111 protein-coding genes, 1 tRNA gene and 1 pseudogene (2 of these 113 cut by a window edge) are annotated in these 113,731 nt (G+C 60.2%); 63 read left to right on the top strand and 50 right to left on the bottom strand.

Translation table 11 applies throughout. The features are described from left to right. From ACMU_RS06410 to ACMU_RS06395, 4 genes are all read left to right on the top strand, one after another. Window positions 1–1,442 carry the 3' portion of a L,D-transpeptidase family protein gene (locus ACMU_RS06410; protein WP_035257320.1) on the top strand. 157 nt of this gene lie to the left of the window's left edge, so 1,442 of the gene's 1,599 nt are visible here — the last part of the coding sequence; its start codon lies beyond the left edge, outside the window; it ends in the stop codon at window positions 1,440–1,442. Window positions 1,443–1,529: 87 nt separating this feature from the next. Continuing rightward, window positions 1,530–2,621, top strand: a complete 1,092-nt coding sequence (lpxD, locus tag ACMU_RS06405) for a UDP-3-O-(3-hydroxymyristoyl)glucosamine N-acyltransferase (protein ID WP_035257318.1) — start codon at window positions 1,530–1,532, stop codon at window positions 2,619–2,621. A gap of 34 nt (window positions 2,622–2,655) precedes the next feature. After that, the gene (locus ACMU_RS06400; protein WP_035257316.1) at window positions 2,656–2,922 is read left to right on the top strand and encodes an acyl carrier protein; all 267 of its coding nucleotides are present in this window, start codon (window positions 2,656–2,658) and stop codon (window positions 2,920–2,922) included. After that, window positions 2,919–4,127: a beta-ketoacyl-[acyl-carrier-protein] synthase family protein gene (locus tag ACMU_RS06395; protein WP_035257315.1), complete on the top strand. Its 1,209-nt coding sequence runs from the start codon at window positions 2,919–2,921 to the stop codon at window positions 4,125–4,127. The genes ACMU_RS06400 and ACMU_RS06395 overlap by 4 nt, the downstream gene beginning before the upstream one ends. Before the next feature lie 29 nt (window positions 4,128–4,156). Here ACMU_RS06395 and ACMU_RS06390 read toward each other — a convergent pair whose 3' ends face one another. Further along, on the bottom strand, window positions 4,157–4,795 hold the full coding sequence (locus tag ACMU_RS06390; RefSeq protein ID WP_236626208.1) for an invasion associated locus B family protein: 639 nt from the start codon (window positions 4,793–4,795) through the stop codon (window positions 4,157–4,159). Between the two features lie 393 nt (window positions 4,796–5,188). Between ACMU_RS06390 and ACMU_RS06385 the strand changes: the two genes are divergently transcribed. Further along, the gene (locus ACMU_RS06385; protein ID WP_035257635.1) at window positions 5,189–6,730 is read left to right on the top strand and encodes a helicase HerA-like domain-containing protein; all 1,542 of its coding nucleotides are present in this window, start codon (window positions 5,189–5,191) and stop codon (window positions 6,728–6,730) included. Here ACMU_RS06385 and ACMU_RS06380 read toward each other — a convergent pair. The 4 genes from ACMU_RS06380 to ACMU_RS19855 all read right to left on the bottom strand — a co-directional run bounded on the left by ACMU_RS06380 (window position 6,727) and on the right by ACMU_RS19855 (window position 10,655). Then, complete coding sequence (locus ACMU_RS06380; protein ID WP_035257311.1) at window positions 6,727–8,022, bottom strand: HlyC/CorC family transporter; 1,296 nt, start codon at window positions 8,020–8,022, stop codon at window positions 6,727–6,729. The genes ACMU_RS06385 and ACMU_RS06380 overlap by 4 nt on opposite strands. A 68-nt stretch (window positions 8,023–8,090) precedes the next feature. Further along, window positions 8,091–9,029, bottom strand: coding sequence for a site-specific tyrosine recombinase XerD (locus tag ACMU_RS06375; RefSeq protein WP_035257310.1), 939 nt, complete (start codon window positions 9,027–9,029; stop codon window positions 8,091–8,093). Next, complete coding sequence (locus ACMU_RS06370) at window positions 9,026–10,462, bottom strand: hypothetical protein (RefSeq protein WP_236626207.1); 1,437 nt, start codon at window positions 10,460–10,462, stop codon at window positions 9,026–9,028. Before ACMU_RS06370 ends, ACMU_RS06375 begins: the two co-directional genes overlap by 4 nt. Window positions 10,463–10,520: 58 nt before the next feature. Continuing rightward, window positions 10,521–10,655 (bottom strand): hypothetical protein, encoded by a 135-nt coding sequence (locus ACMU_RS19855; protein ID WP_268870856.1) that lies wholly within the window; start codon window positions 10,653–10,655, stop codon window positions 10,521–10,523. A gap of 122 nt (window positions 10,656–10,777) precedes the next feature. On the opposite strand from ACMU_RS19855, the gene ACMU_RS06365 reads away from it, so the two are divergent. Next, window positions 10,778–11,323, top strand: coding sequence for a shikimate kinase (locus ACMU_RS06365; RefSeq protein ID WP_152544533.1), 546 nt, complete (start codon window positions 10,778–10,780; stop codon window positions 11,321–11,323). Between the two features lies 1 nt (window position 11,324). Beyond that, the gene (gene aroB, locus ACMU_RS06360; RefSeq protein WP_035257304.1) at window positions 11,325–12,434 is read left to right on the top strand and encodes a 3-dehydroquinate synthase; all 1,110 of its coding nucleotides are present in this window, start codon (window positions 11,325–11,327) and stop codon (window positions 12,432–12,434) included. 59 nt (window positions 12,435–12,493) lie between these two features. Here aroB and ACMU_RS06355 read toward each other — a convergent pair whose 3' ends face one another. Next, window positions 12,494–13,012: a single-stranded DNA-binding protein gene (locus tag ACMU_RS06355; RefSeq protein WP_035257301.1), complete on the bottom strand. Its 519-nt coding sequence runs from the start codon at window positions 13,010–13,012 to the stop codon at window positions 12,494–12,496. A 166-nt stretch (window positions 13,013–13,178) separates the two neighbouring features. Here ACMU_RS06355 and ACMU_RS06350 point away from each other — a divergent pair, with 166 nt between their 5' ends. Beyond that, on the top strand, window positions 13,179–13,769 hold the full coding sequence (locus ACMU_RS06350) for a lytic transglycosylase domain-containing protein (protein WP_081805409.1): 591 nt from the start codon (window positions 13,179–13,181) through the stop codon (window positions 13,767–13,769). Here ACMU_RS06350 and ACMU_RS06345 read toward each other — a convergent pair. Both ACMU_RS06345 and miaA read right to left on the bottom strand, forming a co-directional pair. Further along, window positions 13,766–14,557, bottom strand: coding sequence for an AraC family transcriptional regulator (locus ACMU_RS06345; RefSeq protein ID WP_035257299.1), 792 nt, complete (start codon window positions 14,555–14,557; stop codon window positions 13,766–13,768). The genes ACMU_RS06350 and ACMU_RS06345 overlap by 4 nt on opposite strands. Before the next feature lie 108 nt (window positions 14,558–14,665). Beyond that, on the bottom strand, window positions 14,666–15,547 hold the full coding sequence (miaA, locus tag ACMU_RS06340; protein ID WP_035257297.1) for a tRNA (adenosine(37)-N6)-dimethylallyltransferase MiaA: 882 nt from the start codon (window positions 15,545–15,547) through the stop codon (window positions 14,666–14,668). Between the two features lie 89 nt (window positions 15,548–15,636). On the opposite strand from miaA, the gene pyrH reads away from it, so the two are divergent. The 13 genes from pyrH (at window position 15,637) to lpxB (ending at window position 27,670) form a co-directional block, all read left to right on the top strand. Continuing rightward, entirely contained in the window at window positions 15,637–16,377 is a 741-nt protein-coding gene (gene pyrH / locus ACMU_RS06335; protein ID WP_035257294.1) for a UMP kinase, read from the top strand. A gap of 54 nt (window positions 16,378–16,431) precedes the next feature. Then, entirely contained in the window at window positions 16,432–16,998 is a 567-nt protein-coding gene (gene frr, locus ACMU_RS06330; RefSeq protein WP_035257292.1) for a ribosome recycling factor, read from the top strand. A 43-nt stretch (window positions 16,999–17,041) separates the two neighbouring features. Continuing rightward, entirely contained in the window at window positions 17,042–17,764 is a 723-nt protein-coding gene (locus tag ACMU_RS06325; protein ID WP_035257289.1) for an isoprenyl transferase, read from the top strand. Beyond that, a complete protein-coding gene (locus tag ACMU_RS06320; protein ID WP_035257287.1) occupies window positions 17,764–18,555 on the top strand; it encodes a phosphatidate cytidylyltransferase in 792 nt (263 codons plus the stop codon). Before ACMU_RS06325 ends, ACMU_RS06320 begins: the two co-directional genes overlap by 1 nt. Before the next feature lie 2 nt (window positions 18,556–18,557). Beyond that, the gene (gene dxr, locus ACMU_RS06315; RefSeq protein WP_035257285.1) at window positions 18,558–19,730 is read left to right on the top strand and encodes a 1-deoxy-D-xylulose-5-phosphate reductoisomerase; all 1,173 of its coding nucleotides are present in this window, start codon (window positions 18,558–18,560) and stop codon (window positions 19,728–19,730) included. 41 nt (window positions 19,731–19,771) lie between these two features. Then, the gene (gene rseP, locus ACMU_RS06310; RefSeq protein ID WP_051588068.1) at window positions 19,772–21,076 is read left to right on the top strand and encodes an RIP metalloprotease RseP; all 1,305 of its coding nucleotides are present in this window, start codon (window positions 19,772–19,774) and stop codon (window positions 21,074–21,076) included. Window positions 21,077–21,172: 96 nt separating this feature from the next. Beyond that, a complete protein-coding gene (locus ACMU_RS19850) occupies window positions 21,173–21,301 on the top strand; it encodes a hypothetical protein (RefSeq protein ID WP_268870855.1) in 129 nt (42 codons plus the stop codon). A 155-nt stretch (window positions 21,302–21,456) separates the two neighbouring features. After that, window positions 21,457–23,778 (top strand): outer membrane protein assembly factor BamA, encoded by a 2,322-nt coding sequence (gene bamA, locus ACMU_RS06305; RefSeq protein WP_051588035.1) that lies wholly within the window; start codon window positions 21,457–21,459, stop codon window positions 23,776–23,778. 44 nt (window positions 23,779–23,822) lie between these two features. Next, window positions 23,823–24,332, top strand: coding sequence for an OmpH family outer membrane protein (locus ACMU_RS06300; protein WP_161635628.1), 510 nt, complete (start codon window positions 23,823–23,825; stop codon window positions 24,330–24,332). A 75-nt stretch (window positions 24,333–24,407) separates the two neighbouring features. Further along, a complete protein-coding gene (fabZ, locus tag ACMU_RS06295; protein ID WP_035257277.1) occupies window positions 24,408–24,872 on the top strand; it encodes a 3-hydroxyacyl-ACP dehydratase FabZ in 465 nt (154 codons plus the stop codon). A gap of 6 nt (window positions 24,873–24,878) precedes the next feature. After that, window positions 24,879–25,676, top strand: coding sequence for an acyl-ACP--UDP-N-acetylglucosamine O-acyltransferase (gene lpxA / locus ACMU_RS06290; protein ID WP_035257274.1), 798 nt, complete (start codon window positions 24,879–24,881; stop codon window positions 25,674–25,676). Window positions 25,677–25,679: 3 nt separating this feature from the next. Further along, entirely contained in the window at window positions 25,680–26,504 is an 825-nt protein-coding gene (locus tag ACMU_RS06285; RefSeq protein ID WP_035257272.1) for an LpxI family protein, read from the top strand. After that, window positions 26,501–27,670, top strand: coding sequence for a lipid-A-disaccharide synthase (lpxB, locus tag ACMU_RS06280; protein WP_081805422.1), 1,170 nt, complete (start codon window positions 26,501–26,503; stop codon window positions 27,668–27,670). Before ACMU_RS06285 ends, lpxB begins: the two co-directional genes overlap by 4 nt. On the opposite strand, the gene mnmA is transcribed toward lpxB, so the two are convergent. Continuing rightward, window positions 27,667–28,815 (bottom strand): tRNA 2-thiouridine(34) synthase MnmA, encoded by a 1,149-nt coding sequence (gene mnmA / locus ACMU_RS06275; protein ID WP_035257268.1) that lies wholly within the window; start codon window positions 28,813–28,815, stop codon window positions 27,667–27,669. The genes lpxB and mnmA overlap by 4 nt on opposite strands. A gap of 127 nt (window positions 28,816–28,942) precedes the next feature. Here mnmA and sciP point away from each other — a divergent pair, with 127 nt between their 5' ends. From sciP to ACMU_RS19845, 5 genes are all read left to right on the top strand, one after another. Then, window positions 28,943–29,221 (top strand): CtrA inhibitor SciP, encoded by a 279-nt coding sequence (sciP, locus tag ACMU_RS06270; protein WP_035257266.1) that lies wholly within the window; start codon window positions 28,943–28,945, stop codon window positions 29,219–29,221. Between the two features lie 96 nt (window positions 29,222–29,317). Continuing rightward, a complete protein-coding gene (gene ctrA, locus ACMU_RS06265) occupies window positions 29,318–30,031 on the top strand; it encodes a response regulator transcription factor CtrA (protein ID WP_035257264.1) in 714 nt (237 codons plus the stop codon). Between the two features lie 70 nt (window positions 30,032–30,101). Then, a complete protein-coding gene (gene ligA / locus ACMU_RS06260) occupies window positions 30,102–32,219 on the top strand; it encodes an NAD-dependent DNA ligase LigA (protein WP_035257263.1) in 2,118 nt (705 codons plus the stop codon). Continuing rightward, the gene (recG, locus tag ACMU_RS06255; RefSeq protein WP_035257261.1) at window positions 32,216–34,306 is read left to right on the top strand and encodes an ATP-dependent DNA helicase RecG; all 2,091 of its coding nucleotides are present in this window, start codon (window positions 32,216–32,218) and stop codon (window positions 34,304–34,306) included. Before ligA ends, recG begins: the two co-directional genes overlap by 4 nt. A 93-nt stretch (window positions 34,307–34,399) precedes the next feature. Then, on the top strand, window positions 34,400–34,522 hold the full coding sequence (locus ACMU_RS19845; protein WP_268870854.1) for a hypothetical protein: 123 nt from the start codon (window positions 34,400–34,402) through the stop codon (window positions 34,520–34,522). Window positions 34,523–34,721: 199 nt separating this feature from the next. Here the strand turns inward: ACMU_RS19845 and ACMU_RS06250 are convergent, their stop codons facing one another. Continuing rightward, window positions 34,722–35,174 (bottom strand): iron-sulfur cluster assembly scaffold protein, encoded by a 453-nt coding sequence (locus ACMU_RS06250; protein WP_035257259.1) that lies wholly within the window; start codon window positions 35,172–35,174, stop codon window positions 34,722–34,724. Between the two features lie 66 nt (window positions 35,175–35,240). Here ACMU_RS06250 and hisI point away from each other — a divergent pair, with 66 nt between their 5' ends. Continuing rightward, window positions 35,241–35,597 carry a phosphoribosyl-AMP cyclohydrolase gene (gene hisI / locus ACMU_RS06245; RefSeq protein WP_201769872.1) on the top strand — a complete coding sequence of 119 codons (357 nt, stop codon included), beginning with the start codon at window positions 35,241–35,243 and terminating at the stop codon, window positions 35,595–35,597. Here hisI and gluQRS read toward each other — a convergent pair. The 3 genes from gluQRS to gyrA are packed head-to-tail and all read right to left on the bottom strand — an operon-like array spanning window position 35,587 to window position 40,561. Then, window positions 35,587–36,435, bottom strand: a complete 849-nt coding sequence (gene gluQRS / locus ACMU_RS06240; protein ID WP_152544538.1) for a tRNA glutamyl-Q(34) synthetase GluQRS — start codon at window positions 36,433–36,435, stop codon at window positions 35,587–35,589. The two genes, hisI and gluQRS, sit on opposite strands and share 11 nt — an antisense overlap. After that, a complete protein-coding gene (gene trmFO / locus ACMU_RS06235; protein ID WP_035257246.1) occupies window positions 36,432–37,769 on the bottom strand; it encodes a methylenetetrahydrofolate--tRNA-(uracil(54)-C(5))-methyltransferase (FADH(2)-oxidizing) TrmFO in 1,338 nt (445 codons plus the stop codon). Before trmFO ends, gluQRS begins: the two co-directional genes overlap by 4 nt. A 41-nt stretch (window positions 37,770–37,810) precedes the next feature. After that, window positions 37,811–40,561, bottom strand: coding sequence for a DNA gyrase subunit A (gene gyrA / locus ACMU_RS06230; RefSeq protein ID WP_035257245.1), 2,751 nt, complete (start codon window positions 40,559–40,561; stop codon window positions 37,811–37,813). 181 nt (window positions 40,562–40,742) lie between these two features. Between gyrA and ACMU_RS06225 the strand changes: the two genes are divergently transcribed. Beyond that, window positions 40,743–41,012, top strand: coding sequence for an usg protein (locus ACMU_RS06225; RefSeq protein WP_035257243.1), 270 nt, complete (start codon window positions 40,743–40,745; stop codon window positions 41,010–41,012). Window positions 41,013–41,052: 40 nt separating this feature from the next. Here the strand turns inward: ACMU_RS06225 and ACMU_RS06220 are convergent, their stop codons facing one another. Together ACMU_RS06220 and ACMU_RS06215 are read right to left on the bottom strand one after the other, a co-directional pair. Further along, complete coding sequence (locus ACMU_RS06220) at window positions 41,053–41,520, bottom strand: disulfide bond formation protein B (RefSeq protein WP_035257242.1); 468 nt, start codon at window positions 41,518–41,520, stop codon at window positions 41,053–41,055. Between the two features lie 95 nt (window positions 41,521–41,615). Then, on the bottom strand, window positions 41,616–42,230 hold the full coding sequence (locus ACMU_RS06215; protein WP_035257625.1) for an exopolysaccharide biosynthesis protein: 615 nt from the start codon (window positions 42,228–42,230) through the stop codon (window positions 41,616–41,618). Between the two features lie 135 nt (window positions 42,231–42,365). Between ACMU_RS06215 and ACMU_RS06210 the strand changes: the two genes are divergently transcribed. Continuing rightward, a tRNA-Leu gene (locus ACMU_RS06210) sits at window positions 42,366–42,451 on the top strand. A gap of 69 nt (window positions 42,452–42,520) precedes the next feature. On the opposite strand, the gene ACMU_RS06205 is transcribed toward ACMU_RS06210, so the two are convergent. Together ACMU_RS06205 and ACMU_RS06200 are read right to left on the bottom strand one after the other, a co-directional pair. Continuing rightward, the gene (locus tag ACMU_RS06205; RefSeq protein ID WP_152544532.1) at window positions 42,521–42,730 is read right to left on the bottom strand and encodes a hypothetical protein; all 210 of its coding nucleotides are present in this window, start codon (window positions 42,728–42,730) and stop codon (window positions 42,521–42,523) included. After that, window positions 42,727–42,912: a hypothetical protein gene (locus tag ACMU_RS06200; RefSeq protein ID WP_035257238.1), complete on the bottom strand. Its 186-nt coding sequence runs from the start codon at window positions 42,910–42,912 to the stop codon at window positions 42,727–42,729. The genes ACMU_RS06205 and ACMU_RS06200 overlap by 4 nt, the downstream gene beginning before the upstream one ends. Window positions 42,913–43,179: 267 nt before the next feature. Here ACMU_RS06200 and ACMU_RS06195 point away from each other — a divergent pair, with 267 nt between their 5' ends. Next, window positions 43,180–44,178 (top strand): AraC family transcriptional regulator, encoded by a 999-nt coding sequence (locus ACMU_RS06195; RefSeq protein ID WP_051588033.1) that lies wholly within the window; start codon window positions 43,180–43,182, stop codon window positions 44,176–44,178. 6 nt (window positions 44,179–44,184) lie between these two features. Here ACMU_RS06195 and ACMU_RS06190 read toward each other — a convergent pair whose 3' ends face one another. The 10 genes and pseudogenes from ACMU_RS06190 to ACMU_RS06145 all read right to left on the bottom strand — a co-directional run bounded on the left by ACMU_RS06190 (window position 44,185) and on the right by ACMU_RS06145 (window position 57,347). Beyond that, window positions 44,185–46,788, bottom strand: coding sequence for a DUF6311 domain-containing protein (locus tag ACMU_RS06190; protein ID WP_035257237.1), 2,604 nt, complete (start codon window positions 46,786–46,788; stop codon window positions 44,185–44,187). A gap of 4 nt (window positions 46,789–46,792) precedes the next feature. Next, window positions 46,793–47,215, bottom strand: coding sequence for a GtrA family protein (locus ACMU_RS18660; RefSeq protein ID WP_051588031.1), 423 nt, complete (start codon window positions 47,213–47,215; stop codon window positions 46,793–46,795). Next, window positions 47,202–47,549 (bottom strand): annotated as a pseudogene (locus ACMU_RS06180) (cupin domain-containing protein); the annotation flags it as partial. The gene ACMU_RS18660 and the pseudogene ACMU_RS06180, both read right to left, overlap by 14 nt. A gap of 67 nt (window positions 47,550–47,616) precedes the next feature. After that, entirely contained in the window at window positions 47,617–48,846 is a 1,230-nt protein-coding gene (locus tag ACMU_RS06175; protein ID WP_035257234.1) for an MATE family efflux transporter, read from the bottom strand. Continuing rightward, complete coding sequence (locus ACMU_RS06170) at window positions 48,843–49,670, bottom strand: glycosyltransferase (RefSeq protein WP_051588030.1); 828 nt, start codon at window positions 49,668–49,670, stop codon at window positions 48,843–48,845. The genes ACMU_RS06175 and ACMU_RS06170 overlap by 4 nt, the downstream gene beginning before the upstream one ends. Window positions 49,671–49,806: 136 nt before the next feature. Beyond that, on the bottom strand, window positions 49,807–51,027 hold the full coding sequence (locus tag ACMU_RS06165) for a glycosyltransferase (protein WP_035257232.1): 1,221 nt from the start codon (window positions 51,025–51,027) through the stop codon (window positions 49,807–49,809). Window positions 51,028–51,144: 117 nt separating this feature from the next. After that, entirely contained in the window at window positions 51,145–52,629 is a 1,485-nt protein-coding gene (locus tag ACMU_RS06160; RefSeq protein ID WP_152544531.1) for a glycoside hydrolase 5 family protein, read from the bottom strand. Further along, on the bottom strand, window positions 52,629–53,657 hold the full coding sequence (locus ACMU_RS06155; RefSeq protein ID WP_152544530.1) for a hypothetical protein: 1,029 nt from the start codon (window positions 53,655–53,657) through the stop codon (window positions 52,629–52,631). The genes ACMU_RS06160 and ACMU_RS06155 overlap by 1 nt, the downstream gene beginning before the upstream one ends. Window positions 53,658–53,666: 9 nt before the next feature. Next, window positions 53,667–56,720, bottom strand: a complete 3,054-nt coding sequence (locus tag ACMU_RS06150; protein WP_035257226.1) for a hypothetical protein — start codon at window positions 56,718–56,720, stop codon at window positions 53,667–53,669. A 24-nt stretch (window positions 56,721–56,744) separates the two neighbouring features. Then, on the bottom strand, window positions 56,745–57,347 hold the full coding sequence (locus ACMU_RS06145) for a response regulator transcription factor (protein ID WP_035257224.1): 603 nt from the start codon (window positions 57,345–57,347) through the stop codon (window positions 56,745–56,747). A gap of 882 nt (window positions 57,348–58,229) precedes the next feature. On the opposite strand from ACMU_RS06145, the gene ACMU_RS06140 reads away from it, so the two are divergent. Further along, entirely contained in the window at window positions 58,230–60,623 is a 2,394-nt protein-coding gene (locus ACMU_RS06140; RefSeq protein WP_236626206.1) for a Hint domain-containing protein, read from the top strand. 145 nt (window positions 60,624–60,768) lie between these two features. Here ACMU_RS06140 and ACMU_RS06135 read toward each other — a convergent pair whose 3' ends face one another. From ACMU_RS06135 to ACMU_RS06110, 6 genes are all read right to left on the bottom strand, one after another. Then, window positions 60,769–62,112: a branched-chain amino acid ABC transporter permease gene (locus tag ACMU_RS06135; RefSeq protein ID WP_035257221.1), complete on the bottom strand. Its 1,344-nt coding sequence runs from the start codon at window positions 62,110–62,112 to the stop codon at window positions 60,769–60,771. After that, entirely contained in the window at window positions 62,109–63,119 is a 1,011-nt protein-coding gene (locus ACMU_RS06130; RefSeq protein WP_035257219.1) for a branched-chain amino acid ABC transporter permease, read from the bottom strand. Before ACMU_RS06130 ends, ACMU_RS06135 begins: the two co-directional genes overlap by 4 nt. Further along, a complete protein-coding gene (locus tag ACMU_RS06125; RefSeq protein WP_152544528.1) occupies window positions 63,119–63,529 on the bottom strand; it encodes a hypothetical protein in 411 nt (136 codons plus the stop codon). The genes ACMU_RS06130 and ACMU_RS06125 overlap by 1 nt, the downstream gene beginning before the upstream one ends. 19 nt (window positions 63,530–63,548) lie before the next feature. Then, window positions 63,549–64,262 (bottom strand): ABC transporter ATP-binding protein, encoded by a 714-nt coding sequence (locus ACMU_RS06120; RefSeq protein WP_035257215.1) that lies wholly within the window; start codon window positions 64,260–64,262, stop codon window positions 63,549–63,551. Next, window positions 64,255–65,043 carry an ABC transporter ATP-binding protein gene (locus tag ACMU_RS06115; RefSeq protein ID WP_035257213.1) on the bottom strand — a complete coding sequence of 263 codons (789 nt, stop codon included), beginning with the start codon at window positions 65,041–65,043 and terminating at the stop codon, window positions 64,255–64,257. The genes ACMU_RS06120 and ACMU_RS06115 overlap by 8 nt, the downstream gene beginning before the upstream one ends. Window positions 65,044–65,128: 85 nt before the next feature. Further along, a complete protein-coding gene (locus ACMU_RS06110; RefSeq protein WP_035257211.1) occupies window positions 65,129–66,322 on the bottom strand; it encodes an ABC transporter substrate-binding protein in 1,194 nt (397 codons plus the stop codon). Window positions 66,323–66,397: 75 nt separating this feature from the next. On the opposite strand from ACMU_RS06110, the gene ACMU_RS19235 reads away from it, so the two are divergent. Continuing rightward, a complete protein-coding gene (locus ACMU_RS19235; RefSeq protein WP_152544527.1) occupies window positions 66,398–66,664 on the top strand; it encodes a hypothetical protein in 267 nt (88 codons plus the stop codon). Further along, entirely contained in the window at window positions 66,642–68,009 is a 1,368-nt protein-coding gene (locus ACMU_RS06105) for a class II 3-deoxy-7-phosphoheptulonate synthase (protein WP_035257208.1), read from the top strand. Before ACMU_RS19235 ends, ACMU_RS06105 begins: the two co-directional genes overlap by 23 nt. 3 nt (window positions 68,010–68,012) lie before the next feature. On the opposite strand, the gene ACMU_RS06100 is transcribed toward ACMU_RS06105, so the two are convergent. Continuing rightward, a complete protein-coding gene (locus ACMU_RS06100; protein ID WP_236626205.1) occupies window positions 68,013–68,642 on the bottom strand; it encodes a PAS domain-containing protein in 630 nt (209 codons plus the stop codon). Between the two features lie 192 nt (window positions 68,643–68,834). Between ACMU_RS06100 and ACMU_RS06095 the strand changes: the two genes are divergently transcribed. The 5 genes from ACMU_RS06095 (at window position 68,835) to ACMU_RS06075 (ending at window position 73,031) form a co-directional block, all read left to right on the top strand. Then, window positions 68,835–69,725 carry a YicC/YloC family endoribonuclease gene (locus ACMU_RS06095; protein WP_035257206.1) on the top strand — a complete coding sequence of 297 codons (891 nt, stop codon included), beginning with the start codon at window positions 68,835–68,837 and terminating at the stop codon, window positions 69,723–69,725. Window positions 69,726–69,728: 3 nt separating this feature from the next. Next, window positions 69,729–70,370 (top strand): guanylate kinase, encoded by a 642-nt coding sequence (gene gmk, locus ACMU_RS06090; RefSeq protein ID WP_035257203.1) that lies wholly within the window; start codon window positions 69,729–69,731, stop codon window positions 70,368–70,370. Next, complete coding sequence (locus tag ACMU_RS06085; protein ID WP_035257201.1) at window positions 70,367–70,891, top strand: gamma carbonic anhydrase family protein; 525 nt, start codon at window positions 70,367–70,369, stop codon at window positions 70,889–70,891. The genes gmk and ACMU_RS06085 overlap by 4 nt, the downstream gene beginning before the upstream one ends. A 75-nt stretch (window positions 70,892–70,966) precedes the next feature. Further along, window positions 70,967–71,791, top strand: a complete 825-nt coding sequence (locus ACMU_RS06080; RefSeq protein ID WP_081805405.1) for an alpha/beta hydrolase — start codon at window positions 70,967–70,969, stop codon at window positions 71,789–71,791. Between the two features lie 61 nt (window positions 71,792–71,852). After that, window positions 71,853–73,031, top strand: a complete 1,179-nt coding sequence (locus ACMU_RS06075; protein ID WP_035257196.1) for a trans-sulfuration enzyme family protein — start codon at window positions 71,853–71,855, stop codon at window positions 73,029–73,031. On the opposite strand, the gene ACMU_RS06070 is transcribed toward ACMU_RS06075, so the two are convergent. Then, window positions 73,028–73,411, bottom strand: coding sequence for a hypothetical protein (locus ACMU_RS06070; protein ID WP_035257194.1), 384 nt, complete (start codon window positions 73,409–73,411; stop codon window positions 73,028–73,030). The two genes, ACMU_RS06075 and ACMU_RS06070, sit on opposite strands and share 4 nt — an antisense overlap. Before the next feature lie 183 nt (window positions 73,412–73,594). On the opposite strand from ACMU_RS06070, the gene ACMU_RS06065 reads away from it, so the two are divergent. The 9 genes from ACMU_RS06065 (at window position 73,595) to ACMU_RS06025 (ending at window position 84,726) form a co-directional block, all read left to right on the top strand. Continuing rightward, window positions 73,595–74,635 (top strand): sensor histidine kinase, encoded by a 1,041-nt coding sequence (locus tag ACMU_RS06065; RefSeq protein ID WP_035257193.1) that lies wholly within the window; start codon window positions 73,595–73,597, stop codon window positions 74,633–74,635. A gap of 169 nt (window positions 74,636–74,804) precedes the next feature. Then, entirely contained in the window at window positions 74,805–75,836 is a 1,032-nt protein-coding gene (locus ACMU_RS06060) for a substrate-binding domain-containing protein (protein WP_035257190.1), read from the top strand. An 87-nt stretch (window positions 75,837–75,923) separates the two neighbouring features. Then, window positions 75,924–77,405, top strand: a complete 1,482-nt coding sequence (pstC, locus tag ACMU_RS06055; protein WP_035257188.1) for a phosphate ABC transporter permease subunit PstC — start codon at window positions 75,924–75,926, stop codon at window positions 77,403–77,405. Further along, window positions 77,405–78,736: a phosphate ABC transporter permease PstA gene (gene pstA, locus ACMU_RS06050; RefSeq protein WP_035257186.1), complete on the top strand. Its 1,332-nt coding sequence runs from the start codon at window positions 77,405–77,407 to the stop codon at window positions 78,734–78,736. Before pstC ends, pstA begins: the two co-directional genes overlap by 1 nt. A gap of 12 nt (window positions 78,737–78,748) precedes the next feature. Then, the gene (gene pstB, locus ACMU_RS06045) at window positions 78,749–79,546 is read left to right on the top strand and encodes a phosphate ABC transporter ATP-binding protein PstB (RefSeq protein ID WP_035257184.1); all 798 of its coding nucleotides are present in this window, start codon (window positions 78,749–78,751) and stop codon (window positions 79,544–79,546) included. A gap of 10 nt (window positions 79,547–79,556) precedes the next feature. Next, window positions 79,557–80,270: a phosphate signaling complex protein PhoU gene (gene phoU, locus ACMU_RS06040; protein WP_035257182.1), complete on the top strand. Its 714-nt coding sequence runs from the start codon at window positions 79,557–79,559 to the stop codon at window positions 80,268–80,270. Further along, a complete protein-coding gene (gene phoB, locus ACMU_RS06035; RefSeq protein ID WP_035257180.1) occupies window positions 80,270–80,962 on the top strand; it encodes a phosphate regulon transcriptional regulator PhoB in 693 nt (230 codons plus the stop codon). Before phoU ends, phoB begins: the two co-directional genes overlap by 1 nt. A gap of 33 nt (window positions 80,963–80,995) precedes the next feature. Next, window positions 80,996–83,680, top strand: a complete 2,685-nt coding sequence (locus tag ACMU_RS18655; RefSeq protein WP_051588024.1) for a calcium-binding protein — start codon at window positions 80,996–80,998, stop codon at window positions 83,678–83,680. 227 nt (window positions 83,681–83,907) lie between these two features. Then, window positions 83,908–84,726 carry an autoinducer binding domain-containing protein gene (locus tag ACMU_RS06025; protein WP_236626204.1) on the top strand — a complete coding sequence of 273 codons (819 nt, stop codon included), beginning with the start codon at window positions 83,908–83,910 and terminating at the stop codon, window positions 84,724–84,726. 299 nt (window positions 84,727–85,025) lie between these two features. Here the strand turns inward: ACMU_RS06025 and tsf are convergent, their stop codons facing one another. After that, window positions 85,026–85,901, bottom strand: a complete 876-nt coding sequence (tsf, locus tag ACMU_RS06020; RefSeq protein ID WP_035257179.1) for a translation elongation factor Ts — start codon at window positions 85,899–85,901, stop codon at window positions 85,026–85,028. 85 nt (window positions 85,902–85,986) lie between these two features. Further along, entirely contained in the window at window positions 85,987–86,796 is an 810-nt protein-coding gene (gene rpsB / locus ACMU_RS06015) for a 30S ribosomal protein S2 (protein ID WP_035257176.1), read from the bottom strand. Between the two features lie 219 nt (window positions 86,797–87,015). On the opposite strand from rpsB, the gene ACMU_RS06010 reads away from it, so the two are divergent. The 5 genes from ACMU_RS06010 (at window position 87,016) to ACMU_RS05990 (ending at window position 90,633) form a co-directional block, all read left to right on the top strand. Further along, window positions 87,016–87,351: a cupin domain-containing protein gene (locus tag ACMU_RS06010; protein ID WP_035257617.1), complete on the top strand. Its 336-nt coding sequence runs from the start codon at window positions 87,016–87,018 to the stop codon at window positions 87,349–87,351. Between the two features lie 42 nt (window positions 87,352–87,393). Next, a complete protein-coding gene (locus ACMU_RS06005; RefSeq protein ID WP_035257173.1) occupies window positions 87,394–88,290 on the top strand; it encodes a PfkB family carbohydrate kinase in 897 nt (298 codons plus the stop codon). Next, on the top strand, window positions 88,287–89,189 hold the full coding sequence (locus ACMU_RS06000) for a pseudouridine-5'-phosphate glycosidase (protein ID WP_035257172.1): 903 nt from the start codon (window positions 88,287–88,289) through the stop codon (window positions 89,187–89,189). The genes ACMU_RS06005 and ACMU_RS06000 overlap by 4 nt, the downstream gene beginning before the upstream one ends. Window positions 89,190–89,260: 71 nt before the next feature. Continuing rightward, on the top strand, window positions 89,261–90,013 hold the full coding sequence (locus ACMU_RS05995; RefSeq protein ID WP_407636989.1) for a DUF502 domain-containing protein: 753 nt from the start codon (window positions 89,261–89,263) through the stop codon (window positions 90,011–90,013). Window positions 90,014–90,021: 8 nt separating this feature from the next. Next, window positions 90,022–90,633 carry a LysE/ArgO family amino acid transporter gene (locus ACMU_RS05990; protein WP_152544526.1) on the top strand — a complete coding sequence of 204 codons (612 nt, stop codon included), beginning with the start codon at window positions 90,022–90,024 and terminating at the stop codon, window positions 90,631–90,633. Window positions 90,634–90,665: 32 nt separating this feature from the next. On the opposite strand, the gene ACMU_RS05985 is transcribed toward ACMU_RS05990, so the two are convergent. From ACMU_RS05985 to ACMU_RS05975, 3 genes are read right to left on the bottom strand one after another with little or no spacing between them, the layout of a single operon-like run. Then, window positions 90,666–91,706: a patatin-like phospholipase family protein gene (locus ACMU_RS05985; protein ID WP_035257170.1), complete on the bottom strand. Its 1,041-nt coding sequence runs from the start codon at window positions 91,704–91,706 to the stop codon at window positions 90,666–90,668. Further along, window positions 91,699–92,034: a pentapeptide repeat-containing protein gene (locus ACMU_RS05980; RefSeq protein WP_051588021.1), complete on the bottom strand. Its 336-nt coding sequence runs from the start codon at window positions 92,032–92,034 to the stop codon at window positions 91,699–91,701. The genes ACMU_RS05985 and ACMU_RS05980 overlap by 8 nt, the downstream gene beginning before the upstream one ends. After that, entirely contained in the window at window positions 92,031–92,804 is a 774-nt protein-coding gene (locus tag ACMU_RS05975; RefSeq protein WP_035257169.1) for a 3-hydroxybutyrate dehydrogenase, read from the bottom strand. Before ACMU_RS05975 ends, ACMU_RS05980 begins: the two co-directional genes overlap by 4 nt. 335 nt (window positions 92,805–93,139) lie before the next feature. On the opposite strand from ACMU_RS05975, the gene ACMU_RS05970 reads away from it, so the two are divergent. The 6 genes from ACMU_RS05970 (at window position 93,140) to ACMU_RS05950 (ending at window position 99,214) form a co-directional block, all read left to right on the top strand. Further along, window positions 93,140–94,960, top strand: a complete 1,821-nt coding sequence (locus ACMU_RS05970) for an extracellular solute-binding protein (protein WP_035257167.1) — start codon at window positions 93,140–93,142, stop codon at window positions 94,958–94,960. After that, complete coding sequence (locus ACMU_RS19620) at window positions 94,961–95,074, top strand: entericidin, EcnA/B family (RefSeq protein WP_201769871.1); 114 nt, start codon at window positions 94,961–94,963, stop codon at window positions 95,072–95,074. Between the two features lie 69 nt (window positions 95,075–95,143). Next, window positions 95,144–95,794, top strand: a complete 651-nt coding sequence (locus tag ACMU_RS05965) for an aquaporin (RefSeq protein ID WP_035257610.1) — start codon at window positions 95,144–95,146, stop codon at window positions 95,792–95,794. After that, entirely contained in the window at window positions 95,787–97,274 is a 1,488-nt protein-coding gene (locus ACMU_RS05960) for a class I adenylate-forming enzyme family protein (RefSeq protein WP_035257166.1), read from the top strand. The genes ACMU_RS05965 and ACMU_RS05960 overlap by 8 nt, the downstream gene beginning before the upstream one ends. Next, entirely contained in the window at window positions 97,274–97,924 is a 651-nt protein-coding gene (locus ACMU_RS05955) for a DsbA family oxidoreductase (RefSeq protein ID WP_152544524.1), read from the top strand. Before ACMU_RS05960 ends, ACMU_RS05955 begins: the two co-directional genes overlap by 1 nt. 87 nt (window positions 97,925–98,011) lie before the next feature. Continuing rightward, window positions 98,012–99,214, top strand: coding sequence for an MFS transporter (locus ACMU_RS05950; protein ID WP_035257162.1), 1,203 nt, complete (start codon window positions 98,012–98,014; stop codon window positions 99,212–99,214). Here the strand turns inward: ACMU_RS05950 and mfd are convergent. Both mfd and ACMU_RS05940 read right to left on the bottom strand, forming a co-directional pair. Beyond that, window positions 99,211–102,675, bottom strand: coding sequence for a transcription-repair coupling factor (gene mfd / locus ACMU_RS05945; protein WP_035257159.1), 3,465 nt, complete (start codon window positions 102,673–102,675; stop codon window positions 99,211–99,213). The genes ACMU_RS05950 and mfd overlap by 4 nt on opposite strands. A 31-nt stretch (window positions 102,676–102,706) precedes the next feature. Further along, the gene (locus ACMU_RS05940) at window positions 102,707–103,234 is read right to left on the bottom strand and encodes a hypothetical protein (protein ID WP_035257607.1); all 528 of its coding nucleotides are present in this window, start codon (window positions 103,232–103,234) and stop codon (window positions 102,707–102,709) included. Window positions 103,235–103,318: 84 nt separating this feature from the next. Between ACMU_RS05940 and hemB the strand changes: the two genes are divergently transcribed. Next, complete coding sequence (gene hemB / locus ACMU_RS05935; protein ID WP_035257157.1) at window positions 103,319–104,320, top strand: porphobilinogen synthase; 1,002 nt, start codon at window positions 103,319–103,321, stop codon at window positions 104,318–104,320. A gap of 127 nt (window positions 104,321–104,447) precedes the next feature. Then, window positions 104,448–104,864, top strand: a complete 417-nt coding sequence (locus tag ACMU_RS05930) for a GFA family protein (protein ID WP_035257155.1) — start codon at window positions 104,448–104,450, stop codon at window positions 104,862–104,864. A 132-nt stretch (window positions 104,865–104,996) separates the two neighbouring features. Here ACMU_RS05930 and ACMU_RS05925 read toward each other — a convergent pair whose 3' ends face one another. Further along, the gene (locus ACMU_RS05925) at window positions 104,997–105,524 is read right to left on the bottom strand and encodes a hypothetical protein (RefSeq protein WP_035257152.1); all 528 of its coding nucleotides are present in this window, start codon (window positions 105,522–105,524) and stop codon (window positions 104,997–104,999) included. A 75-nt stretch (window positions 105,525–105,599) separates the two neighbouring features. Here ACMU_RS05925 and ACMU_RS05920 point away from each other — a divergent pair, with 75 nt between their 5' ends. Continuing rightward, on the top strand, window positions 105,600–106,190 hold the full coding sequence (locus ACMU_RS05920) for a Crp/Fnr family transcriptional regulator (RefSeq protein WP_081805403.1): 591 nt from the start codon (window positions 105,600–105,602) through the stop codon (window positions 106,188–106,190). On the opposite strand, the gene ACMU_RS05915 is transcribed toward ACMU_RS05920, so the two are convergent. The 5 genes from ACMU_RS05915 to ACMU_RS05895 are packed head-to-tail and all read right to left on the bottom strand — an operon-like array spanning window position 106,187 to window position 109,595. Beyond that, entirely contained in the window at window positions 106,187–106,618 is a 432-nt protein-coding gene (locus ACMU_RS05915) for a c-type cytochrome (protein ID WP_035257150.1), read from the bottom strand. The two genes, ACMU_RS05920 and ACMU_RS05915, sit on opposite strands and share 4 nt — an antisense overlap. After that, window positions 106,615–107,934 (bottom strand): multicopper oxidase family protein, encoded by a 1,320-nt coding sequence (locus tag ACMU_RS05910; protein ID WP_035257147.1) that lies wholly within the window; start codon window positions 107,932–107,934, stop codon window positions 106,615–106,617. Before ACMU_RS05910 ends, ACMU_RS05915 begins: the two co-directional genes overlap by 4 nt. 8 nt (window positions 107,935–107,942) lie before the next feature. Beyond that, on the bottom strand, window positions 107,943–108,809 hold the full coding sequence (locus ACMU_RS05905) for a copper resistance D family protein (protein WP_035257144.1): 867 nt from the start codon (window positions 108,807–108,809) through the stop codon (window positions 107,943–107,945). 2 nt (window positions 108,810–108,811) lie between these two features. Next, window positions 108,812–109,153 carry a copper resistance CopC family protein gene (locus tag ACMU_RS05900; protein ID WP_035257142.1) on the bottom strand — a complete coding sequence of 114 codons (342 nt, stop codon included), beginning with the start codon at window positions 109,151–109,153 and terminating at the stop codon, window positions 108,812–108,814. 10 nt (window positions 109,154–109,163) lie between these two features. After that, entirely contained in the window at window positions 109,164–109,595 is a 432-nt protein-coding gene (locus ACMU_RS05895) for a c-type cytochrome (protein WP_035257139.1), read from the bottom strand. A 726-nt stretch (window positions 109,596–110,321) separates the two neighbouring features. On the opposite strand from ACMU_RS05895, the gene ACMU_RS05890 reads away from it, so the two are divergent. Further along, window positions 110,322–110,879 (top strand): lipid-binding SYLF domain-containing protein, encoded by a 558-nt coding sequence (locus ACMU_RS05890; RefSeq protein ID WP_035257137.1) that lies wholly within the window; start codon window positions 110,322–110,324, stop codon window positions 110,877–110,879. Here ACMU_RS05890 and ACMU_RS05885 read toward each other — a convergent pair. Beyond that, window positions 110,869–112,188: a ferredoxin reductase family protein gene (locus ACMU_RS05885; protein WP_051588017.1), complete on the bottom strand. Its 1,320-nt coding sequence runs from the start codon at window positions 112,186–112,188 to the stop codon at window positions 110,869–110,871. The two genes, ACMU_RS05890 and ACMU_RS05885, sit on opposite strands and share 11 nt — an antisense overlap. Next, the gene (locus ACMU_RS05880) at window positions 112,188–113,060 is read right to left on the bottom strand and encodes an NAD(P)-dependent oxidoreductase (RefSeq protein ID WP_035257135.1); all 873 of its coding nucleotides are present in this window, start codon (window positions 113,058–113,060) and stop codon (window positions 112,188–112,190) included. The genes ACMU_RS05885 and ACMU_RS05880 overlap by 1 nt, the downstream gene beginning before the upstream one ends. Before the next feature lie 73 nt (window positions 113,061–113,133). On the opposite strand from ACMU_RS05880, the gene ACMU_RS05875 reads away from it, so the two are divergent. Beyond that, window positions 113,134–113,731, top strand: partial view of a penicillin acylase family protein gene (locus tag ACMU_RS05875; RefSeq protein ID WP_035257132.1) — the beginning only. Its footprint extends 1,865 nt past the window's final position; 598 of the gene's 2,463 nt are visible here — the first part of the coding sequence; the start codon lies at window positions 113,134–113,136; its stop codon lies off the right edge, out of view.

Raw genomic sequence — 113,731 nt, 5'->3', positions numbered from 1 at the left:
GAACCACGAACTACGAAGCGATTTGGACGGGCAAGGACGACAAGGCACGGCGGCGCGCTTTTGTGAAAGCACTGGCTTCCGTTGATGCACATGGTCTGCCGTCGTCGCGCTATTCCGCGGAAATGGTGCGCGAACTGCTGAAATCAGCAAAATCGTCGCGCGACCTTGGCCGTGTCGAGGTCGAGCTGAGCCAGATGTTCCTGCAATACGCGCAAGATCTGCAAAGCGGCGTTCTGGACGGCACCCGATTGATCGAGGGCATCAAGCGCAAGCCCAGCCGCCGCGATGGCACGGCACAACTGGTGGCGTTTTCGAAAAGCGCGCCTAACGCGTATTTCAAGAGCCTGGCTCCCAAAAGCCCTGAATACAAGCGCCTGATGGCCGAAAAGCAGCGTTTGGAGCGCCTGCTGGGCGCCGGTGGCTGGGGCGAGGGCGTACCGAAAGGCAAGTTGGAGCCTGGCGACAGTGGTGCCAAGGTGGTGGCGCTGCGCAACCGCCTGATTGCGATGGGGTATATGAAACGGTCGCCTTCGCAAAGCTATGACAGCAAATTGCAAAAGGCCGTGCAGGCATTCCAGATCGACCATGGCCTTCTGGCAGATGGGGTCGCCGGCGACGCCACGATCGCTGCGCTGAACGTGCCGGTACAGACCCGTCTAGAGCAGGTGATTGTCGCGATGGAACGCGAACGCTGGCTGGGCGATGAACGCGGGCAGCGCCATATCCTGGTGAACATTACCGACTTTCACGCGCGCATCATGGAAAACGGTCAAGTGGCGTTCAAGACGCGTTCGGTTGTCGGAGCGAACACCTCGGACCGCCGCACGCCCGAGTTCTCGGACATCATGGAGCACATGGTGATCAATCCTACATGGAACGTGCCACGTTCGATTGCCACCAAAGAGTACCTTCCCATGTTGAAAAAGAACCCGCAGGCGGTCAGCCATCTGCGGATCACCGACGCGCGTGGACAGCTGGTGGACCGGGCCAACACCGATTTCACGCAATACAGCACTCGTAACTTCCCTTTTGACATCAAGCAGCCGCCGTCGCGCGGCAACGCGCTGGGTTTGGTGAAGTTCATGTTCCCCAACCGCCACAACATCTATCTGCATGACACGCCACATAAGTCGCTTTTCGGCCGCGAGGCGCGGGCGTTTTCACATGGATGTATCCGTCTGAATGACCCGTTTGATTTTGCCTACGAGTTGCTCAGCAAGCAGACCGCCAACCCCCAAAGCTTCTTCGCAGAGCGTCTGAATACCGGCCGGGAAACCACAGTGCCGCTGGAAAAGCAGGTGCCGGTGCATATCATCTATCGCACTGCCTTTACCGAGCCAAAGGGGCGCGTTCAATTCCGTACCGACATCTATGGCCGCGATGCCAAGCTGTTTGACGCACTCAGCGAAGCCGGGGTGGTGCTCAGGGCCGTTCGCAGCTAAACATTTGCCTCAAAGGCAGGCACGACGCCCGGCCCGAAGCCGGGCGTTTTGCGTTTTGTGCCTTAAACAGCAAAGCAGGACCGCGCCATGACCCACACCGTGAACCAGATCGCAGACGCGCTTGGCGCAAAGGTCGAAGGGGACGGGACGTTAGAGGTGACTGGCGTGTCCGAGCCGGCATCGGCGGGGCCGAATGACCTTGCACTGGCCATGTCCCCAAAATTTGCCGAAAGCCTGCCGCAAGGCGCGGCACAGGTGGCCGCATTATGGGATGGCGCCGACTGGCAAGCGTTGGGCCTGAAGGCCGCTGTTTTCGTGCCACGGCCGCGCTATGCCTTGTCCGGTTTGACACAGTTGATGGACCCGGGTCCGGAAATTGCACCGGGCATTCATCCCACCGCTGTGGTTGATCCCAGCGCACAAATCGGCAAGGGCGCGGCAGTCGGGCCGTTTGTTGTTATCGGTGCCCGCGTGCGCATTGGCAAAACCGCACGAATCGCAAGCCACGTTTCGATTGCCGAGGACGCGGTGATCGGCGATGACGCTCTGTTGATGAACGGCGCCCGCATCGGTTCGCGCGTAACCATCGGTGACCGGTTTATCGCGCAGCCCGGCGCGGTGGTCGGATCTGATGGACTGTCTTTCGTCACTCCGGAAAAGTCCAATGTGGAACGCGTGCGTGAAACAATGGGACAGGCCTCCGAGATCGCAGAACAAAGCTGGACACGCATTCATTCGCTGGGCGCAGTGGAGATTGGTGACGATGTCGAGTTGGGTGCCAATGCCTGCATCGACAAGGGCACAATCCGGTCGACACGGGTCGGTAATGGCACAAAGATCGATAACCTTGTGCATGTTGCCCATAACGTTGTGATCGGGAACGATTGCCTGTTTGCCGCCGGTGTTGGTATCGCGGGGTCCACTACGCTGGGTGATCGTGTGGTTCTGGGTGGGCATGTTGGTGTGGTCGACAATATCTCGATTGGCAGCGACGTAGTGGCCGGTGGCGGCACCAAAATCTTGTCCAGCGTCCCTGCAGGTCGTGCCGTAATGGGCAACCCGGCGGTCAAGATGGAACAGAATATCGAGATCTACAAAGGCCTGCGCAGGCTTCCTAGATTGTTCAAACAGGTGGCCGAATTGCAAAAAGCAGTTTCCAAAACCGCTAAGAGCGACTAAATCACGCCCAACGCCAGAGCAGGGAGACCAAGGCATGTCCAACGAAGTACAGGACAAGGTCATCGAAATCATCGCCGAGCAGGCTGTTTTGGATGTGTCCGACGTGACACCCGAAAGCTCGCTGGATGATCTGGGAATCGATAGCCTGGGTCTGGTGGAAAGCATTTTTGCCATCGAAGAAGCGTTCGACATTCAGGTGCCGTTCAATGCGAACGACCCATCGGAAAGCGATTTCGACATTTCGTCGGTTGCGGCAATCATCAAGGCCGTCGAAGGCCTGGTGGCTGAACAAAAGCAATGAAACGCGTTGTCATTACGGGGCAGGGGGCGATCAACGCCCTTGGCCACAGCGCCACGGCCACGCAACGCGCGATGGCCGAAGGCAAATGCGGTATCGGCCCGCTGGAACTGCGTGATGTAGAGCGTCTGTCAATTCGAATTGGTGGACAGGTTCAGGGCTTCGTGGCCGAAGATCACTTCAATCGCCAGCAGATTGCCCTGTATGACCGTTTCACCCAGTTTGCCCTTTTGGCCGCGAAAGAGGCGATTGCCCAATCTGGCCTAACATTCTCGGGCGACTTGTCTGCCGAAACCGGCGTTGTTCTGGGCACGGCAGGTGGGGGCGTGAACACCTGGGACGAGAATTATCGCACCGTTTACGAGGACGGAAAGAACCGCGTGCATCCGTTTGTGGTGCCCAAGTTGATGAACAACGCCGCGGCCAGCCATATCTCGATGGAATACAACCTCAAAGGACCCAGCTTTACCGTCGCCACCGCTTGTTCGTCGTCGAACCACGCGATGGGCCAGGCGTTTCAGTTGATCCGGTCCGGCATGAGCCGTGCAATGGTCACCGGCGGAACCGAGGCGATGTTGTGCTTTGGCGGCATCAAGGCCTGGGAAGGGCTGCGTGTGATGTCCAAGGACGCCTGCCGGCCGTTCTCGGCCAATCGCAACGGCATGGTGCAGGGCGAGGGTGCTGCGATTTTCGTGTTCGAGGAATACGAGCACGCCAAAGCCCGCGGAGCTGAGATTTTGGCCGAAGTTGTCGGTTTTGCCATGACCTCGGACGCCTCTGATATCGTGATGCCGTCCAAGCAAGGGGCGGCGCGTGCGATTTCCGGGGCCATGAAAGACGCCGGGCTGAACCCCGAAGATGTACAATACATCAATGCGCATGGCACCGGGACGGCGGCGAACGACAAAACCGAATGTGCGGCGGTTGCTGATGTATTCGGTACTCATGCCGACAACCTAATGATTTCGTCGACCAAGTCGATGCATGGGCATCTGATCGGCGGAACCGGCGCGGTAGAGCTGTTGGCCTGCATTTTGGCGCTGCGTGAAGGGGTCGTGGCGCCTACGGTCGGCTACCAAGAGGCAGATCCGGAATGTGCTCTGGACGTTGTCCCGAACGAAGCGCGTGATGCCAAGGTTGACGTGGTGTTGTCGAACGCGTTCGCCTTTGGCGGTCTGAACGCCGTTCTTGCCTTGCGGGCAATGTAAATGGCGCGGCCCTGGCCGCGCCAAAACCGTTATTCGGCCGGTTGTTCTTGCGACTCAACCATTTCCTTGAATGCGGCGGTAAAGCCAGACAGCGAAAGCCCGAGATTCACACGTTGGTCCGGCAAGGCCAGCGGTACAATCGAAACAATTGCTCCGTTCCCGCGACGATAGGAATCAACATCCTGCTGCGTCAGACCGATGCGCGCAAAACACGACACCTGCGTGCAGAAACGATAGGGATAGGTTTTTGCAGGGGAACGGTCGACCTTGATCGCCAATGGCTGGCTAAGCAACGTCTGCAGTGGCACCGCGATCGTGGCGCCAGCGGCAACTTCTTCCTGGCCGGGAATAAGGTAAACGGTAAATTCTGCGACGGGACCGCCCTGATCATCGGTCAAAAGCTGGTAAAGCTGGCAGGGATCAACCTGTCCTTCATTTGCACGAATGCACCGTATCTCCCAATCTGAATGGGTGTTCAGCCGATAGGAGGTGCCCGGTGCGTTCGGGTCCGCAGGGGCATCCGTTTCGGGCGCTGCCGTCTCTGCTTCTGTTTGGTTTGTCGCGGTGTCCTGAGCGACAACCGGAGCCGCCGAAAGTGCGATGCCCAGTAATGCCATGCGTAATGCATTCATAGCTGTGCTTGTCCTTTGTGCATTTTTCCTTTGCACAGCGGCTTAGCACGCGGTGGCAATGCTGTCAGGCGGAAAACTCTGTGCGCCAAAGCCCGGGGCGGGAAATCGCCGTTCAATCACAAGCGTTTGCGCAAATGAAAAGGGGCCAGCAGAGGGCCCCTTTTCGTGTCTTTTTTCTCCCCGTCGGACTGGCCGACTTAATCATTGCCGGAACGCTAGAATCATATTCGGGACGCGTCAACACATAATCACGCAATCGGCTACGGAATTGAAACCAGACAAAAAAAGAGGCCGTGCACAAACGGCACGGCCAGTCGACAGGGAGGAACCCCAAACGGCCATCGAGCCGATTGCGGGATAGCATCCAGTCTGGCACAAGGTGGTTAACGGGGTGTGATCAAGGCGTGCGCCGAGGCAGGAGGGTTAAACGTGCAAGACAGTATCGTGATCGGCGGTGGCGGAGATGCCTACGGGATTCAACAAAAGCTGCTGTTGAAATATGCCAACCGGCACGGGCTGATCGCCGGCGCCACGGGCACGGGCAAAACAGTTACCCTGCAGATCATGGCACAGGCGTTTTCACGCGCCGGTGTGCCGGTTTTTGTGTCAGACGTGAAGGGTGATCTATCGGGTATGGCCGCCGCGGGCCGGGCCGATTTCAAACTGCACGACGCGTTCATGAAACGCAGCGATACGATCGGGCTGCCGCTGGATTACGCCGCGTGCCCCGTCACCTTTTGGGATCTGTACGGCCAGCAGGGCCACCCGGTGCGCACAACCATCGCCGAGATGGGGCCGCTTTTGTTGTCGCGGCTGCTGGAACTGACTGACGCGCAGGAGGGCGTGCTGAACATCGCCTTCCGGGTCTCGGACGATCAGGGCCTGCCATTGCTGGATCTGGCCGATCTGCGGGCGCTGCTGGTGTGGATCGGTGAAAACCGTGACAGCCTGTCGTTGCGCTATGGTAATGTGGCGCCGGCCTCGATCGGGGCGATTCAGCGCCGTCTGTTGGTGTTGGAAAACGAAGGCGGTGCGCGTCTGTTCGGCGAACCGGCGCTGGCGCTGGACGATCTGTTCCTGAAAGACGCCACGGGGCATGGCCGTATCAACATCCTTGCCGCCGACAAGCTGATGGCCGCGCCACGCCTTTACGCCACCTTCCTGTTGTGGCTTCTGTCCGAGCTTTTCGAAGAGCTGCCCGAGGTTGGCGACCCCGACAAGCCCAAGCTGGTGTTTTTCTTTGACGAGGCGCATCTGCTTTTCGAAGACGCGCCCAAGGCGCTGGTGGATAAGGTGGAGCAGGTGGCCCGCCTGATCCGGTCCAAAGGTGTGGGGGTGTATTTCTGCACGCAAAGCCCGTCGGACATCCCCGAGGATATCTTGGGTCAGCTGGGCAACCGCATTCAGCACGCCCTGCGCGCCTTTACCGCGCGCGACCGCAAGGCGCTGAAACTGGCGGCCGAAACCTATCGCGACAATCCCCGGTTCGACACCGAAGAGGCCATTCGCAATGTCGGCGTGGGCGAAGCCGTGACGTCATTTCTGGAACGCAAAGGCGCGCCGGGCGTGGTGGAACGCACGCTGATCCGGCCGCCGGCCTCGCAACTGGGTCCGCTGGACAAGGCAGCGCGCAAGGCCGTCATTGACGCGTCACCGGTGGCCGGAAAATACGACACACTGCACGATCCACGCTCGGCCTATGAGATCTTGTTGCAGCGCTCTGAACAAGCCGCGCGAGAAGCCGAGGCAGCCGAAGAGGCGCTGGAAGATGCCGCGCCTATGCAGCGGGAATATCAAGCCGCTCGCCGCTATTCCGGCACACGAGTCAAAAGCTATCGCGCACGCACTGCGCGGCGGCAGTCCGATACGATCGGTTCCGCCTTGGGTAAAGCGCTGGTGAAAGAGCTGAAAGGCACCACTGGCCGGCGCATTGTGCGTGGGGTTCTGGGTGGCATCTTCAAGGGCCGCTAAAGCGGGCGCACTTTCAACTGGGTGATGCGGTTGGACTCGCGCGCGGCGACTTCGAACCGGAAGCCGTGGAAAAAGAACACCTGGCCCTGGTTCGGGATCATCTGCGCCTCGTGGATGACCAACCCGGCCACGGTATTGGCCTCGTCATCGGGCAGGGACCAGTCCGTGGCGCGGTTCAGATCGCGGATCGTCATGGAACCATCCACAAGGAAGTGCCCGTCATCGGTGCGTGTCAGGGTCACGTCATCGTCGATGTCGAACTCGTCGGTGATCTCACCCACGATCTCTTCCAGGATGTCTTCTAGTGTGATCAGCCCCTGCAGCGCGCCGTATTCGTCCACCACCAGCGCAAAATGCGTGTGGCGGCGCAGAAATTCGCGCATCTGGTCGTCCAACGTGGTGGTTTCGGGCACAAAATAAGGTTCCATCGCCACGTCGGTGATGTCGAACTTGTCCAATCCGTCGGGCTGCGCATCGGGGCCCCGTATCACACGGTTGACTGCGCGCAGCATATCCTTGGCATGTACCACACCCACAACGTTTTCCGGCTCGTCTTTGAAAATTGGCAGACGCGTGTGTGGGCTTTCGAGACATTTGGAAAGAAGCGTTTCCGGGTCTTCCTCGGCATCCAGCATCTCAATGTTTGAGCGATGCAACATGATCTCTTCAACCGTGCGGTCTCCTAGATCCAGCGCGCCAAGGATTCGGTCACGGTCCTCTTTCTCGACAACGCCTTCGGAATGGCCCAGCTGTAGCGCACCAGCGATCTCTTCGCGGACGGCAAGGATATGGCTGTCGGGGTCGATCTTTACGCCAAACAGCCCCAACACGCCACGCACCAAAGAGCGGATTGCCGAGACCAAAGGCGAAAAGACGCGGATCACCAACGCAATCACGGGCGACACGCGCGCGGCGGCGGTTTCAGCATTGGTGATGGCATAGGTTTTGGGCAGGACCTCGGCAAAGATCAGCACCAAAAGGGTCATCACCAAGGTCGCAAGGGCCACACCGCTTTCGCCAAAAAGGCGCGTGAACAAGGCCGTGGCCAGAGAGGTGGCCAGGATATTCACAAGGTTATTGCCCAGCAGGACCGAGCCAATCAGCCGTTCGTTGTCTTCGGTGATATCCAGCGCGCGCTTGGCCCCACGCGAACCCTTGTCCGCCTGACTGCGCAATTTCCCGCGCGAGGCCGCCGTCAACGCGGTCTCGGAGCCCGAGAAAAAGGCCGACAGGATCAAAAGCGTGGCGATGGCCCCGCAGGTCAACCAAAAGGCGGTGTCAAAACCGGTCATTCGTCTTTCCGTTCAGAAGTTTGGCCCGTTTAGGGATGTCCCTTGTATGCGCGCAGGCGGGGTGGCGATCAAGGGTCTGGCTTGGGATCGGCCAGCGGGTGATGTGTCAGCACCAGTTTGCGCAGGCGTTCCTGCAGAACATGGGTGTAGATCTCGGTCGTCGAGATATCGGCATGGCCCAGCAGCGTCTGGATCACCCGTAAATCGGCGCCGCCTTCCAGCAGATGCGTGGCAAAGGCATGGCGCAATGTATGCGGTGTTACCTTTGTCGGTGAAATGCCAGCGCGTGCAGCCAGGTCTTTAACAAGCGCATAAAATCGCATCCGCGTCAGGTGCCCGGTTGCTCCGCGTGATGGGAACAGGAACGGGCTTGCCGTGGCACCCGCCTCGCGGGCTTTCATTTCGTTACTGTCACGCTCGGAAAGCCAGTCCTGGATGGCCGCGCGGGCAGGGGGCGACAGGGGCACCATTCGCTCTTTGCCCCCTTTGCCTTTGATCAGGACAAGGTTCGGATCGCCTCGAACCGCTGACACCGGCAACGAGACCAGTTCGGTCACCCTCAGCCCCGTGGCATAGAGCACTTGCATCAGGCAAGTATCACGCGTGGCATTGCGGCCTTGGGTGGCGGCGTCCAACAGGGCGTCAACCTCGGAATGGGTCAAGACCTTGGGCAGTGCCTTGGCCTTGGGCGGGCCTTTGATCTGCATGGCAGGATTGATGTCGCGCCAGCCTTCTTCATAGGCGAAACGAAAGTACTGTTTGATCGCCGATAGACGGCGCGCACGGGTGCTGGCTGCCAACCCGGCAGTTTCGCACCGGATCAGGTAGGCAATGATCTCGTCTTGCCCGGCCGTTTCCAGATCGCTGCCATGCCGTGACAGGTCCCCTGCGAAATCCATAAGGTCACGGGCATAAGCCAGTTGAGTGTTGGTTGCCGCGTCCAGTTCGGCCGATATCGCGTCCAGAAAACTCTGGATAGCCCGCGCGTCGGCGGTGCTTGCGTTCATGCTTCCGGGCCCAGGATCAACACTTCTATGGCAGCGCGGCGCGCGGCCTCCTCCAGGCCTACACGGCGCAACACGGCCAAGCCTTGGGTCAGGTCCGCCAGGTCGCCATCCTGACCGGCGGCTATCCGATTGATTGCCTGCAGGATGGCTTCGCCCAACCGGCCTTCGTCCAGCATGGCTTTCAATTGCAAGTCCAACTCGGTTGTTTCAGCAAAGCCGGCCGTGATCGCCGTTTCGCGGGCATCGTCGGGTTCGGTCGGCAATCCGCGTGCAACCGAGATGAGGAAGCGCGCACTGGCGTTTTCTTCAAACGCTGCGGCAACGGTCTCGTAACTGGGCGATAACAGCCCCAACCACAAGGCCAGCGTCGCCGCGTCTCCTTCCAGCGCAATACGCGCCAGCCGTTCGCCGTAGATCGACGCAAAGGCCGCTTCCAACCCGGCTTCGCGCATGGCGGCCCATGCCGGGGGCAGGGCCATCGCCACCATGTCGGCGTCGCCACCCAGAACGGCCGCATCCAGCGCTTGCAGGGCTTCGACCCGGTCAAAGACTCCACCCGATGCTGATGGCAATCGCGCGGAATAAACGCCCAGCAGCCGGTTTGGCGCAATCGCGCCGCTGCGTGCCAGCCGTTCGGCGGCCTCTAACTGACCACGCCAGCCCGTGATTGAACGCAAGTCCGCTTGTGCATAGGCCAGGGGCAGGTGACCGGTCGCGACCGGCGTCCCGATGGCCTCGTACATGCGAAAAACCAATGGGCTGGGCCGGTGCGGCACGTCCAAAGGTTCAGCGAAGTCAGCAAATTCCGGGTCAAGGAACCGGATCAGCAAAGCATCTTCGGCCTCGGTTATAAAACCCAGCGCGTTGCCTGTTTCCAAGGTCAGCGCGGCCGCGTTCCAGTCATTGCCGCGGGCAAGGCAGAATATCCGGGCCGGAAAGGTTGGTGCGATTCCCGGTGCTGCGCGCATTGCGGCGCAGGCGCGGTCTTCCTGCCCGGTCAGCAGCGACACGTCGAACCAACGCCGAAACAGGGCCGGATTCGTTGGTCCGGCGCGTTCCAACAACTCCTGCGCCTGATCAAGGGCACCCAACGCCAGAAGCTTGTCGAGACGCGCAAGGAACAAGGCGTTTTCGTCACCAATCGGTGCGTCAAGTTCGGCCAATAACAAGGTGTACAGAAGGCGCTGCATCGACGGCAGCAAATCCGGCGGCAGAGCGCCAATTTGCCGTGAGAGCTCGCGCCCAGAAGATTCTTGCCACAAATCTGCAGGCAGCCCGGTAACCGAAACCGGCAACAATCCAACGGCGTCCAGCTGTGGCGCGCCCAGCGGTGCAACAGAAATGTCTTCGATCGGGCCGGCTGGCGAAATCGACGCGTCCGGCGTAACTGGCGGGATAGCTACAGAATTGGACAGCCAATCAATGGCGGACAAAGGTTCGTTCGCATGCGCGGGCGCGCACAATCCTGCCGCAAGGGCCGCAATCGCCAACCTAGTCCACATCGAGAGTCGCCGGTTCAGTGATCAATTGCCGTTCCGGTGTCAGATCGGCCAGATAGGCGAAACCCACCAAGCCGATGAACCCGAGCACGATCAGGATCAGAAGAAGTTTCAGAATGCGCCCCATAAGCCTGCCTTTTGTGATGCGATTTGTTCCGCGATGTCTTTGTTGCGATTATATATGGCATTTCCTGCAAGTTCACGCCATTGAAGGGAATTGAGATCACTTTTGGCGGGAGGTTGCGCAACTTGGCGCTTACTCTACACAAGACCGTTGTGCTGGTTGGCATGATGGGGGCGGGCAAAACCGCCGTTGGAACAGCTCTGGCGCGACGCATAGGCGTGCCGTTTCTGGACAGCGACGAGGAAATCGTAAAGGCGTCGAACATGTCGATCGCCGAGATTTTTGAGCGCGACGGAGAGCCATTCTTTCGCCGCAAAGAAGCGCAGGTGATCACGCGGTTGCTGGAAACCGAACGCTGCATCCTGTCCACCGGCGGCGGGGCGTTCATGGCCGAAAGCAACCGGCTGGCAATCAAGGAAAAAGGTGTGTCGGTATGGCTGAACGCCGATCTGGACCTGCTCTGGAACCGCGTAAAGCATAAGGATACACGCCCGTTGCTGCGCACACCCGATCCCCGCGCCACGTTGACCGAACTGTATGAGGCCCGCGTGCCGATTTACGCTCAGGCCGGACTTCAGGTGAAGGCCCTTGCGGCCTACAGCATTGAAGAGATGGTGGACGAGGTCGTACGCGCCCTGAAAACCCGCCCGGATATTTTGGAAGACATTTGATATGACAGACACCGTTCACGTCGCATTGCCTGGCCGCGAATATGAAATTCAGATCGGCGAGGGGCTGATCGCGCAGGCGGGCAAGTTTATTGGCCCGATCCTGCACCGGCCTCGCGTTGCAATTGTCACGGATGAAAATGTTGCCGCGTTGCATCTGCCGTTGTTGACGGACGCACTTAACGGTCAGGGGATCGAGGCCACGGCGTTGACCCTGCCCGCCGGTGAGGCCACCAAATCCTGGCCCCATTTTGAACGCACCGTCGAATGGATGCTGGCCGAGAAAGTTGAACGCCGCGACATCGTCATTGCCCTCGGCGGCGGGGTTATTGGTGACCTCGTTGGATTTGCGGCCGCCGTCCTGCGACGCGGCATCCGCTTCGTTCAGGTCCCCACCAGCCTTCTTGCACAGGTCGACAGTTCGGTCGGCGGCAAAACCGGGATCAATGCTCCGCAGGGTAAGAACCTGATTGGCGCCTTTCATCAGCCCAGCCTGGTGCTGGCAGATATCGATGTGCTCGACACCATGACACCGCGCGACTTTCTGGCCGGTTATGGCGAGGTGGTGAAATACGGGCTGTTGGGTGATGCCGCCTTCTTTGATTGGCTCGAGTCAGAGGGCCCGGCGCTTGCCGCCGGTGACAAGGCGGTCCGGGCCCGTGCGGTGCACCGGTCGGTCGAAATGAAAGCCGAGATCGTGCTGCGCGACGAGACCGAACAGGGTGACCGGGCGCTTCTGAACCTGGGGCACACGTTTTGTCATGCGCTCGAGGCCGCAACCGGTTATTCCGACCGCCTGCTGCATGGCGAAGGGGTGGCGATCGGCTGCGGACTGGCGTTCGAGTTGTCGGCCCGCATGGGGCTATGCAGCCAGGAAGACCCCAGCCGCCTGCGTGCTCACCTGCAAACCATGGGGATGAAACGCGACCTCTCTGACATCCCCGGCGACCTGCCCGATGCGGACGGGTTGTTGGCGCTGATGGCGCAGGACAAGAAAGTGGTCGACGGCCAGCTGCGCTTCATCCTAGCGCGCGGCATCGGTGACGCTTTCGTCACCGCCGAGGTGAACCCCGCCGATGTGCACGCCGTCCTGTCCGAGGCGCTGACCCGCTGAATGAAAAGCCCCGCCAAGGCGCAAGCCGCGGCGGGGCGATGAATGGGCCGTAAAATGGCTCAGAACGGAATTTCGTCGTCCATGTCCGAGGCCGGGCCAGGGCCACCTTGACCCCCGCCACCGTAGCCGCCGCCTTGCGAGCCGGAATCGTATCCTCCGCCGCCGCCACCATAATTGCCGCCGCCTTGTCCACCAAAGCCGCCGCCACCACCGCCGCCGCCTTCGCCGCGCCCATCCAGCATGGTCAGCGTGCTGCCAAACCCTTGCAGGACAACCTCGGTCGAATAGCGGTCCTGACCGTTCTGATCCTGCCACTTGCGTGTCTGCAACTGGCCCTCGATGTATACCTTCGACCCTTTGCGCAGATATTGCTCGCAAACCCGCACCAAACCTTCGCTGAACACCGCAACCGAGTGCCACTCGGTCCGTTCACGGCGTTCGCCTGTGTTGCGGTCTTTCCAGGTCTCCGAGGTCGCAATGCGCAGGTTGCAGACCTTGCCGCCATTCTGGAACGAGCGCACCTCGGGGTCGCGACCCAGATTGCCCACCAGAATTACCTTGTTCACCGATCCAGCCATACGCCGCTCCCATCGAATCTTTTTGCTGTTGTGACCTTCGTTACACCACCCCGTGCGACGGTTGCAAAGCGCAATCTTGCGGGCGGCGATCGGCGATGATTTGCCATGTGACTGGAAATAAATTCATTTCCGGTTATATTTTGCGCGAAAAGTAATGGGGTGGGGTATGCGTTTCGTTCATTTTTGCATCGCTTCGGCGCTGATTTTTACATGCGGCACACCGGTTGGTGCGGAAACATCTGCCAGCACCAAATCACGTGTTCAGCTATTTCAGACCCAAACCAAGCTGCTGGATACCCGCGCCGCGGCCCAGTACAACACCAGTCACCGTTTGCAGCCGACACGGGTTATCACACCGTCCAAACATAACTCGGCCGCATATGCGGGATCCTATCGCGGGGAATACCTGCAAATTGCCCGCGACGCGGCGTATCGGCATGGGGTGCCCGAAGACCTGTTCCTGCGCCTTGTGCAGCAAGAGAGCAACTGGAACCCAACCGCCAAAAGCCACAAGGGCGCAATCGGCTTGGCGCAATTGATGCCCGGTACCGCCAAGTTGCTGCGGGTAGATCCGCATGATCCCTATCAAAACCTGGACGGTGGCGCACGGTATCTGCGTGAGCAGTACGAGACATTCGGGTCCTGGCGCTTGGCTCTGGCGGCCTATAATGCCGGGCCCCGCGCTGTTGAAAAGCACAATGGCGTGCCGCCGTACAAGGAAACGGTAAACTATGTCCGCAAAATCTGGGGCAGTTAGGGGCGGCCGGATTTCCGGAATGCGCCGGGGCTTTTACCCGCCTTGTTCGAGAATACCCGCGAGAAATACGCTGGTGATCGATAGCCCAGCGCCTTCGAAATATCTTTGACCGGTTCCCTCGTATCGACCAGCAATCGCCGCGCCTCGGCAAACTTGCGATCGGCCAGGAACTCCGAAGCGGTGAGGCCTGAGATTGTTCGGCAGACGCGTGTCAGATGCGTGGTGGTCACGTTCATTTCGCGGGCGTAATCGCCGGCGGATTTTTCCGAAGCAAAGTCCTTTTCAACCAGCGTGGCAAACTTTCGCATAAGGCGGCGCGAGGCGTCGTTTGCCTCCATCGCGTCGTCGTGGTGCAGACGATTGCGTTCCAACCAAACCGAGATCGAACCACAAAGAAATCCCATCGCTTGAACGCGCGCCGGTCGGTCGCTTTCGGCCTCTCGTTGGAGCCAGTCGAAGAGTTGGTTGAGTTCGTTTTGGTCGCGGTTGTCGCGGATGCGCAGGTGCAGGGGGACCGTGGGAAGTGACAGATTGTGGCCTGCGCCGAAGAACAGGTTGTGGCCGAATGTCTGCGCGCCGGGTTGCAATGAATGCATCGTGCCAGACGGAATGAAAACCGCATTATTGCCCGAGAATCCGCGGGTTACGCCGCCCACGGTGATCCGTCCTTGCCCGCGCGTGAACCAGATCAACTGATCAACCGAGTAGCTGCGCAGCGCTTCATTGCGCCATTGGTTGCTGTTTTGAATGCGCGAAATCGCTATCAGGCGCGGTTCAGCGGAATTCATCAGATTCTCTCGGTTTGTGGAAAAGTTTAAAGATTTTGTACAAGTTTCAGCGGCAACTAAGCACAAATGTTTAAAAAGTCCAAGCGTTCCATGAGCGTGCCGTGTCGATTACAGCGCGCTTGGGTCCAGCGGGGCCCAGGATTTCATCCGCGAGCGAAACCAGGTGCGTTGTCGCTTGGCGTATTGATGTGTTGCGATGGTCGCCCGATTTATGGCCGTTGGCAAGTCCAACCTGCCCTGCAGATGCGCCACCAGTTCGGGCGCGCCGATGGCCTTGGATGACGGGCGTGCCGGATCCCAATGGGGCAGGTTCGCTTGGACTTCGTCCAGTGCGCCCGCGTTGATCATCATGTCAAACCGCCGATCAATTCGCGCGTTCAGCCAGTCACGTTCGCCGTTCAGAACAAATGCCTGCGCCCTGGCAAGCGGCAGCAATGGCGGCGGCGTTGCGTCTTGCCAGCTTGCCAGACCGCGACCGGTGGTTTTTTGCACCTCCCACGCGCGCTGAACGCGGACAGGATTCCGCGTGTCGATGCGCGCGGTTGTTGCCGTGTCCAGTTCAGCCAGCATGCCAAGGGCCCCCTCGTCGCGCATGCGGGCGTCTGCTTCGTTCCGTATGTCAGCCGGTGTGGGGGGGATCTCGGCCAGCCCTTCGGTCAGCGCCGAGAAATAAAGCCCCGTGCCGCCAACGATAATTGGGCGCTGCCCCTCGGACATGACATCGCCAACCTCGCGCAGCCAGTGACCCACGCTATAATCACCATCAAAAGGCACATGGCCATAAAGGCGGTGCGGTGCCGCCGCTTCGTCCGCGGGCGAGGGGCGCGCCGTGAGAATCTGCCAGTTGCCGTAAACCTGCAAAGCGTCTGCATTGACGATCACACCGCCGCCCCGTGCCGCAATTTCAAGGGCCAGCGATGACTTTCCGCTTGCAGTTGGACCAGCGATCAGCACCGGCTGCTCATTATTCAGGCCAAAGGGCGGTTTCAGGGGAAATTCCTTTCAGGTTCCGCATTGAACTCGCGTCCCTTTTCCGACATTTTGCGCGCAACGCCAAGTCAGCATCAGGGGTGGTATTCATGAACGACGGAACAGGCAATACGCCCGCACCGGCCTATAAGCGTGTCATGCTCAAAATTTCGGGCGAAGCGCTGATGGGGGACCAAGGGTTCGGGTTAAACCCGCCCATCGTCGAAAGAATCGCCCGCGAGGTGCAATCGGTCCATGATCTGGGCGTCGAGATCTGCATGGTGATCGGCGGCGGCAACATCTTCCGCGGCCTTCAGGGCAGCGCGCAGGGCATGGAGCGCACCACGGCAGACTATATGGGGATGCTGGCCACGGTCATGAACGCGCTGGCGATGCAATCTGCGTTGGAAGGTCTGGGGATCTTCACCCGCGTGATCTCGGCCATCCCGATGGATCAGGTGTGCGAACCCTATATTCGCCGCCGCGCGGTGCGCCACCTTGAAAAGGGTCGCGTCTGTATCTTTGCCGCCGGTACAGGCAACCCGTATTTCACCACCGACACCGCCGCAGCGTTGCGCGCCAACGAGATGGCCTGTCAGGCGATCCTGATGGGCAAGAACGGCGTGGATGGGATCTATGACAAGGATCCGCGGACAAATGATGACGCCAAGCGGTATGACGAGGTGACCTATGACGAGGTTCTGCGCAAGAACCTGAAGGTCATGGACGCCGCCGCGATTGCCCTGGCCCGGGACAATGACCTGCCCGTGATTGTGTTCCCATTGGATGTCGAAGGCGGGTTCCGGGGCATTCTGGCCGGCAACGGCACCTATACAATGGTCCACGGATAACGCTATAAAACGGGAAGCCCACAAAGAGGCGACCAGATAAGGAAGGGTATGAGCATGGCCGACGAAGAGTTTGAACTGGATCTCGACGATCTGCAGCGTCGTATGGACGGGGCAATGGGGTCACTCAGAACAGAATTCGCGTCATTGCGGACGGGCCGTGCGTCGGCCTCGATGCTGGAACCGGTCATGGTCACGGCCTATGGCGCGCCGACGCCGATCAACCAGGTGGGCACCGTGAACGTGCCCGAGCCGCGCATGGTTACCATCAATGTATGGGACAAGGGTCTGGTTGGCGCGGTTGAGAAGGCCATCATGGAAAGTGGCCTTGGCATCAATCCGCAGACCAATGGTACCATCGTGATGCTGCCGATCCCCGAGCTGAACGAAGAGCGTCGTCGTGAGCTGTCAAAAGTGGCCGCGCAATATGCCGAAAGCGCCCGTGTGGCCATTCGCAACGTGCGCCGCGATGGCATGGACCAGCTGAAGAAAGCCAAGTCCGACGGGCTGAGCGAAGACGACCACAAGATCTGGAGCGACGAGGTTCAGGAACTGACCGACAAGGCCATTTCCGGCATCGACTCTGCGCTTGACGCCAAGCAACAGGAAATCATGCAGGTCTGAACACGTTCAGGCCACGGCAATTGCCGGAAAGGACAGGCAAAGGGTGACCGATCAAGCGCCGTCAGGCGGGCCCGAACATGTGGCCATCATCATGGATGGCAACGGCCGCTGGGCGCAAAGTCGGGGCAGGCCGCGCTTGTTCGGCCACCAGATGGGCGCGCGACGTGTCCGCGAGATCGTCGAGGCCTGTCCGGGTCTTGGTGTGCGCTATCTGACGATCTTTGCCTTTTCGACCGAGAACTGGAAGCGGACCCAGACCGAGGTTTCCGGTCTGATGAAGCTGTTCGGCCGGTATATCCAGCGCGAGGCGCAGACGCTGCTTGAGGCGGGCGTGCGCGTTCGGTTCATCGGGGATCGCGTACGGCTGCGTCCCAGCCTCGTCGAGATGATGGACCGCCTGGAAGAGCTGACACAGAACAACGACATGATCCACCTGACCGTCGCGCTGAACTATGGCGGTCGCGACGAGGTGGCGCGGGCGACCAAGCGGCTGGCACGCGACGTGGCCGATGGCAACCTGTCACCGGATGACGTGGATGCCGAAACCTTGGCCAAATACCTTGATACCTGCGTTTTGCCGGACCCCGACCTTGTGATCCGCACATCGGGCGAGGCGCGGATCTCGAACTTCCTTCTGTGGCAATCGGCCTATTCGGAATACGAGTTCACCTCGACCCTGTGGCCCGATTTCACCAAGGACCACTTTGCCGAGATCATCCGTAATTACGGCAACCGCGAACGGCGGTTCGGAGCCGTGGCTGTCTGATGGCCGTGTGGTCTGACCTGAACAGCCGCTTGGCGTCTGGCGCGGCCATGGCGTTGGTCGGTGTCGTGATGATTTGGCTGGGCGGCATCTGGTTTGGTACGCTGGCCGCTTTGGTCAGCGGCATCATGGTGTGGGAACTGGCCCGCATGATGGCACCCGAACAGCGCAATGCGGCGTTGCAACTGGGGTTGGCGGCTGCGATTGCCTTGCTGGTGGCGCGGGCCTTTGGTGGCCTTTGGGTGGCGCCGCTGATCGGCGCGGTCGCGGTACAGGGTGTCTCTACCCTGCGGATTTCCAACAGCAACAAATTGCTGTTCGTGTTGTTTTCCATCGGCATTCTGGGCGCCGGCACGGGGCTGACCTGGTTCCGTGACACGTATGGCATTGTCTGGCTGGTCTGGCTGGTGCTGGTTGTGATCGCAACGGACGTGTTCGGCTATTTCGCGGGGCGCTTGGTTGGCGGGCCAAAATTCTGGCCCGCGATCAGCCCCAAGAAGACATGGTCGGGCACCGTCGCTGGCTGGGTTGCTGCCGCATTGCTGGGGCTGGCATTTCGGCAATTTACCAATGCCGGGCCGGACCTTCCGTGGATTTCCATGGCATTGTCGATGGCCAGCCAGGGCGGCGACATGGCCGAAAGTGCCCTGAAGCGCCGGATGGGTGTCAAAGACAGCTCGTCGCTCATCCCGGGACATGGCGGATTGTTTGACCGGTTCGACGGATTGTTGGCCGGGGCCTTGTTCATGCTGCTGGTTTCGCAGCTGGTCTACGTGCCCGAGGTACGGATCTGACCATGCGGCGTGTGTCTGTCTTTGGGTCCACAGGCTCAATCGGTGTCAACACGCTGGACCTGCTGTCGCGCGATGCAGCGGCTTATGAAATTGTCGCGCTGACCGGCGGGCGCAACATCAAATTGCTGGCACAGCAGGCGCGCGCCTTCGGCGCCAAGGTCGCGGTGACATGTTTTCCGGACCGGCTGTCTGATCTGAAAGAGGCGCTGGCGGGAACAGAAACCGAAGCCGCAGCCGGCCCCGAAGCCATTGCCGAGGCTGCGACGCGCCCGGCTGACTGGATCATGTCGGCCATTGTTGGAACCGACGGCCTGATCCCCAGCCTTGCTGCCGCAGCTCAAGGCAGCACACTGGCCCTGGCGAACAAGGAAAGTCTTGTCTGCGCCGGGTCATTGCTGATGGACACGGCCAAGCGGGCAGGGGCCACCATCCTGCCCGTCGATAGCGAACATTCGGCGGTGTTCCAGGCCCTGGTAGGCGAGGAAATGTCTGCTGTCGAGCGGGTGATTATTACCGCATCGGGCGGTGCATTCCGGGATTGGCCGATCGAGAAGCTGATCTCTGCAACCCCGGAACAGGCTGCACAGCACCCGAACTGGTCAATGGGCATGCGCATCACGATCGACAGCGCGTCGATGTTCAACAAGGCGCTCGAGGTGATCGAGGTCAAAGAGTATTTTGGCGTCACGCCGGATCAGATCGAAGTGCTGGTCCATCCGGAATCGCTGATCCATGCGATGGTTGGGTTCCGCGACGGCGCGCTGATGGCGCATCTGGGCGCGCCGGATATGCGGCACGCCATCGGTTACGCGTTGCACCACCCCAACCGCGCTGAATTGCCGGTCGCCCGTCTGGACCTGGCCAAGGTGTCGCAGCTGAACTTCACCGCCCCGGACCCGGCTCGTTTTCCGGCGCTGGCGCTGGCCGGTGACGTGATGGAGATCGGAGGCCTTGCCGGCGCGGCGTTCAATGCAGCCAAGGACCATGCGCTGGATGCATTCATTGCGCGAAAGATTGCCTTTACGGACATGGCTAAAGTTGTTGCCGAGGTGTTGAACCAGCTTTCGCGCGAAAATAGCCTTACAAAAACCGCGATCACCCTTGATCTGGTCCGAGAAATGGACATTTTTGCCCGCAATGTGAGTGAAGCGGTTATTTTGAAAACTGCGTTTTAAAGAAGGATCAACAGGTGGACAGTCTCCCCGATATCGGAACCATGCTTTATAACGGTGTTTTCTTTGTGATCGCGCTGAGCGTGGTGGTGTTTGTCCACGAGATGGGACATTACCTTGTGGGCCGCTGGACCGGGATCCGGGCCGAGGTATTCTCTATCGGGTTCGGCAAGACACTGATCTCGGGCTATGACCGCCATGGGACCAAGTGGCAGGTGGCGATGATCCCGCTGGGTGGCTATGTCAAATTCCTTGGGGATTCTGATGCGGCCAGTGGCAAAGATGCCGAATTCATGGGCGAATTGGACGAGGAAACCCTGCGCCATACCATGCATGGTGCACCCTTGTACGCACGGGCCCTGACGGTTGCAGCCGGACCCGTTTTCAACTTTGTGCTTTCGATCATTGTCTTTGCGGCACTGATGATGGTGCAGGGCGAGGTGGCTAATCCCCCAACCGTTGGGAAGCTGTCGAATATCCCCTATGGTGCAGTTGACCTGCAGCCCGGTGATCGCATTCTGCAGATTGATGGGACTGAAACTCCGGACTACGAGGCCATTGGCGATCTGGCGGACACCCTGCCATCCTCGCCATCGGTGAGCTACGTAATCGAGCGCGATGGACAACAACAGACAATCGAGGGTCCGTATCCGTTTCCGGCCCGTATCTCGTTGGTGCAACCGCAATCGGCGGCATTTGATGCCGGTCTGAAACTGGGTGACTATGTCACGGCAATTGATGGTAATCCAATTATCGGGTTTGGCGACGTGGTCGACACCGTTCGGGACACGAAGGACAAGTCCCTGGACTTGTCCGTCTGGCGTGATGGTGAAGAACTGAACTTTACGCTGACACCGCGCCTGTCGGATGTTCCCCTTAACGAAGGCGGTTTCGAGCAGCGGTGGCTGATTGGCATGACGGGTGGAGGTTTGTTCTTTGAACCGGCCCGCCAGCAACCCAGCATCATTGATGCGACTCTGAACGGTATCGACAGCACATTTGGTGTCCTGACCGGTAGCCTGTCGATGTTGTACCACGTTGCTGTAGGTGACATCAGCACGTGCAACGTCCGAGGCATTTTGACCATTGCTGAAACTTCGGGTGCAACAGCGGTGCAGGGGATCGTGTACTTCGTTTCCTTCATCGCCATGCTTTCAGCCGCTATTGGCATGGTTAACTTGTTTCCTATCCCCGTGTTGGACGGTGGCCACCTTGTCTTCCACTTTTACGAAGCAATTGCCGGCAAGCCGCCCAGTGACCGGGTGCTGAACGTCATGATGAGCGTTGGAATCGTTCTGGTTCTGGGGCTGATGCTGTTTGCCCTGGGCAACGATATTTTCTGTCGGTAACGCCTCGCAAGGGGCCGAATATGGCCCCAATTGCGCCACATTTGATCGCCATTTTGGGGCCAACCCGAAGGCGAAACAGATGTAGGAGGCCACGAGATGACAACTTTGACACATGGATATCGCAGCCTGTCACTGCTTTGGAAACTGAATTGGGACCGCGTGCTGTGCACCGGTGTTCTGTTTGGTGCCCTTATTGCAGGTTCCTACCTGGCGTCGAATATCTGATCCAACCTCCCCGGATTGACGGCTTGGCGCGGCGTTTAGACGTCGCGCTTTTTCGTTGCGCGGTGAATTGCGTGTGACGATTTTCGCGTTTTGACAACGCGCGGTAATCCCGCTACTCAGAGGTGATATAAAAGACACCTGGGCGGGACGGTCTGATGACGAATTTCTTGCGTGGCTTCGCGGCCGCGGTTTCGCGTGCAAAAGCAGCTGGTATTGCGGTTTTTGTCTCTTTTGCACTTGTTTTCTCGGCCTTGCCCGACGATGTGGCGGCGCAAAGCTTCCGCTTTACCAATGTACAGATCGAAGGCAACCAGCGCGTCGATGGGGCAACGATTCTCAGCTATACCGGGATCGAACGTGGCGTGCCGATCGAGGCTGGCGCGCTGAATGAAGCCTACCAGAACGTGGTGAACAGTGGCCTGTTCGAATCTGTTGAGTTCGAGCCGCGTGGCAACACGTTGCTGATCCGCGTTGTCGAATTTCCGACGATCAACCTGATTGCGTTTGAAGGCAACCGTATCCTGAAAGACGATGTCCTGGCCGATATCATCGTCAGCCAATCACGCCGCGTCTACAGCCCGTCGCGGGCCGAAGCCGATGCCGCCGAGATCGTGAATGCCTATGCACAGTCCGGGCGGATCGCAGCAACTGTAGAGCCCAAGATCATCCGCCGAAGCGACAATCGCGTGGATCTGGTCTTTGAGATTCTGGAAGGTCGCGTGATCGAGATCGAGCGTATCTCTTTTGTTGGCAACCGCGCATTCTCGGAACGTCGTCTGCGTGGTGTGCTGGAAACAAAGCAAGCCGGCCTGCTGCGCCGGTTTGTCCGCAGCGACACGTTTATTGGGGATCGGATCGACTTTGACCGTCAGGTTTTGTCTGATTTCTATGCCTCGCGCGGTTATATCGATTTTCAAGTGCTGGGGGTGTCGTCCGAACTGACACGTCAGCGCGACGCGTTCCTTCTGACCTTCAACGTTCAGGAGGGGCAGCAGTTTGACGTGGGTGAAATCAGCGTTGTTTCCGATCTGGAGGAAGTTGACGTTGACGAATACCTGGCTGCGCTGAAACTCAGCAGTGGCAAAACCTATTCGCCCGAACTGATCGAACAGAATATCGCTCGCCTGGAACGCAAGGCGGTGCAGCAGGGGTTGGATTTTGTCCGGGTTGATCCGCGCATTACCCGGAACGATCGTGATTTGTTACTGGACGTCGAATTTGCGGTTGTGCGTGGTCCCCGTATCTTTGTTGAACGTATCGATATCGAAGGCAATGCGACCACGCTGGATCGCGTGATCCGTCGTCAATTCGACACGGTTGAGGGTGACCCGTTCAACCCGCGCGAAATTCGCGAAACAGCAGAACGCATCCGCGCGCTGGGTTTCTTCTCGACGGCAGAGGTGAATGCGCGCGAGGGATCGTCGCCCAGCCAGGTTGTTGTCGACGTGGATGTGGAAGAGCAACCCACCGGTTCGTTGTCCTTTGGTGCCGCGTACAGCGCCACCAATGGTATCGGGCTTACGGCATCGTTCAACGAGTCCAACTTTCTTGGTCGTGGCCAAACACTGGCCTTCTCGTTTGCCACCGGTACGGATAACCGCCAAGGGACGTTGACCTTCTTTGAACCTGCAATTCTGGGCCGCGATGTGGGGTTCCGTGTAACGGGCTCTTACGCAGAAACCAACGACCAGAATTCGAACCTGTACGACACCCAGGCGATTGCATTCTCGCCGTCGATCGAGTTTCCGCTGGCCGATTTCAGCCGCTTTGGTCTGAATTATACGTTTGAGCAGACCGAGCTTTCGAACTACACCGGCTCCTCCGCGCTGATTGCGGCCGAAACGGCGCGCGGCAGCGAAACCCGCAGCAGCCTTGGATTCAGCTATGAATTCGATACCCGCCGCACAGGATTGAACCCGGATGCCGGCGTGTTGGTGCGGTTCTCGCAGGATATTGCGGGGGTCGGGGGTGACCTGAACCAGCTGGAAACCAGCCTGTTGGTTGGTGCAGAAACCCTTGCATTCGGTGACGTGGAGTTGCGCGCCGAAGCCGAAGCAGGATTCTTGCAAACGCTAAATGGTACCAGCCGCCTGACTGACCGCTTCTTTGGCAATGGCAAAATTCGTGGCTTTGACTTCAACGGTTTTGGTCCACGCGATACGGGCGCGGCGTCGAATGACGCGTTGGGTGGTAACCAACTGCTGGCCATCCGGCTCGAGGCGGAGTTCCCGCTTGGGATACCCGAAGAATACGGTATCCGTGGTGGTCTTTTCGCCGATTTTGGCTCGGTCTGGGGGCTGGACAACAATTTGGGCGGCACGATTGACGACAGCTTTGCGTTGCGTTCGGTCGTTGGGGCGTCGATCTTCTGGGATACGGCCATTGGTCCGCTGCGGTTCAACTTTACCCGTGCGCTGCAAAAAGAGTCGTTTGACGAGGAGCAGCGGTTCGATCTGACCATCTCGACCCGGTTCTGATGCGGGCACTGGTCGCCGCGCTCGTTTTTCTTTTGCCGGCCCTGATGGCAGGGCCGGTTTATTCGCAAAATACCGAAAATGCGCAACGGTCCGCGTTGATGGTTGTCGACTATGATGCGCTGTTGTCCGCGTCGGAATACGGGCGTTCGATTATTCGTGGGATCGAGGCACAGAACGTGGCCTTGTCAAACGAGAACCGCCAGATCGAAACGCGTCTTGAGGCCGAGGAATTGGCGCTGACCGAAGAGCGCGAAACCTTGTCGGCCGAAGCTTTTCGCGAAAAGGCGGGCGAATTTGACGCCAAAGTTGTGGCACTGCGTCGTCAGCAAGACGAAAAAGCCCAGAACTTGGCACGGCTGCGCGATACCGAGCAGCAGCGCTTTTATGAAGAGGTTTTTCCTTTGATCAGCCAGGTGGCCGCGCGCCACGGGATCGAGGTGGTTTTGAACAAGGGATTGGTTTTGATGTCGCTGGAAGGCGTTGATCGCACCACCGAGGTTATTGACCTTATCGACAGCACCTTGTTGCCGGCGTCAGACAACGACAACCGCTGAGCGCGCTTGTCTCGGCTGGGCCGGGTTGCTATGCCCTGACACAACAAAACAAAACGTGACCACGGAGAGCGCGACATGGCCGACACCGAAAACATGCCGACCGAAGCTGATATCCATCTGATTCAACGGATCATTCCGCATCGCTATCCATTTTTGTTGGTCGACCGGGTTGAACAAATTGTCCCGGATACCAGCGCCGTAGGCATCAAGAACGTCACGTTTAACGAGCCTCATTTTCAGGGCCATTTCCCGGCGTCGCCAATCATGCCCGGTGTGACCATTGTCGAGGCTCTGGCGCAGACCGCCGCCGTTATGGCCGGTATCTCGATGAACACTGTCGACAAGGAATTTCTGGTCTATTTCATGAGCCTGGATTCCTGCAAGTTCCGCCGCAAGGTGGTGCCGGGCGACGTGTTGGAACTGCATGTGAATGTCATGCAGAAACGCCGCAAAGTCTGGAAGTTTAAGGGCGAGGCCAAGGTGGGTGATGCTTTGGCTTGCGAAGTGGAATTCGCCGCCATGATGGATCTGGAAGAGTAAACGCTGATGAGCATTGATCCTTCGGCCAGTATTCACGCCTCTGCCGTGATCGAAGACGGCGCCGTGATTGGCGCCGGTGTTCAGATTGGACCGTTCAGCGTGATCGGCCCCAAGGTGCGGTTGGGTGAGGGGGTGGTTGTCAAAAGCCATGCCGTCGTCACCGGCGACACAGAGATTGGGCCGGAAACCACCATCTTTCCTTTCGCCAATATTGGCGACATCCCGCAGGACCTGAAATTCAAGGGCGAAGAAACGAAGTTGATCGTGGGCGCGCGTAACCGCATTCGCGAGGGTGTCACCATGAACACCGGCACTGAGGGTGGCGGCGGCGTGACTCGCGTGGGCGATGACTGCCTTTTCATGACCGGCAGCCATGTGGGCCATGATGTGGTTGTGGGCAACCGTGTGATCCTTGCCAACCAGACGGCACTTGCGGGGCATTGTATTGTCGAAGACGACGTGATTATCGGCGGATTGTCCGGCATCCACCAGTTTGTCCGGCTTGGCCGTGGCGCCATTATTGGCGCTGTGACGATGGTGACAAATGATGTGATCCCCTATGGGCTTGTGCAGGGGCCGCGAGGGGTTCTGGATGGGTTGAACCTTGTCGGGTTGAAGCGCAGGGGGACTTCGCGCGCCGATATCAACGAATTGCGGGCGGCCTTTCAGACGCTGGCGCAGGGCGAGGGCTCGTTCGCGGAACGTGCGCGCGCATTGGCTGACAACACCGACAACGCGCTGGTCGAAGAGATGACGGCCTTTATCCTGGCCGACAGCGACCGTTCTTTTCTGACACCGGGGTAAGCCATGTCTGTCACTGCAATTATCGCCGGCGCGGGCCGGTTGCCCGGATTGCTGGTCAAAGCTTTGCGGGCAAATGACGCCCCTGTCATGGTGGCTGCGATTGCCGGAACCGGGGCCGAAGACCCCGGAGGGGTCGCGTTCATGCCCTTCCACGTAGAGCGTATGGCGGTGCTGTTTGACGAGCTGACAAACCGAGATGTGACCCGCGTTGTTTTTGCCGGCGGCATGTCCCGCCCGGCGCTGGATCCGGCGCTGCTGGACCCGGGTACGGCGGCGTTGTTGCCGCGCATCCTTCCCGCCTTGCAGCAAGGTGACGATGGCCTGTTGCGTGCGGTCATCGAGATATTCGAGGATCGCGGGTTCGAAGTCATGGGGGCCGCGGATATCGCGCCGGCGCTTTGCCCCGGTGAGGGGGTGCTGACGCAATCTGCGCCCTCTGAACAGGATCAGGCCGATGCGGATCGCGCAGCAACGATTCTGTCAACGCTTGGTCCGCTTGATCTGGGGCAGGGGGCGGTTGTGGCGCAGGGGCTGTGCCTGGCCATTGAAACCTTGCCGGGCACCGACGCAATGTTGAAATTCGCCGCGGACTATCCCCGCCGCCCTGATCCAAATGGTGCCAGGGGAGTGTTCGTCAAAGCCCCGAAACCGGGCCAGGATCTGCGGGTCGACATGCCCGTTATCGGGCCCGCAACGGTTGCGGCGGCTGTCAAGGCAGGGTTGGCCGGAATTGCCTTTCAGGCCGGGGGCGTGATGATGCTCGAACAGGCCGAAACCGTCGCTGCGGCGGATGCGGCCGGATTGTTCTTGTGGAGCCGCGCGCTGTGAAAACCTTCTTCCTTGTAGCGGGGGAGCCTTCGGGCGACGCGCTGGGGGCGGCATTGATGGCCGGCCTGAAAGATATCCTTGGCCCTCAGGTAAGGTTTCTGGGGGTCGGTGGGCCGCTGATGCAGGCCGAGGGTATGCGCAGCCTTTTCCCCATGGAAGAGCTGTCGCTGATGGGGTTGGCCGAAGTGCTGCCCAAATACCCCCACCTTGTGCGCCGCAAGAACCAGACGGCCGATGCCGCGATCGAGGCCAGGCCGGACGCGCTGATCACCATCGATAGCCCCGATTTTGGGTTGCGTGTGGCCAAGCGGGTAAAAGCAAACAGTGATATCCGCACCATCCACTATGTTGCCCCAACGGTTTGGGCCTGGCGCGCGGGACGTGCGCGCAAGATGGCTGCGATGATCGATCAGGTGCTGGCGTTGTTTCCGTTTGAGCCGCCCTATATGGAGGCCGAGGGCATGCGCTGCGACTTTGTCGGCCACCCGATTGCCACGCAGGCCGAACCGTCTGACGCCGATATCAGCGCGCTGCGGGAAAAGCTCGGCCTTTCCGCCGACAGGTCAACGCTTTTGGTCTTGCCCGGCTCACGCAAAGGCGAAGTTGGGCGCCTTTCTCCTGTTTTCGGCGAGGCGCTGACCCCGGTGCTTGCTGCGCACCCAAAATTGCAAATCCTGGTGCCCGCAGCGCCATCTGTTACGGAACTTGTGCAGGATGAGGTCAAGTCCTGGCCCGGCACGCCTGTGGTTCTGGACACCCGCGGCATGGAAAAAGAGGCGGGCCTGACGGCCAAACGCTCTGCCTTTGCGCTTGCAGATTTTGCATTGGCGGCCTCGGGCACCGTGTCATTGGAACTGGCGGCCGCGGGTACGCCCATGGTCATCGGTTACGACATGAACTGGATCAGCCGCGAGATCATCATGCGGATGATCAAAGTGAATTCGGTCAATCTGGTCAACATCGTTACAGGTTCGCAAACCGTGCCGGAGTTTATCGGGGTCAATTGCAAACCCGATGCCATTGGGGCGTCACTCACTGATTTGGTAAGCAATCCTGATCAAGGTGCAGCACAACGCAGCGCCATGGCCGAGGCAATGGAAAAGCTGGGCAAGGGCGGCACCCCACCGGGACGCCGCGCCGCGCAGGCCGTTTTGGACGGGCTTTAGTTTCCGCGCCAGATCCAGCCGCCGCCCAGGATACGGCTGCCGCCGGTTTCATAGAACACGCAGGCCTGCCCGGGGCTGACGCCTTCTTCGGGGTTCAGCAATTCCACCTCGGCCTCGGTGGCCGAGATCGGGCGAATAACCGCCTCGCGCGGGGGACGGGTGGACCGCACCTTGACCGAGACATGCCATTCGGGCCGGCTGGTCAGCGCCTCATCGCCCAGCCAGTTGATCTCGCGCACCGGCACGATGCGGGTCGAAAGCATCTCTTTGGGGCCCACGATCACCTGCTTGGCATCGACATCCAGCTTCACAACGTAAAGCGGCTCGGACAGCCCGCCGATCCCCAGACCGCGCCGCTGTCCGATGGTGTAGTGGATCACGCCGTCATGGGTGCCCAACACCCGGCCATCGGCATGCACAATCTGCCCCGGTTCCGCCGCGCCGGGGCGCAGTTTCTCGATGACCGAGGCATAATTGCCATCGGGCACAAAACAGATGTCCTGACTGTCGGGCTTGTCGGCGACCGGCAGACCGTATTTCGCCGCCAGTTTGCGGGTTTCATCCTTGCTGGGCAGATGGCCCAGCGGAAAGCGCAGAAAGGACAGCTGCTCGGGCGTGGTCGAGAACAAGAAATAGCTTTGGTCGCGGTTCGCATCGGCGGCCGAATGCAGCTCTGGCCCATGTTCGCCCACCATCCGCTGGATGTAATGCCCGGTGGCCATGCAATCGGCATCCAGATCGCGTGCGGTTTCCAGAAGGTCCTTGAACTTGACACGTTCGTTGCAGCGGATGCAGGGCACCGGCGTGGCGCCCGCCAGATAGCTTTCGGCGAACTCGTCGATCACCGCATCCTTAAAGATGTTCTCGTAATCCAGCACGTAGTGCGGAAAGTTCATTTCCTCGGCCACGCGGCGCGCATCGTGGATGTCGATCCCCGCGCAGCACGCGCCTTTCTTGGCCAAGGCCGCGCCGTGATCGTAAAGCTGCAACGTAACCCCGACCACGTCATAGCCCTCTTCGGCCAGCATCGCGGCCACGACCGAGCTGTCGACACCGCCCGACATGGCCACCAACACGCGGGTTTCCGCCGGTGGTTTGGCAAAGCCCAGGGAATTCAGGGCGATTTTGGTGTCGGTTTCTGGCATTTGGCGTGTCCTTGCGCGAAGTCCGGCAGAATATAGGAAAATCTGAAATAGTCTCAAGGGCCGCCTTCACCTGCCGTTAAGTGCGATTTTGCGATGCTTTGCCTGCGCAGATCGCGAGGGGTTTGGCATGTACATTAAACGAATCGAAGGGCCACGCACTGTCACTCTGCCCGATGGGTCTACCATGACGCGGGCGGACCTGCCGCCCGTTGACACGAAACGCTGGGTCGCCAGCCGCAAAGCTGCCGTTGTCAAAGCGGTTGTTGCGGGGCTGATCTCGGAAGAGGAGGCGCTGGAACGGTACGAGTTGAGTGAAGAGGAATTTGATAGCTGGAAAAAAGCGATTTCGCGTCATGGTGTAAAAGCATTAAAGGCCACGACACTTCGTAGCTATAGACAACCCTGAATTGCATTTCTAAACTTTCTTCCATGGTTACGAGCAATTAACCATTTTTACCGAGGGTGGGAGTGAAGCAAGGGGAAGTGAACGGAGTGTACTACCATGCGTGTTCTACTTGTCGAGGATGACCCGACAACGTCAAAAAGCATCGAACTGATGCTGACCCATGCAAATCTGAACGTTTACACGACGGATTTGGGGGAAGAAGGGATCGATCTGGCCAAGCTTTATGATTACGATCTGATTTTGCTGGATCTTCATCTGCCGGATATGAACGGGCACGAGGTGCTCAGACAATTGCGGTTGGCACGAATCGATACGCCGATTCTGATTCTTTCCGGCGCGGACGATACCGAAAGCAAATTGAAAGGTTTCGGGTTCGGCGCCGACGATTATCTGACCAAACCATTTCATCGCGAAGAACTTGTGGCGCGTATTCACGCCATTATTCGCCGGTCCAAGGGCCATGCGCAGTCAACCATACGTACCGGTAAGATCACCGTGAACCTGGATGCCAAAACGGTCGAGGTTGGCGGCCGCACCGTGCACCTGACCGGTAAAGAATACCAAATGTTGGAACTGTTGAGCCTGCGCAAGGGAACCACTCTGACCAAAGAGATGTTCCTGAACCATCTTTATGGCGGCATGGATGAACCGGAACTGAAAATTATCGACGTGTTCATCTGTAAACTGCGTAAAAAGCTCAGCAAGGCAACCGGTGGCGACAACCATATCGAAACGGTTTGGGGCCGGGGCTACGTTCTGCGAGATCCCGAGCCGGAAATGGGTGAGGCACCTCTGGCACTGGGCGCCTAAGCGCAAGATCGCGGCTGGACGCGGTTGCGTCCGGCGCCTATCACTTTCGTAAAGAAGACGGAGGTGGTACGTGCCGGAACTCAAACCCGTTGAGGCTTTGTCAGAAGGCGAAGCCGAACAGGAACTTGCCCGATTGGCGCAAGACCTGGCCAAGGCGAACACTGCCTATCACGGCCAGGATGCCCCCGATATTTCCGATGCGGACTATGACGGTCTGAAGCAGCGGAATGCAGCGATTGAGGCCCGGTTCCCGGCGCTGAAACGCGCCGACAGCCCGTCGGAGATGGTTGGCGCAGCACCGTCCGAAGGGTTCGGAAAAGTAACCCATGCGGTGCGTATGTTGTCGTTGTCCAATGCTTTCGACGACGATGATGTCCGTGAGTTTGATCGTTCGGTCCGCAGCTATCTTGGTTTGGGCGAAGACGCCGATCTGGCCTATACGGCTGAACCAAAGATTGACGGTTTGTCCCTGTCGCTGCGCTATGAGAGCGGGCAGTTGGTGCAGGCGGCCACGCGGGGCGATGGCGAAACGGGCGAAAACGTCACCGCCAATGCCCGTACAATCCCTGATATTCCACATCAGATCGCCGATGCACCGGATGTTCTGGAAGTGCGCGGCGAAGTTTACATGAGCCACGCTGATTTTGCGGACCTGAACACGCGTCAGGCTGCGGCTGGCGCCAAGGTATTTGCCAACCCGCGTAACGCCGCCGCTGGGTCGCTTCGACAATTGGATGCCCAGATTACCCGCGCGCGACCCCTGCGGTTTTTCGCCTATGCCTGGGGCGAGCTTTCTGCACCCCTGGCAAAAACACAAAACGGCGCGATCGCGCAATTGGCGACCTTTGGGTTTTCTACCAACCCGCTGACAGCCATCTGCCGGGATATCGACGCTGTTCTGGACCACTACCGCCGAATTGAAACCGACCGCGCCGCGTTGGGGTATGACATCGACGGGGTGGTCTACAAGGTTGACGCGCTGGATCTGCAGGGGCGCCTTGGGTTTCGCTCGACGACGCCCCGTTGGGCCATTGCCCACAAGTTTCCGGCGGAATTGGCGTGGACGCGGTTGGAGGGGATCGAGATCCAGGTAGGCCGCACCGGAGCGTTGTCTCCGGTGGCGCGGCTGGCCCCCGTGACGGTGGGTGGGGTCGTTGTTTCAAACGCGACGCTTCACAACGAGGATTACATCGCGGGTCGTGACAGCAAAGGCGCCGAAATCCGCGGTGGCAAGGACATTCGCGAAGGCGACTGGGTGCAGGTTTACCGCGCCGGTGATGTGATCCCGAAAGTGGCGGATGTCGACCTCTCGCGACGGCCGGCGGATGCAACGCCTTATGTGTTTCCGACATCCTGCCCCGAATGCGGCTCGGACGCGATCCGCGAGGAGGGCGATGCGGTCCGCCGCTGTACCGGAGGGCTGATCTGTCCTGCACAGGCGGTTGAGAAGCTGAAACATTTTGTGTCGCGCGCGGCGTTCGACATCGAGGGGCTGGGCGCCAAACAGGTAGAGCAGTTCTATAATGACAACTGGATCCGGGAACCGGCGGATATCTTCACCCTGAATGATCGGTTTGGACAGGGCATGCAGCAGTTGAAGAACCGCGAGGGCTGGGGTGCCAAATCAGCCGAAAACCTGTTTCGCGCCATTGATGAACGGCGCGGGATTGGCTTGGGGCGCCTGATCTTTGGTCTGGGCATTCGGCATGTTGGGGAAAACAGTTCGAACCTGTTGGCCGGCTATTACGGCAGTTGGCAGGCGTTCGAGGATGCGATGACAGCCGCCCATGACCCAGACAGCGCGCAATGGGCCGAGTTGCTGGGCATTGACGGGGTTGGCGAGGTGATGGCCGGCGCGCTGGTGGCAGCGTTCCACCAGCCCGCTGAACGCGCGGCGATTGACCGGTTGGTGGCGCTGTTGTCCCCGCAGGACGCTGAGAAACCACAAACCGACAGTCCCGTTGCCGGCAAAACGGTGGTCTTCACTGGCAGCCTGGAAAAGATGACGCGGGCCGAGGCCAAGGCGCGCGCCGAGGCATTGGGGGCCAAGGTATCGGGCAGTGTATCTGGCAAAACCGACCTGTTGGTGGCGGGGCCCGGCGCGGGGTCGAAAGCCAAGAAAGCGGCGGATCTGGGTGTTGAAACCATCGACGAAGATGCGTGGCTTGCCCTGATCGAGGGGCTATGACCGGGCGGCCGGAATCCCTGTTTCCGCTGTTCGGTGACCTGGAGAAACTGGACGGTGTGGGGCCCAAAACGGCCAAGGCAATGGCGGGGCTGGGCGTGGAAAAGCCACGCGACTTGCTGTTCACCTTGCCGCATTCCGGAATCAACCGGGCCCCACGCGAGACGGTGCTTGGGACGGCTCCGGGCGAGGTGGTGACGGTTGAGGTGGAAATTCTGGCCCATCATGCCCCCCGCAGCCGCGGGCGGCCGTATCACGTGCAGGTTCAGGATGCGCAAACGACGTTTCAGCTGGTGTTTTTTCACGCCCGTGGCGATTACCTGTTGCGGCAATTGCCCGAGGGGGCACGGCGCATCGTCTCGGGCAAGGTGGAGTTCTATGACGGCATGATCCAGATGCCGCATCCCGATCACATGGTGCCCCTCGATCAGGCCAACACGATCCCTGTTTTCGAGCCGGTATATCCCCTGACCTCGGGTGTGACGCAGAAGGTGATGACGCGGGCGACGGCCTCGGCGTTGGATATGGCGCCCGAGATGGACGAATGGATCGATGCTGCGTTGGCCGAACGAGAGGATTGGCCCAATTGGCGCTCGGCTTTGAACGCGGTTCACGCGCCAGGGAATAACGCGGATTTGGCCCCCGAGAGCAAGGCCCGGCAGCGTCTGGCCTATGACGAATTGTTGTCGCATCAAATCACCCTGGCTTTGGCGCGGCAATCGTCGCGCAAGGTCCCGGCGCATCCGACAACGGGGGCGGGTGAACTGCGTTCAAAGGTTCTGAACGCCCTGCCGTACCGGCCAACGGGAGCGCAGTCGCGCGCGATGGAGGATATCGCCGACGATATGGCCAAGGATCTGCGCATGAACCGATTGCTGCAAGGCGACGTGGGTGCGGGCAAAACACTGGTTGCATTCATGGCTCTGTTGATTGCGGTTGAGGCTGGTGGGCAAGGTGTCCTGATGGCACCGACCGAGATTTTGGCCCGCCAGCACTTGGAAAGTTTGCAACCCCTGGCCGAGGATGCGGGTGTGGTTCTTGAATTGCTGACCGGTCGCGACAAGGGCAGCGAACGCAAGGCCAAGTTGCGGGCGCTGGTCGAAGGAAAGATCCAGATCCTCGTCGGCACCCATGCGGTTTTCCAGAAAGACGTGGCGTTTCGCGACTTGCGGCTGGCCATTATCGACGAACAGCACCGGTTCGGCGTCGCGCAACGGCTGGAACTGGCACAAAAGGGCCCCGGCGCGCATGTGTTGGTGATGACGGCCACACCGATCCCGCGCTCGCTCAGCCTGGCGCAATATGGCGACATGGATGTGTCGGTTCTGGATGAAAAGCCGCCGGGCCGCAAACCGATCACCACGGCATTGGTGTCGACCGGCCGGATGGACGAGGTGGTCAGCCATCTGCAAGGCGCGATTGACCGGGGCTCTCAGGCTTATTGGGTCTGCCCCTTGGTGGAGGAAAGCGAGGTGGTCGACATGACCGCCGCCGAAGAGCGGTTCAAACGCCTGCGCGCGGTGCTGGGCGACGACAAGGTGGGGCTGGTGCATGGCCAGATGCCTCCGGCCGAAAAAGACGCCGCGATGGCGCGGTTCGTGGCCGGTGACACGTCGGTTCTGGTTGCCACCACGGTGATCGAGGTGGGGGTGAACGTGCCCAACGCCACGATTATGGTGATTGAGCGCGCCGAAAGCTTTGGCCTGGCACAGCTGCACCAGTTGCGGGGGCGCGTGGGTCGGGGCGAGGCGGCCTCGACCTGCCTGCTGGTGTACCAGCACCCGCTGAGTGAGGGCGGCAAGCGGCGCCTGGAGGTGCTGCGCGAGACCGAGGACGGGTTCCGCATTTCCGAGGAAGACCTGGCCATGCGCGGGGCGGGTGATGTGATTGGCGTGGCGCAATCGGGGCTGCCGCGGTTTCGGGTGGCCGATCTGGAACGCCAGACCGCGCTGATGGCGCTGGCACAGTCGGATGCGCGCAAATTGCTGCATGACGACCCCGACCTGACCAGCCCGCGCGGACAGGCCGTTCGCAGTTTGCTTTGGTTAATGGAGCAGGACCGCGCAATCCGTTTGATTTCAGTAGGATAGCGTTTTGTTCGCAAATGTTCTCAAAAAGTTCTTTACAATCTGTTCCCAAAATGAGAACAAATAGGCAACACAACGATGCAAGGAACGCCCGCCATGCTGAAAGATCTGAAATCCGTGATTGCCCGCTCGCACAGCACCCTGTTGCAGGATGCCGCCGGCGCTGTGGCCCTGGTTGTCATGCTGGTTGGCGCGTTGCACCTGCCCGGAATGATCTAACCCCAAGTTATCTGCCCGCGTCCCCGTGCCGGGTTGCGCATACCTGTCCCCAACATTGAATGCGCCGCTTCCGACACTGCCTGTTCTGAAAGCATTGGGCCATCCCTCGGCCCAGTTCCGCCCTTAACGCACGAGACGCCCCTTGCGCCGCCATCCTTCCCCGGATGTGCGGCGTTTTTTTGGCCAGAGATTTTTGGGATCAGGCGCAGTCGCCCTGCGCTTGCTGTTCAAACGCCTCGACCGAGGCGTCCAGCGTCAGCAGGATCGAGGCATGGCGGTTCTTGTAGTCCTTGGCCGGCTGCAAAACTTCCAGACCGTCAAACGGCGCATCGGGAACCGGCCCGTCAGATTTCAGCATTGCCTTCAGCTGATCGCGCGCGGCCTCAACCTCGGCCCGGCTGCGCCCGATGATATTGGCGCCAACCACGGCGGCCGACGCCTGACCCAGCGCGCAGGCTTTGACGTCCTGACCGTAATCGGCCACCCGGCCATCCTCGATCAACAGATCCACCGTCACGGTTGACCCGCAAAGCGGCGCGCGTTTCTTGACCGTGACCGATGGCGCATCCAGACGGTTGTGGTGGGGAATGTCCGACGCCAGTTCCAGAATGCGCCCGGAATACAGCTTTATCAGGTCGGTATCGGCCGGCATGGCTTTTCCTTTTGATTTCTTTTCCCTAGATAGACCCCCACACGGCCTTTGCAAAGGGAGACCAAAGTGCGTTTCGACCCGACCACACTGAAATTTGACGACAAGGGCCTGATCCCCGCCATTGCGCAGGACGAAACCGGCGATGTGCTGATGGTGGCCTGGATGAATCTGGAAGCGGTGCAGAAAACCCTTGAAACGCGCAAAGTGACTTATTGGTCGCGCTCGCGGCAGGCATTCTGGATCAAGGGCGAGACCTCGGGCCATGCGCAGAAGCTGTTGGATTTCCGGTATGATTGCGATGCAGACTGCCTGTTGATGGTGGTCGAGCAAGAGGGGCCCGCCTGCCACACCAACCGCCGCAGCTGTTTCTATCGCGCGGTGCGCGATGGCGAGGTTGTAGAGCTGATGAAGCCTATGGTTTAACCATCTGCCGGATGTCGGCGGGTGTGCACCCGTCGGCCCGGTATTTGCCAATCGCGCGTGCGTCGTCGCGCTTGGCCAGCCGTTTGCCATCGGCATCGCGGATCAGGCGGTGATGGTGATAGCGCGGTGTGGGCAGGCCCAGGATGCGTTGCAGCAGCACGTGGATCTGAGTGGCGGCAAACAGGTCTTCACCGCGAATGACATCGCTGATGGCCTGCGTGGCATCGTCCAGCACCACCGAAAGGTGGTACGACGTGCCCATATCGCGGCGGGCCAGCACGATATCGCCAACCTCGGCGATCATCCGCGCGGGATCGATGGTGATCTGACCTGCGTGAGCGGGGCCCGTTTCCTCGAAACTCAGCGGTCCGGTTTCGGCCAGACAGTCCGCCAGCCGCAGGCGCAGCACCGCATCGGCCGGGCGCGCGGCGGGTTGCGGTTTGTCGCGGCAGGTGCCGGGATAGATCAGCCCGTCTGGCCCATGGGTGGGCACACCTTCCTGCGGGGCCGACATCGCCGCCTGAATGTCGCGCCGGTTGCACGTGCAGACATAAAGCAGCCCGCGCGCCCACAGATCGTCAAGCGCCGCGTCATAGGCCGCCATCCGGTCCGATTGGCGCATCACCGGCCCGTCCCAATCCAACCCAAGCCAGCGCAGATCGTCATAAATCTGCGCCTCCCATTCGGGCCGCGCGCGGGTCTGGTCAATATCTTCGATTCGCAGCAAAAATTCGCCGCCAGCGGCCCGTGCCATATCATGGGCCATCATCGCGGAATACGCATGGCCCAGATGCAGCGGCCCGGTGGGCGAGGGGGCAAAGCGCGTACGCAAGTTCAGGCCGCCAGCCAGGCCGCCCAATCCGCCTTGGCGCGGTCGGTATAGGCCTTGTAGCGGTCCTTGCGCCCGCGGCGGCCACCTTTCAGCCCCTCAACCGGGGGAAAAAGGCCAAAATTCACGTTCATCGGCTGAAACGTCTTGGCCTCGGCCCCGCCGGTGATATGCGTGACCAGCGCGCCGGTGGCGGTGGTGTTGGGCAGCGCCGGCAGGGTGCGGCCCTGCATCTCGGCCACGGCCAACCTTGCGGCCAACAGCCCCATCGCGGCGCTTTCCACGTAGCCCTCAACCCCTGTGATCTGCCCGGCAAAGCGAATATTGGGCCGCGATTTCAGACGCATCTGATCGTCCAGCAACGTGGGCGAATTGATGAACGTGTTGCGGTGAATGCCGCCAAGGCGCGCGAAACTGGCGTTTTCCAGCCCGGGAATGGATTTGAAAACAGCGGTTTGCGCGCCGTATTTCATCTTGGTCTGAAAGCCCACGATATTCCACAACGTGCCCAGTGCATTGTCACGGCGCAGCTGTACGATGGCGTGCGCCTTCACGTCGGGCTGATGCGGGTTGGTCAGGCCCACGGGCTTCATCGGGCCGTGGCGCAGGGTTTCGCGCCCGCGTTCGGCCATCACTTCGATCGGCAGGCAGCCGTCGAAATAGCCCGCTGTCTCGCCCTCGTGAAACTCGGTCTTGTCGGCGGCCAGCAGCGCGTCGATGAACGCCTCGTACTGGTCGCGGTCCATGGGGCAGTTCAGATAGGCCTTTTGCTCGGCCTCGGTCTCACCCTTGTCATAGCGCGACTGGAACCACGCCTTCGACATGTCGATACTGTCGAAATACACAATCGGCGCGATGGCGTCGAAAAAGGCCAGGCTTTCGGCGCCGGTCTCGGCTCGGATCGCCTGGGCCAGATTGCCCGAGGTCAGCGGCCCGGTGGCGATGATCCAATGCCCGTCGGTGGGCAGCTCGGTGATCTCGCCCGCCTCAACCGAGACAAGCGGGTGGGCGCGCAGGCGCTCGGTCACCCCCAGGCTGAACGCATCACGATCCACGGCCAGCGCGCCGCCGGCGGGCAATTGGTGACGGTCGGCCATTTCCATCAGCAACCCACCGGCCTGACGCATTTCCCAATGCAGCAGGCCCACGGCGTTTTGCTCGTGATCGTCGGACCGGAACGAGTTCGAACACACCATTTCCGCCAGATCGCCGGTTTGGTGGGCAAAGGTTCCGACCTGTGGCCGCATTTCATGGATGACCACGGGAATGCCGGCCTGGGCGGCCTGCCATGCCGCCTCGGACCCGGCCATGCCGCCGCCGATGATGTGTAACGTTTCAGACATGCACGCGATCTAGGGCTTTTGCGACTTGAAGGGAAGGGGGATCAGCTCTCCTGATCCGCCCTGTCTTCTTCGTCACCCTGATCGGCAATGCGCGCGACCGACACAACCTCTTCGTTTTTGGCTGTATCGAACACCTTCACGCCGCCCGCACTGCGCGACCGGAACGAGATGCCGTCCACCGGGCAGCGGATCGACTGGCCGGTCGACGTGGCCAGCATGATCTGGTCATCCATGTCCACGGGGAACGAGGCCACCAACACACCACCGCGCATCGCCTTGTCCATGGCGGCAACACCTTGGCCACCACGCCCTCGTACCGGGTAATCGTGGCTGGAGCTCAGCTTGCCCGCGCCGCCAGCGGTAATGGTCACGATCAGGTTTTCAGCCGCCGACATTTCGGCATAGCGTTCTTGGCTGATCGTTGCGTTTTCGGCCGCGTCTTCGTCGGGTGTGCTGTCTGGATCGTCGGCCAAACCGGCCACCGCACGGCGCATTTTCAGATAGGCGGCGCGCTCATCGGTTGTGGCGTCAAAGTGGCGGATCACTGACATGGAAACCACCTGATCATCGCCGCCCAATTTGATCCCACGCACACCCACCGAATTGCGGCTGTTGAATACGCGAACTTCGGTTGTGGGGAAGCGAATGGCACGCCCGGAACTGGTGACCAGCATCACGTCGTCATCCTCGGAACAGATGCGTGCGTTGATCAGCTTGGTGTCTGCATGCTCGTCCTCGAACTTCATCGCGATCTTGCCGTTGCGCATGACATTTGTGAAGTCTGACAGACGGTTACGGCGCACTGTTCCCGCAGAGGTGGCAAAGACGATCTGCAGGTCGTCCCATTCCTTTTCATCCCGGTCCACCGGCATAATCGCGGCAATCGACACGCCGTTGGGGATGGGCAGGATGTTGACGATCGCCTTACCCTTGGCGGTGCGCCCACCCTGCGGCAGACGCCAGGTTTTCAGCTTGTAAACCATGCCATCGGTGGTGAAAAACAGCAGTTGCGTATGGGTGTTGGCCACGAAGAGCGTGGTCACCACGTCCTCTTCCTTGGTGGCCATACCGCTCAGTCCCTTACCGCCGCGCCGCTGGGCGCGGAATTCGGCCAGCGGGGTGCGCTTGATATAGCCGCCCGAGGTGACGGTTACGACCATATCCTCGCGCTCGATCAGGTCTTCGTCGTCCATGTCGCCCGACCATTCGACGATCTCGGTCCGGCGGGGCACGGCGAATTTCTCGTTCACTTCGTCCAGTTCGGCATCGATGATCGCCATGATCCGGTCGCGCGAGCGCAAAATATCCAGGTAATCCTTGATCTTGGCCGCCAGTTCCTGCAGCTCGTCGGTCACCTCCTTCACGCCCATCGCCGTCAGGCGTTGCAGGCGCAGATCAAGGATCGCGCGGGCCTGGGTTTCCGACAGGTTATAGGTGCCGTCGTCGTTCATCGTGTGGGTCGGGTCGTCGATCAGGCGGATATAGTCGGCAATGTCAGCCGCGGGCCAGCGCCGTGTCATCAGCTTTTCGCGCGCCTCTGCCGGGTCGGCCGAGGCACGGATGGTCGCCACCACCTCGTCCACATTCGACACGGCCACGGCCAGACCGCACAGGATATGGCTGCGCTCGCGCGCTTTGCGCAGTTCATAGGCGGTTCGCCGGGCCACAACCTCTTCGCGGAACTCGATAAATGCCTCAAGGAACCGGCGCAGCGTCAGTTGTTCGGGCCGGCCGCCATTCAGCGCCAACATATTGGCACCAAAGGAAATTTGCATCGGGGTAAAGCGGAACAGCTGGTTCAGAACAACCTCTGCCGTCGCATCTCGCTTCAGCTCGATCACCACGCGCACGCCAATCCGGTCGGATTCGTCCTGAATCGAGGTGATGCCTTCCAGCTTTTTCTCGCGCACCAGTTCGGCGATCTTTTCGATCATCGTCGCCTTGTTCACCTGATAGGGGATCTCGTCGATGATGATGGCATAGCGTTCCTTGCGGATCTCTTCGATCCGGGTCTTCGCGCGGATGATGACGCTGCCGCGCCCCTCCAGATACGCCTTGCGCGCGCCGGACCGGCCAAGGATGATACCGCCCGTCGGGAAATCCGGAGCCGGAATGTAGTTCATTAACTCTTCGCTGGTCAGGTCCGGGTTTTCGATCATCGCCTTGGTGGCGCCGATGACTTCGCCCAGGTTATGCGGCGGAATGCGGGTGGCCATGCCCACCGCAATCCCCTCGGCCCCGTTAACCAGCATGTTCGGGTAACGCGCCGGCAGGGCGGTGGGTTCGCGTTCCTTGCCGTCATAATTGTCTTGAAAATCAACGGTATCCTTGTCGATATCGCTTAACAGAGACACCGCAGGCTTGGCCAGGCGCGCCTCGGTATACCGCATGGCGGCGGGGCTGTCGCCATCCATCGAGCCAAAGTTGCCCTGGCCGTCGATCAGGGGCAGCGACATCGAGAAATCCTGCGCCATGCGGACCAGCGCGTCATAGATCGCGCCGTCGCCATGAGGGTGATAGTTGCCCATCACCTCGCCCACGGGTTTGGCGGCCTTGCGGTAGGATTTGTCGGGCGTATAGCCGCCGTCATACATGTGATAGAGGATGCGCCGGTGCACCGGTTTCAGACCATCGCGCAGGTCCGGAATCGCCCGGCTGACGATCACCGACATCGCATAGTCCATGAACGAGGTGCGCATCTCATCCTCGATCGCAATGCGCGGGCCGTCATAGGCCACAGGCTGCGGCGCGTTTTCGTCTTCGTTTTCAGGGGTTTCCGGCGTGTCGCTCAAGTGATGCTCCTGTCCGCGTTGGCGCGGCTATATCTTGTATGCCCCCTTATATCGCAGGCCGCATATGGGGTGCAATGGCCGTGTCGGATTCCTGTAACAAACGGATAACGGACTGTTTTCATTGAAAATGAACAAGTTCGTGGCAGGATAGGACATGCAGTACCAAAAACAGAGGAGCGACATGCACCCATCCGAGACCGAGCTGATGCTGAAAGGTTACGGGCTGACCACGGCAGAATTCTTCTATCACATGCCCGATTACACCCACGTGCTGAACACCTTTGTGTGGCAGGATTACGACCTTGCCCCGGATCACCCGAAACTGTTCAAATTCATCGCGTTCTGGCAGGCCGAGATCGAGGGCCCGCTGCATTCGGTGCGCTTCACCCATCGCAAAAAACTGGGCCCGACCGAGTGGCAGAACCAGGTAGGCGAGTTCCGGCTACATTAACGTGGTTGTTAAACTTTAGGGATGCGCGGTTGAGCGAAGTTTAAACTTTGGCCCGCGCCGCTGCGAACCACATCCCCGCAAGGACCAGCGCCACGATGGCGTTCCAGCTGGCCATGGACAGCCCGGCCAGCGACCAGACGACCTCGTCACACATCACGACGTTGACGGCACTGTCAAAGTTCAAAAGATCGCCGCCCGACAACGCGCCCAGATCATTACCGCCGCCCGAGCACGAGGTGGGACCTTGCCACCACTTGTGTTCAACCCCGGTGTGATAAATACCGATGCCAGCCGTTGCCAGGGCGGCCAGGCCGCCAAGCACGGCCAGAAAACGAGCGCCAAAAGCCAGCGCCGCGACACCGATCACGATGGCCGCTGCATGGGGCCAACGCTGCCACAGGCACAGCTTGCACGGGGCCAGTCCGCCGAGATGCTGAAACGCAAAAGCGCCCAACAACAGCGCCGCCGATCCGCCAGCAGCCAGTAGGATGTATTGGGTCCGGGTCATCGCGGCCTCGTCAGGTAAACTCCGCAAACAGCTAAGTCAGTCGGCGGGGGTGTTTCAAGCGGCTTTTGCCCTGCGGATTTCCGGGCGGGTTGCGCTTAGATGCCCAGCCACGTGCGAATGAGTGTTGCCAAGGTTGCGCCGGCGAACAAAAGGGTGGCGATCCACGCGGTTCCGATCACCGACCCCAGGACAACCAACGCGCCATCCCGTTGCAAAAGCCCCATGGCGACAAGGACAACAGCAAAGCCCGGCACGGTGTTTGTGCCCGGCAACGGCACCAGGATAGAGGCGCTGAACAGGACAAGCGCGAGGCCAATGAACCGGTCAATCGGCGGACGTGTCAGGGCGCCCAGCCGTGGTTTGCTGATCGCCTCGATCCGCCGCAGCCAGGGCCCGGCGCGGTCGGCAAGATTGCCAAGGCCACTGGTTGCAATTGTCCGTGCGCCCAGGCTTTTGGGCAGCCATGGCATACGCCTGCCTATCAGGATCTGCGCCGATACAAACATCAGCGGCAGCGCCACAACCTGTGGAATGCCATACAGAAAAGGGATGCAACAAGGCAGCGCCAGGATCAGCAGGAACAGGCCAAAGGCACGCTCATGCAGTTGCCGCAAAACCCAATCCAGTGAAACGGTTTCGCCGGTTGCGTCCGCGGCCAGTTGGGCAAGCCGGTCTGAAATGGCAACGTTTTCGGTAGGCGATTCTGTCATGTTGTCGGGCCCTCGAATCATGGGGGCACGGTGGGCGCGCATGGGGTGGTTTTCAAGCGATCATTGCGCCACGGGCCGAAAAAAGAAAAACCCGCGTTGACCCTGCCGCATACGCAGGCTAAACCGCCAAAACTGGCCCGAGTGGCGGAATGGTAGACGCAGGGGATTCAAAATCCCCCGATGGCAACATCGTGAGAGTTCGAGTCTCTCCTCGGGCACCAGTAATCATAAAATTGACAAACAAATCGGCCGCTTTTGCGGCGCCTGTGTTCAGGCCTCGTGCGCATGTATTAATCGTAATGGGGAGCAATTTCAGCCGCAGCTTGCGTGTATTCCGGGCGCAGCTCGTCCTTGGGCAACACAAGCGCGAGGCCGATGAAGAACGTGGTCAGGGCCATCTTCCATGTCGACGAACCTTGCGGTGGGGTGATGCGACGCAGGCCGGTATGGCTGATCATCACGGCCGAGCTGGGCATTAACGGGCAGGGCGTGGGTGTCATTTGGAGCATCCTTCCTTGACGGGTTTGATCGGTTGCAGAACGGCAAACGGCACGTCATCGGCAAGTGTCGGGTGGGTCAGCGGCATCTCGCAGGCGGTTTGGCCAAGGGCGACCATCGGGGCGGCCAATGCGACAAGAGCGGTGACCAGCAGGGTGGCCTGGCGGGTGGTCACGGGGAACATTTTGGTCCTTTCTCGGCCATTGGGGCCGTGTTGCGGTTGTGTCGATGCCAGGACCGCGCGGCCTGTGAGGTGGAGCTTCCACGCCATCCCGGCATCAACTGGGATGGTTTTAGGCGATGCAAGGTGCCTGCGTATTGACACCTCGCGCCAGTGCTTTGACCGATTGCGTCAATTTGGGCCGCTGAAAGGTTGACGCGAGGTATTATGGTCAACTTTAAGTGATAGGGGCCCAATTGGGGCCGGACGAAGGACAGGGTGGTGCGATCGATGGCGGACGGGGTATCGGTGCTATTCTACAATGCAATGGTCGCGCACGCGGACCCAAGCTTGGACAAGGCCGAACTGATGGCCTTTGGCGGATTGGATCCCGACACGGACTATCCGCCGGATTTCATTGTGCCTTACACGACCTATTTTGCACTGCTGGAGAAGATCGCCGAGGCAGAAAAACCAGAGATCAGGTTCTATCTGCGGACATGCGCGAACTTTTGTTGCGACCATTTCGGGGCGGTTGGCCTGGCATGGCGCGCGGCGCCGACATTGCGCAAGTCCTTCCTGCGCATGGACCGGCATGTGCGCGAGTACAATTCGGCCGCGACCTTTCGCGTCGAAGAACACGATGACGGGTATTACTGGGTGCACGAGCGGTTCAGCCCACAGCGGACGGGCATGTACCTGTCTTGCGAGGGGACGATGGCAACCTATCTGACCTTGGCGCGCGAGGCGGCAGGCCCCCATGTACAGCCTTTGCGGTTGCAGTTCCGGCACAGTCAGATCGCGTCGGACAAGCCGTTGCGCGAGTATTTTGGCTGTGACGTCGTTTTTGATGCCGATTACGACGCAATGGTGTTTTCCTATGATCAGATCGATGCCCCGAACCTGAAGGGTGACGAAAGCATGTGGAGCTTTTTTACCGATCACCTGGATCAGAAAATGGGTGCGGCCGGTGATGCGCCACTGGACCTGCGTGTGGTCGATGAAGTGTCAAAACTGCTGAGCGAGGGCCCACCCACCATGGAGGTCGTGGCGGCCAACCTGGGCATGGGGGCGCGGACGCTGCAACGACGGCTGTCGGAAATGGACACCAGTTTCCAGTCGCTGGTGGACCAGGCGCGCAAGAACGTGGCGATGAAGTTTCTGAAAGTGCCGAATTATTCGCTGAACGATGTGGCTTTCATGACCGGGTTTTCCGAACAAAGCGCGTTTTCGCGGGCCTTCAAACGCTGGGCGGGTCAAACCCCGGGCGCTTATCGCGCGGGGCTTTAGGCGGGATCAGAACCCGCCATGCGTGTCGAAGTGATAGGCGATCGTGTCCTTGTCCTGCAGCACAACAACGATGTTCACCCCGCGCTGGTTCAGCGAGTGTTCCGTGCCGTTCAGCGTGATGGACGACAATGACCCCGGTGCAAAACCGGCACTGCGCACACGCATCCGCGTGCCCTCGACAATTTCGGCGACATCGACCACTTCGTCGGCGGATTTGCCCTGTACCAGCACGATGCCGTTTTCCACGATCGCGGAATAGCCGTCACGGAAGGACAAGTCTGCAAGAGTCAGGCCCAGTTGCGCGGCCTGCATGCGCACGGCCAGCGGCAGGCTGGCAGCGCCCTCATCTTTCACCGATATCGCCATCGCGCAGCCTTGGCGGCACCCTGAAAGCACATCCAAGAGCGAGCTTTCGCGGGTCAGGAAGCGGTCCAGCCCGACAAATGGTGTTGCGTCGGTCGAGGTGGGGCCGGTAACCGTTGCCAATTCCGGGGCCGAGGCCAGGATCAGGTCCTCGGGCACATCGGGGCGCAGGCTGTCGCTGGTTGAATGTGTGTCGAAATTGGCAGTGGTGATGCGACCATCGGCATGCAGCAACACAAGGTTGATGCCCCGTTGGTCGCGGGAAAAGTTTATGCCGCCAACCGAGATCGCCGCGGGAATGCGCGCATCCTCGACACTGCTGCGCAGGCTCAGCGGTGTCTCGGCCACCTGCGCATTCAGGATGGCGTCGGCGTCACGTTCCAGCGTTTCCGCCAGCAAGGCACCGTGATGCAGCACGGCGGCATAGCCATCGTTCAGGCCCAGCGTGGGCACGGCGCTGCCAAGGGCGGCCATGAAGGATTTGAACTCGACCGACAGTTCCGCCGCGCCTTCGTCGCGCACGGTCAAAAGGGCTGTACATCCCGTATTGCAGTCGCGCAGCAGATCGGTCAGGCCGTGGGTTTCAGCATCATAGCTTGCCGGCCCAAAAGCGGGTGTTTCCACCGCGTGAAACCCGGCAAAACGGTGGCTGGTCAGAATGCCCGGTGCGTTGCGGTGGATCAGGGGCAGATCGCCAGCGCCGTCTGCAAGGATCAGGGCGCCGTCATCATGGCCACCATTGAGGATGCGAATGCGCAACTGCTCTTCGGCGGCGATTTGCTTAGGCAATCCCAGCCCCTGCGCGGTGTAAAACCAGCTGATCGGGGTACCCGCGCGGATCGAAGCCGCGCCAAGGTCCAGTGTGAAATCCGGCCCAAGTGATCGCGAGATATAGATATAGTCGGCGCGTGCAATCCGCGCCTTCCAATCCGGGGCGCCAAACATATGCGCAGCAACGGGACGCAAGGCGGTGTCCGTGCGGCTGCGATCAGCGAGGGGCGCCAGATCCCAGAATTGCAGCCCCAGAAGGACAACCGCGATACCACGCAACCGCCGTGGTTTGGTGCCGGCAAGACACAACAGCCCGGTGAACATCATGACGTAGATGGTGACCCAGACAAAACGCCCCGATGACCGCAGTTTCGCAAACAGCGCGTGCACGGGATTTTCGGGCGACATCTCCCACACAAAGACCTCACGCCCCAAGACGGTGATCACTGGCGACAACGCAAACAGGAATGCGATCAGCGCGGCGATCTGAACGGGCAGCAACGCGCGCCATTGTGGCAGTGACAGCGTGCCGCGAATGGCACGGACCAACAGAATACCAAGCAATACAAGCCCACCCAGACCCAAATAGGCATAGCCTTCGTATTGCCCCGATCCCGACGGCAGTTGCGGCAACAAGCGTGCGCTGTCAAACGGGTTGAAAAACCCCAACGGATCGGTGGAATGCAGGCCAACGGTGTTCTGGAACGCGTTTTGCAGGCTGAACACGCCCAGCTTGACCCCGACATAAAGCGCCAGCCCCTGCGTGGCGATCAGGGCCAGCACCACGCGCTCGACCTGGCCAAACCGCACGCCGCCTTGGCGCAGGATGCGCAGCGCCAGATCGCAGCCGGCAACAATGGACAGCATCACGTAGAGATACGGGTGGGTCATCATCGCAACCAACAGCAGCCCTCCGTGAGCAAGCCCTGCTCGCAAGGGGCGCGTGACCGCGAAGCTGACATAGATCGCGGCGAGGATCAGCCATTGCGCCATCAGCGTGTCGTGGCCATAGCGCCAGAAAAGGATCGGCGGAAAGGCCAGCACCGCGCCCAGCAACGTTGCCGTCCAGCGATCAAAACCCTCCCGGCGCATAAGGGCGCGGCCAAAGACAAGGCTCAGCGACAGACACAGCAGGTACCACGGGCCGATGAACTGAAACTCGACCGGCAGCAAGTTGCGCATTGGCCAAAGGATCAAGCTGACCAAGGGGTTGCTGTCTGTCGCGCTGATCGGCGTGCCGTGGGGATAGGCCAACAAGGGCGCGGTGCCCCACGGTGTGCCCGGCGTCTCGGCCTGTCGAAACGCCTGCCAGCCCAGATAGTGCTGTCGCAGGTCCCCCTGATCGATCCAGCCGATATTGGTGGGGTTCAGGATCGAGACATCAAAAAACCGCAAGAAGGCGATGCCAATCAGCAGCCCGCAAAAGGCACAATGGAAAAGGGCCAGACGGTGGCGCCGGTACAGGGTTTGCAGCATGGATTTATACTCGGAACACGTAGAACTTGGAGGACAGAAAGCTGAGCAGGGGCACAACGAGTGCCCCGAATACCGGCAGCGCCTCTTGGGGAAGGGTTGTCACCTGCACCGATACCAACGCCGTGGCCGCCATGCCGATGCCAAACATCACCAGCGAATGCGGCACAAAGCGCAGCAGGGCGCGCATTCGGTTGGCGCGCCCCCGGAAGGTGAAGGTATAGTGGCCAAGGAAAGACACCCACCACGCAATGCCAAAACCAACGAGGTTTGCCCCCAATCCGGGCAGCCCCAGCAAGCGAACCGCGCCATAGCCAACAGCTGCGTGTACAAGGGTGGCCACAACACCCACGGCGCCGAACCGCAGGGCCTGCGTGGCCACATGCAATAAACCAAATGGCCCGGGCCGCGTGGCGTCAGGCGCGGTCATAGATATCCTCGTAGCGCTGAATGTCATCCTCGCCCAGATAGGCCCCGGTCTGCACCTCGATCAGTTGCAGGGGGACCTTGCCGTCATTGGCCAAACGATGTTTCGCGCCCAGCGGAATATAGACCCACTGGTTTTCGGCCACGAGGGTTTCGGTCTGGTCGATCGTGACGGTGGCCGTGCCTTCGACAACGATCCAATGTTCGGCCCGGTGCACGTGGCTTTGCAGCGACAGCTTGGCGCCGGGGTTCACGACGATGGATTTCACCTGAAAGCGGCTGCCAAGCGCCAGCGAGTCGAAATGGCCCCACGGGCGCGTGTCGCGCAGGAACACATCATTGGGGCGCAGCATGCCGGCGTCATTTTGGCGGATTGTGGTGTCGTGTTTCATTTTGGGGAACCTTCTACTTGGAAACTGGCGCGCGCAGACGGCGCAGGGTGAGGGTGAAAAGGGCGATGGCGGCCAGACCCTGAACCGAGAGCTTCACGGACAGAAGCGACGGTATGTCATCCACGTGGGGCAGGGTCATGACTGCCAATTGCACGCATGCGGCACCCAGCAGGATCGGCGCGCTCAGGCGGCATCCCAGCGCGATGGCAACCGTGCCCGCCAGGTAGGAAAAGGTGAACGCCGCGGCGGACAGAATAGCCATCCACAATACCGGGCTGGCGGCCAGATAGGCCGGGCCCACCAAAAGCGAAATCATCAGATCGGGAAAAACTGCCGCGCATAGGATCAGCGGCAAGGTCACGGCGCCAAACAACTGCGCCGCAGGGCGCAGGGCCTGCCACAGGCTGTGGCCGTGTTTTGCCGCCGCAACGATGGTGGGCAAAAGGATGGAGGCCAGCGCGAAGAGGCCAAAGAACTGTATCCTCTGAAACAGGCTGAGCGCCGCGATCTGGCCAGCATCCGCGCCGGGCAGGCGAATGCTGGCCAGCAGGATGTCGCCATCCAGCGCCAGCACTTGGGCCAGTTGCAGGATGGCGAACGGGGACGCGGCAAGGAAGAGGGCGCGACCGATCGGGGCGGTGGGTTTGGGACGCGGCAAGAGGTCAACGAGAACGATCCAGCCCGCCACGATTGACAGGGCAATCGCGGCGACCACGCCGGTCAGCCCCCAACCGGCCCACCACGCCAAGAGTGCGCCAAACAGCCGAACCAGCATCTCGGCCTGCGCAGATGCAACGACGCGCGCCACCTGTACGCGGCCAAAGGCCAATCCACGCAAAGTGCTCATGACGCCCGCAAAGGGCAGGGCAGCCAGCAGAAGTAATCCGATGGGCACGTTGATATACGGTACGAGGGCAAACACAGGGGCCAGAACGCAGGCGGTCAGGATCAGCCAAACCCAGATGCGGCGGGTGAACTGACCTATGCCATGCAAGGTGTCCGCACCGGGTTTGGCTGCCACGACCTGACTGACGGCCATTTGCAGGGAAACGAGAACGCTGAGCAGCGCCAGCTTGATTGTCAGGACCACGGCCAGCTGGGCAAAGACCTCGGGCGTCATCATCCGGCTGAAGGCCATGTTGAACGCAAGGTTTCCAACATTCACCACGTTCGAAGATACGAAGATGACCGTCGCTGGTGCAAGCACCATGGGCGCAGAGAGGGTGGCCGCGCGCAGGGTCATGTGGCCGGCATGTCTTGCGGCGTGGGCCGCGTGGCAAGCCGCATCCGCACGATCAGCCACAGCATGTGCAGGCCACTGCGCAGAATGGCGGCGGCCGAGACCTTGGACCCGGCAACCTCTTGCCATTCCATCAACGGCTGTTCGTAGAACGCGCGGTGTCGGTCGGGAAGGTTGGCCGAAAGGCGGGCGAAAAGCTCCACATCAAACAGCCATCCGGCGGTAAAGGGCGTGGCAATCGCCGCGCGCAGGTTGGGCGTGTTGCGCAGCAGTTTCGCGCCGCACTGCGTGTCGCCAACCGGCAATCGGATTGCCTGACGGGCCAGCGCCGCGCACACAAACGAAACGGCTCGGCGCATGGGGGTGCGGCGGATGCGATGGCCCAACAATTGCCGACGTGCGCCAAACACAACCTGGGTTGCGCGGAATTTGTCCAGCACACGGATAAAGTCGTCGATGGCATCCAGCGGCGTCGCAAGGTCCGCGTCCCAGTACCCGATATGGTCCGCTCCGTCGTGCGCCGCGGCACGCAGCCCCTGACGCACGGCCTCGGCCTTGCCCCGGTTGGCGGGCAGGTTCAGGACCTGCACCCGGCCACCCGCCTGTGCGGCCAAAGCGTTCAACAAGGCCAGGGTGCCGTCACGGCTGCCGTCATTCACGAACAGGAAGGACACGTTTGGCGCGGTGTCGAGATAGCGCAGGAAAGCCGTCCGCGACAGGCGCTGTTCCTCGTTAAAGCAAGGGACCACGATGGTGACGTCCGATGGCATCTTGGACAGGCCAACAACCGGTTGCAGCGGCGCTTCGATGGTGCAGATCTTGTTCATGACATCCTCTTCACTGATTAAAAACTGGTCTACGTTGTCATGCCGGGCAGGACGGGGCGGCAGGAGGATAGGGCGTGAATTCAAAAGGATAGGCGGTGTCCGATTGGCGGGTCGAACCCGCCGGATGGCACGTGACCTATCCCTTGGTAGGGGCTGTAGCCGTGGCGGTGGTGCCATGGGGGCGGGGCTTGCGACCCAGATGCTGCAACCGGTCCACATGCCACGCGGCGACCTGTGACAGGGGCATATGCGCCGCAGCCTTCTGATTTTTATCCGCTATGGCTTGCGACCATTTCGCGTCGTCCAGCACGGACCGCATCGCGCGGGCAAGGTCGGTGGCATTATTGGGCAGGTAATTGGCACCCGAGATGCCTTCGTCCTGCGACACGGCAACAAAATCGCCGATATCGGGGAAGACGGGAACGGTGCCAAAGCTGGCCGCCTGATGCAGAACGCCCGAACTGCCGGTGGTGGACAAATAGTCAAACACGGCGATCCGCGCGTCGTGAAAGAACCCGGGGACATCCTGCTCGGCCACGTAACCCGCGAAATGCACGCCGCGATCGGTGCGGCGCGATTGGGCAATGTGGGACATATAGCCCGCCACGCTGGGGTGATCCGTGCCACCGATGACAAGTTCATAGCCAGCGTATTCAGGACGCTGGCGCAGGATATCAAACGCGGCCAGCAGGGTTTCAAGGCGCTTGTAGGTGCCGAACTTGCCCATCGTGACAATCCGGCTGGGCCGGTTTGCCAATGGCGGGGCTGCAGGGGCTGCGCAATCAAAGGTACCATGCGGGATATGGGTGACATCCGCACGCGGGTTTAGGGACCTGAGGTGGACAAGATACGTGTCCAGCGTGACCGAAACGTAATTGGCAGCCATCAGCGCCCGGTTCACAATGCTGCCCCCGGCCTGAACCAGCCCCTGACGCAGTTTTTGGCCCCGCAATTGCGTGTGGTTCAGGTCAACCGCACCCAGCACGTTATGGGCGATAACGCCGCTGGGGGTTCCCATCACACGGGCCATGGCGGGGGCCAAAAGGCCCAGCGCGGCCGGTAGTTCGCGGTTGCCAAAGGTAGCGGCCTGCACGTTCCACAACACGGCATCAGCCTTGGTACTGGCGAGGCTGCGCAGGATTGCGGGGCCTGCAGATACCGCATTGAATTTCCAAACGCGGTGCACGGTCAGCTTGGGGCCAAGGTTCAGTTCGACCATGGGGGTGGTCAGCACGTCCGCGATCACGACGACCTCGGACACATCGGGGTGCCGGGTCAGTTCGCGTGCAAGGTGATAGCCGTATTCATTCAGGCTCTGCTGGCCCGGGGGGAAGGCGGTGACAAGGGCAAGGCGCATTGGTGGCTCCATCTGGCTGGGACGGATCAACCCTATGCGCGCAGGACACCACACGGTTGGGCGCAAAGGCGTGGCGCGCCGCGCAGATGGAGGGGCGCCCTATGCCAAGGGATAGGGCTATTCCCCGAAATGACGGCGAATGACGGCAGCGGCAGGTTTTTCACCCCCGTCAGCGCGCAGCAGGCCAAACCCGGATTGCAGTTTGCGTACCCAGGGGGAACGGCCGACAACACTGGGGTCTACATTGGGGAAGTCGTAAAGCGTCCAGATGAACACGCCATCCGCATCCTTCAGGGCGCGCATGCGTAGATCCAGCTTGCGCGCCTGCGAAGTGGGCGATCCGGGCTGTCCCAGCAGCAACCCAAAGGTCGAGGCCCCGATCTCGGTCACCAAAACGGGATGGTCGGGAAAAGCCGTGCGCAGATCCGTCAGGCGCGCCGCCGTTCCGGCAATGTCGGCGTAGTCGTGATAAGTCAGGACGTCCAGCTGATCGGCCATCACCGGCGCGGCATCCACATGGGACCAACCGACGGTTTGCGGCAGCGCGGGTGCAATCTGACCGGTGATCTGCGACATGGTGGAAATCCATGCCTCAACCTTGGCCCGGCCATGGGTGGCAAAGTCGAGGTCGGGTTCGTTTTTCAGATCAACCAGTTCGACATTTGGAAAGGCGGTCAGCACCGGCAGAACGGCACGCAGATAGGTTCGGTCGGTTGGCCATGTGGCCAGACCATAGTCGCCCTTCAGGTCAAACAGGGTGGGCACCACCCGCAGGCCCCTTTCCCGGGCCAAGCCCAAAAGAGTTTCCAGGTGGGCAAGGTGGGTGGCGGCGTCGGGGCCAAGAAAAGCCTCGCGTTGCAAAAAGATGCGGATCGTGTCGGCACCCAGTCCGGTGATACGATCAAGATCCGCGGCGGTTTGATTTGCGTCGAAGCGGGGCCAGAATGCCCGCCACGGGGTCGCGGCAGGATAGTAGTTGATGCCGTTCATCCGACCGGTCCACGGCGCGGGTTGCCGTGTGACGGGGGTGCTGCCGCGCCGCTCAAACGACCAAATGCGCCACCCGATCAGCCCGTTGCGGAATGTGACTGTGCCGGTATCGCGCGTCAGTTCGACATGACGCAGCCCTCCGTCGGTGTCCGGCAGGAACCGGGCCGTCAACATCTGCGTTTTCGCCTGAAACAGCGATCCGTCGGGGTGAAAGAAGGTGGGAGTCAGATTATGCGACAGAACAACCATTCGCCCGCCATGCGTCTTGGCATCTGTGACCGACAAAGCGGCGCGTTTGGCCGCGATGCCGGTGAAATGGTCGACCAGAAGAAGGGGGTCATGGGCCTCTTGCGCGAGGGCGAGGTTGCGGAACCCTTGGGCAAAGGCGCGGCCGATCAGCAAACGCTCGGCATCGCTGAGGGGGCGGGACAACGGACGGTTGGGTGCGTGCCACGACACCTGCATGTCCGTGTCCGGCAGCGGGGCCAAGGCGTCGGCAAGGTACACATGTTGCACCTGCCGCTGCGACGCGACGCCGAAGGCCCCGGCGGCCATCCACATGATTGTGCCAAAAAGGGCTAGAAACCCCAGGAAATACGCGGTTCGTGGCATTACGGCGCTCCAGGCAGATCTGCGGGTGCGGGGCCGGTTTCGACATGCAGTTCCGCAATCCCAAGGGCGGTTTCGATGGTCAGCCGAACCGGTTGTGTTGCGGGACGCAGGGACAGAAGTGTTTGGAAATGACCGTCGCGGACCCAGCCCGTGCGGGTGTCGGTCGCACCTTGCGAGGCGGTGGCCTGAACGGTGATTGGTGCCCCGTCGGGCAAAAGATACCCGGCATCGGTGGTCAGCGGTCCAACGCGCAGGGCCAGCAACCCCGCGGTCGGGGTCCACAGCTGTGCGGCAACGGGCACGTCCGCGGCCAGCGGCGCGAACTGCACCGAAGCGGCGGTGTCTTGCGCCCCGACGGAAAGGGCCAGCGTGCCGCCCGCATCAACGTCGCGCGGCAGAAATGGAACCTGCACGCGGCCAGCGACAACCGGGGCAACCACGTGGCTGAGTGTGCCATCGTTATGTTGCAGCATCAGCGTTGCGGCGGTGCCGTTTTCGACCGGATTCCCGTATCGGTCCCGCAGGTCACGCGAGGCAAAGGTGGTCAGCTTTTCAGGGCGCAACGGGCCATCGGCGGGCACAAGGATTGGGGAAATGCTGCTCAGTGCGGCCGTGACCCGCAGCTGCGCGCGGGCGGATTGCTGGCCATCGATGGTTGCGTGGATATCGTAGGTGCCGGCCCGCGTTGGCGCCGCGAACCGAAGATGCGCCAGACCATCGTGCAGGGTTGCGTCCATCGGCGTGAATCCGTCCCGCTGAAATGTTACCTGGCCGTCAGGGACCAGGTTCCCCCACATGTCGGTCACAAGCGCCACGGCGTTGCCCTGTGGGCCGCCAGCCTGCAACGATTTTGGCCCGACAAACAAAAGGATGTGGACCGGTTCGTTGGTAGATGGCCGCAGATCCGCCCATTGCATGCGTTCCGGCGAAACGGCGGATGCGGGCAGGATGCCAAAGGCATCCCTGTGCACGGGTTCGGCCACGGCCTGCAGGGGGATAAGGCTAAAAAGGAATAGGAGCAATCGCATGCAGGTCACCTAGAACAAGGGGTCATAAGTCATGGAAGACACGTACAGATGCAGGGCCGCATAGCCGGGAATATCAACCATGATCTTCTCGGGCGGTACGGGGGCGGTTGCGTCGGGGCCGGGTGTTGCGCCGTTGACGATCTGGTTGCCTGTACCAAGCCGGGCAATGACGCGCAGGTCCTTGCGGGCGGGCAATGTCATATGAAACGGCGCGCTTTGACCTGGATAGATGTTGGTTTCGACAAATCCCGCCTCGGCCCAAACCGGTGCGCCGTCCATGTCATAGGCCAGAACAACGATGCGCGTGATCGAGGCCGGCTGGTTGCCGGTGTTGACAGCAAGCCCAGTGATCTCAGGTCGCCCGTCATCCGAGGTGACTTGGACACCATTCAGAGCCACCCCACGGTAAAGCCCCTGCGTGGTCACCAAGGCCCGGGCTGACAACGTTGCGTCATCCGGCGGGGCCGACAGTTGCGGGGGTATGAACAGTGTGGGATCAAACGCGGTCGCCGCGTCGTCCAACGACAACACGCCTTCAAACGCGACACGAAATCCGGTGGATTCCAATGGCAGCAATTGCTGGCCCGCAATTTGCGCGGTTGCTGTGCGCGCCAATCGAGTGTTGCCCGCCAAAAGGTCGCCAAATACCGATACATAGGCCGGGTCCGCATCCTGATTATAGACAAGCCCCACAAGGTTGTAGCGCCCGTCATGTTCTACAAGTTGCGCCCGGCTCAGCGCGATCTCGGGGCGGTCCAGGCGGTCGCGGTGCAGATCGGTTTCGGGGCGCGGCTGTCGACGGCCGGGCAGGTTCCATGCGGTTTCGGCCCCGCGTTGCAGACGCTGCGGTGTTTGCACCGGCCGCAGATGCAGAGGCAACAAGTACCAATGCCCATCGCGCCGCACCAGCCGCAGGTCCATGGTTTCGGTCCGCACATCCAATGCGGTCAGCCAGTCAAGCTCCACCCGCCAATCGGCGATGTCTCCGGTCGCGGCGACGGGGGTGGCGCGTATATCTGTCAACTTGCCATAAGACGCGATCAACCCGCCACGCCAGCGCCAGTTGAACATGGCCGTGTCAAAGTCGGGCCGCGTTACGGGATCAAGCCGGGCAAAAGCTGCCTCGAACCGACGAAAGTCCAGCGCGTCGAAATAGGCAGCAATCACCTGTTGCGGGTCCACGGGCCTGCGCATCTGGGCGGAAACCCACAGCCCCGTCCCAATGGTTAGAACTACAACAGCGGCAACGCCGGTGGTGACCACCCAGAAAACCAGCCGCGCGTTCCGAAACCCTGTGCTGCGAGGCAAAACCGGCTTGGGATCCCCCGGAACCGCGCCAAAGCTGCGCTTGACCACGCTGATGGCAAAGACGGCCAGCGCCAGCAACAAAGCGCCTGGCGGGATCAGCCCCCACATTAGCATATGTAACTCGGGGATGTGGCGGCGCGGGCTGAGGGCGGGCAGGGGGCTGATATCCGGCCTCTCCCAAACGGTCACGCCATTGGACAGCCGCGTCAGCCGAACCCAGCCGGTGAAATGCAGCAGCGGGTCGTAAAAAGCGTCGTTCGAAAACGTGAATTTCAGGTGATAGTCTTCGGCATTTACAAGAAACTGCTTCAACGACCCCAGCCCCGGCACGCCAAGATACTTGGCGTTCTCCAACCGCTCCACCGAATAGCGCGTCAGGTTCGACAAACGGCGGGCCGAGTGATAGTTTCCATCCACCGATTGCGCCGCGGTTTGCGCAGACAGATACGCAAATTGGTCCCCGAAGCCCAATGTCAGGTATCGCCAGCGGTCATGGTTGTCCTCGGCCATGAACTTTACAATGGGGGCCGGATCGATATGGCGCGGCTGCGTGGGCTGGATGGTTGGCAGGATGGCGGCAAAGACCGCAAGCCCGACCGTGGCGGCAAAGTAGCTGCCCAGCAGAATGGCATAAAACCCGCGCCCAAGGGCCGAACGCAGGCTCGCGGCCGTCCCGCCGCGCAACAATCCGTCCAGAAGATAGCCGGTGAAGGGCAGGATCAGGATCGTGGCCCAAAAGGTGAAACGATCCAGTGTCAGGATGTCGAACGCACCTCCCAGAATGGCGCGCGATATGGGGGTGGTACCGCCTGTTCCCAGAATGAAACACAACAGGACAGACACCCCCAAGGGCCAAAGGCGCGTGGTTGCGGTTTTCCAAAGGGCGTAAGGCAAGACCAACAACGCCGTGCCCCAGGGCAAAAGGAAAAAGATGAAACCCAGATCGCGGCGCACCAGGAAATTCTCTCGGCTGCCATGGGGGATCGAGACCTGCGTGATCGGATCGCTTACAGACCAGATCCAATAAGGCAGCACCGTCACCACAATCGCCGACAGCATCGCTGCCGCCAGCAGGACACCACGCCCCAGCGCCTTGATCACGCGCCACATGCGATCGCGAGAGGTTGCTGCCACCACCCCGCGCAATGCGTGCAGCCCCAGCGGCAGAATGAACAACACACCGCCAAAGATCGTGGTCACGTGATGCGCCGCGGTTGTGGCGGCGGCAAAAATGACGGCAAGCGCAAGGTCGATCCACCGCCCCGCTACGATCCAGCGATAGACGTAAGGCAAGCCGTTCAGGAACACACCCAGTGAAAAGATCGTCGGCAATTGCCCGAACAGGTGGATCGTTTCCGAAATGGACGAGGCCACCACAAGCGACAGCGCCGCAAACCCTGCCGGGCGCGCCGTGACCCACAGCAGCGAAAACCGATAGACACCAACCACCAACAACAACAGCCCAAGCAACTGCACCACCACGAACGCAGCCCGCAGAGGCATTAGGTGCATCAAGCCGCCAATCGCCATATGCGTGCCCGGCGGATAGCTGGTGGTGGCAAAGCCGGTGTACCATCGCGGCTCCCACGGGTCGAACCACGACCTGTGATAGCTGTCTGCAAAGAACATGTGGATATAGGCGTCGTAGGTGTTGCCATGTGTGAACGGCAGCAGGCCACCGTGAAACAGAACAGCGGCTGCCAGGGCGGCCAGCAGCAGGCGCATGCCATCCTGTGTGTCGTCAACTTGCTGCATAGGGGCGGGCTGCATGGCCGGCTTTCAGATCAGGTCACGGGCGCGTGCGGTCAGGGCGGCATGGGTGCGGTTGTGTGCCCCAAGTTTGCGGCACAAGCTCCTAACGTAAGATTTCACCGTGACGTCCTGCAGACCCAACGCGGCGGCGATCCTCTTGTTGGACCAGCCCTGGCCAAGACCTGTCAGGACATCCAATTCACGTTGTGTCAGGTTCGGGTCCGGCGTTCCGGGACCGGCGACGGTCAGTTCGAACGGCAAAAAGCATTCGCCGGCGATCATCAGGTGCAGCGCGGCATAAAGCGACTGAGGCTTCAGGCTTTTGGGGATGACACCAGCGGCACCGGACGCAACGGCACTTTGGGCAAGCGACGGGGTCAATCTGCCAGAGAACAGCGTCACGGGCACGGAACCCGCGGCAAGCCGCATCCGGGACAAACCGCCCAACCCGTCCATTCCCGGCATCGCGTAATCCAGCAAGATGATGTCGAAGGGGGGATGTGTAGCGACCGCCTGTATCGCCAGGGGCAGGTCCGACGCGCCAATCACATCCTGCGCACCTTCGCGCAGAAGGTAGAAAGCCATCGTGTCCCGGACAAGGTCGTGATCATCTGCAATCAGGATCCGCATGGCGCACCCCTCGCCGGAACTGGGAAACGGTAGGGGGAACAATGGTTAACAGCCAGCATGAGGAATGCGCCCTTTTGAACGGGTTACTACATGTCCTCAAATTACAACTGGTTCCGCCACGACGGGGTCGAAACGAGGGATAGGGGCAGCCACAAAAGGTTAGGTCTGGTCTCGTTGGTATAGGTGGCGGTCAGCGACTGTCGTCAATTTTACTGCGAATTTTCGAATCTTTGGCCCGCCGAATCGCCGTGGTGCCGTCGATTGGTGCGCATTCCGCGACAGTGATTTCGAGAGCGGTAAAACTGTTGACCACTTTTTCGCCACATTTTAGACAAATTTACCATAAAACCCGCTAAACTTTGGGGTGAATTATCTGCAGGCATGGCGCGTCACGCGGGTGAACGCTCAGGATGTGACCATTTTGACCAACCGGTCATCCGCCCATAAGTATATGAATTACCTAAAAGTTTCTCAAAATACGCGAAGTTTCCGTTAACCATAATTCGTTCAGAGCTGAAAACATAACGGAAATGTAAACGCCCATGTGCGGCCAAATCGCCGCCATTTTTCCCTAGGAGCAGAGGCGCCCATCGCGCTAAATCATTACAGCCCATCTGGGGGGTGAAGACATACGGCCACGGGGGCGGCCGCGACTGTGACGCGTTGTATGACGCGGATGCGATCGGTTGATCGGTGTGACGGGCTGTCACTGTTTCGATCAACGCGACAAAGAGGTGGGGGTGACCCGGTTCCGCAGCTGCTTGCGGGGCAATACTTCTGTGCATCTGCGACCAACGAGCCGCTGTTGCGCCGCCTGGTTGTGATTCTTCTCCCTGGATACGGGTTTCGAATTTTTGCGCTGTTGCAGCGCACGGTTTTGGTATGGGGAACGAAGCTATGGCCGATTATACGCTGGACTGGGATGTTACTGGGGCCGACGGGGCGGGTACGTTTTCGTCAGGTTCGGGCGGGCCGGATGTAGGCGTTACGGTATCGACACCAAGCAACGGGGACGGCGACAGCTTTTTCCTGTCAAGCGGTCTGCTGAAATCCGACTATGTGCGCGAGCCAGCCAAGACAATCGTCACCTTCGACAGCGCGGTCGAGAATGTCACGTTCGACCTGTTCGATGTCGATGCGAATGACAGTTGGGACGACAAGATCACAATCATTGCCCGCGATGCCGACGGAAACATCGTTCCGGTTTCCTTCTCGGGTTCGACGATCGGTACGTTGCAGACGGTCAATGGAAACTCGATCGAAGGCACCGACAACGGCGACAATGACGGCAGCGGACCGGGCGACAACGACACGGTTTCGGTGTCGATCAGCGACGCGGTTGTCAGCATCGAGATCATCCACGACCACGGCAATTCAGACGACAATTCGGGCCTGATCAGCGTTGGCGACATCAGCTTTGACCTGAGCCCGGTGGGGGATGGCATCGTCGAAGGCACGTCGGGTGACGATACCATCGATCTGGCCTATATGGGTGACCCCGAAGGCGACATGATCGACAATGACGACGCCTTGCTGCCGGGTGAAGTGGGTGACGACGATATCGTGGACGCCGGTGCTGGCGACGACAGCATCTTCGCGGAAGAGGGTGACGACGAGATTTATGCCGGCCATGACGATGACTATGTCGAGGCAGGCGCAGGCGACGACATCATCTATGGCGACAGCGACCTTCCGGGCGGCTCGGACGCCACCGGTGCGCGCGAAAGCTTCGAATGGGACCTGGCGCCCGACCCCAACGGCCCGGCGCCGATCGAGGATGGCGACCCGATCAACGGGTTCACGCAGGACACTGGCAGTGTTGATGTAACCTTCTCGCTGCAGGGTGCAGCCTTTGCGCCGCAGTCGGAATTTGCCGATAACAACCAGAAGGTTGACGGCATCGACACCGGCGACGAGACCATTGACAACCAAAGCTCGCTGGCCTCGCGTTTGGATCAGGAAGGCGAGTGCCAGGTTTACCGCTGGGATTTCTCGTCCGAGGTAACGGATGTTCAGTTCCGCATCAACGACATCGACTATGACAGCGAGGTGGTGATCACCGCCTATGACGCGCATGGCAACAAGATCCCGATCCACACCAATACCGGGGGTGATATCGCCGCGTCGAACCTGGACGGGATTGCCGGTAACGAGCATCTGCGGTCGGATATCGATGGCGGGTCCAGCGACACCACCGGGTCGATCTCGGCGCTGGTGACAATTGCCGGCCCGGTCGCACGAATCGAGGTTCTGCACAACCAGGATGGCGATGACAATTCGGGCATCAACATCACCGACATCTATTTCGACGCGCCCGGCGCGGTAATCGGTGACGAGGATGGCAATGACACCCTGCTGGGTGAAGACGGCGCCGATATCATCTATGGCGAAGGCGGCGACGACATTCTGGACGGTGGTCTGGACGATGGCGATGCCGACCAGCTGTTTGGTGGCGACGATGCCGACACGATCCAGGGTGTGGGCGTGGGCGACTTTGTCGACGGCGGTGCCGGTGGCAATGACCACGATACGCTGGACCTGACCGGGTCGACCGAGCAGGGCGGCAGCCTGAAGGTGAACATCACCGGGCCCGACAGCGACGGCAACGGCTTTGACGGTACCGTCACGTATTTCGACAACAACGGGGTCGAAACCGGCACGCTGACCTTCGAAAACATCGAAGAGATTGTACCGTGCTTTACGCCGGGCACCTTGATTGCAACGCCCAAGGGCGAGCGTCTGGTGGAAGAACTGCGCGAAGGTGACAAGATCATCACCCGCGACAACGGCATTCAGGAAATCCGCTGGGCTGGCCACAAGGCGCTGAGCGGTCGCGAATTGCTGACCGAAAAGCATCTGCGCCCGGTTCTGATCCGCGCCGGTTCGCTGGGCAACGGGTTGCCGGAACGTGACATGTTGGTCAGCCCGAACCACCGCATGCTGGTCGCTAATGACCGCACGGCGCTGTATTTCGAAGAGCGCGAGGTTCTGGTCGCTGCCAAGCATCTGGTGAACAACCGCGGCGTGAACACGATGGATACGGTCGGCACGACCTATATTCACTTCATGTTTGACCAGCACGAGGTTGTGTTGGCCAACGGCGCATGGACCGAAAGCTTCCAGCCGGGCGACTATTCGCTGCAGGGTCTGGGCAACGCGCAACGCAACGAAATCTTCGAGTTGTTCCCAGAGCTGGAATCGGTCGAAGGACGCCAGGACTATCAGGCGGCGCGCAAAGTGTTGAAAAAGCACGAAGCAAGCCTTTTGTCGCTGTAAGACAGAGCATTTTGCAGCTTCGGCCAAGCCACGGGGGCACGTTGGCCGAAACAAAAATCCGGCAGAAGAGGGGGCTCTTCTGCCGGATTTTTTCCACTGACTTATCCACAGGGGCCAACAAGCCCCTGTTTTTGTTATGTTTGCGTTACCGCTCGGGGATCAGACCGCGCGGGCTAAAGCGCAGAACCAACAACAGGATCACACCCATAGTCAGCAATCGCAGGTGCTGAGCGTTGTCGCGGATCTGTTCAGCCGCCGCCATCAGCCAGCGCAACCGCAACGGGTCGCCGCCATCGGTGACGCCGGTGATGGTCTCGGCAAACCCAAAGAACCCATTGGCCAGCATCTGCCCGGCAGGCTCGGCCTGCACCCAGCAGAACCAGATCAAGATACCGCCAAGGATCGCGCCGAAATTGTTGCCCGACCCACCCACGATCACCATGACCCAGACAAGGAAGGTAAACCGCAGCGGCTGGTACGATGACGGGGTCATTGCGCTGTCCAGCGTTGTCATCATCGCGCCCGCCACCCCGCAGACAGCCGAGCCGATGATAAAGATCTGCAGATGCCGGCGGGTGACGTCTTTGCCCATCGCCTCGGCCGCGACCTCGTTATCGCGGATGGCGCGCATCATCCGGCCCCAGGGCGAGTTTTGCGCCAGCTGTGCCAGCACCATCAGGATGATCAGCACACCGGCAAACAGCAGACCATAGCTGAGCTTGACCGTGATCGACGAAAAGGTCACCGGATCAGCGCCCCAGCCGGTGGCGAATTCGACAAATCCGGGATCGTTCTGCAGATCGACCTCGTAAGGCACCGGGCGTGGCAGGCCCACCACGTTTTTCACCCCGCGGGCCAGCCAATCCTCGTTTTTCAGGATCGAGATCAGGATCTCGGCAATGCCCAGCGTCGCGATGGCCAGGTAATCCGACCGCAGCCCCAGCGCGGTTTTGCCGATCAGCCACGCCGCCCCGGCGGCCAGCAGCCCGCCAATGGGCCAGGCCAACAGAACCGGCAGGTTCAGACCGCCAAGATAGCCGGTGGCGGCGGGGTCGACGGCCTCAACCGCTTGAACAGCCGGGTCAAAGACGCCGCGATAGACGAAGAAGCCAACGACAAGAATGGCCAAGACGGTGAAACTGCGCGCGCGCCCGGCACCCATGCGGCCCCAGGCGATCACCGCGCCCGCAATGGTCGCCGCGCCAAGCGCCAGCCCGGCCAATAGGCGCGGCCCGCCGGCGGCCCATGCCTCGGGCACCGGTGCGGATGTGGTCAGCACCACGCCCAGCCCGCCAAGCGCCACGAACCCCATGATCCCGACATTAAAGAGGCCAGCATAGCCCCATTGCAGGTTCACCCCCATGGCCATCACCGCCGAGATCAGTCCCATATTCAGGATCGTCAGCGCGGTGTTCCAGCTTTGGAAAAACCCGGTGCCGATCAACAAAGCCGCCATCGCGGCAAAGAAAAGCGCGTCGCGACGTGTCATACCGATTTTCCTTTAAACAGGCCCGTGGGGCGGAACAGCAGCACGATGACCAGGATCGCGAAGCTGACGGCGAATTTGTAATCGGTGCTCATGAGTTGCACGAGGCCCGATGGTTCCAGCGGTTCCGGCAGAAGATGCACCAACACCTTTTTCCACGCATAAGTCACCGTGACCTCGGAAAACGCGATCAGGAAACCGCCCGCGATGGCGCCCAAGGGGTTGCCCAACCCGCCAACAATGGCCGAGGCAAAGATCGGCAGCAGCAATTGGAAATAGGTGAAGGGTTTAAAGGACTTGTCGAGCCCATACAGCACCCCGGCTATGGTCGCCAGCGCCGCCACGATCAGCCATGTCACCTGCACCACCCGGTCGGGGTTGATGCCCGACAACAGCGCCAGATCCTCGTTATCGGAAAATGCGCGCATCGACTTGCCGGTGCGCGTGCGGTTGAGAAACCAGAACAGCAGGGCGACCACGATGATCGCGGTCACGATGGTGATGCCCTGCGTGGTGCGGATCGCCAGACCCTCGTCCAGACCGGTCATCTGTTTAAACTCGCGCGCGCGGATGATGAACCGGGCGCCATCGGCAAAACGCTGATCATCGGGTCCGATGATGAACCGGACCAGCCCGTTCATGATGAACATCACCCCGATCGACACCATGACGAACACCACGGGCACCACGCGTTGACGGCGATAAAACTGATAGACCAGCTTGTCGGTGCCCAGCAGCAGCAGAGCCGTCGCCGCAATGCCAAAGGGCAGGGCCAGCAAGGCGGTGGGCAACACGCCCAGCCCGATCCCCGCGGCCTGCATGGCCCACGTGACCAACACGGTTACCATGGTACCGAAGGCCATCGTGTCGCCATGGGCAAAATTGGAAAACCGCAGGATGCCGTAAATGAGCGTCACCCCCAGCGCCCCCAGCGCCAGCTGCGCGCCATAAGCGGTGGCGGGGATGATCACAAAATTGGCCAGCGCGACCAGTGCGTTTAGGAAGTCCATTAGGAAAGAAGCCTTATACAGCTGCCAATCAGGCTTACGTTAGCCGCAATCTTTGGATCCGTTTCAGTGAAATCGATTAAAACGTGCGAACTGAAGACAAAATCCAGATCTTTGAAAATGGTAATTGCGCGCATTCCTTGGCCATCTTCTCCTAGACCAACACCTTGTAACGCTATGTTATCGTTGGTCGCGTAGTGCTCGAATACAAATACAGTCGAACTAATGTGCAGCTCAAAGTTGCTCCCAAAGTTGACAACTGTGAATTCATGATCGCTCTTCTTACAGGGCGTTTTGCCGACGCAGGCCATTGTTTCTTTGCATACATAGCTCTGAGCGAATAGGGGATTTACCGAAGTAGACGCGTACAACGCGGTTGCAACGCCAACGATCCGGCTGAGTTTTCTTGTCAATTTAACTATGTCCAATTGACTATCCCCCCAAAAACGTGCGGCGTACTTCGGGGTTGGCCAGAAGGGCCTGCCCGGTGTCGGTATAGGCGTTGCGACCCTGGACAAGGACATAGCCTTTGTCTGCGATCTCAAGGGCTTGGCGGGCGTTTTGTTCGACCATCAGGATCGAGATGCCGGTGCGCGCCACCTCGATAATGCGGTCAAACAGCTCGTCCATCACGATGGGGCTAACGCCCGCGGTGGGTTCGTCCAGCATCAGCAGGCTGGGCTGGGTCATCAGCGCGCGGCCCACGGCGACCTGTTGGCGCTGCCCGCCCGACAGCTCGCCCGCGTGCTGGCGGCGTTTTTCCTTGAGGATCGGGAACAGGGTATAGACCTGCTCGATCGTGTCCGAAAAATCGTCGCGCCGCAGGAACGCGCCCATTTCAAGGTTTTCCTCAACCGTCATGGTGGTGAAGATATTGTTGACCTGCGGCACAAAGCCCATGCCCTTGGCCACGCGAGCTTGCGGGGTCAGCGCGGTGATGTCCTGACCGTCCAGCATGACGCTGCCGGTGTGGATGTTCAACATGCCAAAGACGGCCTTCATCGCGGTGGATTTACCCGCGCCGTTGGGGCCCACGATCACCGCGATCTGGCCCTTGTCGACCGAGATGTTGCAGCCATGCAGGATATCGGCGCCGCTGCCATAGCCGCCGGTCATGTTTTCGGCGTTCAGGAAGGGATCAGCCATTGGCCTCCTCCTTGACCTTGTTTTTCAGACCGGTGCCCAGATAGGCCTCGATCACCGCGTCGTTCTGCATGATCTCATCGGCTTTGCCCTTGGCCAGAACCTTGCCCTCGGCCATGACGATCACCGGGTCGCAGAGCCGCGCGATGAAGTCCATGTCATGTTCGATCAGGCAGAAGGTATAGCCGCGTTCCTTGTTCAGGCGCACAATGGCGTCGCCGATGGTGTTCAAGAGCGTGCGATTGACGCCCGCGCCGACCTCGTCCAGAAACACCACTTTGGCGTCCACCATCATGGTGCGCCCCAGTTCCAGCAGCTTTTTCTGACCGCCCGACAGGTTGCCGGCCTTTTCGTCGGCCAGATGGTCGATGGTCAGGAACTCCAGCACTTCATCGGCCTTCCTTTTCAGGGCGGCCTCTTCAGTGGCGATCTGGCTGCGGCGGAACCATGCGTTCAGCAGGTTCTCGCCGGCCTGAGCGCCAGGCACCATCATCAGGTTTTCGCGCACCGTCATCGACGAAAACTCGTGCGCGATCTGGAAGGTGCGCAGCAGGCCTTTGTGAAAAAGCTCGTGCGGAGGCAGGCCGGTGATGTCTTCGCCATCCATGGTGACCTTGCCCGACGTAGGCTTAAGAACCCCGGCGATCACGTTGAAAATGGTGGATTTTCCGGCGCCGTTTGGTCCGATCAACCCGGTGATCGACCCGTCGGCAATTTCGATCGACGCGCCGTCCACGGCACGGAATCCGCCGAAATGCTTATGCACTTCGCTTGCGATGATCATATATGTTCCCCGTTGGCCGCTCTGTTGGCGGCTTCAGAATGCAGGCAGCCCGGAACGTTCATTCCGGGCTGCTGCCATATTTACCTTAGCGGTATTTGACAACGGTGACCTTGCCACCATCCATCACGATCTCGCGGTAGTTGCCGGCGCTTTCGCCTTCACCCACCAATTCAACCGAGGTCGCACCGACATAGTCGATATCGCCGCCCGCACGCAGGATGTCGAAGGCTTTGCCCAGCTCACCCGGCAGGATCTGTTCGCCCGGTGCGTTGGCCACGTCGAACACCTTGTCCTTGTAGGCGCCGGGGTCCTTGCTGTCGGCGGCCTGCATGGCCAGCATGATCAGCGCGGCGGCGTCATAGGCTTCGGCTGCAAAGGCGGACGTGCCGTCGAAACCGGCCTCGGTTGCCATGGCGACGAACTTGTCGCGACCTTCGCCGGCCGAGGCGGGGTTCTGGCCGAACGAGCCATCGATATCGGCGCCAAAGTTCTCTTCCAGCGCGGTCGAGACCATGCCGTCGGGCAGAACGAACGTATCGAAGGCACCCGAATCAAGCGATGCCTGAATCACGCCCGAGCCGCCTTGATCCACGTAACCGGCCACGACCAGCGCATCACCACCGGCCGAGGCCAGCGCGCCCACTTCCGCGGCATAGTCGGCCTTGCCGTCTTCATGCGCGGTGTTCAGGGTGACGGTGCCGCCTTTGGCGGTAAAGGCTGCCTCGAAGCTGTCGGCCAGACCTTTACCATAGTCGTTATTGGTATAGGTCACGGCGACGGTGTCGATGCCGCGTTCCATGATAATCTCGGCCATCACAACACCTTGACGGGCGTCCGAGGGCGAGGTGCGGAAAAACAGACCGTTGTCTTCCAGCGTCGACAGGGCCGGCGAGGTGGCCGAGGGCGAGATCATCACCATGCCGTTGGGCATCGCGACGTTCTGCAGGCTGGCCGTGGTTTCGCCCGAGCACATGCCACCCACGATGCCGTCCACGCGGTCGGCAGTGACCAGGCGTTCAACGGTGGCGGTGGCGGCTGCGGCGTCGATGCAGGTGCTGTCGCCGCGCACGCTGGTGACGGTGGCGTCATCCAGGAAGTTGGCGGCAGTTGCTTCGGCCATGGCCAGTTCGGCGCCGTCACCCATCGGGCCAGCCAGCGATTCCAGCGGGCCGGTAAAGCCAAGCGATACACCCAGCGACACTTCGGTGGCGTGGCCACCAGCAAACGCGCCGGTTGCTGCGATCGACGTCAACGCCGTCGCCATCAGCAGTTTTTTCATGATTTTTCTCCCGTGTTGGTCGTTATTCTGCCGCGAGGTTAGGCCGCCAATTTCGAAAAGAAAAGTCTCTGATTCATGCCGCTTTGCAGAAATTATTCCTGCCCTTGGGTCAATTTCCGCGCGGCTGTTCCTCAGGATTTACAAATATTGCGTCATTTGCAGAGCCATCCGCCCGTGAATCGCCTGCAAACTGCGACCAACGCAATTTTTGAAGCAGCTGCCATGGCCAAAACTTGCCAAAACGCCCTCTTTTTGAGTGGCGGTGATGTGCCGCTTTGCTATAACGGCCCGCGCAAAACCCATGTAATGGAGCAAAACAATGGACAAGTGGCAAAAATCTGACTGGCGCGCCAAGCCCCGGGTTCAGATGCCCGACTATACGGATTCCAGCAAGCTGGAGGCCGTGGAAGCCCAGCTTGCCAAATATCCGCCGCTTGTCTTTGCAGGCGAAGCGCGGAGTTTGAAGGCGAAACTGGCGGCCGCTGCGCGTGGCGAGGCGTTTCTGCTGCAAGGCGGCGACTGCGCCGAAAGCTTTGCGGAGTTCGGCGCAGACACGATCCGCGACACCTTTCAGGTGATGTTGCAGATGGCGATGGTGCTGACCTATGGCGCCAAGGTGCCGGTGGTGAAAGTGGGCCGGATGGCCGGCCAGTTCGCCAAGCCGCGCTCGGCACCGACCGAAACGGTGGATGGCGTGGAATTGCCCAGCTATCGCGGCGACATTATCAACGGGTTCGATTTCACGCCCGAGGCGCGCATCCCCGACCCCAACCGCATGTTGCAGGCCTATACGCAGGCCGCGGCGTCGCTGAACCTGCTGCGCGCGTTCTCCAAGGGCGGTTATGCCGATGTGCACCGCGTACACGCCTGGACGCTGGGCTTCACCCAGGGCGAAGAGGCCGCCAAGTACCGCGCTATGGCCAATTCCATCCAGGACGCGCTGGACTTCATCCGCGCCGCGGGCATGTCGGGCGAAAGCAACCCGGATCTGCAGACGGTGGATTTTTATACCAGCCACGAGGCGCTGCTGCTGGAATACGAAGAGGCGATGTGCCGGATCGACAGCACCACCGGCGTGCCGGTTGCGGGCTCGGGCCATCTGATCTGGATTGGTGACCGCACCCGTCAGCCCGACGGGGCGCATGTGGAGTTTTGCCGCGGCGTGCAGAACCCGATTGGTCTGAAATGTGGCCCGACGCTGACCAGCGACGACCTGAAAGTGCTGATCGAAAAGCTGAACCCGGAAAACGAAGAGGGGCGCCTGACCCTGATCGCGCGGTTCGGGGCCGGCAAGGTGGCCGATAACCTGCCGCGTCTGATCGAGACGGTGCAGGAGCTGGGCGCCAACGTGCTGTGGACCTGCGACCCGATGCACGGCAACACGATCAAATCGGCCTCGGGTTACAAAACCCGGCCGTTCGAGAACGTGTTGAGCGAGGTGCAGGAGTTTTTTGCCACCACCCGCGCCCATGGCGCCATCCCGGGCGGTGTGCATTTCGAGATGACGGGCAAGGACGTGACCGAATGCACCGGTGGCGTGCGCGCGGTCACCGACGAGGACCTGTCGGACCGGTACCACACAGCCTGCGACCCGCGTTTGAACGCCAGCCAGTCGCTGGAACTGGCCTTCCTGGTGGCCGAAGAGCTGGCTGGGCCGCGCAACACGGATCAGGCTGCGACGGCCTAAGCCCTAGCTGTCTGTCTGAACAAGCCGAAGGGCCGGGCGTTCACCGTCCGGCCTTTTTGCTGGCGCAAAAGTGGTGGCAGCCTCGGCAAACCCGCTGGGCGCGTTGGCGCCGGATGCGTGGTGCATGGGTTCGGTCACCGTGTCGCCAGTGGTCAGGTCGCGTGTCTGCAGGGCAGCGATGGAGAATCGGCGGGGCAGGCGCCCGATGTGGCCTTCGGAGATCAGGCACCCCAACGCCCTGGACACCTCGCCCTTGTCATTCAGCAGGGGCAGCAGCAACAAGGCGGCCTCCAATGCCGGGCGGCCCATACCACGACCACTGTTCAGGCTGACGCGCGTGACACGGGGCGACTCGAACACCTCTTCCACCAGTTCTGAAAGACGTTCGCGCGCCGCAGGCACGAACAGCGACGACAGCGGCATGCCGCGGACATCCATGCCCATGAGATCATGCAGGTGCTGCCCGGCAACCCGGAAACGCGCGATGCCCGGTGCAATGCGTTCGGCGACAAAGGCATAGGGCAGGGCACGTTCCAACCCGCGGGGGTCAACGTCGGCGCGTGCCGGCAAAGAGCGCCCGTTACGCAACCCTTCCCAATACGCTTCAACCTCGTTGATCAGCGGATATTGCATGTTAATCCGTACCTCCCGAATGGGGACGACATTCCCGTTTTCGCCGCGCATGCGAACCTTCTCCAAATTTTAACCGCCCCCAAAGCGGTGCATTGTCGTCGCGATTGCAGCTGTGTTAACGCTAAGACAACACCGTTACCCAAGTGTTAACATCGCATAAACCGTCTCAATTTTGAGGAGATTTTGTTACGAATGGTTAACTCGATGACCGGCTATGCGGCCGCAACAGGAGGCCGGGACGGCTATCGTTGGAGTTGGGAGATCCGAACCGTTAACGCAAAGGGGCTGGATATTCGCCTGCGTCTGCCGGACTGGTTGAGCGGGTTGGAACAGCCATTGCGCGGGGCAATTGGCAAAGCTTTGGGGCGGGGAAATGTCGCGTTGTCCCTGCGCATCAGCCGTGATGCCGAGTCCGAGCTGTCCTCGCCAAATCCCCAAGCGGTGAAGGCTGTTCTGGCATCTGTGCAAGCCATCGAAGCAGAGGCAAAGGCCGCCGGATTGTCCTTGGCGCCGGTATCGGCGCTGGACGTTTTGGCGCAACGTGGTGTGCTTGGGTCCAACGCGCCAGACGAAGACGCGAAGGCATTGAACCCCGTTCTGTTGGCCGAGTTCGACGGGCTTTTGGCCGCGCTGAAATCCATGCGCGCCGACGAAGGTGCCGCGTTAACCGAGGTTATTGATGGCCAATTGACACAGATCGCCGACCTGACCGAGCAGGCCGCCCATCAAGCCACCGCCCGCGGGGAAAAGGTTGCCGAGAACCTGCGCGAGAACCTTGCGCGCGTATTGCGCAATGTCGATGGCGCCGACCCCGACCGCGTGGCGCAAGAGTTGGCCTTGCTGGCGGTGAAATCGGATGTGACAGAAGAGCTGGACCGGCTGCGCGCCCATGTGGATGCCGCGCGCACCCTGATGAAGAAACAGGGGCCAGTTGGTCGCAAGCTTGACTTTCTGATGCAGGAATTTAATCGCGAAGCCAATACGTTATGCTCGAAAGCTCAGGCAAAGGACCTGACGCGGACGGGGCTTGACCTGAAGACCGTGATCGATCAGATGCGGGAACAGGTTCAGAATGTGGAGTAACCGATGACCGCGCGGCGTGGCCTTTTGATCATCCTGTCTTCGCCCTCGGGTGCTGGCAAATCGACGCTTAGCGGGCGTTTGCGCGCCTGGGATCCGACGCTGAGTTTTTCGATTTCGGCAACCACGCGGGCTCCGCGTCCCGGCGAAGTAGACGGCCAGCATTATCATTTCACGGACGAGGCTGCCTTCAAAAAGCTGGTGGCCGAGGGGCAGATGCTGGAACATGCGCATGTGTTTGGCAACTTCTATGGCTCGCCCCGCGGTCCGGTCGAAGAGGCAATCAATGCCGGGCGCGATGTCTTGTTCGACGTTGACTGGCAAGGCGCGCAGCAGATCCGCAACTCGGCCCTTGGTGAACACGTTCTGTCGATCTTTTTTCTGCCGCCCTCCATCCACGAACTGCACCGCCGTCTGATCAGCCGAGGACAAGACAGCGCCGAGGTGATCGCCAAGCGGATGCAGCGCAGCTGGGACGAGATAAGTCATTGGGACAGCTACGATTATGTGCTGGTCAATGACGATCTGGATGCCACCGAAACGCGCCTGCGCACCATTGTCGAGAGCGAGCGGATGCGGCGCAAGCAGCAACCTGGATTGGTGGAACATGTGCGCAAGTTGCACAGCGAATTCGAGGATACGCAATGACCGTTTATGCGCTTGGCCCCCACAGCCCTCAGATTGACGACACCGCCTGGGTGGCCCCTGATGCCAATGTCATCGGGCAGATTGTTTTGATGGCCCACAGCTCGGTCTGGTTTGGGTGTACCTTGCGGGGCGACAACGAGCCGATTGTGGTGGGCGCGGGTACAAATGTGCAGGAAAACTGTATTTTTCATACAGATATGGGCTTTCCTTTAACCATTGGTGCGGGCTGCACCATCGGTCACAAGGCCATGTTGCACGGGTGTACGATTGGCGAAAATTCTTTGATCGGGATGGGCGCAACGGTGCTGAACGGGGCGGAGATTGGCAAGAATTGCCTAATCGGCGCGGGCGCCTTGATCACCGAGGGCAAAGAGATTCCGGATGGCAGCCTTGTCATGGGCGCGCCGGGAAAAATTGTGCGCCAGCTTGACGAAGACGCCATTGAAGGGCTGCGCAATTCCGCGCGGCATTACCAAGAGAATGCAGCACGGTTTCGCGACGAACTTGCAACTATTGGTTAAACTTTTTGGGGACCTGTCGACGGAAGTTTAAGCTGCTGGCGTAATAGAAGGACAATCGAGCACGGAGGCCCCGATATGATTCTTCGACTTGCCCAGTTTCTCAGTTTGTCGCTTTCCCTTTCCATTTCCGGCCCGGCATTTGCCGCAGGCCCGACCCATGCAGATGTCGCCTATGCGAGTGGGTCCAAGCAGAAATATGACCTCTACATGCCCGCGAACCCAACGCGTAACACGCCGGTTCTGGTGGTTGTGCACGGCGGCGGCTGGGTTGCCGGCGATAAAAGCAACAAGAACGCCATCGCTTTCAAAGCGCCGCACTATACCGCCAAGGGCTATGTTGTTGCGTCGGTGAATTACCGCCTGCTGCCCGGAACCAAACCGGACGAGCAAGCCCGCGATGTCGCGCGGGCGATCAAGCACATTCAGGCCTCGTCGTCGCGATGGGGCGGTGACCCAACGAACATGGCCGTAATGGGCCATTCATCGGGTGCGCATTTGCTGGCGCTGGTTGCGGGTAATCCTGAAGCCTATGAACTGCGGAATTGGAAAGCCACCGTCCTGCTGGATACGGAGGCTTTGGATGTGGCGAACCTGATGCGCAATGGAGCCGGTCAGGTGGCACGCGGCGCATTTGGCATTGATCCGTCCTATTGGACACAGGTGTCGCCGGCGGAAACAGTCACGGCTGGCATGGCACCGGTATTCATCATGTGTTCGGCCCTGCGCGAAACGGCCTGTCCGCAAGCACGGGAATATGGCGAAGACATCGAAGCCGTCGGCGGAACCGCCCATGTACGTGCCGTGCAGCTGACCCATGAAGAGGTCAACACCTCGATCGGGCAGCAGAACGGCTATACCGGCGCAGTTGACAACTTCCTGCGCAATAGCGGTTTGCGCTAAGGCAGGCTGGACGACAGCCCGTCAAGCAGGCAAAACGGGGCGATCAACAGGAGGCCGCCCCGTGACCAATACACCCAAAACCCTTGTTCGACGCACCCCCTGGCCCGAGGGCAGCGCCGTGCCCGTTGGCACCCCTTTGCAACCTTCTGTCGTGTACGACGCCGGATCACCGGACGGTCTGGATGCGATTTATGATGGCGATGCACAGGGGTATACCTATGCGCGCGAGGGGCACCCCAATGCGGATGTTCTGGCCGGCAAGATCGACGGGATGGAAGGGGCCGAGGGCGGGATCATCCTGTCGTCGGGCATGGCCGCCGTCACGGCGGTTGTTCTGGGCCTGCTGGGGCAGGGGGACCACATTGTTGCTGGTGATCAACTGTATGGGCGCAGCCTGCGATTGCTGACACAAGACCTGCCGCGTTGGGGGATCGAGGCGACGCTGACGGATGCCGGGGATCTTGGCGCGGTTGAGGCCGCGTTGCGACCTGCCACCAAGATGATCCTTATCGAACTGGTGTCGAACCCCACGTTGCGGGTCGCCGATCTGCACGGGCTTGCCCGGTTGGCCCAGGACCGTGGCATCCTCTTTGTCGTCGACAACACCTTCACGACGCCCCGCGCCTTTCAACCCTTTGACCACGGCGCCGATGTGGTGATCCACTCGGTCACCAAGCTGCTGGCGGGGCACTCGGACGTGACGCTGGGCTATGCGGTGGCGCGCGATGCCAATCACCGCAAGGCGATCTATGATCTGGCCACGACGATGGGCCTGACCGGCAGCCCGTTTGACTGCTGGCTTGCAGAACGTGGGTTGTATTCGTTTGATTTGCGCTATGACCGGGCAGAAGAAAACGCCAAGGCTCTGGCTGCGTTCCTGGGTGACCACCCCAAGGTTGAACGCGTGATTTACCCGGGCCGCTCGGATCACCCCGATGCCGATCGGGCCAAGGCGTTGCTGGGCGCGCGGACAGGGAACATGGTCAGCTTCGAAATTGCGCCAAGCCGGGCCGCGGCAAACGCGTTTGCAAAGGGATGCGCGAATATCGTCTTTGCACCGACGCTTGGGGATATCGGCACGACGCTGTCCCACCCGCCGTCATCGTCCCATCGCGCCCTCAGCCCCGAGGCGCGGGCAGCCATGGGCATTTCCGAAGGGTTCTTTCGCGTCTCGGTTGGGGTGGAGCCAATCGACCTGCTGATTTCCGAGATCGACGTCGCGCTGAACGCTTTGGCCTAGTTCAGCACCTGATCGACGATCGAGATCTTGGCGCGCGGGCAGGCCATGCGCAGTTCTGTCTGCACGATCTCGGGGCGGGGCAGGCGCGGGTGGCCGGGCAACAGCACCACGAAATGACCTCGATAGCGCAGCTTGGACAGTTCATGGGCCAGATCATAGGCGTCGAATTGCGGGGCCATTAGTGGTGCGATGACGTGGCTGACGATGGGTGAACTGGCCAATGCCGCGTGGATCAGCACATAGGGAATGGCCTCTAGCGTGACCTCTTCCGTGTCCAGAACCCATGTGGGTACGGAAGACAAAGGAATACCCACGGCCAGCGCAAGACGTTGGCCGGTGAACCGCGGAACTGTGGCAAGCCGAGGCTCTGGTCGTTTCATCCTGTTACCCTCAACACCCCTAAGTTGATCCCCTGTAGGGTGGGTTACGTAGCGTAAACTAATTATCTCTAGTTGAATATAGGTTCGAAACAACTTGGTTGCCAGAGATGCCGGAAATTGCGGCATTTACAAGTGGGACCGGCTGGAAGAATGTGGCGCAGAATTTGACGGAGCCACGCATTTATGACGCCCGACGCCCTTAAGAACTTTGTAGAGGCCATTCCTTTGCCGTCTGTATATGTCGGCCCGGATGAACGGGTGGCTGTGTTGAACACACCGGGAATCGCGTTGTTCGGAGATTCGTCCATTGGCCGGCACTATGTGACCGCCCTGCGGAACCCGGCCCTGCTGGACAGTGTCGAGGAAAGCCTGCGTTTGGGGCAAAGCCGGCGCACGCGCTATTTGACCACGGATATGAACCGTGAAGCGACCTATGACGTGCGTTGTTCCCCCGTTACTGTCGAAGGGCAGGGCGGCGCGCTGTTGTGTTTTGAGGATATCTCGGCCCGGGAACAGGCGGAACAGATCCGCCGCGACTTCGTCGCCAATGTCAGCCACGAACTGAAAACGCCGCTGACCGCGGTTTTGGGGTTCATTGAAACCATTCGTGGTCCGGCCAAGGACGATGCCGAGGCGCGTGATCGGTTCCTTGAAATCATGAGCCGCGAGGCCGAAAGGATGAACCGGTTGGTCCGGGACCTGCTGTCGCTCAGCCGGGTGGAAAGCGACGAGAGGGTGCGCCCGGCGGAACGGGTGGACCTGGTGTCGCTGGTGCAATCTGCGGTGCTGACATTGCGGCCATTTGCAGACGAGAACGCCGTGGAGATCATCGTGGAAGGGGACGATGCACCGATCTTTGCGCCGGGTGATTCCGACCAGCTGACGCAGGTGTTCACCAACCTGATCGAAAACGGGGTCAAATACGGCGCTTCGGGCAAGACGGTGCGAATCGAGATTTCCGCCTCGGAACGCGAGATGGCGTTTCGCGGGCCGGGTATACGCATAGATGTTGTGGACCAGGGCGAGGGAATCGATCCGGTGCATATTCCGCGACTCACCGAGCGATTCTATCGCGTGGATGGCCACCGTTCGCGTGAAATGGGTGGGACGGGGCTGGGCCTTGCCATTGTGAAGCACATTATTAACCGCCACAGGGGCCGTTTTCGTATCGAAAGCATACCCGGAAAGGGCAGCCGATTTTCCGTCATGTTGCCAGTGCGTTAACGGTTTCGTGAGGCCTCGACAACTTTAGCGGGTTGTCTAGAGCTGTCATAAAATTGTGCATGTCATGAAACTGTTACAAAATCTACACAAAAGCATTGTTGAGCGTGAATACCACGGCCCCGAGGTTGCGACCTAACAGCAACCGCGACATAGACATCAGGAGCTCTAAATGTCCTTTGTGAAACTGACCGCCTCTGCTCTGGCGATCGCTGCCGTTTCGGCCACCACTGCTGCTGCACGTGACAACGTACAGGTTGCCGGTTCGTCGACCGTTCTGCCTTACGCTTCGATCGTTGCTGAAGCTTTCGGCGAAAACACCGACTTCCCGACCCCCGTTGTTGAATCGGGCGGTTCGTCGGCTGGCCTGAAGCGCTTCTGCCAGGGTGTTGGCGAAGAGCACACCGACGTGGCAAACGCCTCGCGTAAAATCCGCGAAAAAGAAATCAAAGCTTGCGCCGAAAACGGTGTGACCGACATCATCGAAGTTCGCATCGGTTATGACGGCATCGTATTCGCCAGCCAGATCGACGGCCCGGCCTACACCGCCTTCACCCCGTCGGACATCTTCAACGCTCTGGCCCCCAAAGTCATCGTTGACGGCGCTCTGGTTGACAACCCTTACAAGCAGTGGGCTGACTTCAACGCTGACCTGCCTGCTTCGGACATCCTGGCCTTCATCCCGGGCACCAAGCACGGTACCCGCGAAGTTTTCGAAGAAAAAGTTGTTGCGGCTGGCTGTGAAGCCACTGGCGCTTTCGAAGCTATGATGGCTGCTGGCATGTCGGAAGACGACGCTGAAGATGCTTGCCTGGAAGTTGCTTCGGACGGCCGCGCTGTAGACATCGACGGTGACTACACCGAGACCCTGGCTTCGATCGACGCCAACGCAAACGGCATCGGCGTATTTGGCCTGGCCTTCTACGAAAACAACACCGACAAGCTGAAAGTGGCTACCATGTCGGGCGTTTCGCCTTCGACCGAAACCATCGCCACCGGTGAGTACCCTGTTTCGCGTCCGCTGTTCTTCTACGTGAAGAAAGCACACATCGGCGTTATCCCTGGCCTGAAAGAATACGCTCAGTTCTTCATCTCGGACGAACTGGCTGGCCCGACCGGCCCGCTGGCACAGTATGGTCTGGTTTCGGACCCCGAGCTGGCCGCTACTCAGTCGGCTATCGCTGCTGAAGAGACCATGAACTAAGCCAACCGGCTTACGGTTTAGGGTGGGAGCGGCGCTGGACGTCGCTCCCACTCAACGTCTGAACAAACTTAACCTCCCGGGGGCCACATGCCGCTATTCTGGCTTGTACTGATCGTTCTTGCGATCGCTATGGTCGGCTATGTGTTGGGACGCTCGCGCGCGATGAGCGGAGCCGACAACGACAGCCGAAACCTACATTCGCTACCGTCATATTACGGATCGAACGTTGCACTGAAGGCGGCCGTACCTGGGTTGCTGTTGCTGGTTGCTTGGCTGATTGCACAGCCATTCTATGTCAACAACGTTGTGTCGGGCATGATCCCCGACAGTGAAATTTCCGAAGGTTCGTCGCGCGGGCTGGTACTGGCCGAGGTGCGCCGTACCGCCGAGGGGCTGAGCCTTGCGGTAGATAACGGCGCGATGGACGAAGACTTCGCCCGTAACGCGCGCGCCGATTTTGCCGATGTGACCTCGCGCCTGAAAGACGCCGGGGCTATCGTGACCTCGGACATCACCCAAACGGTGCTGCGGGCCGCGCAAAGCTATCGCGTGATGACGATCAACGGCCATAACCTGATGGCCATCATCGTGATCCTGATCACAATTGCAGGGGCGGCGTGGGGCTGGCGCGAAACGCATCGTGACTTCCGGGCCCGCAACGTGGTGGAAACCGGCATCCGGGCGCTGCTGGTTGCGGCCGCGTCGATCGCGATCCTGACCACGATCGGCATTGTGCTGTCGCTGGTCTTCAACACCATCGAGTTTTTCCGCCTTTACCCCGCGCTGGACTTTTTCTTTGGCGTCGAGTGGGCGCCCAGCTTCTCGGGCCGGGGTGGTTCGTCGGAACTGGGTGTTCTGCCGCTGTTGTGGGGCACGTTCTACATCTCGATCGTTGCGCTGGCCGTGGCTGTGCCGATTGGCCTTTTCGCCGCGATCTACCTGTCGGAATACGCCTCGCCGCGCACGCGCGCCTTTGCGAAGCCGACGCTTGAGGTTCTGGCTGGTATCCCGACCATCGTTTACGGTCTGTTTGCCCTGCTGACGGTTGGCCCGGTTCTGGTCGGCATCTTCGGCGAGGGCGGTGCGCTTGGCGTGTCTTGGCAGGCCGGTGGCCGCGCGGTGATCACCGCGGGTCTGGTCATGGGCATCATGCTGATCCCCTTTGTCAGCTCGCTGTCTGACGACATCATCAACGCGGTTCCGCAAGCCATGCGCGACGGCTCGTTCGGTCTGGGCGCAACCCAGTCCGAGACCATCAAGCAGGTGGTTCTGCCGGCTGCACTGCCGGGCATCGTGGGTGCGATCCTGCTGGCCGCGTCGCGCGCCATCGGTGAAACCATGATCGTGGTGCTGGGGGCAGGGGCGGCGGCCAAGCTGAACCTTAGCCCGTTCGAGGCCATGACCACGGTGACCGCGAAGATCGTGTCGCAGCTGACGGGTGACAGCGACTTTGCCTCGCCCGAAGCCCTTGTGGCCTTTGCCTTGGGCATGACCCTTTTCGTGATCACGCTGGCGCTGAACTTTGTCGCGCTTTACATCGTCCGCAAATACCGGGAGCAGTATGACTGATGGCTGACGCAAACATGAATGCGGGCGCCACGCCCCACGTCAAGACGTCGCTGACCGCACCCGATGCGCGGACACGCAAACGCAACGCCGCCGAGAAACGGTTCCGTGCCTATGGCATCATCGCGGTTCTAATCGGTCTGACCTTCCTGGTTATCCTGGCCACTACGATCATCCGGTCGGGCCTGCCGGCGTTTACGAAAACCATCGTCAGCGTTGACTTTACCCTGACACAGGAAGAGTTCGACGCGGCCGAGAAAGAGCTGTTCAAGACGAAGGCTTATCAGGGCTATTTCAACACGGCCCTCAAGGGTCAGATCGAGGAACGCGGTCTGGATGTTGAGTTTGACGAGGCCGCGATTGAGCGGATCCTGGGCAAAACCGGTGGCGACATCCGGTCGTTTTACCGGGAAAACCCCGATCAGCTGGGCCAGCCGGTGGCGTTTGAACTGGCGGCATCGTCGAGGGTTGACGGCTATTTCAACGGCCGCGTGACGCGCGAAACGCTGCAGGACAGCCGGTTCCTGCAACTGACCGATCTGGACCTCGTGGACGCCATGTTCGAGGCCGAGATCATCAAGTCGGCCTTTAACTGGAGCTTTATCACCGGTGCAGATTCGGGTGTGGACAACCCCGGCGGTGCCGGGATTGGCGCCTCGGTTGTGGGCTCGTTCTTCATGATGCTGGTTGTGCTGGGCCTGTCGCTGCCCATCGGTGTGGCCGCGTCGATCTATCTGGAAGAGTTCGCGCCGCAGAACCGCATCACCGACCTGATCGAGGTGAACATCTCGAACCTGGCTGCGGTACCGTCGATCGTGTTCGGTATCCTTGGTCTGGCCGTGTTCATCCAGTTCATGCACCTGCCGCAATCGGCACCTCTGGTGGGTGGTCTGGTTCTGACACTGATGACCCTGCCGACGATCATCATCTCGACCCGCGCCGCGCTGAAAGCGGTGCCGCCCAGCATCCGTGATGCCGCACTTGGGGTCGGGGCGTCGAAAATGCAGGCGGTGTTCCACCACGTGCTGCCGCTGGCCATGCCGGGCATCCTGACGGGCACCATCATCGGTCTGGCGCAAGCACTGGGTGAAACCGCGCCGCTGTTGCTGATCGGCATGGTGGGCTTTGTGGCCCGGGGTTACCCCGAGGGCGTTCTGTCGGGCTTTACCGAGCCGAACTCGGCCATGCCGGCGCAGATCTACACCTGGGCCGCGCGGGCGGATGCCGGATTTTACGAAAAGGCCTGGGGTGGTATCATCATCCTGCTGGTCTTCCTTCTGACTATGAACATCATTGCCATTATCCTGCGCCGCAGGTTTGAGCGTCGCTGGTAAGGAGCCGCACCAATGAACGATATGCGAATTGTGGAACGTGACGTGGAAAACAAAACGAACAAGATCTCGGCCCGCGGTTGCCAGGTTTATTATGGCGACGCCCACGCGATCAAAGACGTGGACGTTGACATCGAAGACAAGACGGTAACCGCCTTTATCGGCCCGTCGGGTTGCGGCAAGTCGACCTTCCTGCGCTGCCTGAACCGGATGAACGACACGATCGACATCTGCCGGGTCGAGGGTGACATCCTGCTGGATGGCGAAGACATCTATGACGCACAGGTGGATCCGGTGCAGCTGCGCGCCAAGGTGGGCATGGTGTTCCAGAAACCCAACCCGTTCCCCAAATCGATCTATGACAACATCGCCTATGGCCCGCGTATTCACGGGCTGGCCAAGTCCAAGGCCGATCTGGACGAGATCGTTGAAAAGTCGCTGCGTCGCGGTGCGATCTGGGACGAGGTCAAGGACCGTCTGGACAAGCCGGGCACCGGCCTGTCGGGTGGTCAGCAGCAGCGGTTGTGCATCGCGCGTGCGGTTGCGACCGAGCCTGAGGTTCTGCTGATGGACGAGCCGTGCTCGGCCCTGGACCCAATTGCAACGGCACAGGTTGAAGAACTGATCGACGAGCTGCGCGAAAGCTATTCGGTGGTGATCGTGACCCACTCGATGCAGCAGGCCGCGCGTGTCAGCCAGAAAACCGCGTTCTTCCACCTGGGTAACCTGGTTGAATTTGGCGAAACCGGCCAGATCTTCACCAACCCCAAGGACCCGCGCACCGAAAGCTATATCACAGGACGGATCGGATAAACCCATGACCATGAGCGACCAGCATATCGTTGCCTCTTTTGACCGCGATCTTGAGGCCATTCAGGCGCTTATTATGAAGATGGGCGGTCTGGTTGAGGCTGCGATTCTGGACGCTGCCAAGTCGCTGGAAACCCGTGACGAGGAGCTGGCCGAACGCGTGCGTCGCAACGACCGCGCCATCGACGAGCTGGAAGAGCGCGTGAACGAGGAATGCGCCCGCGTGCTGGCCCTGCGCCAGCCGCAGGCGACCGACCTGCGCACCGTTCTGACCGTGATGAAGATCTCGGCCAACCTCGAGCGCGTGGGCGATTACGCCAAGAACATGGCCAAGCGCACCTCGGTTCTGGTGCAGATGGCACCGATCGAAGGCACGTCGGGTGCCATGCGCCGCATGGCCAAGGCGGTTGAGACGATGATGAAGGACGTGCTGGACAGCTATATTCAGCGCGATGCCGAAATGGCCCGCGACGTGCGCCTGCGCGACCAAGAGGTCGACCAGATGTATAATGCCCTGTTCCGCCAGTTCCTGACCTTCATGATGGAAGACCCGCGCAATATCACGGCCTGTATGCATCTGCATTTCATCGCCAAGAATATCGAGCGGATGGGCGACCATGTCACGTCGATCGCCGAACAGGTGATCTATCTGGCCACGGGTGAAATGCCCGATGACAGCCGCCCAAAGGATGACCGCACACCTTATGATAAAACCGGAGCAAGCTGATGTCTGGGACCGAAAAACCAGCCGTTCTTGTTGTAGAAGACGAACCCGCACAGCGCGAAGTTCTGGCCTATAACCTCGAGGCCGAAGGGTTCGACGTGTCGAAGGCGGAAAACGGCGAAGAGGCGCTGTTGCTGGTCGACGAGATGGCACCCGACATCATCGTGCTGGACTGGATGCTGCCCAATGTTTCGGGCATCGAAGTGTGCCGCCGTCTGAAAACCCGGTCCGATACACGCAACGTGCCGATCATCATGCTGTCGGCCCGGTCAGAAGAGGTGGACCGCGTGCGCGGCCTGGAGACCGGCGCGGACGACTATGTGGTCAAACCCTATTCCGTGGTGGAACTGATGGCGCGTGTACGGGCGCAATTGCGGCGCACGCGCCCGGCCTCGGTCGGCGAGCAGCTGGAATTCGAAGATATCGTTCTGGATGCAGAAACCCATAAGGTTTTCCGCAACGAACAGCTGCTAAAGCTGGGTCCGACCGAGTTTCGCCTGCTGAGCACCTTCATGGAGAAACCGGGCCGTGTCTGGAGCCGTGAACAGCTTCTTGACCGGGTCTGGGGGCGCGATATCTATGTAGATACGCGGACGGTGGACGTACATATCGGTCGTTTGCGCAAAGCGCTTTGTCAGTTTGGCGGGGTGGACCCGGTTCGCACAGTGCGCGGCGCAGGCTACGCATTGGGCTAAGCCGCGGACCCCTCGCGTTCAAGAGGGGTCGACATGTCGGATACCGCCGGTCTGAATATCATAAATCTGCAGGTTCGGGCCGACGAGGTTCTGGACTATGACAAGGGTCAACCGGGAACTCTGATAGACCCGGAAACCGGCGAATTGTTCCGGCGTATGTCCGACCAGAACAAAGCGACCGACAAGAAATACTATCTGTGGCACTCCGAGTTTCAGACCCTGCCGATGGGACTGGGCAATTTTGACCGACATGCCCAGAATTACGCCGAAGGTTTGAAGGCGACGCTGGGTCAGACCGAAATCAACACCCTGCGCCTGCCGTTCAACGAATACAGTTTCGACGAAACCGGCGCCCTGCATTCGCGGTACGAAACCTTCCTGCGGGAGGTTACCGTGGGGGACGGACAGTTTGACGTCATTTTTGGTTATTTCGGTGGTGACGCGCAGCGGTTCGGCGGTGGCTACGATCCCGACAAAACCGCGCAGCAGATTTTCGATGCGCTGGAAGGTCCGATTTATAATGGAATTTCAGATGGTTGGACGCTTCTTCTAAACTGGCTTGATCACCCCGAAAACGCGGCTGTGCGGGAAGCAGTTGTTGGGGCAGAGATCGTGAATGAACCTGCAACCTATCTGCGGGCCGGTGTGCGGTCTGAAACGCAGGAGGGGGAGGATGCTGCCCTCGTTCTGTACGCGCAGCACATGGTTGCCTTGGGCCAGATGATTGACGCCCGAATCGACACACCTATCCTTGTGGGGGGCTATGCGTTTTCGGCGCAGTTCAAACCCTTTGCCGAGGTCATGGTGGATGACCGCAGCGTGCTGAACTATATCCGCGATGGGCTGGGCGAGGATCTGATCTGGTCGTCGCATTTCTATCCGAAGTGGCAGGGTGGCAAGCAGGCAAGACGCGTCGAAGACATGCATGCAGTGTTCGAGGACGTCTATGGCGTACTGGAAGACGACAATATCCTTGTGACCGAAACCAACGTGCAAGGCATTGGCGCAATCAATTGGAGCGGTGTGGACCAGAACCAGGCGCTGTTTGCCGAAGCGATGGACTGGTTCACGGATAACGGCATCGGGATCGCCTGGTTTCCCGGCGCGCAGACCGGGGCGTCGCACCTGATGTCCTATAACAACGATGGCGCCCCTACGATCAGCCACCCGCCCAGTTTGGCGATTGCCCTGAATGTCTACTCGGCCGACGAAGCGCCGCAGGCCCATGCCGGGGATCAACAGGTAGATGCCTGGCAATTGGCTTTGCGCAATATGCGCAACGAGGATCTGAGCATTGACGCCAATGGCGATGGGTTTGCCGAGAGCCGGGGGGGCGACAGGGTGTACGAGGCCGATGGCACGATGGCCGGGTTCGCCTTTGGTTATGGCGGGGCCGATAATGTGCGCGGGGCCGAAAGCATCGACTTCCTTTATGGCGGCACGGGTGCCGACCGGGTCGAGGGGGCCGGTGCCGGGGATTTCCTTTTTGGTCAGGCGGGCGACGACGTTCTTTTGGGGCAGGCGGGGCCAGACAAGTTGTTTGGGGGGCCGGGCGACGACCTGTTGTCGGGTGGCACGGGCGCAAACCAGCTGCATGGTGGTAACGGCGCCGATCTGTTCCAAATCGCAACCGGCGGGCAGGATGTCATCACCGATTTTGACGCGTCCGAAGGGGACCGGGTAGAGATCAACGGCGATGCAATGACATTGGCCCAAATCGCCAGCGTTGCACAGGTGGTGGATGCCGACATTGAAGGGCACGGCAATGATCTGCTGCTGGAGGTTGCAGGTGCCCGTGTCCTGATCCTGGACAGCCATCAGAGCGCCGTTGAAACGGTCTATGCGGGTGATGGGGACGATCTGCTGGAACCCGCAGGTGGGACGTCTGCTTATGGTGATCAGGTACGGGCCGGTGCCGGGGATGACAAGGTTCTGAGCGGTGACGGGCCGGATGTTGTCTTTGGCCAAGCGGGCAATGACTGGCTGGAAGGGGGCGGTGACGACGATATCCTTTCCGGCGGCGCGGGCGATGATCGGATCGAAGGCGAGGGGGACGATGATGTCATTTTGGGCGGTGACGGCAAGGACAGCTTGCGCGGCGGAGCCGGCAATGACGTGCTGATCGACGGCCCCGGGCTGGACGATATGGAGGGCGGTATCGGGGCCGATGTCTTTGTCGTGACTGTCGGAGACGGCGAACGGGACCGGATCAAAGATTTTCGTCCATCTGATGGCGATCTGATTGATCTTGGCCACTGGGGCGCGATGCCCGATTTGCAGCCCTTTACCAAGAAGAGTGTCGAGGTTCCGGGCACATGGCTGGTCACGCTGGGCAACGAAGCGTTGATGGTAGAGGTTAAGGGGCAGGGGCAAAATGAACCACGCCCGCTGGAACCGCGGGATTTCACCTTTGCGGCGACGGACTATGTTCTGGGAACGGATGACAGCGAACGCTTGTCGGGCGGCTCTGGTGCCGATGGAATGCTGGGCCTAGCAGCCGCGGATTTGTTTGTGGTGGGGCCGGCCGATACTGTGCTGGATTTCGAGGCTGGTCTGGACCGGATCGATGTCAGCGGGATGGCCAGCAGCTTCGATCAGCTGGTGATTGTGGGTAAAGACGGGGCATTTACCATCCGGGCCGGCGCGCAAAGTTTTGCGGTCACTTTGCATCCGACAAACTTGCAAGCAGAGCTTAGCGCGATTGACTTTGTGTTTTGACCTTTGCGCATTGCGCAAATGCAAACCGACACGACTGCGCACAATGCTTTTTCTAGTTGGCGATTTGCAGGAAGGGGCTGCCGTGTTGAGATGGGCAAATTACCTATAATAAGTATTATGTAAATAAAAGTACAAGGTAAGACGGGGAAACCCTGCTCAAAATTCCCCGCGTTTACCCAGCGTCAGGGTATGGAATTCCCGACTGGGTTGATGCAACACTGCGATTCATGACGGTGAACTTTGCAAATATCGACAACCTGACGATCCCTGCAATGCACGAAGCAACGGCTGCGCAGGTTCTTGAGACAATCGAGGACATCATCGCAGCCGACGCAATTGAAGACACGTGGGCTTGTCTCACAGAATTCTGCGCGCAAATGGGGTTCCCGCGCTTGTTCTATGGGTTCACCAATTTCCGCACCGAACAAAGCTTTGGCGCCGCTGAAGATTTCCTTTTGCTGTCAAATGCTTGCGAACGCTACGTGAAACCATTTGTCGAAGGCGAAATGTTTCGCAAAGCACCGATGGTGCGCTGGGCAAACACCCATACCGGCGTGCAGTCGTGGCAAATGATTGCCGATGAAATTGCGCAAGGCAAACTGACAGACGAAGAGTTGAGCGTTGTTGCGTTCAATAAAGAACACGGTGTAACCTCTGGATATACAATAAGTTTTCAGGAGAACAGCACGCGGAACCGTGGTGCACTGGCGTTTATTGGTCCCAAAGGTGCGGCCCAGAGTGTGGCCGACGAGATCTGGGCGCTTCACGGACGCGTGTTGCAAATGGTGGCGAATGTTGCGCATTTGAAGATTACCCGCCTGCCCCATTACGGCACCCGTCGTCACCTGACAGAGCGGCAGCGTGAAGTGTTGGCCTGGGTTGGCGACGGCAAAACCAACCAGGATATCGCCACGATCCTTGGGCTGACATCTGCCACCGTGGAAAAGCACCTGCGCCTTGCGCGCGAAGTGCTGGATGTTGAAACCACAGCGCAGGCCGTGCTGAAAGCTGCCGTCCAAAATCAAATTTTCGCGATTAAGCCTTGAAATCACTGAAAGGTAGGGATTCCCGCACTGGCCCGAAATGGGCCAGTTTGGCAATTTGTCGACGTTCCATGAGTGGTGGCGTTGGCCTGGGAACTTACCAGAAGCGGATAGGTCGTAATTTCGATCATGAGGCTTTTGTCCGGTTATCCGGAATGCCAGCCCGTCGGTTTATATTCAATCGATGTGCTGGCGCCTGTTTCGTGTCTGTTCCTCATCCCCAGTGAAAACTGACACAAAAGGAAAACGGTGCGGATTTCTCCGCACCGTTTTCTGTTTTTCAACGATGTCGCCGGGGCTGATTAGCCCTGAGCTGCCTTGGCAACTTCTGCTGCGAAATCTTCTTCTTTCTTCTCGATCCCCTCGCCCACTTCAAGGCGCACGAAACCGCTCACTTCAACGCCAGCCTCTTCGGCGGCTTTGCCAACGGTCAGGTCGGGGTTCACCACGAAGGCCTGGTTCAGCAGCGTGATCTCGGCGGCGAATTTCTTCATCCGGCCAACAATCATCTTCTCGATCACGGCCTCGGGCTTGCCCGATTCCTTGGCGATGTCGATCTGAACCTGACGCTCTTTCTCGACCACGGCCGGGTCCAGGTCAGCTTCGCTCAGCGCGGCAGGGTTGGTTGCGGCAATGTGCATAGCAACCTGTTTGCCGAAGGCTTCGTTTTCGCCCGACAGCGCAACCAGCACGCCGATCTTGCCCATGCCAGCGGCAGCAGCGTTGTGCACGTAGGACACAACCTGCGCGCCCTCAACCGACGCCATGCGGCGCAGGGTCATGTTCTCGCCGATGGTGGCGATCTTGTCGGTCAGGGTGTCGGCAACCGATTTGCCATTCAGATCGGCAGCGGCCAGACCTTCCACATCCGACACGCCCAGGGCAACAGTGGCAAAGCCAGAAACCATTTCCTGGAACTCGGCGTTTTTGCCAACGAAGTCAGTTTCCGAGTTCACCTCGACAGCAACACCTTTGCCGCCATCAACAGCGACGGCCACCAGGCCCTCGGCAGCGGTGCGGCCCGATTTCTTGGCAGCCTTGGCCAGGCCTTTGGTGCGCAGCCAGTCAACGGCGGCTTCCATGTCGCCATCGGTCTCGGTCAGCGCTTTCTTTGCGTCCATCATGCCTGCGCCGGTGCTGTCGCGCAGTTCTTTCACCATAGCTGCGGTGATTGCCATCTTGGCTCTCCTCAAACGGGTCTAAACGGGTATCCCAGCCGCGGACCTATCCGCAGCCGGTATCAATTCTGTGACAGCGAGGCGATCAGGCCTCGGCAGGTGCCTCGGCAGCTTCGCCTTCAGCAGCGGCTTCACCTTCTTCGGCAACCAGAACCTCTTCCAGCGGAGCTTCTTCAAACTCGCCCAGATCAACGCCAGCGGCGTCCAGCTGTGCCGACATACCGTCCAGCGCAGCGCGGCTGGCCAGATCACAGTAAAGACCAATGGCGCGCGACGCGTCATCGTTGCCCGGGATGATGAAATCCACACCATCCGGCGAACAGTTGGTGTCAACGACGGCCACAACCGGGATGCCCAGTTTCTTGGCTTCGGCGATGGCCAGGTCTTCTTTTTTAACGTCGATCACGAACAGCAGGTCCGGTACGCCGCCCATTTCGCGGATGCCGCCCAGCGAGGCCTGCAGTTTCGCCTGCTCACGCTCCATGCCCAGACGCTCTTTCTTGGTCAGGCCTTCGGCGCCCGATTCCAGCTGTTCGTCAATGGCTTTCAGACGCTGGATCGACTGCGAAACAGTTTTCCAGTTGGTCAGCGTGCCACCCAGCCAGCGGTGGTTCATGTAGTATTGCGCGCAACGCTCAGCTGCATCGGCAATCGGGCTTTGCGCCTGACGCTTGGTGCCAACGAACAGGATGCGGCCGCCACGGGCAGCAACTTCGCGTACAGCATTCAGGGCCGCGTCCAGCATGGGAACGGTCTGCGTCAGGTCCATGATGTGGATGCCGTTGCGTTCGCCATAGATGAACTCGCCCATGCGGGGGTTCCAGCGTTGGGTCTGGTGACCAAAGTGAACACCAGCTTCCAACAGCTGGCGAATCGAGAATTCAGGGAGCGCCATGTCCAATATCCTTTTCCGGTTTGCGCCTGGGCGAAGCCATCAGGGAACGGGTCCCAACCGGCGGACGTCAGGGGATGTCTCTCCCATCGGCCCAAGCTTCGCCTGTGAAGTGCCGCGCGTTTACGCCATTGATGCAGGGGATGCAACCCCCTGCCCCACGGATGGCGCTTGATTTCTGTTTCGGCGCTGCCAATGTGGCACCAGCAACGGAGAATGCCCATGGACCTGCCCGAATTCATCACCAACCAGCCGCTTTTGGATATCCCGTTTCCGCCTGACGTGGTCGAAGCTTATGCAATCAAGGGGGCGCATGGCATGGCGGTGTTTTTTGTTTTTCACAAGGCCATGGAATTGCCACCACATTCGCACAAGGGCCAGTGGGGCACCGTGCTGGAAGGCGAATTGACGCTGACCATTGGTGGGGAAACCCGCATCTATCGTCCCGGCGAAAGCTACAACATCCCCTCAGGTGTCGAGCATTCCGCAGTCGCGCCGGCAGGCTTGAAGGTGATCGACGTGTTTGAAGAGCCCGACCGCTATCCGCTTAAGGGTTGATCTGGCCTTGCATCATCCGATGGCGCGCGCCTAATAGGCGGTATGAACCAGACGAAACCAGACATTCTGGCGATCGGATCGGTCCTGTGGGACGTGATCGGGCGCGCCACGACGCCGCTGGATATCGGCTCGGACGTGCCGGGTCGGATCATCCGCATTCCTGGTGGCGTGGCGATGAACATTGCCATGACCCTGCGCCGGTTTGGCCTGATCCCGGCAGTGCTGAGTGCCGTGGGCCGCGATGCCGAGGGGGACGAATTGGTGGCCGAAACCCGGCGGCTGGGGCTGGTGACGGATTACCTTTATCGCTCGGACGATCTGCCGACCGACCGATACATGGCCGTCGAGGGGGCCAATGGCCTGATCGCGGCCATTGCCGACGCCCATTCGCTTGAGGCCGCCGGCGCCAAGATCCTGACCCCACTGGAAGATGGCAGATTGGGCAGTGCCGCGGCGCCGTATGACGGGGCCATCGCGCTGGATGGCAATCTGACCACAGCGTTGTTGCGCGACATTGCCCAAAGCCCGGTATTTGCTGCCGCCGATCTGCGCGTTGCCCCCGCCTCGCCCGGCAAGGCGGAACGACTGGTGCCGCTGCTGGACCATCCTCGCGCGACGATCTATCTGAACCGGGGCGAGGCCGAGTTGATCTGTCTGGACCGTTTCGAAAGCTCGGCCAAGGCGGCAGACGCGCTGATCGCGCGGGGCGCGGCGCGGGTTCTGGTGACCGATGGCGGAAACCCCGCCACGCTGGCCACGCAGGACAAGACCCTGACGCGCACGCCGCGTGCGGTCATGGTGACGCGTGTTACCGGTGCCGGTGACACGTTCATGGCCGCCCATATTGCCGCCGAACTGCGCGGCGAAGACGACACCCAAGCGCTGGATACCGCCCTTGAGGCCGCCGCGCGTTACGTGACCGGAGAACACCCGCAATGAACCTGACTCTTTCGCCCGAGGTTGCCGAGGCCCGCGCCCAGGGCCGTGCCCTTGTGGCGCTAGAAAGCACGATCATCACCCACGGCATGCCCTATCCGCAGAACCTGGAAACCGCCCGCAAGGTCGAGGCTCAGGTGCGTGCCAAGGGTGCGGTTCCCGCCACGATTGCGGTGCTGAACGGCGATGTCTGCGTCGGGCTGACCGATGACCAACTGTCCGAATTGGCACAAGCCAAGGACGTGATGAAGGTCAGCCGCGCCGACATCGCGGTCTGTGTGGCGCAAGGTGCCACTGGCGCTACAACCGTGGCTGCCACGATGATCTGCGCGCATCTGGCCGGGATTTCGGTGTTTGCTACGGGCGGCATTGGCGGGGTGCATCGCGGGGCCGAGGACAGTTTTGACATCTCGGCGGACCTGCGCGAATTTTCCCTGACGCCGGTCACGGTGGTCTGCGCAGGTGCCAAGGCCATCTTGGACCTTCCGAAAACGCTGGAAGTTCTGGAAACATTGGGCGCGCCGGTCATTGGCTATGGCTGCGACAGTCTGCCTGCCTTCTGGTCGCGCGGCTCGGACCTGCCTGTGCCGCTGCGCGCCGACAGCGCCGCCCAGATCGCCGCGGCGCACAAAACGCGTGCTGCCATGGGGCTGGACGGTGGTCAGGTCGTCGCCAATCCGATCCCGGTATCAGCAGAGATCCCGGCCGCCGAAATCAACCCGATCATCGAAACCGCGCTGGCCGAGGCTGACGCGCAAGGCATCGCCGCAAAGGACGTAACGCCCTTTCTGCTGCAACGCATTTTCGAGCTGACCGAGGGCCGGTCATTGGCGTCCAACATCGAGCTTGTTCTGAACAACGCCCGACTGGCCGCGGAGATTGCCCAAGAATTAACCAAATGACCCACGAAATTCACCCAGTAGGTGGTGCGGATATTGTTTAACCCCGGCGCGCGGTCTACATAGCCATCAAGATGACGCAAGGTCCACATAACATGTTCGAACAAGAGCACCCTGAGCCCAAGCGCCGCGGCAGTTTGCTGGGCTGGTTGCGCAGTTCGTTCCTGACCGGATTGGTTGTGATTGCGCCGATCGGTCTGACGATCTGGTTGATCTGGACCGTTGTGGGCTGGATCGACGGATTTGTCCTGCCGTTGGTTCCAGACCAGTTTCAGCCGGACATCCTGATCCGCAATTGGCTGGGGATCGAGTTTCAGCCCGGTCCCGACGGCGTGGTATCGCCCACGTCGATCCGCGGCATTGGCGTGGTTGTCTTCCTGATCTTCACGCTGTTGGTTGGCTGGACCGCCAAGGGCTATATGGGCCGCTCGCTGCTGCGATTTGCCGAAAGCGTTGTCCAAGGCATTCCGGTTGTGCGCTCTATCTATAGCGGCGTCAAACAGATCGCCGAGACGGTGTTCAACCAGGCGGATACGTCATTCGAAAAAGCCTGTCTGATCCAGTATCCGCGCGAGGGTATCTGGGCCATCGGGTTTATCTCGACCGATGCCAAGGGCGAGGTGCGCGACAAAGGCGGAGCGCCGGGCGATCACCTGATTTCGGTCTTTGTGCCGACCACGCCCAACCCAACATCGGGCTTTTTGCTGTTCTTCCCGGAACGCGATGTAATCCCGCTGGACATGTCCGTGGAAGATGCCGCGAAACTGGTGATCTCGGCGGGGTTGGTTTATCCCAACAATACGCCTGCTGCGCAGGCGGCGGAATAACCACCCCCATGATTGGTGCAGCGGTCACGGGCTATTTCACGGCCTTTTCCCTGATCCTGGCAATTGGTGCGCAGAACGCCTTTGTTCTGCGTCAGGGGCTGTTGCGGGCGCATGTATTTGCCATTTGCCTTTTCTGTGCGGTCAGTGACGCGGTGTTGATTGCCGCCGGAGTCGCGGGTTTTGGTGCAATGGTCGAGGCCGCGCCGTGGCTGCCCCTTGTCATGAGCCTGGGCGGTGCGGCGTTTCTGATCGTATATGGCGCGATGCGGTTTCGCGCTGCATGGGTGGGGGATTATGCAATGGTACTGGAAGGCAAATCCATGGCGTTGATCCCTGCCCTTGCCACCTGCGCGGCCTTCACATGGCTGAATCCCCACGTCTACCTGGATACGCTGGGCCTTGTGGGCGCGGTAAGTACGGGGTTTGAACCGGGGCCGCAGAAATGGGTTTTTGGCATTGCGGCCATTTGCGCCTCGTTCACCTTTTTCTTCGCGCTGGGATACGGCGCGCGGCTGTTGGGCCCTGTCATGCAAAGTGTCGCGACATGGCGGCGGCTGGACGCGGGCATTGGCGTGGTGATGTGGCTGATCGCGGCCAAACTGATCTGGCCGCTGATCTGACATAGCGCACAGACGACCTGTTTGTCTGGCGCCTACGAAAACATCTCGTGCAGATCAATCGAGTCGCGCTGGCCGACATTGTCGATATCACCCCGCAGGAACCGATCAGCCGCGCGTATTCCGGCGGCGTGCATGTCATGGATCACCAAGGGCGTCGGCACCATTTTGGTGGCTACTGACAGGTCATTCATAAGGTCGTCATCGGCAATCATGTGGATCAGCACGTTCTTCATCGTGCCCGGCGCCAACCGCCCGTCTGCCAACAGCTCTTTGACGAAATTGATCGCCCTAAGCTCTCGCAGAAGCGACGAGTTGAAACTGATCTCGTTGATCCTGTTCTGAATCTGCTGCGGTGTGACCGGCAACGCCTCGCGATGCAGGGGGTTGATATTCACGATAACGATGTCGTCGGGCAAATGCGGCTCGAACAGAGGGAACAGCGCCGGGTTGCCGGTGTAACCGCCATCCCAGTACGCCTCGGTCCGGCCGGTTTCGGGGTCGTCGATTTCAATGGCTTGATAAAGGGTCGGCAGGCAGGCCGACGCGAGGATCGCATCAATGGTGATATCACCTTCGCGAAAAACCTTGATCTTGCCAGTACGCACATTGGTGGCCCCGATGGAAAAGTCCGGCCCCTGAGTGGAGCACAGCGTTTCACAATAAAGCTCTTTTACGATCTTTTCCAACGGGTTGTAGTGCAAAGATCCAGCGAAATAGGGGCTGGACATGCGGCTGAGAAGATCCGCGAATTGAAAACCCGGCGAATGTTCGATCATGTGAGAAATGGCGGCGGTCGGCGGGGCCCATAAACGCATGAATTCCATCAACGCGTCATTGTCGATGGCCCCGATTTCCCCCCAAAGCCAATCCAGCAGCTCGCGCGCCAAATCCGGCCCACCCTTGATCAGGCCGCTTTTCACGGCTGCGCCGTTCATCGCGCCGGCCGAAGTGCCGGACAGCCCGGCAATCTCCAGCTCGGGTTCCTGCAACAGCCGATCCAGCACCCCCCAGGTAAAGGCGCCATGTGCGCCCCCACCCTGCAGGGCCAGGTTGATCTTTTTGCGCTCAGCCATCGCCGTTTGAGGACTTGTAGGCATCCAGCAGGTCGGTCACCTTGATCCCATCGATCGTCATGTCCGTGACATTGGCCCGCGTGATCGCCAGCCCGGCCAGATTAGCCGCATCGATGGTGACCCCGGACATATTCACGTCGTGGAACGCGGCGTTCGACAGGTTGGCATTGTTCACCACCAGCCCCTTGGCATTCACGTCATCCAGTTTTGCATCCATCAGGTGGCTGTCCGTGATGGCCGCCCCTTTCAGGCTGACGCGCGAAAAGGTCGAACCGCACAGAAACATGTTGTCGATGTTCAGCACATCACGCTTTGCGTCTTCGCTCATAGCGCGGTCCATCCGCCATCGACACTGATCGTTGTGCCGGTGATCTGCGCGGCGGCGTCCGAGCACAGGAAGATGCAAGTGCCGCCCAGCTGCTCGACCGTTGCGAATTCCTTGGACGGCTGGCGCGCCAGCAGCACGTCGCGCACCACCGTCTCGCGGTCCATGTCGTATTCTTTCATCGTGTCGGGGATCTGCGCCTCGACCAGCGGGGTCAGCACGTAGCCGGGGCAAACGGCGTTGGCGGTGATCGGTTCCTCGGCGGTTTCCAGCGCCACAACCTTGGTCATGCCCACAACGCCGTGCTTGGCGGCCACGTAGGCCGATTTGAAGGGCGACGCCGTCAGCCCGTGCGCCGAGGCGATATTGACCACCCGGCCCCAGCCCGCGGCCCGCATCAGCGGCAGCGCGGCGGCGGTGGTGTGAAAGGCCGAGTTCATGTTGATCGCGATGATGGCGTCCCATTTCTCGGTCGGGAAGGTGTCGATCGGGTCGACATTCTGAATGCCCGCGTTGTTCACAAGGATGTCGCAAACACCGGCCTTTTCGATCAGCGCGCGGCACTCGTCGCCTTTGGACATATCGGCCTTGATATATCGCGCCTCGACGCCAAATTCGGTGGCGATCTCGGCCGCCAGAGCGTGGTCTTCGTCGCGGTCGGTGAACGAGTTCAAAACGACATTCGCGCCAGCCTTGGCCAGTTCGCGCGCAACGCCCAACCCGATGCCCGAGTTCGATCCCGTGATGACGGCGGTCTTTCCATTCAACGACATGTCTTGCCCTTCTCCCTCACCCGGTTGCCGGGTCCAATCACTTCGCAGCTGCAGCATAGAGATGTGGTTTCAGAATGCGAGTGCAAGTTTCTTTGCGGGTGATTCTTGCGGAAAAGTGATCAGGGTGCGCGTTCGCCAGATGCCCAAAAAAAACGCCGGCACGAAGCCGGCGTTAAGTTATTGAGGCAGGTTTCATACAGGCAAGAAACCTATCGAGCAGTGCCCCTCTTATACGCAAAAGGTTGCCGGCATCCAAGCTAAAAGTTTGAAAAGCTTGGATCACCCGCCTACGCTGAGGAGTAACGAAAACAGGGATCCGAGGGATTGTTTCAGATATGAGACCAGATTATTTCACCTCTTGGCGAAATGCCGGCGCAGCGTTGGCAGTGATTCTGAGCGGGGTTCAGGCAAACGCCGAACCCAAGCATGGCATTGCTATGTATGGCGAACCGGCATTGCCACCGGATTTTGTGTCTTTGCCTTATGCAAACCCCGATGCACCAAAGGGTGGAAAGATCGTTACCGGCGAAACCGGCAGCTTCGACAGCCTGAACCCGCACATCTCCAAAGGTCGTGTTCCGTGGCAATTGCGGTTCCTGGCTTATGAAAGCCTGATGGGCCGCAGCTATGACGAACCCTTCACGCTTTACGGTCTTTTGGCCGAATCGATTGAGACCGGACCGAATCGCGAATGGGTGGAATTCACCCTGCGCGAAGAGGCCAAGTTCTCGGATGGCACACCCGTCACCGTCGAAGATGTTCTGTGGAGCTATGAGACCCTGGGCACAATTGGCCACCCGCGTTATCGCGGCACCTGGTCGAAAGTAGCCAGCGCCGAGCAGACCGGCCCGCGCAGCGTGAAATTCACCTTTAACGTCGATGACCGCGAGCTGGCGCTGATCATGGGCATGCGCCCGATCCTGAAAAAGGCGCAGTGGGACAGCGTGCCGTTCGACGAAAGCGGCACCGATAATATTCCAATCTCGTCAGCGCCCTACGTGATCACCGAATTCAAGGCCGGCCGGTTCGTGGAACTGACCCGCAATCCCGATTACTGGGGCAACGATATCGGGTTTCGCCGCGGCACCAACAATATCGATACGGTGCGGATGGAGTTCTTTGCCGATGGCGACGCGATGTTCGAGGCCTTCAAGGCCGGTATCCTAACCTCGCATCGCGAGACCAATGCGGCGAAATGGGCCACCAGCTTTGACTTTCCGGCCATTCGCGACGGCGACGTGGTGAAATCCGAGATTAAACACGCGCGCCCGTCCGGGATGCGTGGCTATGTGTTCAACACCCGGCGCGAAATCTTTGCCGATTGGCGCGTCCGTTCGGCCCTGATTCACGCGTTCAACTATGAATTCATCAGCAAGGCCATCAATGCCGATGGCCAGCCCCGCGTGGCATCTTATTTCTCGAACTCGGTTCTGGGTATGTCGGATGGTCCCGCCGAAGGCCGCGTGCGTGAATTCCTGGAGCCCTTTGCCGGCGAATTGCTGCCCGGCGCGTTGGATGGCTATGCCCTGCCCGTTTCGGATGGCGGTCTGGATAACCGCCGCAACCTGCGCAAGGCCATTGGCCTGTTGTCCGACGCTGGCTGGACCATCGGTGATGACGGCGTTCTACGCAATGCCGATGGCAAGGACTTTGCGTTCGAGATATTGCTGAGTGTTGGTTCCGGCGAGACCGAGAAGACCATGGATATCTATGTGGAGGCGCTGAAACGGCTGGGCATCGCGGCCACCATCGTCAAAGTCGACGGCGCCGAATACAAGGCCAGGACCGAAGAGTATGACTATGACATGATCTATTACGCTTGGGGCCTGTCGCTGAGCCCGGGCAACGAGCAATACCGTTATTGGGGCGCCGATGGCGTGACCGAGCCGGGGTCGCGCAACCGGATGGGCATGAACTCACCCGCCGCCGAGGCCATGATCAACGAAATGCTGAACGCCGCCAGCCACGACGATTTCCTGGCCGCCGTGCACGCGCTGGACCGGATCCTGACCACCGGGCGCTACGTGATCCCGGTCTGGTTCAGCCCGGTTTCGACCCTTGCCCACGCCAAGGAACTGCACTATCCGGACACAATCCCGGCCTATGGTGACTGGATCGGTTTCCAGCCGGATGTCTGGTGGTATGCGGAGGACTAGATGCGCGTTTTGCTTGGGGCACTGGCCCTGTTGGCCCTGACAGGCTGCAGCACGGTCGAGGGGATCGGCGAGGATATCTCGGCCGGGGCCCGCACGGTGCGCGACGCCCTCTGAGGGGGCACGGAACAATCAAACGGGGCGCCCAGCATGGCGCCCTTTTTCTTGGGCAAGGGTTCGTTGAAGATGCAGCAAAAAATTTGGGCAGAGTTTATTGGCACGGCGATGTTGCTGATCTCTGTCGTGGGGTCGGGCATCATGGCCGAGGCGCTTTCGGGCGGCAATACGGGCGTGGCGCTGTTGGCCAATGCCATTGCCACGGGGTGTATGCTCTATGTGCTGATTACCACGCTGGGCCCGGTCTCGGGCGCACATTTCAACCCGGCGGTGACGCTGGCCTTTACATTGCGGGGCGAATGCAAGCCGCAACAGGCCGTCTTATTCGTTTGTGCACAGGTGGCCGGGGGCATTCTTGGGGTTTGGGCCGCGCATGGCATGTTTGATCTGCCAATCCTGCAACTATCGACCACCGAGCGCTCCGGCAGCGCGCAATGGTTTGCCGAGGTTCTGGCCACGCTGGGCCTGCTTTTCGCGATATTTGGCGGCATCGCCAAGGCGCCCGGTCAGGTAGCCGCTCTGGTGGCGATCTATATCACCGGGGCCTACTGGTTCACCGCATCCACCAGTTTCGCCAACCCCGCCGTGACCATCGCCCGCAGTCTGACCGATACCTTCGCCGGTATCCTGCCAACCCACGCGCCGGGCTTTATCGCCATGCAATTGATCGGCGCCGTCATCGGCGCGTATACCCTGCCCCGCCTTTTCGCGAATGACTGACCCCTGCCCCACTCCGTTCAACATGGCCCAATACGTTCTGGGCCAGGCGGGGGCGCAGCCCGACAAACTGGCACTGGCGATTGTGACGCCAACCGGTGCAGAGCGCTGGCGCTATGGCGCGCTGCGGGACGCGGTGCTGGGGGCGGCCACCACGTTGACCGAACACGGGGTCAAGCCGGGCGATCGGGTGATGCTGCGTCTGGGCAATTCGGTGGAATTTCCCATCGCCTTTCTGGCCGCCATCACCATTGGCGCACTGCCAGTGCCGACCTCGGCCATGTTGACAACGGCCGAGGTCACCAAGATGGCGGTACAGGTCGAACCGGCGCTGGTCATTGCCGCGGCCGGAATTGATCTGCCAGATGGCGACACGCCGGTAATGCGCGTCGAGGCGCTGCGCGATGGGTTCACCAACACCCCTGCCACTTTCGAGTTGGGTGACCCGAACCGCCCGGCCTATCTGATCTTTACCTCGGGCACCGGCGGCACGCCGCGCGGCGTGTTGCACGCCCATCGCGCCGTTTGGGCGCGGCGGATGATGTGGACGGGCTGGTACGGGTTGACTATGGCCGATCGCCTGTTGCACGCTGGCGCGTTCAACTGGACCTATACACTGGGCACCGGGTTGATGGACCCCTGGGCCATCGGTGCAACCGCGTTGATACCGGGGCCAGACGTCACAGCAACGCAATTGCCGCTGTTGTTGAAGCGCTATGACGCCACGATCTTCGCCGCCGCGCCGGGGGTTTATCGGCAGGTGCTGAAAACGCCGGTGCCACCATTGCCGCGCTTGCGGCACGGATTATCGGCCGGTGAAAAGCTGCCGCCGGGCGTTGCGGATCAATGGGCAGAGGCGACGGGCACCAAGATCTATGAAGCCTTGGGCATGTCCGAATGCTCAACCTTCGTGTCATCCAGCCCGTCCCGCCCCGCCCCTGAAGGTAGCTCGGGCTATGCACAGCCGGGCCGGGTGATCGCTGCGTTAGACAGTGCCCTGAAACCGGTTGCCGCGGACGAGGCCGGTCAGTTGGCGATCCGCCGGGACGATCCGGGCCTGATGCTGCGCTATTGGAACGCGCCCGAAGCAACGGAAGAAAAGTTTCAAGGCAACTGGTTTTTGACCGGTGACATGGTGTCGATCGCACAAGACGGCGCAGTGACTTATCAGGGCCGCAACGATGATTTGCTGAACGCCGGTGGCTTCCGCGTGTCGCCCATGGATGTAGAGGCCGCGCTTGGCACCCATCCCAACATCGCGGTATGTGCCGCCGTGGATATCGAGGTAAAACCCGGCGCAACGGTCATCGCCTTGTTCTATGAAGGCGTTGAAACGGCCGAAGACACGCTTAAGTCATTTGCCGAACCCCTGTTGGCCAAATACAAACAGCCGCGCCTTTACCGGCATGTGGCCACCTTGCCAAAGGGCGGCAACGGAAAACTCAGCCGCAAGAAACTGCGCGAAGAATGGACGGCAAGCTGATGATCAAACTGGATATTCTTTCTGACCCGATCTGCCCGTGGTGCTATATCGGCAAGACGCAGCTGGACAAGGCGTTGGCCAAGCATCCCAACCACCCGTTCGTGATCGAATGGCATCCGTTTCAGCTGAACCCCGAGATGCGCAGCCGCGGCATGGACCGGCGCACCTATCTGGAAACCAAGTTCGGCGGCAAGGAAAACGCCGTGCGCGTTTACGGCCGCATCGCCGAGGCGGCCGAGGCGGCGGGGCTGATGCTGAACCTCGGCGCCATCGACCGCACGCCAAACACGCTGAACGCGCATCGCCTGATCCACTGGGCCGGGATCGAAAACCGCCAGACCCGCATAGTGACGCTGCTGTTCGAGGCCTATTTCGAAAAAGGCCTGGATATCGGCGACACCGACGTTCTGGTGCAAATCGCCGAAACTGCCGAGATGGATGGCGACACCGTCCGCCGCCTGCTGGAAGGGGATGCCGATGCACAGGATATCCGCGACCGCGACGCCCACGCACGTGAGCGCGGCGTAACGGGCGTGCCCACCTTCCTTGTGGCACAGCAACATGTCTTGCCCGGCGCCCAACCGCCCGAGTTGTGGGAAAAGGTCATCGAAGAGCTGATGGCCGCGGCGGGTGACAACCCGGTCCACTAATTTAACCGGCTGGTCGAAAAAATTGCTGGCCTTTGGCCCGCATTAAGTGCATCACCGTCAGGTTGAATTCTATTTCCCGAGATTTCCATGCCCCCTGCGCATCGCAAGCTGCATCAGGCGGAATTCGTGGCCATGACGGCCAGTATCTTCGCCACGATTGCCTTTTCCATCGACGCCATGTTGCCCGCCCTGCCGGAAATCGGCGGGGTTCTCAGTGCTGACAACCCCAACCGCGCGGCGTTGGTTATTCATTCCTTCGTGTTTGGCATGGGGCTGGGCACGTTCTTTACCGGCCCGCTTTCAGATATGCTGGGCCGCCGGGTTGTGGTTCAAGGCGGTGCGATCCTTTACATCGTCGGGGCCATTGCGGCGTGGTTGGCGCAGTCGCTGGAGCTGTTGTTGGTGGCCCGTTTCGTGCAGGGGTTGGGCTCGTCCGGCCCGCGCGTGGCCATCCTCGCCGTGGTGCGCGACATTTATGCGGGCCGCGAGATGGCCCGGATCATGTCCTTTGTCATGATGGTGTTCACCATCGTACCGGCCATGGCGCCGCTGGCTGGGGCCATCATCATGGATTTCACCGGATGGCGCGGCATCTTTGCCGCTTTCATGCTGTTTTCTGCGTTCGGTGCCATTTGGTACTCGTTGCGTCAGCCCGAAACGCTGCCACCAGAAAATCGCCGGCCAATCACCGGTGCCATGATCCGGAGCGGTGTGATCGAGGTCTTCTCGATCAAGTCTGTCGTGCTGGCCATTGCCGTGCAGACCTTTGTATTCTCGACCCTTTTCATGATGATCTCGACCATCCAGCAGACGATGGACCAAATCTTTGATCGTGCCGACAGCTTTCCGTTGTGGTTCATGGGTATGGCGCTGATATCCGGCTGTTTCAGCCTTCTGAATGCGCGGGTTGTTGTGCGGGTCGGTATGCGTGCCTTGGTGAAATTGTCGATCTTTGTGCAACTGGTCATCTCGACCCTGGTACTCTGCGCTCTGATCCTTGGGCTTTTGGACGATCCGGTGGTCGGCTTCCCGGTCTTCATGTTCTGGGCTGTGTCGGTCTTTTCGATGATTGGCCTGACAATTGGCAATCTGAACGCTTTGGCAATGGAGCCTTTGGGTCATATTGCCGGTTTGGCCGCCTCTATCGTTGGGGCTGTGTCCACAATCGGCGCCGTGACGTTGGCCGGGCCGGTCAGCCAACAATTCGACGGCACATTGATGCCACTGGCGCTGGGCGTGTTCCTGGCCATTGGTTGTGCAAACCTGCTGATGTTGGCGATGCCGCGCTAGGATTTTGCGGTTTTGGCGGCGGCCTTTTTCTGGTCGCGCAGTTTCTCGGCAAGGTCGCGGGCAATGGCAAAGGCGCCTTTGATCTTGTCGCTGGTTTTTGACCAGTCGCGGCGCAGCACAATCTTGTTGTCGCGAACCTTGGCCAGCCCGTTCTGCGCCTGAATGAACTCCACCAACCCCTTGGGCGAGGCAAACTTGTCATTGTGGAACTGGATCGTCGCGCCCTTGGGCCCGCCATCCAGTTTGGCAATGCCGGCGCGTTTGCACATGGCCTTGATGCGCACCACCAGCATCAGCGTGTTCACTTCGGACGGCAGCTTGCCGAACCGGTCGATCAGCTCGGCGGCAAAACCTTCCAGCTCCACCTTGGTCGACAGGCCCGACAGGCGGCGATAGAGGCCAAGGCGCACGTCCAGATCGGGCACGTAATCTTCGGGGATCAGGACCGGCACGCCCAGATTGATCTGCGGCGCCCATTGGTCGTCGGCATCGCTGAGCCCCTCCAACTCGCCGGATTTGATCTTGGCGATCGCCTCTTCCAGCATGGATTGGTACAGCTCGAACCCAACTTCGCGCACATGGCCCGATTGTTCCTCGCCCACCAGGTTGCCGGCACCGCGAATGTCCAGATCCTGGCTGGCCAGCGAGAACCCGGCACCCAGGCTGTCGAGGCTGCCCAGCACTCGCAAACGTTTCTGCGCCGTGTCGGTCAGCGGCGCGCGGGGCTTGGTTGTCAGATAGGCATAGGCGCGGGTCTTGGACCGGCCCACGCGCCCGCGGATCTGGTATAGCTGGCTAAGGCCAAACATGTCGGCCCGATGCACCACCATCGTGTTGGCCGTGGGGATGTCCAGACCGGATTCCACAATCGTGGTGGCCAGCAGAACGTCATATTTTCCGTCATAAAACGCGTTCATGCGGTCATCCAGCTCGCCCGCCGCCATCTGGCCATGGGCCACGACAAATGTAACCTCGGGCACGTGGTCGCGCAGAAACTCCTCGATCTCGGGCAGATCGGCGATGCGGGGCACCACGTAAAAGCTTTGCCCGCCGCGGTAATGTTCGCGCAGCAACGCCTCGCGCAGGGTGACGCCATCGAACTCGGACACGTAGGTGCGAATCGACAGACGGTCAACCGGCGGGGTGCCGATGATCGACAGGTCGCGCACCCCGGTCAGCGACATTTGCAGCGTGCGCGGGATCGGCGTGGCGGTCAGCGTCAGCACATGCACGTCCGAGCGCAGCTGTTTCAGCCGCTCTTTATGCGTCACGCCAAACTTCTGTTCCTCGTCGATGATCAACAGGCCGAGATTCTGAAACCTGACGTTTTTGGCCAACAGCGCGTGGGTACCAATGCAGATATCCACCGTGCCGTCGGCCAGCCCGGCGCGGGTATTTGTGGCCTCGGTGCCGCTGACAAAGCGGCTGAGATGGCGGACATTGACCGGAAAACCGCGAAACCGCTCGCGGAAACTGGCGGCGTGTTGGCGCGCCAGCAACGTGGTGGGCGCAATCACTGCCACCTGCACGCCGCTGAGCGCCGCGATAAAGGCGGCGCGCATCGCTACTTCGGTCTTGCCAAAGCCCACATCACCGCAGATCAGCCTGTCCATCGGCGAGCCAAGCGAAAGATCGCCAAGAACATCCTCGATCGCCTTCAGCTGATCGTCGGTTTCCTGATAGGGAAAGCGGGCGCAGAAGGCCTCCCACATCTGCGGGTTTGGTTCCATCACCGGGGCGCTGCGCAGGGCGCGTTCGGCAGCGATACGGATCAGCTGATCGGCGATCTGGCGGATGCGTTCCTTCAGCTTGGCCTTCTTGGCCTGCCATGCACCGCCGCCCAGCTTGTCCAGCAGCCCCTCGTCATGGCCATAGCGGCTGAGCAGTTCGATGTTTTCCACCGGCAGGAACAGCCGGTCCCCACCGGCATATTCCAGCGACAGGCATTCATGCGGCGCGCCGGCGGCCGTGATCGTCTCTAACCCCTTATAGCGGCCCACGCCATGTTCAACATGCACCACCAGATCGCCCGGGCTGAGCGACTGCGTCTCGGTCAGGAAGTTCTCGGCCCGGCGGCGTTTCTTGGGCGCGCGGATCAGGCGATCCCCCAGAACATCCTGTTCCGAGACCACCGTCAGCCCCGGCCCCTGAAACCCGTGTTCCAGCGCCCAGACAACCAGCGACAGGCCGTTTTGCACCCCGCGCATGTCGTCCACCAATGTGGCGCGGGTCAGGCCCTCGTCCTCCAAGAGCCCCTGCAGACGTTCGCGCGCGCCCTCGGAATACGAGGCGACAACCACGGGGCCATCCTCAAGCTTTGCGCGAATATGGTCCGACAAGGCGCTGAAAAGGCTGATTTGTTCCTGTTGGCGTTCCGGTGCGAAATTGCGGCCGATCCGCCCGCCCGCATCCACCACACCGGGGCCCGAGGCGCTGGGCAGCGGGCTCAGCTGCACCACGCGGTGATCGGCCACCGCGCGTTCCCAGGCGGCATCGTTCAGATACAGTGCGTCGGGCGGGCACGGTTTATACACGCTGTCCAGCCGCCCCTTGGCGGTCATCGCCTCGCGGCGGCTGTCATATTGATCGGCGATGGTCTCCCACCGCGACAGGCGCGCGGGCGTCAGCTGATCGTCGAGGTAAACCGACGCCTCGGGCAGATAGTCGAACAGCGTTTCCAGCCGGTCATGGAAAAACGGCAGCCAGTGTTCGGCGCCCTGATGCTTGCGCCCCGCACTGATCGCCTCGTACAGCGGGTCATCGGTGCCCGCGGCGCCAAATTCGATGCGATAGTTCTGGCGGAACCGGGTCACCGCGGCCTCGTCCAAGATCACCTCGGACACCGGCGCCAGCTCGACCAGGTTCAACTTTTCCAGCGTTCGCTGCGTGGCTGGGTCAAACCGCCGTGCGCCGTCCAGCACGTCACCAAACAGGTCCAGCCGCACCGGCCCCGACTGCCCGGGCGGAAAGATGTCGATGATGCCGCCGCGCACCGCATAATCGCCGGGCTCCATCACCGTTGGGGTCTGGGTAAAGCCCATGCGCACCAGAAACGCGCGCAGCTCGCGCTCGTCAATGCGCTGATCCACCTGCGCCGAAAAAGCCGCCTCACGCAGCAACGCGCGCGCCGGCACCCGCTGCGTGGCCGCCGACAAGGTGGTCAACAGGATGAACGGCCCCGGCACCCCATGCGCCAACCCGGCCAGCGTCGCCATCCGCGCCGCCGAAACCTCGGCATTGGGCGACACGCGGTCATAGGGCAGGCAATCCCAGCCCGGATAGGTCAGAACCACCGCATCGGGGGCAAAAAACGCCAATGCGGCCTGCATGGCCGCCAGCCGCTTGTCGTCGCGCGCCACATGCACCACGGCCTTGCCGCTGCGGGTCATTTCGGCGGCCAGAAGACGTGCGTCAAACCCTTCGGGCGCGCCGCCGGTCAAGATATGCGATGGGGATTGCATGAGATGTCAGATACGCGTCACAACGTCGCTGTCAACCGCCCAGGGCGCCGACGGTTACGTTTTGGTACATGCCCCAGAAACCGGTGATAAAGATCGAGATCATGGCGACGATCTGAATGGCAATCCGGTGCAAACGGAAACACCGCACCAAGGCATCACCAGCCAGTTCTTTTGCCCGAATCTTGCGCGCCGTCCGGATCGTCAGCAGGCCAACGATCGACATGGGCAGGCCAAGCAGGAACAAGGCCTGGCCAAACTCGATCTGGTAGTAAAAGCCCAAGACCCCCAGCGTCGTAATGGCAAAACAGGCAAAGGTCATCAGCCACAGCCCCGAAACATCGGTGATGTAAAGGATGCGGTTGATATTGATACGCGTCAGATCCTGCATGTCTTCCATCGCCTGACCACCCTTGCGCGCGGCGCGTTGGATAAGATCCCACGGCACACCCACAACCCAATGCGATGTGCTGGACCACAGAACGGCCAGCGCGATCCAGAACCACAGGTTCGAGAACGAGCGCATATCGATCAGTTCGAATACGCTCTGAGTCCAGTTCAAGATACGCCCCCGTCTTTGCGATTCTTTGTCTTGAGATACTCGCAAAACCATGCCACCCAAAGGAAAACAAGCCTGAGATTGAAAATGCGCCCAACTGTTGCCCCGTTTCCCGCCGCGCGCCTGCGCCGAAATCGCAGCTCTGCCGCCTTGCGCGACCTCGTGCGCGAAACCCGGTTCAGCGTGCAGGACCTGATCTGGCCGATTTTCATTCGCGATGGCGATGGCGTGGTGGAACCCGTGGCCTCGCTGCCCGGCGTGAACCGGCTGAGCCTTGACAAGGCCGTCGCGGCCGCGGTGGATGCCCAGGCGCTGGGCATCCCGGCCATTTGTCTCTTCCCCTACTCCACCGCCGCGCAGAAATCCGACGATTGCGCCGAGGCCTGGAACCCCGACAACCTGGTCAATCGCACGATCCGCGCCATCAAGGCCGCAGCCCCCGACATCGCGGTGATGACCGACATCGCGCTGGACCCCTATTCGACCACCGGCCATGACGGCTATGTCCGCGATGGCGAGATCATCAATGACGAAACGGTCGAGGCGCTGGTGAAAATGGGGCTGGCGCAGGCGGAGGCCGGGGCTGATATCCTGGGCCCCTCGGACATGATGGATGGCCGCATCGGCGCGATCCGTTCGGCGCTCGAAGGCGCAGGTCACAGCAACGTGACGATCATGAGCTACACCGCCAAATACGCCTCGGCCTTCTACGGGCCATTCCGCGACGCGGTTGGCGCGGGGGGCGGCAATTTCAAAGGCGACAAGGCCACCTATCAGATGGACCCCGCCAATTCCGACGAGGCCCTGCGACTGGTCGAACGCGACCTGCAGGAAGGCGCCGACATGGTGATGGTCAAACCCGGCATGCCCTATCTGGACATCGCCCGGCGCGTCAAAGACACGTTCGGCGTGCCCACCTTCGCCTACCAGGTCTCGGGCGAATACGCGATGCTGATGGCGGCGGCGCAAAACGGCTGGCTGGACGGCGACAAGGTGATGCTGGAAAGCCTGACCGCCTTCAAACGCGCCGGCTGCGACGGTGTCCTGACCTATTTCGCCCCGCGGGTGGCCGAGATGTTGGGCGGGTAGGTTTGCGGACAAACCTGCCCTTGACCGCCGATGATCCAAGGACCGTTTTCCCAGTAAAGCCATGCAGGACCTTAAGGGTGTTGCGAAATAAGTTCACTTTCCTAAGGTACACTTGGGAGGAATACTTATGTTGCCAGAACAGTTCACCGGTGGATGCGCTTGCGGAGCAATTCGATACAGGTCCGAAGGTGTCGCCCGCTACATGGGGAATTGCCATTGCCGTGATTGCCAGCAGGCAACTGGAAGTGCATATTTTCCGGCTGTCCTGGTGAAACAGGCAGATTTCAAGCTCGAAAAAGGGGAACCGAAGTGGTTCGAGCGCCGAGCTGATCGCGGCCATGCCATGCTTCGCGGCTTCTGTTCTGACTGTGGGTCTCCGCTGTTCCTGATCAACAAGGCAAGTGAAGGGGCTATGATCCTGTTTGCGGGGAGCCTGGATGATCCGAGCTGGTACACGCCAAGCCGTGACATTTACGTCAGCAGCGCACAGCCGTGGGATAAGATGGACCCCAATCTTCCGAAAGCAGATGGAATGCCTGCCTGATTTTTCTAATGTCGCTGTTCTTGCCGACATCAGTCGGAAGCTGATATTCGCTGCGCCGTGCCTGAACAGGTAAGGAGCGGACGAAGGGTGAATTCGCTGCGCAAGTACGAACGACGGCTTTTCGACAAGGTATCAGTGGTGCGGATCTGTGCCCATCGCCATCTGCAAGTGGTGTGCCTGATGGTGCGCGCCGATTGTCATGATCCCGAAGAACCCTAGGCCGAGGACGCGGGCAAACTCCGGATCGGTATCGACTTCGATGCGCATGGCCGCTCCATTCGTGGACGGTTCGGCGGTCACTGTCCATTCGGATGCCATTTCCAGCATGGGTGAATGCGCGAGTACCATGCGTCCAATGGCATCAGCTACATCGCCTTCGCCGGTAACGTTGAATTCGACGATCCGGCCTTCACTTTGCGTCCGAACGTTCGCCTCTGTCGTGACCAACTCCATATCTACAAGGTGATCGCGCAATGCTTGAATGTTGACCTTGCTCCAATCGGTGTCTGGATCGTCGGACAGAATTTGGACGATTTCAGCGATAGCGGCGAAGGCGGACTGCCCCGTCTCAACCGGTCCGCCTGAGCTATTGTGGGCATGTTGCGCGGCGGCAGGAAATGCCGAAAGCGCGACGATGGCGCAGAGCGTTGATCTGATCATGAGATGTCCATTCTTGCAATTGGGATTGGTGATTTGGTACACCCCGGAGGTGAAACAGATTATGATTGAAATCACATGTTACCACCTCCGTTCGACGCGTTGGACGTAAACTCTCTGTCACGCCTGCGTTGCGCCCAGGGCGACCATGTGTTCCGGCAGGGTGATCCGACGATGGGAATTTTCTTCGTCAAGTCGGGCAACGTCTGCCTTACCCGACTGACAGAATCCGGAAATGCCGTCACGATCCACAACGCGCGGGCTGGCGACCTGTTTGCCGAGGCATCCATCTATTCGGATCACTATCACTGCGACGCAATTTGTTCCGCGCCGTCCGAGGTTGTTCGGATTTCGAAACAGGACGTTCTGTTGCGCCTGCGCGAGGACACAGCGTTTTCCGAAGGGATCACAAAAAGATTGGCAATTCAGGTCCAGGACTACCGCCAGCTATTGACACTGCACGCCATAAAATCCGCAAATGAACGGGTTCTTCTGGCAGTGGCCTTGGGCAAGCTGAATGGATCGGTCACGCAGTTTGCCAGCCAGATTGGATTGACCAAAGAAGCCTGTTATCGGGCACTAAAAGACCTGTCCGATCAAGGATTACTGGTCAAAACCGGGCGTGGGAGCTATGCACCCACGCCTCAGAGAGAAGACCGCCATTCTTAGTCATGAGGTGGATTGCGACCGGCTTGCATTTCCTGAACCCGCTCCGGCCAAGTTGAACGGATATAAGCCAGAATATCCCAAATATCGTAGTCGGTAAGCGCGCCGCCAAACCCCGGCATGCCGCTTGCAAAGCCGGTTACTCCGCGCGCTGCCAGCGCTTCTTCGCCACCAAGCTGGGTGTATTCGAAGAGTAGCTGATTGTCGTGGTGCCACGTGTGTCCGGTCTCATCATGGGGCGGTGCAGGCAAAACGCCGTTTTCATTAGGCATGCGCCAGTCAGGTTGCCCTTCAAGATTGGCCCCATGACAAGACGCACAATGTTCGACGTAGAGGGACTGACCGTTGGTCAAATCTCGGTCGTCCAGTTCGTGTCCGGCGATTGCGCCCGTCGCGAGGCTACATGCTGCGAGGATCAGAAAGCGTTTCATGCGACCTCCACCCATGTCTTCATCCCCGCCGCCTGATGACCCAGCATGTGACAGTGCAGCAGCCATCTGCCGGGGTTGCCGAACACGCAAACGATGTCGCGGGTTTCATCCGCGTCCACAAGTGTGGTGTCGCGCAAAGCGCCCAGATTACCGTCAGCCCCGACCTCAAAGAAATGATGCCCGTGCAAATGAATGCCATGCGGGAAACGGGTGTCATTCACCAAACGAATGCGCGCGGTTTTCCCGCGTTCAAAGCTGTGAAGCGGGGTGTCCGTCAGACCGGATTGGCCGTTGAACGCCCAAATATCGCCGCCCATCATGCCTTGCATCATACGGCGGCTCATCGCTCCGCCTTCCATGGTAAGGGTCAGGGAAACCGCGTTGTCCATGTCAGGCGACGCTATCTCGTTTGGTGTCAGCACGGAAATCTCCGATGGTTGTCGCGTGGTATTCGCCCCTTCAACCGGGATTTCACCCAGCAGGTATGGGCCGTCTCGCGTCGGGAAGACAAAGCTCGCTGAGGTGGCTGAGGTAACATCGGCTATAATATCCGCGCGTTGGGCCGGGGCGAGGATGAGGCCGGACATTTCCTGTGGAGTCACAAGCGGCATGCCGTCCAAGGCAACCACTTTGCCTTCAACGCCTTCAAGCTCTACCGGGAATATCCGATCTGTCGCGACGTTGATCAGCCGCAGACGCAAACGATCACCGCGACGGACTTGCGTGACCGGTTCAACAAGCGCACGGGCAAAGTTGCCAAGACGCCCTTGATGCGCCTGATCGTGCATGTTTTCGAAGCCATCTGCGAGCGTGCCATCTTCGGTCATGCGCCAGTCATCAATCATGATGATCAGATCATGATCCACATCGGGTGGCGTCGGCTCCTCAACGATCAGCGGACCATAAAGGCCCTTGGCAACCTGTTCCCATGATCGGTTGTGCGAGTGATACCAGAATGTCCCCGCATCTGGGGCACGAAAGCGGTATTCGAATCCATCGCCCGCTTCGACAACCTCTTGGGTCATCCCCGGCACGCCATCCATCGCATTGTCGATGCGCAGGCCATGCCAATGCACCGCCGAGCCTTCACCACTCTGGTTCAGGAACCGAATATCAAATGCGTCGCCCTGACGGGCGCGAAGCACTGGGCCGGGTGTGCCGCCGTTGAAGCCGAGCATCGGAGTTGCTGGCTCGCCTTCGGGAAGGATTTGTGCAGTGACCGGCTGTGCAACCAACTCCATGGGTGCCGATGCAAGTGCGATGCGCGGGAACAAAGTCGCCGCGCTTGTTGTGATCAGGAAGTCTCGCCTGTTCATGGGATACCTCAACTCGGTAGGGTCAAAACGCTGGTGAGCGTTGCGGTGGCCGCAAGCACCACCAGAATGACCGCAGTTTCAATTTCGATAGAACGCGCCAGATGGCGCGCGGCGTTGTCGTCCCCAGCCTGCATAGCGGGGACGAAACGGAGTTTGTTTGCGGCGGCCAGCGTCAGGACCGCGCCGACAAGCACCAGCTTGATCAGAAGGGTTTGCCCATAGCCGGTTACCACCAGCGCTCGCAGATCGCCCAGCAACAGCCAAGCCATCAGTAATCCCGCCAAGATCAATCCGGGAACAATCAACGAAGCGGCTTGCCCAAAGCGATGCCCCAAGGTGGCTGCGCTGGTGAGGTGCTCTGGCCGTCGCGACAAGGTTCGAAGCGGGCCAAGGATGCCGATCCAGAATGCGATGCCCAGAAGGTGCAGGAGCAAGAGCAAGCGGACACCGGTTGTCTCCAACTCGGGGACATGCCCGATTTGAGTAAATGACCACAGGGCGATCACTCCCCCGGCAAGCGCGATCCATTGGCCAACAAGGGGTGTGAATACTCCAATGATGATCAGCACTGTACCAGCGACCCGATAAACCAGAACATCGCCAACCGGTGTCTGCCACAGCAGACCCAGCATTTCTGGATCGGTCATACCATCGGCCCCGCCCGTCAGGGCGGCACCACGCAACATGAAGCCAAGGATAGCGGCAACAAGCGCAAACGCTGCAAACAGCGCTTCCCTTGTGCGTATCCTATCGCTCACAGGCGACACCAGATCGGCAAAGGCGGTTCGAATGATCACAAGCCCGACTGATCCGGCAAGGCCGATATATAGCATCAGCTTCGCGAGGATCGCCGCTATTCCCCAGATGTCCAGCATGCTCAGTCCACCGTGAACGTGAACGCGCCCTGCATGGCGTGCCCGTCCACCCCCAAGCCCCGCCATTCAATACGATAGGTGCCTTCCCCCATGCCTTGAAGCGGGAGCGTGAACACGCGGTCAAAGCTGGTCTGGTCTCCAAGATCAAGCCTTACCGAGGGATGATCCTGATGGGTCATGTCCACCCGCGTCAGGCGGATATCGGCAGCGAAGTTAAAGCTGATTTCGGTGGGAACGTCGGCAATCACTGCGCCGTTCTCAGGCGTCGTGGTGTCCACACGGGAATGCGCAAAAGCACCGGTGGCAAGGGTCGAAACCAGTGCAAGTGTAGCAAGTTTTTTCATTGGATGTTCCTCAGTTAATTCCATTAGCGCGCTGAATTTCGCGGATGTAGGCGATGACCATGGCGACATCGCCACGGGTCAGGCCCTCAACCGGCGGCATGTCGCCAAATCGCCAGTGGTGGCTTCTGACGCCCACCGCGACCGCACGCTGAAAGGATTCGTCGGCATGATGGCTGGGTTCATAGATAACATGGATCAGCGGCGGTCCCGATCCTTCAACGCCAACGGCGTTGATGCCGTGACATGCGACGCAAGCGTTTTCGAATATGCGCTGCCCGATAGCGGCATTTCCGTCGATCGGAGGCATCTGGATTGCAACCATTGCGCTACCTTCGGGCGGTGCAGAATTCACGACATCATTGGCAGGTGCGGGGCGTAATAAGATGTAAGCAGCAGCGGCTGCGACGGCGCATGCGCCAACTAGGAGATAGTTTCGGTTCATGTGGTAATCCTAACCATGTGAAACAGGGGCAAGCCGCAAGCGCGTCGCGGCACATCAAAACGCGTTCACAACCGTGAACGGCGACGGAAACCTGTTTCAAAGGTTAGGTGGTCTGTCCGGGTTGTCCGGTTCTTCTAGCGCCGCGTGGCTTGAAACCTGCCAAGCCAAAGCGGCCTCAGACTGGTCAAAAACGGCTTCGGAAGACACCCAAGTGAGCGCGAGAAAATTGCACAAGAGCGGATTGCAATCTTCATGCGCCATGTCGTGCGATCCGCGCGTAGTGCTATCTGTTGTTTCCCCCGAAACGTGTCCGGCGTGGTGTTCCGTAACGGTCATGGTCACGTGGTCATCGCAATGCCCGTTGGCACAATCATTCGACAACGCATGTGCTGTACCGCCCAGTCCCGTCATTAGGACCAGAAGTGTTACGAGCAACATTGACGTTATGTTTCGAAAGTATTTCACACGGTGACGCTATCTCAAGTCCCGTCCCACCGCAACGTGAGCCGACATTCGTGCATTGCGCAGCATTTGGTAAAATGGGCTCGAAGCCGACTTTCGCCGCAAAGACTACGATTGCCTCCGAACCATAACTCCTAAACCCCACAGGTCATTTCCCGCCCAAACACCCTCTTCACCACAAGGTCACGTGACACGCGCGTCAAAACCCCCTAGAATTTGTGGCGACGGCCAGAAAGGCCGCACAGGCGAAAAGGCAGAGATCTTATGAGCAGCATCACACGCCGCGGCTTCCTCAGCGCCGCGGGCACAACCACCTTACTATCTGCTTGCGGCAATGGCATTGGCTCGAACGGCGCGGCCGAGGTTGACGCGCGCGTTGACAGTTCGCGTCAATACCTGCTGAACAACGTGGCCGGCACCGCCGAGTTGGAGCAAAAAGCGCAAGGTGTGCTTTGGATGCCCTTGGTGACCGAGGCTGGCTTCCTTGTTGGCGCGTCATACGGCGAAGGCGCGCTGCGCATTGGCGGCGCAACGGTTGACTATTACTCGGCGGCGCAGGCCTCGTTCGGGTTGCAAGTCGGGGCACAGCAATACGCCCACGCGCTGTTTTTCCTGACGCCCGGTGCATTGAACAGTTTCCGCACGTCCGAGGGGCTGTCTTTTGGTGCAGACCTGAAATACGCGACACCGGATCAGGGCGGCAGCATCGGGGCCGAAACGCTGACCGCGCTTGACCCTGTGGTTGCCGTGGTGTTTGGGCAGGCGGGCCTGTTGGTTGGCGCCTCGCTGGAAGGCACCGCCTACAACCGCATCATCCCTTGACGCGTTTCTCCACCGCCATCTGAAGGCGCGGCCGCAGCCGCGCCCAAATCCACGCCGATGCCGCACGAATGCCGATACCCGAACGAATTTCGAAGGCTTCGGCATGGAACTTGCTGCCTCCCAGACCATCCTGGAGCGCGTCGCGCAGGCTGTCCGGCCCGCAGAACCAACGCCCCGCATTGTCTGCAAATTCACCCATATCGGCCCGAACGCGGTCCGCCGTTAGCCGCCCCTGCCCCGAGACAATCACCTTCAGGTTCAGATGGTCGATCCTGGCCGCCAGGGCCTGAAGCTCTGCCACAAACGGCGCGTCAGGTTGCGAAACGCAATAGTAGAGCCATGTGGGTGCGGGTAGATCGCCCTCGACTCCGCGCAGCCATGACAGGAAGGGCGTGATGCCAATGCCCCCAGCCACCCAAAGCTGCGGTGTGGATACACGTGGTCGGCAGAACCCACCAAACGGACCGCGCAGCACGGCTTGCACGCCGGGCTGTACCCGTTCAGGCAGTTGGCTGGTGTAATCTCCCAAGGCCTTGATCGCCACGCGCAGTTTGCGATCCTCTTGCGGGGCGCCGGACAGCGTGAACGGGTGCACCTCGCCCATATTGTCCAGATCGAGGCCGATGAAAACAAACTGCCCGGCCTTGTGTTTCATCCCGCGCCCCACCGGGGCCAGCGTCAGTTCCGTCACGTCCCCCATACGGTCCACGGCCTCGATGCTGTAACGATGGCGCCGCGACAACATGCCGTAAAACAGCAGCATGTAGAGATAGGCCAACAGACCCGCAGCACAGAAACCGCCGACGTAAAGGCCAAGGGGATCGGCGTTGTCGAATGGTTTCTCGATAAAGAAATAATGGAAGGCCGAAAGCGCAAAAAATGCGCCGATGAACTTATGCGACAGCTTCCACAGGTGGTAGGGTATAAACGGAATGATCGTGGCAAAGCCCAACAGCAGCAGACCGTAGAACCCGATCTCGCCCATGGTCTCGGCCAGGCTCTCCAGCCCGCCGGGGCGGCCCAGATCGCGCATCTCGGCGTCGATGGTGTCGTGCAAAGCCGCCGCCGAAACTGCAACAACGGCCACCCATTTATGCAAGACATAGACCTTGTCCAGCGGTCCAAAGATCAGACTGGTGCCCGGCAAACGCATCGCCAGGATTTGCACACAGGCCATCCCGATCAAGGACGCCATACCCAGGTATTGGCTGAACGCTGCTACGGCGTCATGTTTGCCCATCAGCGGCACCACCCAATAAAGCGGGGCCAGCATGAGGGCGGAGATCAGCAGAATTCCCTGAATGCGCATCAACCAAGCGCCCTCAGACGTTTGATCAGGCTGGACGTATCCCAGCGCCCGCCGCCAAGCGCCTGTACATCCTTGTAAAACTGATCCACCAACGCCGTCACCGGCAAAGCGGCACCGATCTCGTCGCCGGTGGACAGGCAGATGTCCAGATCCTTGCGCATCCAGTCAACGGCGAAACCGTGGTCAAACTTGTCGTCGGCCATGGTCTCGTATCGGTTGGCCATCTGCCAGCTGCCGGCAGCGCCCTGACTGATCACCTCGACCACGGCACGGGGATCAAGCCCCGCCTTGTCAGCAAAGTTCAACCCCTCGCTCAGGCCCTGAACAAGGCCGGCAATGCAGATTTGGTTGACCATCTTGGTCATCTGCCCTGCCCCGCTTTCCCCAAGTCGCCGGCAAATGCGGGCATAGGCAGCAATCACCGGTTCAGCCCGGTCATAGGTTGCCTGATCCCCGCCGCACATGACTGACAAGACGCCGTTTTCCGCCCCGGCCTGACCGCCCGACACCGGCGCGTCAACGAACCCCACACCGGATTGGGTTGCGATCTCGGCCAGTTCACGCGTGACCTTGGCGGAAACCGTGGTGTGGTCCACGAAAACGCTGCCCTCGGCCATCGTGGAAAACGCACCATCGGGGCCCGTGCAAACCGCCCGCAGATCATCATCATTGCCAACACAGGCCATCACGAACTCGGCCCCGTCTGCAGCGGCGGCTGGCGTGTCTGCAGTTGCGCCGCCATACTGGTCAGCCCATGCCTGTGCCTTGGCGGCGGTGCGGTTAAAGACCGTTACACTGTGGCCCTTGGCAACAAGATGCCCAGCCATGGGGTAGCCCATGACGCCCAGACCCAGAAAACTCACCTTTGCCATTGCTGGCCTCCCTTTTAATCTGCATTGGTGTTGTTTATCGCAACGGTACGATTTGGCAATCAAGAGGCGGGAAATGCGGCTGATTTTTCGGGGGCTGATTGGGCTGGTGTCGCTTGCGCTGCTCATTCTGGCGATGGGTGCATATGGGGTCTATTACCTCGGCTCGCGCTCTTTACCCGACTATTCGGCCAGCTTCACCGTCCCGGGGATTTCCGACCCTGTTGAGATCGTGCGCGATCATTCCAACGTGCCGCATATCTTTGGCGACAAGGACGAAGACGTCTATTTCGGGCTGGGCTTTGCCCACGCACAGGACCGGCTTTGGCAGATGACCATGATGCGCCGCGCCGTGCAGGGGCGCCTGTCCGAGCTGTTTGGCACCGCCACGGTGAAAACCGACGAGATGTTTCGCCGGTATGACCTGTACGGCGCAGCCGTGCGGTCGTTCGAGGTACAGGATGCCGAAACCAAGGCCGCGCTGACCGCGTATGCCCGCGGCGTCAACGCCTGGATCGACCAGGTCAACCAAGGGGCGCTTGGCCGTGGCGCGCCCGAGTTCTTCCTGTTCTCCAATGCCATTTCTGCATGGTCTCCTGCCGATTCCATGGCCATTGGAAAACTGATAGCTTTTCAATTGTCCGGCGCGGTCGAGGCTGAAGTTCTGCGCGCCC

Source organism: Actibacterium mucosum KCTC 23349 (assembly GCF_000647975.1).
In the GTDB taxonomy this organism is placed as follows: domain Bacteria; phylum Pseudomonadota; class Alphaproteobacteria; order Rhodobacterales; family Rhodobacteraceae; genus Actibacterium; species Actibacterium mucosum.
The sequence above is the reverse complement of the archived record's forward strand: the minus strand, read 5'-3'. Positions and strand labels throughout refer to the sequence as shown.

Bases quoted from the DNA above. Each gene is read 5' to 3' on its own strand.
- lpxD (WP_035257318.1), top strand. From the start codon at position 1,530: ATGACCCACACCGTGAACCAGATCGCAGACGCGCTTGGCGCAAAGGTC.
- ACMU_RS06400 (WP_035257316.1), top strand. From the start codon at position 2,656: ATGTCCAACGAAGTACAGGACAAGGTCATCGAAATCATCGCCGAGCAG.
- ACMU_RS06395 (WP_035257315.1), top strand. From the start codon at position 2,919: ATGAAACGCGTTGTCATTACGGGGCAGGGGGCGATCAACGCCCTTGGC.
- ACMU_RS06380 (WP_035257311.1), bottom strand. From the start codon at position 8,022: ATGACCGGTTTTGACACCGCCTTTTGGTTGACCTGCGGGGCCATCGCC.
- ACMU_RS06375 (WP_035257310.1), bottom strand. From the start codon at position 9,029: ATGAACGCAAGCACCGCCGACGCGCGGGCTATCCAGAGTTTTCTGGAC.
- ACMU_RS19855 (WP_268870856.1), bottom strand. From the start codon at position 10,655: ATGGGGCGCATTCTGAAACTTCTTCTGATCCTGATCGTGCTCGGGTTC.
- aroB (WP_035257304.1), top strand. From the start codon at position 11,325: ATGACAGACACCGTTCACGTCGCATTGCCTGGCCGCGAATATGAAATT.
- ACMU_RS06355 (WP_035257301.1), bottom strand. From the start codon at position 13,012: ATGGCTGGATCGGTGAACAAGGTAATTCTGGTGGGCAATCTGGGTCGC.
- ACMU_RS06350 (WP_081805409.1), top strand. From the start codon at position 13,179: ATGCGTTTCGTTCATTTTTGCATCGCTTCGGCGCTGATTTTTACATGC.
- ACMU_RS06345 (WP_035257299.1), bottom strand. From the start codon at position 14,557: ATGAATTCCGCTGAACCGCGCCTGATAGCGATTTCGCGCATTCAAAAC.
- pyrH (WP_035257294.1), top strand. From the start codon at position 15,637: ATGAACGACGGAACAGGCAATACGCCCGCACCGGCCTATAAGCGTGTC.
- frr (WP_035257292.1), top strand. From the start codon at position 16,432: ATGGCCGACGAAGAGTTTGAACTGGATCTCGACGATCTGCAGCGTCGT.
- ACMU_RS06320 (WP_035257287.1), top strand. From the start codon at position 17,764: ATGGCCGTGTGGTCTGACCTGAACAGCCGCTTGGCGTCTGGCGCGGCC.
- dxr (WP_035257285.1), top strand. From the start codon at position 18,558: ATGCGGCGTGTGTCTGTCTTTGGGTCCACAGGCTCAATCGGTGTCAAC.
- rseP (WP_051588068.1), top strand. From the start codon at position 19,772: ATGCTTTATAACGGTGTTTTCTTTGTGATCGCGCTGAGCGTGGTGGTG.
- ACMU_RS19850 (WP_268870855.1), top strand. From the start codon at position 21,173: ATGACAACTTTGACACATGGATATCGCAGCCTGTCACTGCTTTGGAAA.
- bamA (WP_051588035.1), top strand. From the start codon at position 21,457: ATGACGAATTTCTTGCGTGGCTTCGCGGCCGCGGTTTCGCGTGCAAAA.
- ACMU_RS06300 (WP_161635628.1), top strand. From the start codon at position 23,823: ATGGCAGGGCCGGTTTATTCGCAAAATACCGAAAATGCGCAACGGTCC.
- fabZ (WP_035257277.1), top strand. From the start codon at position 24,408: ATGGCCGACACCGAAAACATGCCGACCGAAGCTGATATCCATCTGATT.
- lpxA (WP_035257274.1), top strand. From the start codon at position 24,879: ATGAGCATTGATCCTTCGGCCAGTATTCACGCCTCTGCCGTGATCGAA.
- ACMU_RS06285 (WP_035257272.1), top strand. From the start codon at position 25,680: ATGTCTGTCACTGCAATTATCGCCGGCGCGGGCCGGTTGCCCGGATTG.
- mnmA (WP_035257268.1), bottom strand. From the start codon at position 28,815: ATGCCAGAAACCGACACCAAAATCGCCCTGAATTCCCTGGGCTTTGCC.
- sciP (WP_035257266.1), top strand. From the start codon at position 28,943: ATGTACATTAAACGAATCGAAGGGCCACGCACTGTCACTCTGCCCGAT.
- ctrA (WP_035257264.1), top strand. From the start codon at position 29,318: ATGCGTGTTCTACTTGTCGAGGATGACCCGACAACGTCAAAAAGCATC.
- recG (WP_035257261.1), top strand. From the start codon at position 32,216: ATGACCGGGCGGCCGGAATCCCTGTTTCCGCTGTTCGGTGACCTGGAG.
- ACMU_RS19845 (WP_268870854.1), top strand. From the start codon at position 34,400: ATGCTGAAAGATCTGAAATCCGTGATTGCCCGCTCGCACAGCACCCTG.
- ACMU_RS06250 (WP_035257259.1), bottom strand. From the start codon at position 35,174: ATGCCGGCCGATACCGACCTGATAAAGCTGTATTCCGGGCGCATTCTG.
- trmFO (WP_035257246.1), bottom strand. From the start codon at position 37,769: ATGTCTGAAACGTTACACATCATCGGCGGCGGCATGGCCGGGTCCGAG.
- ACMU_RS06225 (WP_035257243.1), top strand. From the start codon at position 40,743: ATGCACCCATCCGAGACCGAGCTGATGCTGAAAGGTTACGGGCTGACC.
- ACMU_RS06220 (WP_035257242.1), bottom strand. From the start codon at position 41,520: ATGACCCGGACCCAATACATCCTACTGGCTGCTGGCGGATCGGCGGCG.
- ACMU_RS06215 (WP_035257625.1), bottom strand. From the start codon at position 42,230: ATGACAGAATCGCCTACCGAAAACGTTGCCATTTCAGACCGGCTTGCC.
- ACMU_RS06205 (WP_152544532.1), bottom strand. From the start codon at position 42,730: ATGACACCCACGCCCTGCCCGTTAATGCCCAGCTCGGCCGTGATGATC.
- ACMU_RS06200 (WP_035257238.1), bottom strand. From the start codon at position 42,912: ATGTTCCCCGTGACCACCCGCCAGGCCACCCTGCTGGTCACCGCTCTT.
- ACMU_RS06195 (WP_051588033.1), top strand. From the start codon at position 43,180: ATGGCGGACGGGGTATCGGTGCTATTCTACAATGCAATGGTCGCGCAC.
- ACMU_RS06190 (WP_035257237.1), bottom strand. From the start codon at position 46,788: ATGCTGCAAACCCTGTACCGGCGCCACCGTCTGGCCCTTTTCCATTGT.
- ACMU_RS18660 (WP_051588031.1), bottom strand. From the start codon at position 47,215: ATGACCGCGCCTGACGCCACGCGGCCCGGGCCATTTGGTTTATTGCAT.
- ACMU_RS06175 (WP_035257234.1), bottom strand. From the start codon at position 48,846: ATGACCCTGCGCGCGGCCACCCTCTCTGCGCCCATGGTGCTTGCACCA.
- ACMU_RS06170 (WP_051588030.1), bottom strand. From the start codon at position 49,670: ATGAACAAGATCTGCACCATCGAAGCGCCGCTGCAACCGGTTGTTGGC.
- ACMU_RS06165 (WP_035257232.1), bottom strand. From the start codon at position 51,027: ATGCGCCTTGCCCTTGTCACCGCCTTCCCCCCGGGCCAGCAGAGCCTG.
- ACMU_RS06160 (WP_152544531.1), bottom strand. From the start codon at position 52,629: ATGCCACGAACCGCGTATTTCCTGGGGTTTCTAGCCCTTTTTGGCACA.
- ACMU_RS06155 (WP_152544530.1), bottom strand. From the start codon at position 53,657: ATGCGATTGCTCCTATTCCTTTTTAGCCTTATCCCCCTGCAGGCCGTG.
- ACMU_RS06150 (WP_035257226.1), bottom strand. From the start codon at position 56,720: ATGCAGCAAGTTGACGACACACAGGATGGCATGCGCCTGCTGCTGGCC.
- ACMU_RS06145 (WP_035257224.1), bottom strand. From the start codon at position 57,347: ATGCGGATCCTGATTGCAGATGATCACGACCTTGTCCGGGACACGATG.
- ACMU_RS06140 (WP_236626206.1), top strand. From the start codon at position 58,230: ATGGGGAACGAAGCTATGGCCGATTATACGCTGGACTGGGATGTTACT.
- ACMU_RS06135 (WP_035257221.1), bottom strand. From the start codon at position 62,112: ATGACACGTCGCGACGCGCTTTTCTTTGCCGCGATGGCGGCTTTGTTG.
- ACMU_RS06130 (WP_035257219.1), bottom strand. From the start codon at position 63,119: ATGGACTTCCTAAACGCACTGGTCGCGCTGGCCAATTTTGTGATCATC.
- ACMU_RS06120 (WP_035257215.1), bottom strand. From the start codon at position 64,262: ATGGCTGATCCCTTCCTGAACGCCGAAAACATGACCGGCGGCTATGGC.
- ACMU_RS06115 (WP_035257213.1), bottom strand. From the start codon at position 65,043: ATGATCATCGCAAGCGAAGTGCATAAGCATTTCGGCGGATTCCGTGCC.
- ACMU_RS06110 (WP_035257211.1), bottom strand. From the start codon at position 66,322: ATGAAAAAACTGCTGATGGCGACGGCGTTGACGTCGATCGCAGCAACC.
- ACMU_RS19235 (WP_152544527.1), top strand. From the start codon at position 66,398: ATGCCGCTTTGCAGAAATTATTCCTGCCCTTGGGTCAATTTCCGCGCG.
- ACMU_RS06105 (WP_035257208.1), top strand. From the start codon at position 66,642: ATGGACAAGTGGCAAAAATCTGACTGGCGCGCCAAGCCCCGGGTTCAG.
- ACMU_RS06100 (WP_236626205.1), bottom strand. From the start codon at position 68,642: ATGCAATATCCGCTGATCAACGAGGTTGAAGCGTATTGGGAAGGGTTG.
- ACMU_RS06095 (WP_035257206.1), top strand. From the start codon at position 68,835: ATGGTTAACTCGATGACCGGCTATGCGGCCGCAACAGGAGGCCGGGAC.
- gmk (WP_035257203.1), top strand. From the start codon at position 69,729: ATGACCGCGCGGCGTGGCCTTTTGATCATCCTGTCTTCGCCCTCGGGT.
- ACMU_RS06085 (WP_035257201.1), top strand. From the start codon at position 70,367: ATGACCGTTTATGCGCTTGGCCCCCACAGCCCTCAGATTGACGACACC.
- ACMU_RS06080 (WP_081805405.1), top strand. From the start codon at position 70,967: ATGATTCTTCGACTTGCCCAGTTTCTCAGTTTGTCGCTTTCCCTTTCC.
- ACMU_RS06070 (WP_035257194.1), bottom strand. From the start codon at position 73,411: ATGAAACGACCAGAGCCTCGGCTTGCCACAGTTCCGCGGTTCACCGGC.
- ACMU_RS06065 (WP_035257193.1), top strand. From the start codon at position 73,595: ATGACGCCCGACGCCCTTAAGAACTTTGTAGAGGCCATTCCTTTGCCG.
- ACMU_RS06060 (WP_035257190.1), top strand. From the start codon at position 74,805: ATGTCCTTTGTGAAACTGACCGCCTCTGCTCTGGCGATCGCTGCCGTT.
- pstC (WP_035257188.1), top strand. From the start codon at position 75,924: ATGCCGCTATTCTGGCTTGTACTGATCGTTCTTGCGATCGCTATGGTC.
- pstA (WP_035257186.1), top strand. From the start codon at position 77,405: ATGGCTGACGCAAACATGAATGCGGGCGCCACGCCCCACGTCAAGACG.
- pstB (WP_035257184.1), top strand. From the start codon at position 78,749: ATGAACGATATGCGAATTGTGGAACGTGACGTGGAAAACAAAACGAAC.
- phoU (WP_035257182.1), top strand. From the start codon at position 79,557: ATGAGCGACCAGCATATCGTTGCCTCTTTTGACCGCGATCTTGAGGCC.
- phoB (WP_035257180.1), top strand. From the start codon at position 80,270: ATGTCTGGGACCGAAAAACCAGCCGTTCTTGTTGTAGAAGACGAACCC.
- ACMU_RS18655 (WP_051588024.1), top strand. From the start codon at position 80,996: ATGTCGGATACCGCCGGTCTGAATATCATAAATCTGCAGGTTCGGGCC.
- ACMU_RS06025 (WP_236626204.1), top strand. From the start codon at position 83,908: ATGACGGTGAACTTTGCAAATATCGACAACCTGACGATCCCTGCAATG.
- tsf (WP_035257179.1), bottom strand. From the start codon at position 85,901: ATGGCAATCACCGCAGCTATGGTGAAAGAACTGCGCGACAGCACCGGC.
- rpsB (WP_035257176.1), bottom strand. From the start codon at position 86,796: ATGGCGCTCCCTGAATTCTCGATTCGCCAGCTGTTGGAAGCTGGTGTT.
- ACMU_RS06010 (WP_035257617.1), top strand. From the start codon at position 87,016: ATGGACCTGCCCGAATTCATCACCAACCAGCCGCTTTTGGATATCCCG.
- ACMU_RS06005 (WP_035257173.1), top strand. From the start codon at position 87,394: ATGAACCAGACGAAACCAGACATTCTGGCGATCGGATCGGTCCTGTGG.
- ACMU_RS06000 (WP_035257172.1), top strand. From the start codon at position 88,287: ATGAACCTGACTCTTTCGCCCGAGGTTGCCGAGGCCCGCGCCCAGGGC.
- ACMU_RS05995 (WP_407636989.1), top strand. From the start codon at position 89,261: ATGACGCAAGGTCCACATAACATGTTCGAACAAGAGCACCCTGAGCCC.
- ACMU_RS05990 (WP_152544526.1), top strand. From the start codon at position 90,022: ATGATTGGTGCAGCGGTCACGGGCTATTTCACGGCCTTTTCCCTGATC.
- ACMU_RS05985 (WP_035257170.1), bottom strand. From the start codon at position 91,706: ATGGCTGAGCGCAAAAAGATCAACCTGGCCCTGCAGGGTGGGGGCGCA.
- ACMU_RS05980 (WP_051588021.1), bottom strand. From the start codon at position 92,034: ATGAGCGAAGACGCAAAGCGTGATGTGCTGAACATCGACAACATGTTT.
- ACMU_RS05975 (WP_035257169.1), bottom strand. From the start codon at position 92,804: ATGTCGTTGAATGGAAAGACCGCCGTCATCACGGGATCGAACTCGGGC.
- ACMU_RS05970 (WP_035257167.1), top strand. From the start codon at position 93,140: ATGAGACCAGATTATTTCACCTCTTGGCGAAATGCCGGCGCAGCGTTG.
- ACMU_RS19620 (WP_201769871.1), top strand. From the start codon at position 94,961: ATGCGCGTTTTGCTTGGGGCACTGGCCCTGTTGGCCCTGACAGGCTGC.
- ACMU_RS05965 (WP_035257610.1), top strand. From the start codon at position 95,144: ATGCAGCAAAAAATTTGGGCAGAGTTTATTGGCACGGCGATGTTGCTG.
- ACMU_RS05960 (WP_035257166.1), top strand. From the start codon at position 95,787: ATGACTGACCCCTGCCCCACTCCGTTCAACATGGCCCAATACGTTCTG.
- ACMU_RS05955 (WP_152544524.1), top strand. From the start codon at position 97,274: ATGATCAAACTGGATATTCTTTCTGACCCGATCTGCCCGTGGTGCTAT.
- ACMU_RS05950 (WP_035257162.1), top strand. From the start codon at position 98,012: ATGCCCCCTGCGCATCGCAAGCTGCATCAGGCGGAATTCGTGGCCATG.
- mfd (WP_035257159.1), bottom strand. From the start codon at position 102,675: ATGCAATCCCCATCGCATATCTTGACCGGCGGCGCGCCCGAAGGGTTT.
- hemB (WP_035257157.1), top strand. From the start codon at position 103,319: ATGCGCCCAACTGTTGCCCCGTTTCCCGCCGCGCGCCTGCGCCGAAAT.
- ACMU_RS05930 (WP_035257155.1), top strand. From the start codon at position 104,448: ATGTTGCCAGAACAGTTCACCGGTGGATGCGCTTGCGGAGCAATTCGA.
- ACMU_RS05925 (WP_035257152.1), bottom strand. From the start codon at position 105,524: ATGATCAGATCAACGCTCTGCGCCATCGTCGCGCTTTCGGCATTTCCT.
- ACMU_RS05920 (WP_081805403.1), top strand. From the start codon at position 105,600: ATGTTACCACCTCCGTTCGACGCGTTGGACGTAAACTCTCTGTCACGC.
- ACMU_RS05915 (WP_035257150.1), bottom strand. From the start codon at position 106,618: ATGAAACGCTTTCTGATCCTCGCAGCATGTAGCCTCGCGACGGGCGCA.
- ACMU_RS05910 (WP_035257147.1), bottom strand. From the start codon at position 107,934: ATGAACAGGCGAGACTTCCTGATCACAACAAGCGCGGCGACTTTGTTC.
- ACMU_RS05905 (WP_035257144.1), bottom strand. From the start codon at position 108,809: ATGCTGGACATCTGGGGAATAGCGGCGATCCTCGCGAAGCTGATGCTA.
- ACMU_RS05900 (WP_035257142.1), bottom strand. From the start codon at position 109,153: ATGAAAAAACTTGCTACACTTGCACTGGTTTCGACCCTTGCCACCGGT.
- ACMU_RS05895 (WP_035257139.1), bottom strand. From the start codon at position 109,595: ATGAACCGAAACTATCTCCTAGTTGGCGCATGCGCCGTCGCAGCCGCT.
- ACMU_RS05890 (WP_035257137.1), top strand. From the start codon at position 110,322: ATGAGCAGCATCACACGCCGCGGCTTCCTCAGCGCCGCGGGCACAACC.
- ACMU_RS05885 (WP_051588017.1), bottom strand. From the start codon at position 112,188: ATGCGCATTCAGGGAATTCTGCTGATCTCCGCCCTCATGCTGGCCCCG.
- ACMU_RS05880 (WP_035257135.1), bottom strand. From the start codon at position 113,060: ATGGCAAAGGTGAGTTTTCTGGGTCTGGGCGTCATGGGCTACCCCATG.